This window comes from Streptomyces sp. NPDC037083 (assembly GCF_055606485.1).
The window spans coordinates 296,043-401,373 of record NZ_JBVJSQ010000008.1 but is presented as its reverse complement, the minus strand read 5'-3'; the positions used below and the strand labels follow the sequence as shown (position 1 = coordinate 401,373).

Here is a 105,331-nt window from a genome sequence, read left to right as displayed (position 1 = left end):
CGGGCGGCGTCCGCGATGATCGCGGCGTCGCGGGCGTCGGTCTTCGATTCGCCGGCGTAGAGGTCGGCGATCCGGCGCATCGTCAGTCCGGGCAGCTAGGCGATGTGGCAGCCGGTCTCCCTGGCTACGGCGAGCGGAAGCGCGCCGATCGAGGCGGGCTGGTCGACCACCACCAGCACGGTTCCGTGCTTGGCCTGCAGTTTGCCGAAGAGCTCGCGCAGCTTCGGCTCGGTGTTCGGCAGGCGCTTGTCGAAGACCCGCTTGCCAGCCGGGGTCAGGGCGGTCGCGTGATGCTCGCCCTTGCCGACGTCCAGACCGAGATAGACGGCGATGTCGCTGGTGTCGATCACGTGCCTCTCCGCAATGGTCGTGCTCTCCCCGGCCTCGCTTGCGGCATCAGCGTGCCGGCATCCACGTTACGAAGAGCCTGCCTCGCCCGGGACGGGTTCGGCGGTCATGCCCCTATCAGCGGTCTGCCAATGCCTCCGATGCCCGGTGACACCACCTTTTCGATCATGGCCGACTGGGGACCCAAGTCATGCCGGGATCGGAGGCCGGGAGCCCCGTTGCGGGGCCACGAAGAAGGTAACGGGGACCTGCAAAAGGAACCGCCGGGCGGCATCGCCACCGAGCCGGACGACCACGGCCTCGGACGCTCGCGTGGCGGCCTGACCAGCAAGATCCACCTCGCGGTCGAGCAAGGCCAGAAGCCCTTGTCCGTCGTGGTCACGGCCGGGCAGCGGGGCGATTCCCCGCAGTTCGAAGCGGTCCTGGAAGCCATCCGGGTGCCGAGGCTGGGACTTGGCAGGCCGCGCAAGCGGCCGGACCGGGTCCGGGCCGACAAGGCGTACGACTCTCGCAGCAACCGCTCCTACCTGCGCAGACGCGGGATCAAGGCCACGATCCCGGTCCCGGCAGACCGTGTCCGCAACCGGCTCAAACGCGGATCGCACGGCGGGCGACCGCCGACGTTCGACAAGGACGACTACAAGCAGCGACACGCGGTCGAGTGCGGGATCAACCGTCTCAAGCGCCACCGGGCCGTCGCCACGCGGTACGACAAACTCGCCGTCCGCTACGAGGCAACCGTGCTGGTCGCAGCCATCAATGAGTGGCTGTGACCAGCACTTTCACAACACGCCCTAGTCGAGCGACTGTCGCGGCCGCCCGGCCTCGGTGCTTGTCCCCCGTAAGCATGGACATGATAATCCGACTTCTCATGGCCCGTGTTCTACGGGGCGTCGGCCGCTCCCCGCAATGACGCCTCCCCCGGGACGCCCAGATGCCCTGACCCGCGGTCAACAACCCGGGGACTCCGTACCCGACGGGCATCGGGCCATGCTCGCTCCCCGTTCCGGACCTCTGCGGCAGCGCCGGACTTCGAGGTCACGCAGGACGGTTTCCGGATCCCGCCGCCGCCGACGAAAACCGGTTGATTTTGACCACGCTGCGGCGCGAACCTTGCACGGTTTGTTGCCGCTCCCCGCGGGCCTTCGGTCCGCCCCATTCTCCTTCCCCCACTGCCCTCTCCCCCTCCCCCCTCCGCTGACTCGAGCCACTGGGACGTCATGCAGATCCAAGACCTTCCGTACCCCGACCCGGGTGTGCCGGACGCACGCTCGGGACCCCGCTTCCTGTGGTGGCTCGGCCGCAACCAGCTGGACGGCCAGCTCAAATCCCTGGCCTGGGGGCTGCTGCACTTCGTCGCGGTCTCGGCGCTGCCGTTCTGCGTGGGGTTCGCCGTCGAGGCCGTGGTGGACCGCTCCGGGCCGCGGCTCGCCCTCGCCGGCGGGGTGCTGGCCCTGTGCGGCGTCGCCGCCGCGGTCGGGGACACCTTCCTGCACCGGACGGCCGTCACCAACTGGATCACCGCCGCCGCCCGGGTCCAGCAACTGCTCGCCCGCAAGGCCGCCCAGCTCGGCTCGGCGCTGACCCGACGGGTCGCGGCCGGCGAGGTCGTGGCCGTCTCCACCGGCGACGTGGAGAAGATCGGCTGGTTCGTCGAGGCCGTTTCCCGCTTCACCGCCGCGGCCCTCACGGTGGTGCTGGTCTGCGTGGGCCTGGTCGTGTACCAGCCGGCGCTCGGCGTCGTGGTCGCCGTGGGCCTGCCCGTCATCGCCCTCGCGGCGCTGCCCCTGCTGCCCCGGGCGACCCGCCGCGCAGACTTCCAGCGCGAAAAGGCCGGACGCGCCACCGAACTCGCCTCGGACACCGTCGCGGGCCTCAGGGTCCTGCGCGGGATCGGCGGCGAGGAGCTGTTCCTCGACCGCTACCGCGACGCCTCGCAGGAGGTACGGCACGCGGCCGTGCGCAGCGCGCGCATGTGGTCCTTGATCAGTGCCGTCCAGGTGCTGCTGCCCGGCCTGCTGCTGATCGCGGTCGTCTGCTACGGCGTCCGGCTGGCCCACGACGGACGCATCACCGTGGGCGAACTGGTCACGGTCTACAGCTCCGTGATGGTCCTGGCCTATCCCCTCAGGCACTTCGAGGAGATCGCGATGGCGTACTCCTTCTCGCGCCCGTCGGCCAAACGGGCCGCGGGCGTGCTGTCCCTGGAGCGGGCCACCGACATCGGCGGGTCGCGCCCGGCCGAGGCCCCCTCGGGCGACCTGTACGACCCCGCCACCGGTCTGCTCGCGCCGGCCGCCCGACTCACCGCCGTGGTGTGCGGCGACCCGGACGCCGCCGGACGGCTGGCGGAACGGCTGGGCGGCCACCCCGCGCAGGACGGCCCGTCGGTCCTGCTCGGCGGCGTCCCGCTGGACGAACTGCCGCTGGACAGCGCGCGCACGGCGGTCCTCGTCCAGGACAAGGACCCCGTGCTGCTGTCCGGCGCCCTGCGCGACCTGCTCGACGTACCCGCCTCGGGCGCGGTCGACGCCGGTGCGGCGCTGGCCGCCGCCCAGTGCGCGGACGTCCTCGAAGCGCTCGCCCAGGGCTCGTTGGACGCCGACGACCCGATGGACGCCCGCGTCACCGAACGCGGACGGTCCCTCTCCGGCGGCCAGCGACAGCGGCTCGCGCTGGCCCGCTCCCTGTACACGGACCCCGAGGTCCTCGTCCTGGACGAGCCCACCTCCGCCGTCGACTCGCACACCGAGGCGCGGATCGCCGAAGGGCTGCGGGAGTTGAGGGAGGGGCGCACGACGGTCGTGTTCACCTCCTCCCCGCTGCTGCTGGACCGGGCCGACCGGGTCGTGCTCGTGCACGAGGGCGAGGCCGTCGCGGCGGGCCCGCACCGCGAACTGCTGCACTCCGAACCCCGGTACCGGGCCGTGGTGACCAGGGAGACCGATGCCGAGGCCGCCCTGAGCGAGGCCCTGACGGACGAGGGAGCCGCTCTGAACGGTGTGCTGACACCCCTGGAAAAGAACGAACTCGAAGACATCCGACGCGAAGAGATCGAGGAGACGGCATGATCGGCGTGGCGCCGCCCGCGTACGACCCGGCGGCACCGACGACGGCGAGCACGCTGCCCGTCGGCGCCCCCGCGACCGTGCGCGCGTATGTGGCCGAACTCCTGCGCCGGCACCGCCGCGCCTTCCTGTTGCTCCTCCTCGTCAACACGGTCGCCACGGTCGCGTCGATGGTGGGCCCCTGGCTGCTGGGCGACCTCGTGGAACAACTGTCGGACGGAGCGCGCGAACTCCACCTGGAGCTCACCGCCACCCTGTTCGTGCTCGCTCTGGTCGTGCAGGCCGCCTTCGTGCGGCAGGTGCGGCTGCGCGGCGCGATGCTCGGCGAGCGGATGCTGGCCGACCTGCGCGAGGACTTCCTCGTCCGGTCGGTCCGCCTCCCGCCGGGCGTCCTGGAACGGGCCGGCACGGGCGACCTGCTGTCCCGCATCACCACCGACATCGACCGGCTCGCCAACGCGATGCGGGAGGCCGTGCCCCAGCTGACCATCGGCGTGATGTGGGCCCTGCTGCTGCTCGGCGGACTGGTCGTCACGGCGCCGCCGCTCGCGCCGGCCGTGCTGGTCGCGGTGCCGCTGCTGGTCGTCGGATGCCGCTGGTACTTCCGGCGGGCGCCGGCGGGCTACCGCTCGGAGGCGGCCGGCTACGCCGCCGTGGCGGCCGCCCTCGCCGAGACCGTCGACGCCGGGCGCACCGTCGAGGCGCACCGCCTCGGCGACCGCCGCGTCGCGCTCTCGGAGCAACGCATCCAGCAGTGGACGGCCTGGGAGCGCTACACCCTGTGGCTGCGGTCGGTGCTCTTCCCGGTGATCAACCTCGTGCACGTGACGGTGCTGGGCTCGGTCCTCATGCTCGGCGGGGCGTTCGTGCTGCAGGGCTGGATCGGCGTCGGGCAGCTGACGACGGGCGCGCTGCTGGCGCAGATGCTCGTCGATCCCGTGAACCTCATCCTGCGCTGGTACGACGAGCTGCAGGTGGCGCAGGTCTCGCTGGCCCGCCTCGTCGGAGTGCGTGACATCGAGCCGGACGGCGGAGACCGCGGGCTGGCCCCGGACGGCCGCGAGGTGCTCGCCGACCAGGTCCACTTCGGCTACCGCGAGGGCGTCGACGTGCTGCGCAAGGTGTCCCTGGAGGTCTCCCCCGGCACCCGGCTCGCCCTGGTGGGGCCTTCGGGCGCGGGCAAGTCCACCCTGGGGCGGCTGCTCGCCGGGATCTACGCGCCGCGCGACGGCCGGGTCACCCTGGGCGGGGCCGAACTGTCGCGAATGACCGCCGAACGGGTCCGCTCCCACGTGGCCCTCGTCAACCAGGAGCACCACGTCTTCGTGGGCTCCCTGCGCGACAACCTCCGGCTCGCCCGCACCGGCGCCGAGGACGCCGAACTGTGGGCGGCACTGGGCGCGGTCGACGCCGACGGCTGGGCGCGGGCGCTCGACGAGGGTCTCGACACCGAGGTCGGCTCCGGCGGCGTCTCGCTCACCCCGGCCCAGGCCCAGCAGATCGCGCTGGCCCGCCTGGTGCTGGCCGACCCGCACACGCTGGTCCTGGACGAGGCGACCTCGCTGCTCGACCCCCGGGCCGCCCGCCACCTGGAGCGGTCCCTCGCCCGTGTCCTGGACGGCCGCACGGTCGTCGCGATCGCCCACCGCCTGCACACCGCCCACGACGCCGACGTCATCGCCGTCGTCGAGAAGGGCCGCATCAGCGAGCTGGGCAGCCACGCCGAGCTGGTGGCGGCGGACGGCGCGTACGCGGCGCTCTGGCGGTCGTGGCACGGGTGAGCCCGGCCGGGTCCCGGGCAGGCGTCGCGGCAGGCACGAGCCGACGCCGGGCGTGAGGGCGCCGGAGCCGGCGTCACGACCGGCACCGGCGCGCTCCTCCCGCCCGACGCCCGGCGCCCGGACGGGGTCGGGTGCCGGTCGGCGGCGCCCTCGGCGGGGTCGCCCGCAGTGCGGGCGTCGGCGGCCGGATCGCCGGAGGTGTGGGCGCCGGCGGCGGGATCACCGACGGTCGGGCGTGAGCGGCGGGATCGCCGACGATCGGGGCGTGATCGGCGGGAGCGGCGGGAGCAGCGGCGGCGCTCTCCCCCGTGGCGAGGTCGGCGAGGGCGAAGCAGTCGCCGGCAGGGGAACAGGCGCTCCGCCCCCGGCCCCCGTCGGAAGGCTCCGTGCGCCGATCTCCGGCGGCGAGCCACGCCCGAGGCGGCTTCGCCTCCCCGGCGCGCGGCCTCTGGCGTTGCGCGGTACCGAAGCGGGGTGGAACGCTGGATAGCGGCACCCGCGCGGGAGACCGTCGGAATCCATCCGGCACACGCCGCGCCCGGCCGGTGCCCCGTGCGGCGGTCTCCGACGGCCGACCACGGCGAGGACCGGCCCGTCACCCCCTGGAGGTAGCCGTGAACAGCGCCGACGGATGGGGAGACGACGTCTACCAGCCCGACGCGTCCGACATCCAGGAGGACACCGGGCTGCTCGACGTGGAGGACACGCTGGAGAACGACGGCGTCGAGGACCCCCTCGACCGCGGCTGGTCCCCGCCGGACCGCCCCTGGGCCGTGGAACACGACGGTGTGACCGCCGCGGAGCGCCGCCGGGGCGAGAGCCTGGACCAGCGTCTCGCGGAGGAGCTGCCGGAATCCGAGGCGCCCGACGGCGACGGCCTCGGCGACTGCGACGGCACCGACGGGGAACTCCTCGACAACGAGGTCGGCGCCCTGCGCTCGGGCCGGCTCGTGGCACCCGACGAGGGGGTGCACGAGGACGACGAGAGCGCGCTGATCGCCACGGACGTCGGCATCGACGGCGCCGCCGCCTCCGCCGAGGAGGCCGCGATGCACATCGTCGACGAGGACGCCCTGTCCGGTTGACCCGCACGAGGAGCACGCATGCAGCAGGACAAGCAGCCCGACTACCACCCGGTCGTCTTCCGCGACCGCAACGCCGGTTACGCCTTCCTGACCCGGTCCACGGCGGTCAGCGACCAGACCATCGAATGGGACGACGGCGAGACCTACCCGGTCGTGGACGTGGAGATCTCCTCGGAGAGCCACCCCTTCTACACGGGCAAGGCGCGCACCGTGGACACGGAGGGCCGTGTCGCCCGCTTCGAGCGGCGATTCGGCGACGGCGGCGCCATGACCTGAGCCGGCCGTCAGATGTAGTTGAGGGCGGCCGCCCCGCCCACTCCGCCCAGCAGCATGAACACGGGCATGAGCACCTTCAGCTCGACCCAGCTGCCCGCCCGGAACCGCATCGCCTTGGGCGGACCGATCGGGTACCAGCGCTTGCGTCCGATCGGGATGGGCCACAGGACAGGACAGCCCGAGACGGTCAGCGCGTCCCCGATGTCGTGCACCAGGGCGCCCAGCACGATGGGCAGGCCCAGCCACAGGTACGCCTGGCCGGGGTCGGTGAACAGCCAGTCCGAGCCGTTGCCGGGCTTGTCCAGCACACCGGCGAGGATCCACGCGCTGGTCGCGGCGAGCAGCCAGACCAGCACGTCGCTGCTGGAGCCCCGGGCCGCCCGCCACAGCAAGCCCTCGATCGCGAGCACCATGTGCACGAACAGGATCGCCAGCACCGCCCAGCGGCCGCCCGTGACCGCCAGCGCCGACGACCCCGCACCGATCATGACCGCCCACAGCCAGGTGTGCGTGAGCGTGCGGTGTCCGCCGGAGCGGCGCGGGTCGCCCTGCTTCCTCGTGGCCTTGTAGACGGCGTAGGAGAGCTTGTCGACGATCTCGCACAGCCAGCGCGAGAGCGGGCCGAAGGCCCGTGAGATGGTGGCGGCCTTGTGGTCGAGGTCCGGGGCCAGCGCGGCGCCGGCGCAGATCAGCGCACCGGCGAGCAGGACCGGCCAGGGCATCGTGTGCCCCGCGGCGGCGGCGGCCGCACCGACGCCGAGCCAGGCGGCGGCGCCCGACAGTGAGTGTGCTGGTCCCATCATGGCCGTTGCCCGCCCTATTCCTCGTGTACCGCTGTCCAGTTGACCGGCGGCGATGACGCTCCGTCGGCGACACAGCGTAGCCGTCGTGATCTTCGGGTCGGCAGCCGATTCCCCCATCAGGGACGAGGGCAGGCAAGATGGGGGCGTGACCCTCATCGATCAGCTGCCGCCGACCGCGGATCCCGACGCCCTGTACGAAGCCTTCGAGTCCTGGGCGCAGGAGCGCGGTCTGACGCTCTACCCCCACCAGGAGGAGGCGCTGATCGAGGTGGTCTCCGGGGCGAACGTGATCGTGTCGACGCCCACCGGGTCCGGGAAGAGCATGATCGCCGCGGCGGCGCACTTCGCGGCCCTCGCCCGCGACGAGGTCACCTTCTACACGGCGCCGATCAAGGCGCTGGTGTCGGAGAAGTTCTTCGAACTGTGCAAGATCTTCGGCACGGAGAACGTCGGCATGCTGACCGGCGACGCGTCCGTGAACTCCGACGCCCCGGTCATCTGCTGCACCGCCGAGGTCCTCGCCTCGATCGCGCTGCGCGACGGCAAGCACGCGGACGTCGGCCAGGTCGTCATGGACGAGTTCCACTTCTACGCGGAAGGTGACCGCGGCTGGGCGTGGCAGATCCCCATCCTGGAGCTCCCGCAGGCGCAGTTCGTGCTGATGTCGGCGACGCTCGGCGACGTGTCCTTCTTCGAGAAGGACCTCGCCCGGCGCACCGGCCGCCCCACGGCGGTGGTCCGCTCGGCGACCCGGCCCGTGCCGCTGTCGTACGAGTACCGGTACACCCCGATGACGGAGACGCTCACCGACCTGCTGGACACGAGGCAGGCGCCCGTCTACATCGTGCACTTCACGCAGGCGCAGGCGGTCGAGCGGGCGCAGGCGCTGATGAGCATCAACATGTGCTCGCGCGAGGAGAAGGAACGGATCGCCGACCTGATCGGCAACTTCCGCTTCACCACGAAGTTCGGCCGCAACCTCTCCCGCTACGTGCGGCACGGAATCGGCGTCCATCACGCCGGGATGCTGCCGAAGTACCGGCGCCTGGTGGAGAAGCTGGCCCAGGCCGGGCTGTTGAAGGTGATCTGCGGTACGGACACGCTCGGCGTCGGCGTCAACGTGCCCATCCGCACCGTGCTGTTCACGGCGCTGACCAAGTACGACGGCAACCGGGTGCGCACCCTGCGGGCCCGTGAGTTCCACCAGATCGCGGGCCGGGCCGGCCGGGCCGGCTTCGACACGGCGGGTCTGGTGGTGGCGCAGGCGCCGGAGCACGTCATCGAGAACGAGAAGGCCCTCAGCAAGGCCGGCGACGACCCGAAGAAGCGTCGCAAGGTGGTGCGCAAGAAGGCGCCGGAAGGCTTCGTGGGCTGGACGGAGAACACCTTCGACAAGCTCATCGAGTCCGAGCCGGAGCCGCTGACGTCCCGCTTCCGGGTCACGCACACGATGCTGCTGTCCGTGATCGCCCGCCCGGGCAACGCGTTCGAGGCGATGCGGCACCTGCTGGAGGACAACCACGAGCCGCGCAAGCAGCAGCTGCGGCACATCCGGCGCGCGATCGCGATCTACCGTTCGCTGCTGGACGGCGGTGTCGTGGAGAGGCTCGACGAGCCGGACGCCACCGGCCGGATCGTCCGCCTCACCGTCGACCTGCAGCAGGACTTCGCGCTGAACCAGCCGCTGTCCACGTTCGCGCTGGCCGCGTTCGAACTGCTGGATCCGGACTCGCCCTCCTACGCCCTCGACATGGTCTCCGTCGTGGAGTCCACGCTGGACGACCCGCGCCAGATCCTGGCCGCCCAGCAGAACAAGGCGCGCGGCGAGGCGGTGGCCGCGATGAAGGCGGACGGCGTCGAGTACGAGGAGCGCATGGAGCGCCTCCAGGACATCTCGTACCCGAAGCCCTTGGAGGAGTTGCTCTTCCACGCGTACGACACGTACCGCAAGAGCCACCCGTGGGTCGGCGACCACCCGTTGTCGCCGAAGTCCGTCATCCGTGACATGTACGAGCGGGCGATGTCGTTCACCGAACTCGTCTCGCACTACGAGCTGGCCCGCACCGAGGGCATCGTGCTGCGCTACCTGGCCGGCGCGTACAAGGCCCTCGACCACACCGTCCCGGACGACCTCAAGTCCGAGGATCTGCAGGACCTGATCGAATGGCTGGGCGAGATGGTGCGCCAGGTCGACTCCAGCCTGCTGGACGAGTGGGAGCAGCTCGCCAACCCGGCGGAGATGACCGCCGAGGAGGCCCAGGAGAAGGCCGACGAGGTCAAGCCGGTCACCGCCAACGCCCGCGCCTTCCGGGTTCTGGTCCGCAACGCCATGTTCCGCCGGGTCGAGCTGGCCGCTCTGGACCACGTCGACGAACTCGGCGAGCTGGACGCCGAGTCCGGTTGGGACGCCGAGGCGTGGGGCGAGGCGATGGACAAGTACTGGGACGAGTACGACGACCTCGGTACCGGTCCCGACGCCCGGGGCCCGAAGCTGCTCGTCATCCAGGAGGAGCCGCAGAACGCCCTGTGGCGCGTGCGTCAGATCTTCGACGACCCGAACGACGACCACGACTGGGGCATCAGCGCGGAGGTCGACCTCACGGCCTCCGACGCCGAGGGCCGTGCGGTCGTCCGGGTCACCGCCGTGGGCCAGTTGTGAGGGCCGAGGCGGGTGCGCCGACGCGTACCGGGACGGGCGCGACGGACAGCGGGACCAGCGCGGAACAAGGCACAGCAGAAGGCACAGGAGAAACGCACCGATGACGAATCCGGCCGAGAGGCTCGTCGACCTGCTCGACCTGGAGCAGATCGAGGTCAACATCTTCCGCGGCCGCAGCCCGCAGGAGTCCCTGCAGCGCGTCTTCGGCGGCCAGGTGGCGGGCCAGGCGCTGGTCGCGGCCGGCCGCACCACGGACGGCGAGCGGCCCGTGCACTCGCTGCACGCGTACTTCCTGCGCCCGGGCCGGCCGGGTGTGCCCATCGTGTACCAGGTCGAGCGGGTACGTGACGGGCGGTCGTTCACGACCCGCCGGGTCACCGCCGTGCAGCAGGGACGCACGATCTTCAATCTCACCGCCTCCTTTCACAAGCCTGAGGAAGGTCCCTTCGAGCACCAGCTGCCGCCGGCCCGCGAGGTCCCGGACCCGGAGTCCCTGCCGACGGTGGCGGACGAGGTCCGGGCTCATCTGGGGGCGCTGCCCGAGCAGTTCGAGCGCATGGCGCGCCGCCAGCCCTTCGACATCCGGTACGCGGACCCGCTGCGCTGGAGCGCCGAGGACGTCAAGGAGGCCGAGCCGCGCAGCGCGGTGTGGATGCGCGCGGTCGGGCCGTTGGGCGACGACCCGCTCGTCCACACCTGCGCGCTCACGTACGCCAGTGACATGACCCTTCTGGACGCCGTGCGTCTTCCGGTCGAGCCCCTGTGGGGGCCGCGCAACTTCGACATGGCGTCGCTGGACCACGCGATGTGGTTCCATCGGCCGTTCCGTGCGGACGAGTGGTTCCTGTACGACCAGGAGTCGCCCATCGCCACCGGGGGACGCGGGCTGGCCCGAGGGCGCATCTACGACCTGGAGGGGCGCCTGCTGGTGTCGGTCGTCCAGGAGGGGCTGTTCCGGGCGCTGTAGGGCGCGTGGGTCACGAGCTTCGGCGGCGTAGCCGGCTGAGCAGGCCGCGCGTCGGCTGCTCGGGCCCGGCGGCTCCGGTGGGCGCGTTCGGCCGCTCGGGGGGAAGCGGAGCGGCCCGTTTCGGTGCGGGGCGGGGCGCCGGCTGGTCGGCGCGGGCCTCGTCCAGGGTGCGTCGCAGGTCGGACGTCAGCCAGTCGATCTCGTCGGGAGCGTCCGCCGTCATGATCTTCTCGACGAGATGCGCGGCCGGTGTGCCGGGGGTGCAGTGGGCCGGCGGGTCCGGGCGGAAGCGGTTCAGGTGGGAGCGCTCGTAGGGATCCTTGACGATCTCCGCGACCTGGAGGGGGTCGAGAAGTCCGGCCAGGGCTCCGGCGTGCTGCCAGGGGTCGTCGGCCTGACGCAGCAGGAAGCCCAGGTGGCGTCCCCTCCAGTTCCGCGGCCGCAGGTCGACGCCCGCGGCGAGTTGGCTCCGCAGCACCTCGGGGGTGCGGCCGGTGAGCAGGAACGCGTTGGTCCGGTCGGCGGCGAACTGGCGTAGTTCTTCGGCGAGATACAGCCACACGACGGCCCGGTAGCGGTTCAGGTAGAAGCGCACGGGCACCACCAGCCCCAGGCGTGCCAGCCGGGTGAAGCGGGTCGGCGCCACGTCCAGGATGGCGGCGCCCTCGCCGGTCCCCACGGCCAGCACGCTCTCGCGCAGGGACTCGGGGAATCCGGGTTGCGCGCGCAGACGGTCGATCTCCGTGCGGAGCACCCTGCGGCCGCCGCCGTCGTCGGGCACGGTCCTGATGCGCCCGAGGTGCACGGCGAGGTCGAACTCGGCGCGCTTCAGGTCCAGTTCCCGTGCCGCTCGACTCGGCGTGCAGGATACGGAGTGTGCATGCGTGAGGGTGTTGCGGGACATGGTCGGTCTCCCCCGTGGAGTGAAGCGGAACGGGCCCGCGTGGTCCGCGGTGGCCTCGGAAAAAACCGTAGCCGGGATCGCGGATCGCGGAGCGAGCCTGTGGACAACTCCACGAGAGAAGACGAAAGACCAGGTCAGAGTGTGTAACGTCGTAGGTCAGAGGTCTTTGTGCGGGGCGCGCTCGGGCTGGCGGGCGTCGACGGTGAGGTGTTCGCCGACCCGGTTGACGAGCAGGGTCATCTCGTAGGCGACCCGGCCCATGTCGGCCTCGGCCCCGCTGAGCACGCACAGACAGCTTCCGGTGCCGGCTGCGGTGACGAACAGCACCGCGTCGTCGAACTCGATCATGGTCTGACGTACCTGGCCCGCGCCGAAGTGGCGTCCCGACCCCTTGGCGAGGCTGTGCAGGCCGGACGAGACGGCGGCGAGGTGCTCCGCGTCCTCCCGGCGCAGTCCCGTGCTCGCGCCCGCCACCAGTCCGTCGTTGGACAGGACGAGCGCATGCCGTACGTGTTGGACGCGCTCGGTCAGGTCGTCCAAAAGCCAGCCGAGCCCCTGGTTCTGCGCCATGTCCCACTCCCCGTGTGACGTCCCCGTGTGGTTCCCCGTCTCGCCGGAGAACCTGCCCACCAGCCTTTCCCAGGATCGGCCGCCGGAGCAAGGAGGATGGAGGCATGGCACAGAAGATGACCGATGATGAATGGCGGGCGTTCGTCACGCACGGAACCCGCACCGCGAAGCTCTCCACCGTGCGGGCCGACGGAAGTCCGCACGTGGCGCCGATATGGTTCGTGCTCGACGGCGACGATCTGGTGTTCAACACCGGCAAGGACACGGTGAAGGGCCGCAATCTGGCACGGGACGGCCGGGTCGCTCTGTGCGTGGACGACGACCGGCCGCCGTTCGGCTTCGTGGTGCTCCAGGGCCGCGCGCGGATCTCGGAGGATCTGGACGAGGTCCGGCACTGGGCGGCCCGAATCGGGGCGCGGTACATGGGCGAGGAGCGCGCCGAGGAGTTCGGCGCGCGCAACGGCGTCCCGGGCGAGCTTCTCGTACGCGTCACGGTGGAGAAGGTGCTGGCGCAGAAGGCCGTCGCGGACTGACGTCGGTCCGCGACGGCGACGTCACCCCACGGAGTCGAGCAGCCGGGCGGTGTGCATCCGCCCGGCGTACTCCACGAGCCTGATCAGGACCTCCTTCCCCGAATCGCGGTCACGGGCGTCGCACAGGACGACGGGGGTGCCCGCGTCGAGGTCGAGAGCGTGCGAGACGTCCTGAGCGCCGTAGGTCCGCGTACCGGGGAAGCAGTTGACCGCCACCACGAACGGGATGTGCCGGTGCTCGAAGTAGTCGACCGCCGGGAAGCAGTCCTCCAGACGTCGGGTGTCGGCGAGGACCACCGCGCCCAGGGCGCCCTGGGACAGTTCGTCCCACAGGAACCAGAAGCGGTCCTGGCCCGGAGTCCCGAACAGGTAGAGGGAGAGGCCCGAGCGGATGGTGATCCGGCCGAAGTCCATCGCGACGGTCGTGGTGACCTTCTGGTCCACTCCGTCGGTGTCGTCCACCGACTGCCCTGCTTCGCTGAGCAGTTCCTCGGTGCGCAGCGGCTTGATCTCGCTGACCGCGCCGACCATGGTGGTCTTGCCCACGCCGAACCCGCCGGCGACCAGTATCTTCAACGCCAGGGGAGCCGTCTCGCCCTGGGCGTCGGAGTGCTCGAAGACCATGGATCACTTCTCTCGGGAGTGCGGCAACGGTAGACGTCGGTACGGGGTGGGTCCGTACGCGTCCGAGTGGGTCAAAACGTTCATCTACAGCGCCCGCAGCCCCTCGATCACCTCGCGCAGGATGCGTTCGTCGGGCAACTGCGCGGGCGGAACCGGACGGCTCACGGTGACGCAGCCGAGTTCCAGCAGGTCCCCGAGGAGCACCCTGACCACGCCCACGGGGAGGTCCGCGCCGGCCGCGAGTTCGGCGACGGACTGGGTCTCCGTGCGGCACAGGTCGAGGAGGGCGCGGTGTTCCGGCCCGAGCGCCATGCCGTCCGTGCCGGGCGCGCCCGGATCCAGGGTGACCAGGGCGATCAGGTCGAAGTGCGTTCCGGTGGGGCCGGACTTGGTGCGTCCGCCCGTCATGGCGTACGGGCGCACGAGCGGGCCGGCCTCGTTGTCGTACCACTGGCTGCCCGACTCGCGGGGGGCGAGGGTTCTGTCCTCGGTCATCTGCACGGGTCGCTCTCTGGCCTCATCCGACGGCGGGCGGCCGCGCGCCGAGGCGCGGCGGGGTGTAGAGGTGCTCTCCGACCCGCTTGACCAGCCGCGCCATCTCGTACGCGACGAGGCCGATGTCGGCCGTCACGGCGGTGAGGACGGCGAGGCAGGAGCCGTCGCCCGCGGCGGCCACGAAGAGGAAGCCGTCGTCCATCTCCACCATGGTCTGGCGCACTCCGCCGGCCCCGAAGTGGCGGCCCGCCCCCTTGGCCAGGCTGTGGAAGCCGGAGGCGACGGCGGCGAGGTGTTCGGCGTCCTCCCGCCTGAGGTCGGTCGAGGCGCCGACGGCCAGGCCGTCGTTGGACAGCACCACCGCGTGCCGTACCTCGCTCACGCGCACCACCAAGTCGTCGAGCAGCCAGTCGAGTTCGCCGGACCGCTGGGCCTGCCTCGTACTCGGGTCCTGGATCATGCGGGGTCTCCTTCGCTGCTGTGGCTGCCCGGTGCGGGTTCCGCGGTGCTTCGGCGGCCGGGCCGGCTGCCGCCGCCCCGGGCCCAGCCGTCCTGGTATGCGGCCATCCGGTCCCGTACCAGCTCGGGGGTGCGCCGTTCGTCGCCGCGCGGGGCGGACGGCCGGGCCGGCTCCTCGGGGAGCGGGCGGCGCAGCTGAGGGGCGAGGCTGGCCTGCCGTACCCGGCGCGGGAGGTCGTCCGATGCCTCGGAATCGTCCGGGGGGCGGTGCAGGCGCAAGGCGGTCACTCCGGGGGGCGGTGGGTCGGACGCCGCCGGTTCGGCGGCCCGTAGGGGGGCGGCCAGCGCGGGCCGGTCGGCGGAGGCGGGGACGGCGTCCTGGTGCCGTTGGGCCGGCTGCCGCTCGGCGGCGGGCACGCGCGCGTACTCGCATTCCTCGGGCTGCCGCGCCCGGGCCGTCTCATGGGCGGAACGTTCCGGCTTACCGTCGTGCAGCAGGGGCGTGGGCAGCAGGACGACCGCCGTGGTGCCGCCGTAGGGCGAGGTCCGCAGGTGCACCTTGATGCCGTGCCGGGCGGCGAGCCTGCTGACCACGAACAGACCGAGCCGGTCGCTGTCGAACAGGTCGAGAGCCTCGGACTGGGCGATGCGCCGGTTGGCCTCGGTGAGGGTCTCCGCGCCCATGCCCAGACCCCGGTCCTCGACCTCGACGGCGTATCCGTTGCCGACGGGCTCGCCGGTGACGCGCACACGCGTGTGCGGCGGCGAGAACTGGGCCGCGTTCTCGACGAGTTCGGCGAGCAGGTGGGTCAGGTCGGCGACGGCGGTGCCGATGACGGCCGCCTCCGGGAGCTGGCGTACCTCCACGCGCGCGTAGTCCTCGACCTCGGAGACGGCGGCGCGGACCACGTTGGTGAGGGAGACCGGCATGCGCCAGGCCCGGCCGGGCGCGGCCCCGGAGAGGATGATCAGGCTCTCCGCGTGACGCCGCATGCGGGTGGTGAGGTGGTCGAGCCGGAAGAGGTCGCTCAGCTCGTCGGGGTCGTCCGAGCGGCGCTCCATGCTGTCCAGGAGGCTCAGCTGCCGGTGGACCAGGACCTGGCTGCGGCGGGCGAGGTTGACGAACACCCCGGAGATGCCGCTGGCGAGTTCGGCGCGCTCCGCGGCGGCCCGCAGCGCGGCGCGGTGCACGGTGCTCAGCGCCTCGGCGACCTGACCGGTCTCGTCCTCGGCGGCAGGCCCGGGCGGTGCTTCGGCGTGAACGTCGATCTCTTCGCCCGCGCGCAGTTTGCGCATGGCTTCCGGGAGTTTGCGCCGGGCGATCTCCAGGGCGCTGTTGCGCAGGCTGACCAGTTCGATGACGAGGCCGCGGCCGATGCGCACGGAGATGACGAGCGAGGCGACGACGGCGGCGAGGCCGAGCAGGACCGCGGCGCCGGGTGCGGTGAGCAGCCCGCGGGTGAGCGGGTCGGCGTGGTCGGCGACACCGCGTCCGGCGTCCGCCTCGATGGTCCGCATACCGTTCTGCACGCGCGCGTGGGCCGTTTTCCACGTGCCGACGGGCGCGGCCCTGACCGCCCTGGCGCCGGGTCCCGCGGCGAGCACCTTGTCCTCGGCCGCGTACAGGGCCGCGTAGTCGCTGCCGGCGGCGAGCCGCTGCCAGGCGGTGCGTTCGGGGCCGCGCAGGTCCGTGACGGCGGCTTCCGTCAGGGTGCGTCGGGTGTCGACGGCGCCGGCGAACAGCCGCAGGCGCCCGGTGTCGAGGCGTCCGGCCGATCGCGCGCCGGTGAGCACGGCGTCCTCCCGGGCGAGCGCCTCGCCGGCCCGGGAGAACTCGAGCAGGACGCGCGCGTCCGAGCCGAGTTCGGCGTCCTGGACGTCGGAGAGCGCGCCGCCCACCGAGAAGGCCGCCGAGATCGTGCTCGTGTAGCGGCCGTACGCCTCCTCCCAGCCGGCGCTGCCGTCGAGCACCGAGGACCGCAGGGAGGCGAGCCCTTCGGCGCCGGAGACGAACCTCTCGAGCCGCTGGGCCACGCCGGTGGGCATTTCCCGGCCGTCGGCGACGGTGCTGTCGTCGCCGATCCTCAGCTCGGCCACCGCGCGGTCCGTGCGCACGGCGAGCGTCCTGAGGTCGCCGTCCCGCCCGGGAACGGGGTCGGTCGCATACCGTACGGCGGCCGCGCGTTCGGTCTGCAGCGCGGCCACCGCGGCCGCGACGGGCGCGCGCACCTCGGAGTCCACCCGCTGCAGTCTGCGCAGCGCGGAGACGTCCTGGGCGGTGCTGACGGTGGCGTACGCCCACAGGGCCAGCAGCGAGACGACGGGCACCATCAGGAGGCAGACGATCTTGGCGCGCACGGTGCGCGGTCTCAGCCGCCAGCGTTCCGGACGCGCGGGGGCCGTGTCCGCCGATATGTCGGTCTGTTCGTCCGGCCCCTCGTCGGCAGGGGGGCCGGCGTGGGCGCGGCGGCCGCGCGCGGGGGGCGGCGCCTCGGCGCCTGCCGTGAGGGTCCTACGGGGTGTACGCATGGCCTCCTCGCTCGGGAGTGGTAGGGGCTTGCCGGTCGGGTCAGGCGGTCCGGGCCTGCTGCCGGCCGGCGAGGTTCTCCCCCGGTTGCTGCGCCGAGGCGGACGCCCGACGCTCCCCCGTGGTGGGCGACAGCGCGACGAAGGCCGAGGTCAGGAAGAGGTAGGACCCGAGGCCGACGGCGAGGGGGAAGATGAACTGCATCGCCGTGGCCCCGGGCAGCGCCGCGCCGGAGGGTGTGACATGGACGCGCACCGCGAACATCGCGGTGTAGTGCATGCTGCTCACCGCCGCCCCCATGACGAGGGAGGCGACGCCGACCGCGATCGGCGCCTTGATGTTGAGCGCGGCCCACAGAGCCGCGGTGGCCGCGACGACCGCGATCAGGACGGACAGCCCGACGCGCACCGGGTCGTAGGTCACGACGCCGTGCAGCCGGACCGCGGCCATGCCCAGGTAGTGCATGCTCGCCACGCCCAGGCCGGTGGTGAGCCCGCCGATCAGCAACGCGCGCGTGCGGTCACGGCCGTAGCCGACGGCGAAGACGCCGGCGCACACGACGACCATGGCGACCAGCAGGCTGAGCACGGTCAGCGGAACGTCGTAGCGGATGTCGGTGCCGCCGACTCCGAAGCCGAGCATGGCCACGAAGTGCATGGTCCAGATGCCGGTGCCGATCGACGAGGCCGCGGTGATCAGCCAGTTGCGGCGTGCGCGTCCGGTGGCGCCGAGCGCGCGAACGGTACAGCGCAGCCCGAGGGCGGCGCCGATGCAGGCCATCGCATACGACAGCACGGGGGTCAGCCAGCCGAAGGCGGCGTGGTCCAGGTGTCCCATGGCCCCGGGACGCTAGCCGGGGCACGGGAGCACGAAGGGGGCGCATTTCGAAAGGTGTTGGAATATGACGCAGAAGGGCGATGGAACGACCGGGTCACGCTCGAACGTGTGCGCCGAGGCGTCCTCCGTGACGGTGAGGGATCATGCGGAGCATGAGCGACGACCACACACACGTTCAGGAGTTCTTCACGGCGCGCGCCGCGGACTGGGACAGCCGCTTCCCCGACGACGGCCCCGCGTACGCGGCGGCGGTCGGCGACCTCGGTCTGCGTCCGGGGGACCGCGTGCTGGACGCCGGCTGCGGCACCGGGCGGGCCCTCACGCCCCTGCGGGCGGCCGTGGGACCCACGGGAGTGGTCGTGGGGGCCGACCTGACCCCGGCCATGCTGGAAGCCGCCGTACGGGCCGGACGCGACCGCGACGGGCAGCTGGTGCTCGCCGACGTCACCGCGCTCCCGCTGCGTTCCGCGTCACTGGACGCCGTGTTCGGTGCGGGGCTCGTCGCCCACCTGCCCCGACCGGCGGAGAACCTGCGCGAGCTGGCGCGAGTGGTGCGCCCCGGCGGCACGCTGGCGCTCTTCCACCCGATCGGCAGGGCGGCGCTCGCGGCCCGCCAGGGCCGGCGGATCACACCGCAGGACCTGCGCGCGGAACCCAACCTGCGGCCTTTGCTGGCCGGTTCGGGCTGGTGCATGACCTCGTACGTCGACGAGGACGCCCGCTTCCTCGCCCTGGCCGTGCGCGAGGGCTGAGGACTCACACCCGGCCGGCCACCGCGCGCACGAACGCGTCGGGGTTGTCGAACATCACGTTGTGGCCCGCCCCGGGGACCGTCACCACCCGCACGCCCGCCGCCTCCAGGGCGTCCGCCCCGTCGAGCTCTCCGGTCAGCTCACCCTGCAGGTAGACGCGCTCGACCGCCTGCAGCCCGGCCAGGATCTCGCGCATCACCGGAACGGATCCGCGCCTGAGCCCGACGGCGCTGCGGTGCAGGGCGCGCGGGTCGGCCAGCCGCATGGTCGCGGCCCACAGGGGCCCGACCCGCTCCAGCACGCGCGCGTACCCACCGTCGACGAAGTCGTCCTCCGTGTACGAGGCGATGCCGCTGCTGCCCGCCGTGGGCGGCGGGAAGGCGTCGAGATTGGCCTCCGTGAGCACGAGCCGGGCGACCAGGTCGGGGCGGCGATGGGCGAGGACGACGGCCACCGAGCCGCCCATGCTGTGGGCGACCAGCTCGGCGCCCGTCACGCCGGCCGCGTCCAGCGCCGCGGCAACGGCGCCTGCGTGCTCCTCCAGCGTGTAGCCGAAGTCCGCAGGCCGGTCGCTGATGCCGTGCCCGGGCAGGTCGACGAACAGGCTGCGCCGCCCGGCGAGTTCAGGACGCGCCGCCACGTGCGCGTGGTAGACGGCCGAGGCCGCCCCCAGGCCGTGCACGTACACCCGCGCGGGTTCCGCACCCGGCGTCTCGGTCCAGCGCACCTGGCTTCCGCTGCCGTCGAACGTCGCTTGCCGCATCGCTTCCTCCCCGTTCCTGGGTGAGCGCCACCCTCGTCTTCCCCTTGGTGAGCGCCACCTTCGTCGATCCGCCACCCGGAGAATACATCGGTACCGATGTATTAAGTCAACGAGGTACTCATATAGCGAGGTATACAAGAGGTGAGGTATGCGAGGGGCGAGGTATGTCGGGGGCGAGATACCCCCACTTCTCCGGCAGAATGGAGGCATGCTGGAGCTCGCCATCCTCGGCTTCCTGTACGACGCCCCGTTGCACGGCTACGAACTGCGCAAACGCATCACGGCGTTGACCGGGCACGTGCGCCCCGTGGCCGAGAGCACCCTGTACCCGGCGATCAAGCGCCTGGAGAAGGCGGGCTTCCTCGTGCGCGCCACCGAGCCCGGCGCGGTGGCCGCTCCGCGGCACGTCCTGAGCCTCACCGACGAGGGCCGGGAGGAGCTGCGCCGACGGCTCGCCGAGCCCGATCGGCGCGACATCACCGACGAGAACCGCTGGTTCACGGTGCTCGCCTTCCTCCGCCACCTGGACGACACCGCCGCTCAGGCGGCCGTCCTGCGCCGCCGGCTGGACTTCCTGGAGGAGCCCGCCAGCTTCTTCTACGAGGGCGACCGGCCGCTGAGCGCGGAAGAGGTCTCGGACCCCTTCCGGCTCGGCGTCCTGACCATCGCGCGGGCCACCTCGAGGGCCGAGCTCAGCTGGCTGCGCGAGACGATCGGCTCACTGGCCGGCTGACCCGCCGGTGCTGCGCACGGGGCAGCCTGCCGTGCCGGGAACCGGGCGGGTGCCCAGCTCGCCCAGCCGGTAGCCGTTCGGGTAGCCCTTGATCTCCCGGTTCTGCCGCGCGTAGTGGGGTGTGCGGCGCGGCGGCAGCAACCGCACCGCACGTCCACGCGCGCGTACCGCTCCCCGCACCAGCGCACGGGTGACGGGACCCGGAGGCGGGTAGCGGAAGGCCTTCAGGAGCGATTCGTCGAGGAGGGCGAGCGTGGCGCCGCGCAGGACGGGCGCCAGCGGCCTCGGATACCAGGAGGCCATGAGCGTGAGCGTGGCGTCCGACACCCGTCGCGCGTCCTCGTCCCAGGCGAAGTGGGCCTCTTCGTAGGCGTCGAGACAGGCCTCGAACTCCTCGTAGGTCCCGGGGATGTCCTTGATGCCCATGCGCTGCCCCAGGGTGCGGTAGTGCACGCTGCAGGCGACGATCTCGTGGCGTGACAGCCTGCGCCATCCGTAGGCGTCGATCCACCGCTTGGGCATCACGACGAACGTGCAGAGCACGTACCGCATGTCTTCGTTGCTGATGTCGTAGCTGCGATGCATCTGGTTGATGCGGCGGACGGCCGTCCGCCCCTGTTCGCTGTCGAAGCCGTGCTCCACGACGGCGTCGAGCAGGAGCGAGGTGTCGTCGTAGCGCTTCTGGGCGCGATCGGTGAGTTCCGCGGTCTCCGCCAGAAGGCGCCCGATGCTCGGCACCGCGTAGGTGCGGTACAGGGCCATTTCCAGAGCGCGGGTGACATCCCAGGGGAACTCGTACACCGCGGTGAGCCGGTAGATCTCGGACGCGTCCTCGTACGGGTCCATCCGCCGGATCCGTTCAAGCCGTTCGAACCGCTTCACCGTTCCGCCCCCTTCTGCCGCCGGACCTCCAACTCTAGGTTGAACAGAAGGAGATGAACGATCAGTTGGCATCATCACGCAGGGGGAAGGCGGTCGGCATGTTCGGCAGGATCCTTCAGGCTTGCAGGAATCTCCTCGACCCGACGCGCGCGCGGACGCGTCCCGACGGAGCGGGCGGTCCGGCAAGGACGTCGGACGGCGGCGGCAAGCGCCCGCACAACCTGTTCGAGGCGGCCGCCGCGTACGTCTCGGCCTGCGCCGAGGACGACCAGGACGGGATCGACGAGGCGGCGGGCTGGGTGTCGCCGGAGGCGCTGTCCTTCGGGGTCAACGAACTGGCCTGCCGCGCCGTCATCGCGCTCGCGCGAGAGCGCGATGAGTCGCCGCGGGTCGTGGCCCGTGCGCTCCTCGGGCTGCCGACGGCATGACGCATCCGACGGCCGGAGTCGCCGTTTCGTCCGGCCGAAGTGGTCGATTCGCCCCGTCCGGCCGGAAAACTGCAGCTCCGGGTATACGGCGAGTCGTGACAAGCGCCTTCTTGCCGCACTAGGGTGCGCGCCGTTGGACGAACCGATGGGGAGGCTGGGATGGCCGGGACGGACGAGGACGCCGTCGCCGCCGAGGACGATGCGCTCTATGTGCTCACGGCGGTGCTGTTGACGCCGGCGAAGTTCCCGAGTGCGTTGGGCGACGACTACCCGGAGGCCTGCGCGGCGCTCGGCCTCCCGCCGCTCGCCGACGGCTACGGCCTGGTGCTGGGCCAGGACGGCGAAGGCGCGCGGTGGACCGTCGTCATCGACGACGTGTCGCTGGTGGCCGTGGCCATCGCGTCGTGGGACTGCGGCATGGAGTACGACCTGTCGCCGGACGAGCGGACGGTCGTCGCCGCGCTGCCCGGGTGGCCGCTGGCGGTCGCCGTCGCGGCTCCCGGGGTGCCCGCGCCGCACGATCCGGCCCCCGAGGTGACGGACGGCCCGGCGCTGTGCCCGCCCGACACGAGCACCTGGGGACCGGCACAGCGGCGGCTGGGGGCGGACGAGATCGCGCTCCAGTGGGCGCTGTGGCGCGAGCAGATCGACGACACGGAGTTCGCGACGCCCGCCGGGCAGGACGGCGCCGGGGCAGACGCGGGCGCCGACGAGGCCGGCCGGGCCGACGAGGGCGCCGTCGCCGCAGCCTCGGCCACAGTCGGCCGGGACGGTCAGGCGGGCCGGTCGGACACGGCCTCGGCGTCCGACCCGGGCGGTGGGCAGCCCGGCGGTCCGGCGGGGGCTGAAGGGGCTCCTGGGACCCCAAGGGCCGGCGTGGCCGACGAGGCCGGGAAGGGCACGCGGAAGGGCCACAGCGGCATCCGGCGCGTCCTGGCCGAGGTGCGCGCCTATGTGGACACCCCGCCTCCGCTCGGCCGCGTGCGTTCGTCGTTCGCTCCCGGTGACGCGCGCACCCTGCGCGCCGACGGCCCCGGCTGGTCGCTGGTGGCCAGGACCGACGACATCGCGTTCGTGCTGCTCGACGAGGAGCCCGGCGAGGTGCTTCCCGTGGGCCGCGGGCCCGAACTGCCCGGACTCCTGGAAGCGCTCGACAAGATGGCGGTACGCCCCCTCTGAGTGTTCCGCTCCCCTTTTCCCGGCCGCCGTGGCCGCACCGACAGGCATGGCCTTTCGACGCCTGCCGCTCCGTGCGGCCACCACGCGCACGGGATCCTGTGGCCGGGGATGCCGAAGCACGGACGCCGTCGGCCAGGGAAGCCGCCACGGTGGGGGCCGCGCCGCGGCCCCCACGGCTCAGTCATCCACGACATCACTCAGCGGGTATGAATCAGCGGGTGTCAGTCAGCACTCACCACGCGGCAGGATCACTCAGCGGCCCAGCTCCTTGCGGGTGACACGGCGCAGCCTGCGCCGCTGTGACGGGTCCAGCGCCAGATAGGCCGCCGTCGGAACCCCCACCACGATCAGCAGGGCCACCCACCAGGGCAGCCAGATCCACAGCAGGAGCCCGACCGCCACACCTCCCGCGGCGATCTTCGCGTTCTTCGACATCTGCGTCGCCTCCTTCGCGGCCACTGCCGCTCTCTGCCATGAAAACGGGTCCGCGCCGCCCGCGGTTCCGGACCCGACCCTGAGACGCCCCTGAGGTACACCCCCGAGAGGCCCCTGAGAACCCCTGTCCTCAGGGCGCGCAGCACGCAGAACAGGGACACACGCTTCCGATCGGGAGCGGCGCAGGGATGGCGCAGGGGTGGCGCACGGCGTGGCGCACGTTCCCGCCGAAGTGTTGTACCCTCGGCGACCCACCCCGGTAGTCAAATTTGAGGAGAGGCCCCATCTCCGCGCAGAGCCTTCCCGTGGAAGCACCGTCAGAGATTCCCGAACTCGCCCGATTCTGCGCCGTGTTCGTGCCCGGGAGCCCGGCCCGCACCGGCAGCGTCGCCTTCTGGCACCCGGACGGCGACGCACCTCCCGCCGTTCCCTCGGGCGCCCTGCGGGAGCTGTGCGTGGTCCGGCCCGCCGGCACCGGAGTGGCCCTCGCGCGCGTGCCGGCCGTGCTGCTCCCGATGCCGGACGCTCTGCCCGTCCTCACACGCGCGCGTGTCGCCCCCGACGCCCACCGGTCCGCCGCCTTCTGGAGCGCGGCCGCCCTGCTGTCCCTGCGGTGCGTGGCGCGCGGGCTGCTCCTGCCCGGCCTGTCCGCGGAGGACCACGACGCATGGCGGGCAGGACCGCTGGGCCCGGAGGACGTCGAGCAGGTGCGCAGACTGGCCGCCTCGATGCCACCCGAGGCACACGCCGTACCGGTGGACGAGAGCCCGCCGCTGCGGCTTCCCGATCCCGAACGGCTGGTGCGCGCGTTCCTGGACGCCGTCGCGGACGCGCTGCCCCGCACGCCCGCCGCACCGCTCGTGACGGGCGCCCCCGCCTATGCGGCACAGCAGCCGCGGCTCGTGCCGGAGCTGCGCGCGTGGGCGGCCGACGTCGCCGCCGGGCACGACTGCGGGGTACGGATCTCGCTGCGGATCGAGGTCACGGGGATCGACATCTCGGCCGTCGTCCCACAGGAAGCGGACCGGAACGAGGCCGACCGCGCGGACGCCGCCGGCGCCTCTGCCGCGGGTGTCTCCGCCGCCGGTGCCACTGGTGCTGGTGCCGCTGCCGCGGGTGCGTCTGGTGCCGGTGCCTCTGCCGGCGGAACCGTGGCCGGGACGGCGTCTTCCGACGCAGGCGCGTCCGGGCCCGGGTTCCGGGCCGTGCCGCAGGTTCACAGTGTGAGCGATCCCGCGATCGTCGCGGACGCCGCCGAGATCTGGGGCGACCCAGGCGTCGCCCCCGCGGTGTTCGGCCCGCGCGCGCGGATGGACGCCCTGCTCGCACTGCGCCGCGCGGCACGGGCCTGGCCCGCGCTGACCCCTCTGCTGTCGGCCACCGTCCCGGACGCCGTCGACCTTCTCGACGAGGACGTCGCCGAGCTCCTCGGAGAGGGTTCGCGAGCGCTGGCGAGCGCCGGCGTGGAAGTGCACTGGCCGAGAGGGGCGGCCCGCACGCTGACGGCCCGTGCGATCGTCGGGCCGCCCGAGGAGGCGCCGAGGTCACGTCGCGGACACTCGGCCACGCCGTCCTTCCTGTCGGCGGACGCGCTCGTGAGCTTCACGTGGTCGTTCTCGCTGGGCGACCGGCACCTGACGCGCGAGGAACTGGACCGTCTCGCCGAGGCCGGCCGGCCCCTCGTCCGGCTGCGCGACCAGTGGGTCCTGATCGACCCGCGAGAGCTTCGGCGGGCCCGCGCTCGACAGGACCGCAAGGTGACACCCGTGGACGCCCTGAGCGCGGCTCTGACGGGCTCCACGGAGGTGGACGGCCGCCGGGTCGAGGTGCGGCCCAGCGGCTGGCTGGCGACCCTGCGAGAGCGGCTGACGACCCCTGACGCCCAGGAGCCGGTGGAGCAGCCCGCCGCGCTCCACGCCACCCTGCGTGACTACCAGCGGCGCGGCCTGGACTGGCTGGCCCGGACCACCGCCCTGGGACTGGGGTGCTGTCTGGCGGACGACATGGGACTCGGCAAGACCGTCACGCTGATCGCGCTGCACCTGCACCGTCAGGCGGATCCCGCGTCGGCGGGCCCCACGCTCGTGGTCTGTCCGACGTCCCTGATGGGCAATTGGCAGCGGGAGATCGAGAGGTTCGCGCCGGACACGCCGGTGCGCCGCTTCCACGGAGCCCGCCGCGCACTGGAGGACCTGGCCGACGGGGAGTTCGTGCTCACCACGTACGGCACGCTGCGGCTCGACGCGGGCCGGCTGGGCGAGGTGGCGTGGGGCCTGGTCGTGGCGGACGAGGCGCAGCACGTCAAGAACCCCTACTCGGCCACGGCGCGGGCGCTGCGCACGATCGGCACACGCGCGCGTGTCGCGCTCACCGGCACCCCGGTGGAGAACAACCTGTCGGAGCTGTGGGCGATCCTGGACTGGACGACGCCCGGTCTGCTGGGCCGGCTCGGCACCTTCCGTGCGCGCCACGCGCGCGTGGTCGAGGGCGGCGGCGATCCGGCCGCGGCCGAGCGACTCGCCCGGCTCGTGGGGCCGTTCCTGCTGCGCCGCCGCAAGTCGGACCCGGGGATCGCCCCGGAACTGCCGCCCAAGACCGAGACCGATCACCCCGTCTCCCTCACCAAGGAACAGGCGGGCCTGTACGAGGCCGTGGTGCGCGAGACGCTCGCGGCGATCGCCGAGGCCGACGACATGGCTCGTCGCGGGCTGATCGTGAAACTCCTGACCGCACTCAAACAGATCTGCAACCACCCCGCGCAGTATCTGAAGGAGGAGCGGCCGAGGACATCCGGACGCTCCGGGAAGCTGGAGCTCCTGGACGAACTGCTCGACACCCTTCTCGCCGAGGGGGCGAGCGTCCTGGTCTTCACGCAGTACGTGCGCCTGGCACGTCTGCTGGAACAGCATCTGGCCATGCGGGGGGTGCCCACCCAGTTCCTGCACGGCGGCATTCCGGTCGCGGAGCGCGAGGCCATGGTCCGGCGCTTCCAGGACGGTGAGGCGCCGGTGTTCCTGCTGTCGCTCCGAGCGGCCGGCACCGGCCTCAACCTCACGCGCGCGGAGCATGTCGTGCACTACGACCGGTGGTGGAATCCGGCCGTCGAGGCGCAGGCCACCGACCGCGCGTACCGCATCGGCCAGACCCGGCCGGTGCAGGTGCACCGCTTGATCGCCGAGGGCACGATCGAGGATCGCATCGCCGACATGCTGCGGCGCAAACAGGATCTGGCCGACGCCGTTCTCGGGGCCGGAGAAGCGGCGCTGACAGAACTGACGGACGCCGAGCTGGCCGAGCTGGTGGAACTTCGAGGGAGCACACGATGAGCCGTCGGGACGACATCGAGGAACGGACCTTCGCCCCGTCGGCTCCCGCGCGCGGGAAGGGGTTCGCACAGACCTGGTGGGGCCGGGCATGGCTGTCCGCGCTGGAGGGCGGCGCGCTGGACGGCGAGCAGGTGAAGGCAGGCCGTCGTCTCGCCCGCGCGGGAGCGGTGGGCGCGGTGTCGGTGCGGCCGGGACGCGTCACGGCCGTCGTCCGGGACCGTGATCGCACGGCGCACCGGGCCGACGTCCTGCTCGACGCGCTTTCGGACGCGCAGTGGGACCGGTTCCTCGATCTGGCGGTCGAGCGCGCCGGACACGTTGCCGCGCTGCTCGACCGTGACATGCCGCCCGATCTCGTCGAGGACGCCGAGACGGCCGGAATCGATCTGCTCCCCGGCCCCGGCGACCTGGAGGCGGAGTGCGACTGCGGAGCCTGGGACCACTGCGGTCACACGGCAGCCGTCTGCTACCAGGTGGCGAGGCTGCTCGACGAGGACCCGTTCGTCCTGCTGCTGCTTCGAGGACGCGCCGAAGACGCGGTGCTGAGCGACCTTCAGGCGCGCGGCGCCGCCGCTACGGCCGTAGCCGGAGGCGGGCAGTTCACAGGCCGCGGACCAGCGCCCGAGCCGCTGGGGGCCGAAGGGGTGGACGCGGCCGAGGCGTACGGGGCCGGCGGCATCCTCCCCCCGCTGCCCGCCGCACCCGCCCTCCCGGACGAACCGGGTCTTCCGCCCTCGCTGGACACGGATGCGCCGGCCCCGCCCGGACTGGACCCGAAGGCGCTGGAGATCCTGGCCGCCCGGACAGCCGTCGAGGCGCGCCTGATGCTCGCGGAGGCGCTCCGGGAAGGGGCCGGACGACGAGCGGCCACCGGCCGGCCGTCGAGGGTCGCGGAGGACGCGGGGCGACTGGAATGGGAACAGCCGGACGCGGTGCGGATGGAGGCCGTGCGGATGGATGTGCTGCGGATGGACGCGGTGCGACTGGCGGCCGGTCTCCTCGACGGCCTCCGGTCGGCGGACGGCCCCTCCGCGGCCGTGGTCGACCGGCTTGCCGTCGGGTCGGGGCGCGACCGGGAGCAACTGGCCTTGGCCGTGCGTGCCTGGGGGTTCGGCGGGGCGGCCGCGGTGTCGGTGCTCGAGGAGGAATGGGCTGTGCAGGGCGAAGCGCTCACACGCGCGCGTGCCGCGCTGGACTCGGCCTGGGTGGAGGACGAGCGCCCTGTGCTGCGAGCGCGCGGAAATCGCTGGACGGTCGTCGGGACGGCGTGCCAACTCCGGTTGGGGCGGGACGGCCGCTGGTGGCCGTACCGCGAGGAGAGCGGCCGCTGGACGCCGACGGGGAACGCGGCCCACGACCCGGCGACGGCCTTGGCCGCAGCCCGCCCCGACAGCGAGGAGACACACCCCCCGAGCTGACTGTGCCGCCGATCCGGAGCGACGGTAGGTCCCGATCCGGAACGGGGTGTCGGTCCGACGGGCGGTCGGACCGACACCCCGCGCCCACCCACCGATCACCGAGCACCGAGCACCGCTCCGGCCCACTGACCACCGATCACCGATCACCGATCACCGATCACCCCTTACCGCAGCACCTCGCCCAGGGACGGCAGCAGCGATTCGAGATCGCTCGGTATGCCGGACGGCAGCACAGTGGGCACGTCCGACGGCAGCTCGGTCGGCAGAGTGCTCGGCAGCCCGCTCGGCAGACGGGTCGGCAGCCCGCTCGGCAGCTCGACCGGGAGGCTGTTGGACGGGTCGGGCGTGGAGGCGTCGCCGGTGCTGCTCCGGGCGGTGGGTTCGTCGTCCGGCGAGTCGTCGCCTCCCGAATCCATCAGCAGGACGGCGAGAACGGCTCCCGCGGCGACCAGCAGGGCGAGGACGACGTAGAGGGCGTTCCTGCGCCGCCCGGGGCCCGGGGATCGGGACGGCGGATGCGGCGGCAGGCCGCCTCCGCCCGTCCCGTCGTGGGGTCCGAAGCCGGCGTGGGGCGGTCCGAAGCCACCGGGAGGCGGCGTGTCGCCGGGAGGTCCGGGCGGCTGGGGCGGTACGGGCGGCATGGCCATACCGTCCAGGGTCGCCGCGCGCCGCTCACCGCGCGACCCCCACAAGGAAGTTGATACGCGGTCATGCCACGGACGGCATGATTCCGGCGCACTTCGTGCGCAGACCGCTTCAACAGCCGCCTCTCCGCGGCACGCGCGTGTGCACGCTCATCGCTGCACACGCGCGTGCGCGCGGATTCAGCCCCGGGCGCCCAGCAGGTGGTCCATGGCGAGCTGGTCGAGGCGCTCGAAGGCCATGCCACGGGCGGCGGCCGCCTCGGCGTCGAAGTCCTCGAAGGCACTGCGGTCGGCGAGCAGGCTCTGCAGGCCGTCGGCGGCGGTGGCCTGGGCGAGCTGGTCCAGTCGGGAGGCCCGCAGCGCCTCCTGGACCTCCGGGTCGTCGCGGAACGCGGCCGCACGCTCCTTGAGGATCAGGTAGTTGCGCATGCAGCCCGCGGCCGAGGCCCACACGCCGTCGAGGTCCTCGGTGCGCGGCGGCTTGAAGTCGAAGTGCTTCGGCCCCGCGTAGCCGGCGCTCTCCAGCAGGTCGACCAGCCAGAACGCGGAACGCAGGTCGCCGGCGCCGAAGCGCAGGTCCTGGTCGTACTTGATGCCGGACTGGCCGTTGAGGTCGATGTGGAAGAGCTTGCCCGCCCACAGCGCCTGGGCGATGCCGTGCGGGAAGTTCAGCCCGGCCATCTGCTCGTGGCCGACCTCGGGGTTCACGCCGTACAGCTCCGGGCGCTCCAGGCGCTCGATGAAGGCCAGGGCGTGACCGACGGTGGGCAGCAGGATGTCGCCGCGCGGCTCGTTCGGCTTGGGCTCGATGGCGAACTTCAGGTCGTAGCCCTGGGCGGTCACGTACTCGCCGAGGAGGTCGAAGGCCTCCTTCATGCGGTCGAGGGCCACGCGGACGTCCTTGGCCGCGCCGGACTCCGCGCCCTCACGGCCGCCCCAGGCGACGTAGATCCTGGCACCGAGCTCGACGGCCAGGTCGATGTTGCGGATCGTCTTGCGCAGGGCGTACCGACGCACGTCACGGTCGTTCGCGGTGAACGCGCCGTCCTTGAAGACGGGGTGCGTGAACAGGTTCGTGGTGGCCATCGGCACGGTCATGCCGGTGGTGTCCAGAGCCTGCCGGAAGCGCTTGACGTGCTCCTCGCGCTCGCTGTCCGAGGACCCGAAGGGGATCAGGTCGTCGTCGTGGAAGGTCACGCCGTAGGCGCCCAGCTCGGCCAGACGCTGCACCGTCTCGACCGGGTCCAGGGCACGTCGCGTGGCGTCGCCGAACGGGTCCCTCCCCTGCCAGCCGACGGTCCACAGGCCGAAGGTGAACCTGTCGTCGGGGGTGGGCTGGTAGCTCATGGCGGGGCTCCTTGCTCGAAGACTGTCGTGCGGGTGGTGGCGAACTATTTCGTCATGGCCGTTTACAAATTAGTATGCGGACGCATCTCTGGGAAGACAGATCCCGCAGAGCCGCGGAAAAACTTGAGGGAGAGCCCGATGTCAGCAGCCGAGGGTCCGCTCGTCGTCGGCGTGGACACGTCCACCCAGTCCACCAAGGTCCTGGTCGTCGACGCGGCCACCGGCGACGTCGTCGCGAGCGGCCAGGCCCCGCACACCGTCTCCTCCGGGGCCGGCCGCGAGAGCGACCCGCGCCAGTGGTTCGACGCGCTGCGCGAGGCGCTGCACCAGTGCGGCGACGTGGCACGCGAGGCGGCCGCGGTGTCCGTCGGCGGGCAGCAGCACGGGCTCGTCACGCTGGACGAACACGGCGAGCCGGTGCGCCCGGCGCTGCTGTGGAACGACGTGCGCTCGGCCCCCCAGGCACGCCGTCTGACCGAGGAGCTGGGCGGTGCGAAGTTCTGGGCGGAGCGCACCGGGTCCGTGCCGGCGGCGTCCTTCACCGTGACGAAGTGGGCCTGGCTGGCGGAGAACGAACCGGCGGCCCTGCGCGCCACGAAGGCCGTACGCCTCCCCCACGACTACCTGACCGAGCGCCTGACGGGCGAGGGCACCACGGACCGCGGCGACGTCTCAGGCACCGGCTGGTGGGCTTCGGGGACCGAGGCGTACGACGCCGAGATCCTCGCCCACGTGGGGCTCGACCCCGCGCTGCTGCCCCGTGTGGTGCGGCCCGGCGAGGTGGCCGGCACCGTACGCGACAGCCACGACCTGCCGTTCGCGAAGGGGACCCTGGTCGCGCCCGGCACCGGCGACAACGCCGCCGCGGCACTGGGCCTCGGGCTGCGTCCCGGCACCCCCGTGCTGAGCCTCGGCACCTCGGGCACGGTATACGCCGTGGCGAAGCGTCGCCCCACCGACCCCACCGGCACCGTGGCCGGCTTCGCCGACGCCCATGGCGACTGGCTGCCTCTCGCCTGCACCCTGAACTGCACGCTCGCCGTGGACCGCGTCGCCGCCCTGCTCGGCCTGGACCGCGAGGCCGTCGAGCCCACCGCGCACCTCACGCTCCTGCCCTACCTGGACGGCGAGCGCACCCCGAACCTGCCGAACGCCTCAGGCCTGCTGCACGGTCTGCGCCACGACACGACCGCCGGTCAGCTGCTGCAGGCCGCCTACGACGGGGCCGTGCACTCGCTGCTCGGCGCGCTCGACCTGGTTCTCGACGAGGACGCTGACCGCTCGGCCCCGCTGCTGCTGATCGGCGGCGGCGCCCGGGGCGCGGCCTGGCAACAGACCGTGCGCCGGCTGTCCGGGCGGCCGGTCCAGGTGCCCGAGGCCAAGGAGCTCGTCGCGCTGGGGGCGGCGGCGCAGGCGGCGGGCCTGCTGACCGGCGAGGACCCGGCCGCCGTCGCCCGCCGCTGGAACACCGCGCGGGGCCCGGTGCTCGACGCCGTCGAGCGGGACGAGGCGACGCTCGCCAGGATCGCCGGGGTACTCTCCGACGCGGCCCCGCTGCTCGAACGGAGCACGGACGCCCACTGAGCATCGACGAATCGACGGAGGCATGACCGCACCGCTGCACGAGGCCCGGCCGGCCGGCCCGGGGCGCTCGCTGCCCGACACCCAGCAGGGCATGCGCCGCCGCAACCTGGCCAGGGTGATGCACGCCGTCAGCGCCGAGGGGCCGCTCTCGCGGGCGGCGGTCGCCTCACGCATCGGCCTGACCCGGGCAGCGGTCTCGACCCTCGTCGACGAACTCATACGCACCGGCCTGCTGGAGGAGCTGGGCCCCGAGCGGCCCGGCCGGGTGGGGCGGCCCGGGTCGGCGCTGGCGGTCAGCGGGCGCGGCCCGGCGGGCATCGGCGCCGAGATCGGCGTCGACCACCTGGCGGTCTGTGCCGTCGACCTGCGCGGCGAGGTCCGGGCACGCGCCGAGCGGCACGGCACCAACCGGGGACGCGCCCCCGAGCCGGTGGTCGGGGAACTCACCGCACTCGTGCGCGAGGTCGTCGCCGCGGCGGAGCGCGAGGGGCTGTGGCCGGCCGGACTCGCCGTCGCCGTTCCCGGCCTGGTGGCGCGGGACGCCCGTACGGTGGTCCGCGCGCCGAACCTCGACTGGCAGGACGTCGACCTCGGCGCGCTGCTGCCCGGCGAGCTTCCCCTGACCGTGGACAACGAGGCCAACTTCGGCGGACTGGCCGAACTCTGGCTCGGCGCCGCCACCCCGCGCGACTTCCTCCATGTGTCCGCCGAGATCGGCATCGGCGCCGCGCTGGTCGTGGACGGCAGCCTGCTGCGCGGCACCCGCGGCTTCGCGGGCGAGCTGGGCCACATGCCGGTCCACCCCGACGGGCCGGAGTGCGTGTGCGGCGGGCGCGGCTGTCTGGAGCAGTACGCCGGCGAGGAGGCGGTGCTGCGGGCGGCCGGGCTCGACCTGGGCGAGGACCGCGTCGGCCTCCTCGCGGGACGGGCCGCGGACGGCGATCCGGACGTACGACGTGCTCTGCGCGAAGCCGGGACAGCCCTCGGCGTGGCCCTGACCGGGGCGCTCAATCTGCTGGATCCGGAGGGCGTCGTGCTCGGCGGCGCCCTGGCCGGGCTCGCGCCGTGGCTCCTGCCGTCGCTCGAGGCCGAACTCTCCCGGCGTACGGCCGGCCCCGCTTGCCCCGTGTCCGTTTCACGGCTGGGACCCGAGGGCCCCCTGCTCGGGGCCGCGCACTCGGTGGTGCGGGCCGTGCTGGACGATCCGGCGGCGGTGGCTGAACGGGCCTGACGGCCAGAGGCGCGGCCGCGGGCCGCGGGGGCGAACGGGCGCGGGACGCGCACCGGCCGTGTCATGTCTGGCCCCGACGACATCGGCGCATCGGTCACCCCCGCGCCACCTGCCCCGCCCGCGCACCAGCCCCGCCCTCGCACCGGTCGCGCCTGTGCACCGGTCACGCCCGCGCTGCGGGAGAATCGTCGGCTCGGCTTGGCCAGGTTCGGCCAGGACGCGATACCGGATGGCCGACTTTGCGCTGAGCGTCGTCCAAACGGTTGTCGGCCCGCGCACCCGGCGTGACGATGTCCCCAGCCGTACCCGTGCCCCGCGCCGGCCGAACCGCCTTCCGGGAGGACCAGTTGACCGACCCCTGGGTGGCCCTGGAGCCGGGGACCGACCCCGCCGAGCGCGTACGGATCCTGCGTCGGGCGCACGAGACGTTCACCGAGGCGGGCACCGTGCCGCGGCCGGTGCGTGCGGTCGTGGCCGACTCCTGGCGGCGTTCCGCGCGGGCCGGCGTCGGTCCGGACGGCGCGGCGAGCGTGGAGCTGACCGACGGCGACCTCGGCGCCTACCGGAGCGAGCATCCGCTGGCGCGGGTCATGCCGCTGTTCCGCGAGCTGATGGGCACGTTCGCCGCCGACGGCGAGCATCTGCTGGCGGTGTGCGACGCGCACGGCCGGCTGCTGTGGGTCGAGGGGCACGCGGCGACCCGGCGGCAGGCGGGGCGGATGAACTTCGTGCCGGGCGCACGGTGGGCGGAGAGCGCGGTGGGGACGAACGCGCCGGGCACGGCGGTGGCCCTGGACCGGCCGGTGCAGGTGTTCGCGGCCGAGCACTTCATCCGGCAGGTGCAGCCGTGGACCTGCGCCGCCGCCCCGGTGCACGATCCGCGTAGCGGTCGGGTGCTGGGCGCCGTGGACATCACGGGCGGGGACGGACTGGCGCACCCGCACAGCCTGGGGTTCGTGCAGGCGGTCGCCCGCGCCGCGGAGGCCCACCTGGCGCTGCTCGCCCCGCCGGCGCCCGCCGCCGAGACCTCGCGGCTGACCGTGCTGGGCCGCGACGAGGCCCGTCTGGTCACCGGCGGCAGGAACGTCAGACTGAGCCGTCGGCACAGCGAGATCCTGCTGTTGCTGGCGCGCCACCCCGAGGGTCTGACGGGCGACGAGCTGCTGTGCGCGCTGTACGAGGACGAGTCGGTGACGCCGGTGACGCTGCGTGCCGAACTGGCCCGGCTGCGCGGGCTGCTGGGGCCCGGGCTGCTGGCCTCGCGGCCCTACCGGCTCACCGTCGCGTGCGAGTCGGACCTCGACGTCGTCGAACGGCGGCTGGCGGCCGGCGCGGTGACGGCCGCGCTGACCGCGTACGCGGGGCCGCCGCTGCCGGCGTCCCGGGCGCCGGCCGTGGTGCGGCTCGGGCGACGTCTCGCCGACGGCCTGCGCGCCGCGCTGGTCGCGTGCGGCGACCCCGATCTGCTGGCCGACTGGGCGCACGCGCCGTGGGGCGAGGACGACCTCGACGTGTGGCGGGCGCTCGCGGCGGCCCGTCCGAGCGCCGCGATCCGGGCGCGGCTCGCGTCACTGGAATCGGAGCTGACGGCGCCGGTCGGCTCGGGCGGCCGGCCGCGGCCGTGAGTCCGGCCGGCGCCGCAACGTGGCTGCAACGTCCCCTTCCCTAGCCTCCCGCGCAGAGAGCTGTCCAACGGCGGGCAGCGCTGCTGAAGGAGGCAGACCAGGATGACCCGTTACGCGGCGCCCGGAAGCGAGGGCGCGATCGTCTCCTACCAGTCGCGCTACGACCACTTCATCGGCGGGGAGTACGTGCCTCCGGCGCGTGGACGGTACTTCGAGAACCCGTCGCCGGTGAACGGGGAGACCTTCACCGAGGTGGCGCGCGGTACGGAGGAGGACGTGGAGCGGGCGCTGGACGCGGCGCACGCGGCCGCGCCGGCCTGGGGCCGCACCTCGGCGACCGAGCGGTCCGACATCCTGCTGAAGATCGCCGACCGCATGGAGGCGTACCTCGAGCCGCTGGCCGTCGCGGAGAGCTGGGAGAACGGCAAGCCGGTGCGCGAGACGCTGGCGGCGGACATCCCGCTGGCCATCGACCACTTCCGCTATTTCGCCGGCGCGGTCCGCGCCCAGGAGGGCTCGCTCAGCGAGGTCGACGACGACACGGTGGCGTACCACTTCCACGAGCCGCTCGGCGTCGTCGCGCAGATCATCCCGTGGAACTTCCCGATCCTGATGGCCACGTGGAAGCTCGCGCCGGCGCTCGCCGCGGGCAACGCGGTGGTCATCAAGCCCGCCGAGCAGACCCCGGTCTCGCTGCACTACTGGATGAGCCTGGTCGCGGACCTGCTGCCGCCGGGTGTGGTGAACATCGTCAACGGCTTCGGACCGGAGGCGGGCAAGCCGCTCGCGTCGAGCCCGAGGGTGGCCAAGGTCGCGTTCACGGGCGAGACGTCGACGGGCCGGCTGATCATGCAGTACGCCGCCGAGAACCTGAAGCCCGTCACGCTGGAACTGGGCGGCAAGTCGCCGAACATCTTCTTCGACGACGTGTGGGACAAGGACGACGACCTGCGCGACAAGGCCCTCGAGGGCTTCACCATGTTCGCGCTGAACCAGGGCGAGGTGTGCACCTGCCCGTCGCGCGGCCTGATCCAGCGCGGCAACTACGGTGACTTCCTGCGGGCCGCGGTCGCCCGCACCGAGCTCATCAAACCCGGTCACCCCCTCGACACGGACACGATGATCGGCGCGCAGGCGTCCGGTGACCAGCTCGCGAAGATCCTCTCCTACATCGACATCGGCCGGAAGGAGGGGGCCAAGGTCCTCACCGGCGGTGAACGTGCCGAGTACGGAGGCGAGTTGAAGGGCGGCTACTACGTGCAGCCGACGATCTTCGAGGGGGACAACCGCATGCGGATCTTCCAGGAGGAGATCTTCGGCCCGGTCGTCTCGGTGGCCTCGTTCGACGACTTCGACGACGCCATCAAGATCGCCAACGACACGTCGTACGGCCTCGGCGCCGGGGTGTGGACCCGCGACATCAACACGGCGTACCGCGCGGGCCGGGCGATCCAGGCGGGCCGGGTCTGGACGAACTGCTACCACGCGTATCCGGCGCACGCCGCGTTCGGCGGCTACAAGCAGTCAGGGATCGGACGCGAGACGCACAAGATGATGCTGGAGCACTACCAGCAGACGAAGAACGTTCTGGTTTCTTACAGTCCGAAGAAACTTGGGTTCTTCTAGAAGTCTCAAGCCGGTTGCCTGGAGACTCCGTTCCACTCCAGGCAACCGGCTGCCACCCGCGCTACTCTCCGCGATCGCCTCGGCACCTCGCGCCACGATGGGCGTCTCAAGCGAATTCTCCCGGACTCCTGCTCCTCGCCATCAAGCCTCGCGTTGGTCGAATTCAGGTCATACCGACCAGTAGGTACGTCGGTTGCAGACGGGAAGGAGCCACACCGGGCGCGGTTTCCGCAGGGCGCTGACGGCGGACCGTCGGGCCTGCCATGATCACCCGCGCTCCCGCCACGGCGGGAGCGCGCGCGGCTCCACCAGGTTCACTAGGCTTACGAGTATCGGCAGGTCAGCCAGCGGTGGAGATGCGGATGACGGAGCTCAGCGCAAGCCACGACGATCCGTTCGCCCCGCGCCGCGCCGCCCTGGCGGTGCTCGACGACCGGGGTGCCGTGGTCGGATGGAACCGGCGGGCAGAGGAACTGCTCGGCCATCCGGGGGCAGACGTGATCGGCCGTCCGGCCGTCCAGGTCCTCGTCGATCCGCGCGATATGCCGGCTGTCAGGGAGGCCGCGGCGAGTTGCCGGAGAGACGGCGGCTGGTTCGGGGTGCTCGAGGTGCGGCACCGCGACGGACGGTTCGTGGAGATGGGACTCAGGGCCCAGACGATCTCCCGCGACGACCGGGTCCGTGAGTGGCTTGTCGCCGGGGCACTCGCGGCCGACGTCCTGGACTGGCAAAGGGACCGCGCGATTCTGGACGGGTTGTACCGCCAGTGTCCGATCGGCCTGGTCGTCCATGGCCCCGACCTCAGGGTTCTCCGGGTCAACCGGGCCGTCGAACGCTTCACCGGCGTCCCGGCAGCAGATTTTCGAGGTCTGCCGACCGGCTACATGCTCCTTCCCGACGACGCGCGCAGGGCCGCGGACCGCGTACGCCAGGTGTTGGAGACCGGCCGAGCGTTGATCTACTCCGAGCAGTTCGCCCGCCTCGAGGCGGATCCGGCACGAGAGCGGGTCGCGTTGGTCTCGGCCTTCCGGATGGAGGATCCCTCCGGCCGCGTCCTGGGCGTGGCCGAGATGGTCGAGGACATCACCGGACGCCACCGGGCCCAGCGTCGGCTCGCGCTCCTCGACCAGGCCGGCAGTCGTATCGGAACCACGCTCGACGTGGCAGAGACCGCCCGGGAACTCGCCGAGGTGATGGTGCCGCAACTCGCCGACCATGCGTCAGTGGACCTACTTCAGCCGGTGATACGTGGTGAGGAACCGGCGCGGGCGCTGGCGGGACCTGTGGTACGAGTGAGGGTCTGCGGCGTCGGCGCCCAGCAACCCGGCCCGCCCCACCCCCAGGACGGGCCGGTGGAGTTCGCACCCGACACACCCCAGGCAAGATGCCTGGCCGAAGGGCGGCCCGTCCTGGAACCGGTTCTGCCGTCCGACTCGTTCTCGACCGAAGGCCGCCTGGGGGCCCACGCCCCGGACCTGGGCGCCCACTCGCTGATCGTGGTACCTCTCGCCGCGCGTGGCCTGGTGCTGGGCGTGCTGACCCTGTGGCGTTCGCGCCGCCCCGATCCCTTCGAGGCGGACGATCTCACCCTCGCCCAGGAACTCGGCTCGCGCGCCGCCCTCGCCATCGACAACGCCCGGCGCTTCACCCAGCAGCAGCAGGCCGCCTTCACCTTGCAGAGCAGCCTTCTGCCCCGGGCCGTTCCGGACCAGTCGGCCGTCGAGGTGGCCCTGCGGTACCTGCCGGCCAGCGCGGCCCCGGGCCTGGGTGGCGACTGGTTCGACGTCATTCCACTGTCCGGGGCTCGGGTCGCCCTCGTCGTCGGCGACGTGGTGGGACGCGGCATCCACGCCGCTGCCACGATGGGCCGGCTGCGTACCGCCGTCCACACGCTCGCCAGCCTCGACCTGGAACCGGACGAGGTCCTCTCCCGCCTGGACGACCTGGTCACCCTGCTGGCGGCCGAACAGGAAGCGTTCGGCGAACAGCCCGTGGGCGAGCAGGTCGTCGGCGCCACCTGCCTGTACGCCGTGTACGACCCTGTCTCCCGGCGGTGCTCCGTGGCCCGCGCCGGCCACCCGCCGCCGGTGGTGACCTCTCCTGATGGACAGGTGGCGCTGCTCGACCTGCCCGCGGGGCCACCGCTCGGCCTGGGCGGCCTGCCGTTCGAGGCCCGGGAGATCGACCTGGCCGCAGGAAGCCTGCTGTGCCTGTACACCAACGGGATCATCGGCGAACGCCACATCGATGCCGACATCGGCCTGAGCAAGCTGTGCGCAGCGCTCACCCGCCCTGCGGACGAGCTGGAACGGACATGCCAAGCCGTGGTCGACTCGCTCGTGCCTGCGCGCCCCAGCGACGACATCGCGTTGCTGATCGCCCGCACCCGTATGCTGCCACCAGAGGACGTCGCCTCCTGGCAGCTGCCGCTGGAGCCTGCCGTCGCTGCCCAGGCTCGGGCGTTGACCTCGGCCAAGCTGGCCGAATGGCGTCTGGAACACTTGGCGTTCAGCACCGAGTTGATCGCCAGCGAACTGGTCACCAACGCCTACCGGTACGCCAATGGCCCTGCGACCCTGCGGCTGATCCGTGAACGCTTTCTGGTGTGCGAGGTCAGCGACACCAGCCACACCGCCCCACATCTGCGCCGCGCCAGCACCACCGACGAGGGCGGGCGCGGCCTGTTCCTGGTGGCTCAGATGGCCGAACGCTGGGGCACCCGCTACACCCGCGAAGGCAAAACGGTGTGGACCGAGCAATCCCTGGCCGACACGCTCACCTGACCGTCGCCGACCATGCGGCGGCCGACTCGCACAGCGGCGTGCGTGTCGGCATCCGGCCGCCATGCCGGCCCCGCCGGGGGCCTTGGCCCCTTGGGCGGACTGCGGCAGCGGCGCCGAGGCCGCCTGCCCGGTCCGCCCCCGCCACCTAGGTCATTCGGCTGCGGCGAGCAGACGTGCCTCGCTCTCCTCGTACAGCTGTCGGCTCTCCCTGCTGTCAGCGGCGCGGCGCCGGTGGTCCAGGCGGCTGCCCAGCCAGCCCACCAGGTAACCGAACGGGATGGAGACCAGTCCGGTGGACTGCAGGGGGAACCAGTGGAAGTCGGCGTTCGGGAAGACGGCGGACGGCGTGCCCGAAACGGCCTTGGAAAAGACCATCAGCACCAGCGCGCAGGCCGCGCCGCCATAAAGGGTGGCGAGCAGGCCGGTGCGCGTGAACCCCCTCCAGAACAGGGAGTAGGTCAGCGCGGGAGCCACCGCGGACGCCCCGATGCAGACGGCCAGAGTGGTCAGCACGCCGACGTCCCAGTTCTGGACCAGGACGGCGATCCCGATGGCCACGGTTCCCACGGCCACGCTCGTCCACGCCGCCACCGTCATCTCCGTACGCGGCTCCGCCTGTCCCCGCCGCGCCGCATGGGCGAACAGGTCGTGGGCGAGCGACGAGGCCGCGGCCAAGGTCATCCCCGCGACCGAGGACAGCAGGGTGATGAACACCATTCCCGCCACGGCCGAGTAGAGAATCGTCGCGCCCGCGGAGGCGGGGGCCCCGCCCAGCACCTGCGACAGCATGAGCACGGACGTCCTGCCGTGCGGGTCGGCCGCGATGATGGACCGCGATCCCAGCAGGGCTGCCGCGCCCGTACCCACGATGATCACGAGCAGGCAGAAGGTGGTGACCGTGCCGACGGCCCACGACATGGAGCGACGCACGGCCGGCACGTCCTGCGAGGAGTACAGGCGCATGGTGATGTGGGGCAGGCAGGCCACACCGAGGACCACGGTGATCTGGAGACCGACGAAATCCAGCCGGTCGGCGGCCGTGGTGCCCAACTGAAGGCCCTGCTGAAGGAAGGCGGGGCCCGCGCCGCTGCCGTGCTGGGCGGCCCTGAACAGGTCTCCGGGGTTCCAGCCGAAGCGGTTCAGGACCAGGGCGGCGACGACGACGCTGGTGCCCAGCAGGATGACGATCTTGATCATCTGCAGGAGCGCGGTTCCCCTCATACCGCCGAGGGCCGCGTAAATGATCATCAGGCTGCCGACGATGACGATGCACGCCGTCCTGGCGCCCGCCCCGTGCGGCATGTCCAGGATGAAGGTGAGCAGCGACCCGGCCCCGGAGAGCTGGACGACCAGAAAGGGCAGGGTCGCCGCAAGCGTCACGACGCAGGAAGCGATGCGCACGGCCCGCCCGGGCATGGTGCGGGCCAGGACGTCGCCCATGGTGAACCTGCCGGCGTTGCGCAGAGGTTCGGCCAGCAGGAACATCAGCAGCACCAGAGACAACGCGGTGCTGACCGTGAGGACATAGCCGTCGTATCCGGCGAGCGCGATGATGCCGGTGGTGCTCAGCACCGTGGCCGCGGAGATGTAGTCGCCCGCGATGGCCAGGCCGTTCTTGAACGGGGTGAGCGAGAGGTAGCCGGTGTAGAAGTCGGTCAGATCGTCGCGGTCCGGTCCCGTCATCACGCACATCATCAGCGTGACGGTGACCAGGGCGGTGAAGAGGACGAGGACGATGGCCTGCGACCCGGAGCCGAAGTCGGTCATCTCACCACCCCCGCGGGCCGGACGGCCGCCCGATCCCTGACGGCGTGGGCCAACGGGTCCACCGAGCGTCGTGCGCTGCGCCCGTACGAGAAGACCGCCGCGAAGGTGACGACGAGCTGAAGGATCCCCAGGGCCATTCCCAGGCTCAGTTCCCCGGTGATCCTGGCCCCCATCAGCCCACGTGCGTAGCAGGACAGCACCACATACACCACGAAGGAGCCGAGCGCGGTGAACGTCGAGACCCGGCGCAGGACGCGGTAGGCCGAGCGGAGGGCGGCGAGGTCGGCGTTGTGCCGATGCCTCTCGTGCGCGTACGGCTCCTGCGGGGCGGCTTGCCCGTACCGGTCGTACGGAGAGTCGTCGTATCCGGACGGGGAGGGCTCCTGCCCCGGATCCCGCCCGTACGAGGCGTACCGAGGGGCGCGGCCGTACGGCTCGGTCCACGACTGCTGCCATTCCGGCTGCGGGTACCGCCGGTCATCGGGGTATGTCATCGCGTGGCCTTTCGGTGCGGCTCAGCTCCGTAGGGGCTGGGGGAGAAGGGTGTGGCGGCGTGCGATACCGACTGGTCGGAATGTCGGATACCCGCGGAGCGTCACGTTTTGAGCTCGCCGTGGCATCCGGTGAGCGGCGTCGGGGGACGGCTCGACGGCTCGAGGGCCTGCGGACCATGGGCACTTGACGGACGGAGCGGGCGTGGCACGTATCACGGCGACCGGGCAGCGACTGCCTCTTCCGCAGCCGGCGGCCCGGTCCGGTGCCGCCGTGCCCGGCAGACGTCGGGAGCGGGCGCACAGGGTTCCCGGCCCCGGTGACGGGGCGAGGGCGGTCCGCAGGTGTCGGGGCATCGACGCGGACCGCCCCCGCCGGCTCACTTCGCCGCCGGGCCGAACTCCTTGCGGGTGTCGACCGGCTTGCCGAACAGCTGCCACCGCTCGCCCTTGAACTGCATCAGCTGCATCGTCTCGAGCGGAAAGGCGTCGCCGCGGCCGGTGGACATAGTGACCCCGGGCAGCAGCATGTTCACCTTCACGTCCTTCAGGCTGCGCACCGCGTCCCGCAGTCCTTCCCTGGTCGGGCACTTCATTGCGTCCAGGGCCTGGTGCAGGCTGGAGGCGACGGCCCAGCCGTAGGCGTTGAACTGGTTGGCCGGGTCGGCGTCGGGTGCGTACTTGTGCAGCGCGTCCTTGTACGCCTTCATCTCCGGGTCGGCGGCCCACTGCGGGTCGGCGGGGTCCTTGAAGTAGGTGGCCGAGACCACGCCTTGGACGTTCTTGAACCCGACCGGCTTGAGCACAGCGGCGGACGAGGCCACGTTGTTCACGATGTGCAGCGGGTTCCACTTGGGGTTCTTGGCGTCGGCGGCGAGGGCCTGGCTGCCGAACTTGGGGGTGGTGACGTCCAGCAGCACGTCCGCCTTGGAGCGTGCGAGGCTCGCCATCTGTGCCGACAGGGAAGGGTCGGTGACTTCGTAGCTCTCCTCGGCGACCACCGTGACGCCGCTGCCGGCGACGGCTTTCTTGAACCCGCCGAGCAAGTCCTTGCCGAAGTCGTCGTTCTGGTAGAGGACCGCGACCTTGGCCTCGGGCTTCGCGTCCTTGAGGTACTTGGCGTACACACGTGCCTCGGCCACGTAGTTGGGCTGCCAACCGATGGTCCAGGGGTGCTGGTCCCCTATGCCCCAGGCGGAGGCGCCCGTGGCGACGAAGGGCTGCGGCACCTTCTGCTTGTTGAGGTAGTCCCACACGGCTGCCGTGGACGGGGTGCCCAGGGTCTGGAACACCGCGAAGACCTTTTCCTGCTCGACGAGTCTGCGGGCCTCCTCGACCGCCTTGGGCGGCTGGTATCCGTCGTCGCGGACGACGAACTCGACCTTGCGGCCGTCCATGCCGCCCTTGTCGTTGACATAACTGAAGTAGGCGGCCGCGCCCTTGCTGATCGTGCCGTAAGCGGAGGCAGGTCCCGACAGCGGGTAGATCCCGCCCAGCTTGATGGTCTTGTCGGTGATGCCGGTGGTCTGCTGGCCCTTGCACGCGCCGTCGGCGGAGGTCTCCTGGGCATCCTGCCCTCGCCGGCCGCTGCAGGCGGTCGCGGTGAGCAGGGCGGCGGTCACTGCCGCGGCCGCCCGCAGAGCGGTTGTCTTGCGCATGGTTCATTCCTTTTCTGTACGGGGCGGTGCACCCACGGGTTCGGCGTCGGCAACTGCGGGGTCCGCAGGGCTGTGGGTCGCGGACGGTCCGGCCAGGGCCCGGGATTTCGGCTCCGCATCGGGCTCGGATGGGGCCGGTGACGTCCGGTCGAGGGCGGCGGTGGTGCGGGGCAGGCGACGGGCGACTGCGCCGAGGACACGGCCCGGCAGACCGGCCAGTCCCGTCGGGGCCACGAACATCACCGTGATGATCAGCAGGCCGAACACCAAGCCCGGTGCCGCCTCGCTGACGTCCTGGGACACGCTCGGCACGTACATCACGAACGCCGCACCCAGAAGGGGTCCGTACAGCGAGCCGAGGCCCCCGACCACCAGGCCGGCCAGCAGGGTGATGGACAGAACGAAGCTGAAGGAGTCGGGCGAGACAAAGCCGATCACCCAGGTGTAGAGACAGCCGGCGACACCCGCGAACATCGCGCTCCACGCGAAGGCGAGGGTCTTGTGCAGCGACAGCCGTACGCCCATGACCTCGGCGGCGCTCTCGTTGTCCCGCACGGCCAGCAGTGCCCGGCCGACCCTGGACCGCAGCAGGTTGCGGGCGAGCAGGAGGACCACCGCGGTGACGGCGAGTACGACGAAGTACATCCACTGGTCCTCGGCCAGCCCGCTCCACGCGGGCGACTGCAGCTTGTTCACCGTCAGGCCCATGGAGCCGCCCGTCACCGGTTCGAGCCGCTTGAGCAGGGGCGGCAGGAACACCGCGAACGAGAGGGTGACCAGGGCCAGATACAGCCCGCGCAGTCGCAGCGCGGGCACTCCGAACCCGAGGCCCAGCAGGAAGCATCCGGCGGCCGCGGCCGGCAGCGTGGCCAGGTGGCCGGTGTCGTACCGGTCGAGCATGACCGCCGCCGTGTAGGCGCCCGCCGCGAAGAAGGCGCCGTGCCCGAGCGAGATCTGCCCGCCGAAGCCGGTCAGCAGGTTCAGGCCGGACAGCGCCACGGCGTACACGAGCACCATGGTCAGCTGGAAGACCTGGAAGGGGGCGAAGCAGAACGGTGCGCCGAGGGCGACCGCCGCCGCGACCAGCACGGTGAGCGGGGCCCGCAGCCGCCGGGCGCGGCCCGTGCCGAGTGCTGTGGTGACCGTGCTCATGCGCGTTCCACCGCCGCCCGTCCGAACAGGCCCTGGGGCCGTACCAGCAGTACCGCCAGAATGATCGCCAGGGGCACCCCCACCTTCAGATCGGCGCCGATCACGTCCACGTACGCCCCGGTCAGCGTCTCGGCGACGCCCACGAACAGGCCGCCGACGACCGCACCGACCGGGCTGTCGAAGCCCCCGAGGGTGGCTGCGGCGAACGCGTAGATCAGCACCCCGCCCATCATGTTGGGCTCCAGGAACAGCACCGGGGCGACGAGGACGCCCGACACCGCGCCGACCGTCGCGGCCAGGCCCCAGCCGAGCATCAGCACCCGGCCCACCCGGATGCCCGACAGCCGGGCGGAGGCCGGATTGCAGGCGACCGCCCGCATCACCAGACCGATGGAGGTGTGCTGGAAGAGCAGATACAGCAGGCCCATCACGACGGCCACCACACCGATGATCCCGAGTGTCGACCAGTCCATACGCACACCGGTCAGGTCGAGTCCTCCTTCGGGGAAGGGCTGCGGGAAGTCCTTCACGGTGAACGACCAGATCAGGCCGGCCAGCGCGTTGACGAAGATGAACAGGCCGACCGTGACGATGACCACCGTCAGCTCGGGCGCGCCCTGAACGGGGCGGATGACCATCCGTTCGAGCAGCATGCCGCCGGCGAAGGACACCGCGAGAGTGACCGGCAGCGCCAGCCAGTACGGCATCCCGGACGCCACCAGCTGCCAGGCGACGTACGTCGAGAGCATGGCCAGCTCGCCCTGTGCGAAGTTGACGATCCCGGTGAACCGGTGGATCAGCACCAGGGCCAGCGCCAGGCCGGCGTACACAGCGCCGGAGCCCAGGCCCTCCACCACTTGTTGGAGCAGCTCGGTCACGGCGCTCACCCGGCTTTCCGGGAGTGGACGGAGACACCGAGGTACACCTCGGCGACCTGCCCGTCCTCGCGGATCTGCGCGGCCGGCCCGGACAGCACCAGGCGGCCGGCCTCCAGTACGTGAGCCCGGTGCGCGATGTCCAGCGCGAGCTGGGCGTTCTGCTCGACGACGACCACGGTGGTGCGTTCCTCCTCGTTGACGGCACGGACGATCTCGAACAGCTCGCGGGTGACCAGCGGTGCGAGCCCCAGGGACGGCTCGTCCAAAAGCAGCAGAGAGGGTCGCAGCATCAGCGCCCTGCCGATCGCGAGCATCTGCTGCTCCCCACCGCTGAGGCTGCCGGCGGCCTGACTCGACCGCTGGCGCAGTCTGGGGAAGTAGTCGTGGATCCGTTCCAGGTCGGCCGCCACGGCCGCACGCTCGGCGCGGCCCCGCCGCCGGGGGCCGGTGCGCAGATAAGCGCCGATGCGCAGGTTCTCCTCGACGGTCAGGTCGTTGAAGGTGCCCCGGCCCTCGGGTACATGTGCCACGCCGAGCCTGGCGGCCTGCTCGGGCGAGCGGCCCAGCAGTTCCGTGCCGTCCAAGGTGACCGAGCCTCGGCCGCGGACCATGCCGCACAGCGCCCGCAGCGTCGTGGTCTTACCCGCGCCGTTGGGTCCGAGGATCGCGCACACCTCGCCGCGCGCGACGGAGAAGTCGAGGCCCTGGAGCACGCGGGCCTGGCCGTATCCGGCGTGCAGGTCGGCAACCTTCAGGAAGTTCCGCTCCGCACCCGCCGCGGCCTCGGTGCTGTCGGTGGTGGGCTCGCTCATGCGGCCACCCCCAGGTAGGCCTCGACGACCGCCGGGTCGCGCTGGATCTCCTCCGGCGAGCCCTCGGCGATCTTGCAGCCGAAGTCGAGGCAGATCACCTTGTCGCACAGGCCCATCACGAAGGCCATGTGATGTTCGACCACTACGAGTGTGAGGTCGAACTCCTGGCGCACCGAGCGGACCAGATCCGCGAATTCATCGACCTCGCCGTGGCTGAGCCCGTTGACGGGTTCGTCGAGCAACAGCAACCGGGGCCGTACCGCGAGCGCCCGGGCGAGTTCGACGCGTTTGAGCGTGCCGAACGGCAGTGCGGAGGCGGGGTGGTCGGCGACGTCCGCCAGGCCGAGCCGCCGTAGCAGGTCGTCCGCCAGGTCACGGAGCGCCCTCTCCTCCCGCCGGACGCGGGGCGGCCGGAGCGCCGCGGCGAGGTGTCCGGTGCGCCCCCGGCTGTGGGCGCCGATCATGACGTTCTCCCGGACCGAGAGCTGCGGGAACAAACCCAGATTCTGGAAGGTACGGGCGATGCCACGCCCGGCCACGGCGTGCGGAGGGAGAGCCAGGAGGTCCTCGTCCTCGAACCGCACGTCTCCGCCGTCGGCGGTGCAGCGCCTGGTGAGGCAGTTGAACAAGGTGGTCTTGCCGGCTCCGTTCGGCCCTATGAGCCCTACGGCGGTGCCCGGCTCGACGGTGAAAGTGACACCGTCCAATGCCGTGATCCCGCCGAAGCGCACGGTGATGCCTTCGACCGCGAGCATGAGTGACGCCCCTTCCGAGGTGCTGGGGGGTGGGCGAGCGTCACAGTAGGTGGGGGCGTTGCAGGCGCACATTGGGTGTGAGCACCCAACTTCTCGGTCGCCGCACTGTGCGCCGCGCACAGGTGCCGGGGGATGTCTCGCGCTGAGCCTGTTGACGAAGCACGAGGAGGGCAGCGACGATCGGCCCATGCCTCGCGGTCCTGCACTGGGCACTCCCCGACTCTCCGAACCGCTCCGCCTGGAGCGGCGGCGGATCCTGCACGCCGTCCACGACCGGGTCGAGGAGGTGGCGGAGACCGCCGTCGAGGTGATGCGCACGGAGATCCCGTCGTACGCGCTGCAGGACGAACGGTTCTTCGGCGACGTACGGGACCAGGTGCTCGAGCACTACCGGATGCAGTTGGCGGCCTTGGCCGGCGATCGCGACATGGCCCCCGAGGACCTGGTCTTCAGCCGCGCGGCAGCGATGCGCCGAGCACGCGCGGGGTTCGCCCTGGAGGACTGGATCAGTGCCTTCCGGGTCGGCCGGCAGGTGCTGTGGGACGCGCTGCTGGACTGCGCGGGCACGTCCGCCGAGGCCCAGCAGGCCGCGCTGTCCCTCGTCACCCCGCTGATGCGGTACGTCGACTACGCCAGCACCCATGCCGCGCAGGCCTACGTCGAGTACCAGCAGCACGTGGTGGCGGACGCGGACCGGGAGCGCCGGGATCTCCTCGACCAGCTTCTGGCCGGGGTGGCACCCACGCGCGGTCCGCTGATGGCCGCGGCTCAGGCGTACGGCGTCGGACCGCGCTCGCCGATGATGGCGGTCGTGGCGGTGTGCGTCGGCGACACCCGCACCGGCGACCCGACCTCGGCCGAGAACGGGTATGCCGCCAGCGCGTCGATCAGCGTCGCCGGGCCCTGGGCCGGCAGAACGCTGGTCGTCGTGCGCCACGGCGAGGTGGTGGCCGTTCCCGTGGTCCGGGCCGGCATGGACGCAGAGGACATCTGCGCCCACTTCGAGACCGTGCAGCGGCGGCTCGCGCGGGCCGGGACCATGCTCTCCATGGGGATCAGTACGGTCGCCCGGGGCGCAGGTGAACTTCCGCGTGCCTACCAGGAGGCCCGGGCCGCCCTCGACCTGGTGCCGAGCGGGGGCGGGGTGGCAGCGCTGCCCCGGCTGTCCCCGTTCGACTACCTGGCGTTGCGCGCCGACGACCTCGCGCGCCAGCTGGTCGATCCCCGGGTGCGGTCGATGCTGGAGGAGGACCGCAGACGTGGCGACACGCTGGCCGCCACCATACGGGCCTTCGCGGAGGCGGACCTCAACCTGCGGCTGGCCGCCGACCGCTTGCAAGTGCACCACAACACGGCGCACTACCGGTTGCGCCGGATCGAGGAACGCACCGGCCGCAATCCGCGCCGGATCGCCGACCTCCTGGAACTACTGGTCGCCCTCGCCATCCGCGACGGGGCCGATGAAGGTGGGGAATGCGAGTGAGCGGCATGGTGGAGTCTGCCGGGGCCGGGGCAACACGTCAGCTGCCGGGTGGGCAGGGGAGCGTGGGCCTGCCTGAGGAACAGGCCGGGCAGGACGGAACTCTCCGGCGCACTCTGCTTGACGCCGCGCTGGGGGTGTTCACCGAGCGCGGTTACGCCGACGCCGGTCTCACCGAGATCGCCACGCGCTGCGGCATCCCGGTGGGCAGCCTCTTTCAGCACTACGGCGGAAAGCGAGGGCTGTACCTCGCCCTGTGGGAGGAGTTCCGGGAGGAACAGGAGCGTCGGACCGCGACCACGCTGACCGCCGAGCGCAACCGTGGCGTGGACGACCCCGTCGCCCTCTTCGTGGCGGGAGCCAGGGCCTACCTGGAGGGCGCCTGGGACCACCGGAGGCTCGGCAAACTCCTCGTGGAAGACGATGGCCCCGCGGGTTTCGACGCGCTGCGCCGTCAGTGGGACCGCGCATGGGTGCGGCGCAATGCCCGGCTCCTGGAGATCGACGAGCGGCGACGCGCCGGCCGGGTCCGGGTGAGCGTGCTGACCACCGTCATCGGAGGGGCGGCGCGCGAGCTGGGCGACTGCGGGGACGAGACGGAAGCCCGGGAGATCGTGGACGAGGTATGCGGCATCCTGATCCATCTGTCGGCACCCCCCGGCTGAACGCCCGGCGCCGGGCCGGGGCGACAGGACCGGCCACAGCCCGACGACGCCTCACTCCCGGACACCCGCGCCGAGTGCTGCGTCAGGGCAACAGCGGCCACAGGTGTACGCCTCGGCCTCGGTCGGGATCCTCGGTCGGCCCGACACCCTTGGGACGAGACGGCGGTGCCCGCGACGAGGCCCACGCTGAACCCCGGTGCCGGCTGCCTGCCTGAACGGGAGCGCGTCCCCGAGGAGCCGACCGCCGTCGATCACCGTCGAGCGAGCCGTGCGACCGGCGCTCTGCCGATTTGGACCGGGAGCCGGCGCCGGAGGCGGGCTCGCCGGCCGGGTGACGGCGCCCGGGTCCCGCCACCACCGGTGACGACGGCCACTCTTTGTGCACCGTCTCACAGCGAACCCTCTCCGTGGCGGGGCGTGCGAAGCCGGGGCACGGCACCGCGCAGAGAAGGCCGTCCACCCCTCCGCGGAGAGGACGGGAAAAGGGGAGGCGAGGAAAGAGAAGCACCCGGCGATACCGGGTGCGAAGAGGCAGGCGGTCCCGGCTGCCGGGTCAGCGGTGGCTGGGGAACCGCAGGGCGTTCGCCCAGAGGCGGGTGACCGTGGACACGAGCTCCTCGAAGTCCACCGGTGCACCTTCTTCCTGCCGTTCGCCGCCCACGAAGGCGTTGTAGGCCATGACGCTGACCATGCCCGACAGGGCACGGGAGGCCATCACCGGATCGACCGCACGGTCCGCGACACCCCGCGCCTGCAGGTCGGCGATGCCGCGGGCGTTGCGGCGGATGAACGCGTCAGCGCGCCGGCTGCGGAACTCACGGAACTCCGGCTCCACTTGCGCGACCTGCTCAAGCAGGGCCATCAGCTTCGCATTCCGTTTGTACGCCTCGAGATACGCGCGGTTGCTCGCCTCGAGTACCGCATAGGGATCGTCGGTACCCTGCACCCGGCCCATTCCGGGGTGCATCATGTCCTCCTGCGCCTCCAGGAGGACGGCGGCGAGCACCTCCTCCTTGTTGGCGAAGTAGGTGTAAAAGGAGCCCGCCGCGCACTGAGCTTCCTTGGTGATGTCGGTCAGGCGCGTGTCGAGGTAGCCGTCCCGTTCGAACACCTGCCGCGCGGCCTTCACCAACGCGGCCCGGGTCCGCGCTCCGCGCTTCGTCGTAGGCGGCTCGCGAAGGTTCGAGAGGGGCGCCACGGGCGGTACGCTCTCGCCGTCGCTCTCCTCGGGCGCAGTGGTGTCCATCCCGGAAACGGTACTTGAATCCGACGCCACAGTCACAAACGACGGACTGATCCCCGGCGCCGCGCAGCACGACGGCATGTCGGGAGTGACGGCCGCGTGGCGGCACACAGGATCGACACGCTGGGCGTGGCCGGCACGCCTCCCGGGATGTGAGCGGGCGGCGGCGCGGGTCCCGCCTTCGCGGTAAGCGGTCAGGCGGTGATCCCGAAGTGTTCGGCGAGTTGGCGGCGAGTGTCGGCGGCGCTGGTGTGCAGAACTCCCCCGATTCCGATCCGTGCCGCTCCGTCGAGGTTCTGCTGCAGATCGTCGATCATGACTGCCGCCTCGGGGTCGATGCCGAGACGTTCACATGCGATCGCGAAGATCCGCCGGGAGGGCTTGCGGATCCCGACCTCGGCGGAGATGACGACCACATCGGCGACGGCGGCGAGGTCGACGCCGTCGTAGGTTCCGGTACCGAACGAATTGGACACGAGCGCGACGGGATGGCCGACGGCTCGAAGATCACCGAGCAGCGCGAGCATGTCCTGGTCGATCGACATTCCCGCTTGCATCCGGGCCGTGAGCCCTTCGGCCGGTACGTCTGCGCCGTGGACGCGGAGGCGTTCGGCGAATCCTCGCTCGAAGTCCTCGGCGTCGATACGGCCGCACTCGTGGTCGGCCAGGAGGGTGCGTGACGGCTGGTCCCGGCTGAGGAGGTCCAGCGGCAGTCGCGGGTCGCCGCCGAGCGAGGCGCCGAAGGCGGTGAAAGCCTGCAGCACACTGGAGGTGATGACCCCTCCGAAGTCCACCAGGACCGCGGTTCGGGACTTTGCCACCACTTTCGACACGGTATCCACGCCTCTCTCTCACGGTCGGCCTGCTGCCGTGCCATGCGACGGCAGTCACGTTCTCCAGCAGGGAGGGAGACCTCAGGCGACCTCGAACAGTCCGGCCGCACCCATTCCTCCGCCGACACACATCGAGATCACCACATACCGGACACCCCTGCGCTTCCCCTCGATGAGGGCATGCCCCACCAGTCGGGCACCGGTCATTCCGTACGGATGACCGACCGCGATGGCTCCGCCGTCGACGTTGAACCGCTCCGGATCGATGTGCAGTTCGTCCCGGCAGTACAACGCCTGGGAAGCGAACGCCTCGTTGAGTTCCCACAGGCCGATGTCGTCGATGGTGAGGTTGTGCTGCTTCAGCAGTTTCGGAATGGCGAACACCGGACCGATGCCCATCTCGTCCGGCCCGCATCCGGCAACGGCCATACCCCGGTAGACGCCCAGCGGTTCCAGCCCGCGGCGCTCGGCCTCCCCCGACTCCATCAGCACCGATGCCGAAGCCCCGTCCGACAGCTGCGAGGAATTGCCCGCCGTCACGCTGGAATGGGCGCTCACCTGACCGTCGGGCAGCACCGGCGCCAACCCGGCCAGGCCGTCGAGAGTCGTCGACGCACGGTTGCCCTCGTCCCGGGCCAGGGTGACCTCCTCGTCCCGCAACTCCCCGGACTCCTTGTCGAGAACCTTCTTGGTGCTGGTGAGCGCGACGATCTCCCGGTCGAACCGGCCGGCCTCCTGCGCCGCCGCGGTGCGCTGCTGTGACACCAGCGCGAACTCGTCCTGACGTTCCCGGCTCACGCCGTAGCGTTCGGCGACGATCTCCGCCGTCTGCAACATCGGCATGTAGATGCCCGGCTTCTGCTCGACCAGCCAGGGATCCGCCATGCGATGGGTGTTCATGTGGTCGTTCTGCACCAGGGAGATCGACTCGACACCGCCGCCGACAGCGACCTGCATGCCGTCCGTGACAATCTGTTTGGCGGCCGTCGCAATGGCCATCAGGCCCGACGAGCACTGCCGGTCGATCGTCATCCCCGACACGACGTCCGGAAGTCCGGCACGCAGAGCAGCCTGACGCGCGACATTGAAACCCGAGGACCCCTGCTGCACGGCGCAGCCGAAGACCACATCCTCGACCTCGCCTCCCTCGAGCCCGGCGCGACGCACCGCGTGCGAAAGGGCATGGGCGGCAAGCTCCTGCGCCTGGGTGTCGTTGAACGCGCCGCGGTAAGCCTTGCCGATCGGCGTTCGCGCCGTCGAAACGATGACTGCTTCCCTCATGTCGCCTCACTGTTCCTGTTGGTCCGGTTGGTCGGGTTGGTCCGGGAGCGTCGGGGCCGGTATCGCGGGCGCCGTGAGCCGGGCCCGATTGCCGGTAGGAGGTACCGCACGCCAACCGTGTTGCGGAGAGGGCTCAATGACCGCCTCCTCATGCGAACCGATCACTTGAGTCATGGCCGCAGCAGTGACAGGGAGTCGGCCGCCCGTTCGTTATAGTTGAATTCGGCGTCATGTTCAACAGCAAGCAGCTCTTGACAGCCGCCCTCGCCACCTCAAGGCTACCGACCAGTCGGTATGAACGGGGCGGAGCGTGACCCGGCTGAGCCTCTCCACGGGTGAGGCGTGCGCGACGCGATCACGGCGGCTCCGCCCCAAGGCCGCCCGGTGCTGCTGTACGGCCTCCCGCAGATGGGGATGGTGTGGCAACGCCAGGTCGCGGCATTGGCCGCGCACGGCTACCGGTGGTGGCGCCTGACCAGCGTGGGCACTCCCCCGGCGCCCGCGCCCAGCGGCCCGAGGACTGTCGCATCAGCCTTCTCGTCGACGACGCGGTCGCGATCACCGAGGAACAGGGCTGGGCGATGTCCGACCTGGTCGGCCATGGCTGGGGAGGCGCGGTGGCCTGGTGGACCGCTCACACCCACCCCGGCCGCGTACGCACCCTGACGGCTGTCTCGACCCCGTACCCGGGCGCTCCGGCCACCACCCCGCGCACCGACCAGGATCAGCGCGAACGCTCGCACGACATGATCGACTGGCGCGAATCACCCGCGGCCGAAGAGCGCATGCTCGCCCACGACGCCCAAGTGCTCCGCGATCTCTACGCCGGAAGGGTCCCACAGGACAGTGCCGAGGCCTACGTGTGTCACCTGTCCCAGCCCGGTGCTCTCACCGCCGCGCTGAACTGGTGCCGGGCCGTCCGCCCCGACGGCGCGATCGGCGCCGTCGACGTGCCCACGCTGTACGTCTGGAGCACCGAGGAAGCGCGTTCGGCCCGGCCGCCGCACAGGAGACCGGGCGGTGGGTCAACGGGCAGTACCGGTTCGAGGCCCTCCATGACGTCAGTCACCGGGTCCTCGAGGAGGTGCCCGAAACGCTGAGCCGCCGACGAACGCCGTCCCCGACGCCCAGGACGTGCCGGCCCGTGTCCGGCGGGCTGGGCGTTTGGCGGATGTGGCGGCGTGGACGGTTCGCCGTCGCTGTCGGACCCGTCTCATGTCCGTCTCCGAGGCACGCCGGGTACCGAGCACATCGATGTGCTGATCGTCGGCGCCGGCATCTCCGGCATGGGGGCGGCCCACTACCTGCAAAGCGAGCACCCGCGACGCAGCTACGCGCTTCTGGAGACGCCTGGCGCGCTGGGCGGCACCTGGCACCTGTTCCGCTACGCGGCCCCCGGGCTTTGCATGAGGCGTGGGTTACATACCGGCCGCGGGATGAAGACAAAGCCGCGTGGCCCACGTATTGCCTCCCGGAGAAGAAGCAGGGAATCCCGCCACCGGGGCGGCCTGCGCAGAGGCCCTCGCAGTGATCAGAACCCGACACCTGGTCCCTGACCGCCGCTGACGAACGAGATGGCCCGTCAGAAACAAGACAAGCCGAGGAGGACCCAGTGGATCGCAACGAAGCCGGCCCTGAGCGAACTCCCGCCTCAGGCCCTGACATCGCGCATGACATCAGGGACTCCTTCCAAGCCGTGCTGGACGCTTTGGATGCCGCACGCTCCGACCTCCTGCGCGAAGAGCAGCAGGAACACACCGAGGGCTCGTCTCAACCCCAGAGCCGGCACACTCCCCCGACCGGGGATGTCCGCTTTCCCAAGCCGACCCCGTCCCCCTCCTCGACCCCGGCTTCCTCCGCACCCCGCCGGGCACTGCCGGTCAGACGTGTGTCGTCAGGCACGCAACCCGAGCGTCCCGGACCTCACCGGCCAACTGCCGCTGAACCGCTGCCGACTGGCGGCCCGCGCCAGGCCGACACTCCGCAGACTGTCGTGGCGGAGACACCAGGGTTGCCCACAGGGCGGGCGGCCGTCCCGCCGCCGTCGACGGGAAGGCCATCGACGGCCAGTGGACCGGACCCGGAGGCTGTCGCACCGACCGTGTCCTTTCCCACTCCGGCTCCCTGGCAAGAGAACGGGCGGAGCGGGAGCCCCCGGCCGGGCACCGCTTGGTCGGACGTCCCCCTCTGTCCGGCTGTCCCGCTCGCCACCGCGCTCTCCAAGGGATCTGCGCCATCTGTCAGCGCACAGGGAAGGAAGACCAGTGGCAGACGGCGGCGAGCCACCAGCCGCAGGAACCTGCAAGTCACCGGAATCCTGGGGCTGGGCGCGGCCAGCGGATTGGTCCTCGCCTCTTGGCTGCTGATCGACCACAACGCCGAGACCTCCTCTTCGCCTCCCGGGCACATGGAAACCCCACTGCCGGTGACTCCCGCGCCGAAGGACCCCGCTCCCCGGACTCCAGGGCAGGCGAACCGCTCGCAGCCCGGCACGCCGGATCCGCCGCTCCCCGAGATCCCGGGCACGGGCGTCCTACGCGAAGGAGACAACGGCCATGGGGTCTACGAGTTGCAGGTACGTCTCCTGCAGATACCGAACATCTACGACGGTGGCCCGATCGATGGCCGCTACGACACGGGGGTCCGAGCGGCAGTGACCCTGTTTCAGAAGCGGTACGGGGTCAACGGCGATGAGAGCGGGGTCTACGGCGACAACACTCGTCTTGCCCTCATGCTGCGGACCACATAGCCGGCGACGGAAGGCCGGGCCCTGGGATCGCTTCGGCGCCCATCGTGGCAGGACGACGGAACTTCGGCTCTTCCAGCTGAGCCACCATGCCGTGGCTTGCGGATGGCCTGTGGTGTGTCGGGTACGAACTCACCGGCTCCCCTTCCGGGTGCGCCAGGTCGGGCTGCTGGGCCACGGCGCTGCCACCTGCGACGGGCCCCGCCGGCACCTGTGCCGGCTCCTCGCCGCGCGTCACGGGTTGCGACCGGTCCACCCATACGTTGTCGGCCAGGTGGGGGACCATCACATCGGCGAGTTCGCAGGCCCTCCGTCGCACGTCCAGCGTCGATCCGATGCGGGCGCCGGCCTGGTCGAGGAGCGCCGGGCGACGTCGGGTCCGGTGGCGTTCGGTGACGTCCACGACCGTCTCGGCCACCCCCAGGACCCGGCTGCCGGGATCTTCCCGTCGGAAGGCCCGGACGGACGCGGCCCGCACTGCTCGGTGGAGACCGGTGTTTGCCATGTGACGAGTTGAACTCAGTCAGGGCCTGCAGGCCGCCGGGCGCGGTGACACGGCCTGGCAGCCACCACCCGCACGGTCCCACGATGGATCCGCCTGGCCATCCACGCCACAGGGGCTGGGGCCACTGTCCTCGTTCATGCGCTGTGGCCGCCCGAGCGGCGACCGCCGAGCAGGCGCCCGCACGCCACGGCCTGCGTGCCGGAACGGCCCGTCACGTCAGGCTTGACGGGACGATCCCGTAGCGACGCATCTTGCGGTACATCGTGGCGCGGGAGATCCCGAGGTCCTGCGCGGTGCGCTGGACGTTGGAGTTGCGGTTCACCAACCCACGCAGAATGGCATCACGTTCCAGCGCCTCGATGGTGGTGAGGACCTTGTTCGACGACACCCGGCATTCCGGCGGCAGGTCCTCCACTTGGATCATCCGGCCCGAAGGCCGCCGCGCCAGGCCCCGGATCACCGACTCCAACTGCCGGACGTTCTCCGGCCAGGGGCATCGCTGCAGCATGGTCAGCGCATCCGGAGAGAGCCTGTTCTCGCCGCTCGGCCGGTACTTGCGCAGGAAGAACCGCGCCAGGTGCTCGGTGTCCCCATAGCGGTGACGAAGGGGAGGCACTTCCACCGAGGCGCCACAGAGTTGGTCGAGCTGGTCGCCGGCTCCGACCATCGACGGCTGGCCGGTCATGACCAGTTGCCCGGGCGCGCTGCCGTCCAGCCGCACCAGCAGGTTCGCCAGCCGCTGCCGCAGCCGGTCGCCGAGCAGGTGGACGTCGCTCAGGACGAGCACGTTGGACGGCACGCCAAGCAGCTCTCCGATGTCGTGCAGCCAGCGCTCGGTGACAGCCGGTGCATCCGACAGCGGCGCTTGCGTCAGCTCCAGCCGACGTCCGGCGCCGTGGGCCCGGTGCAGGGCCTCGACCAGCGTCCTCTTGCCGACGCCGGCTTCGCCCAGGAGATTGAGCCATGTCCCGGCGACGAACGCTGTTTCGCTGTCGGCGACCGCCCGCAGCCATTGCGGGGACGAGCCCACCAGTCCCAGGTCGGAGCGGGCGGGCGCGGCGGAAACCGCATCTGTGGGCTGGGGCCGTCCGATCAGCCGGACACGGAAGACGGCGCCCGCGTCACGGTCTTCGCGCCGACAGCGACTGACCCTGAGTTCGGCGACCCGTCCCGACGGCAGGGCGATGCTACGGGTCCCCTCCAGCCGGGGATGGCCGGCGATCTCACGGGCGTGGTCGAGCAGCGCATGGTGATCCGGCCCGGCCACGGCGGCACTGAGCTGCTCGTTCATCATGACGACATCACGGTTGAGGGCCAGCACGGGTCCCGGTCGCGCCGAGGAGCACGCCTCCATGTAGTCCTGGAAAAGAGCCCGCTCGCGCCGCGAGGTGATCGCAGCGATCTCGGCCTCGATCTGGGCCGCGACCGAGCGGGCGAAGGCCATCAGCATGCCGTCGGAGCCCTGACGGATGGTGGTGAGGTTGAAGGCTCCCAGCAGGGTGCGCCGGGTGGGATGCAGGATCGGTACGGCCGCGCAGCGGAAGTCCCGCAGCGCCTCGACGTAGTGCTCCATTCCGGCGATCATGACCGGGCGGCCGCTGGCCAGCGCGGTCCCGATGCCGTTGGTGCCCACGTAGCGCTCGGCGAACACATGGCCCGGTGCCAGGTGCACGCGGTTGAGGTTCGTCGTCAGCCCCTCGTGGGAGACCTTCCGGGAGAGGACCACGCCGTTGCGGTCTGTGACCATCGTGGAGACGGGGTCGTCGGCGAGTTGCTCGTGCAGCCTGTCCAGGATCGGCAGCGCCGCCCTGGCGAGGTGGCTGTCCAGATTGGGATTGTCCAGGTACGGAGCGTCGAGGCTGCCCGGCATCACCTCGTATTCCATCGAGCGATGCCATGAGGCCACCACGAGCGGCCGGGCGATTGGATCCTTGGTGACTTCCAGGTAGAGCTCTTTGGCTGCTCTCAGTGAGCTTCCGGGCTGTTGGCGGGGCATTAACACTCCCGTACTGCGCGCGTCACAATCCCTCGGTGCAGTGATTGGACCAGTTCGACGGTGTGACACCTACGGCGTGTATCACATTGAGACATTCGCGGACGGATTCTGAGACATCGACCTGCGAGCGGCGGCCTGTGTAATCGGCGCACCACCCACCCGCCGACTCGCAGGGAGCCGCTATGAAAGCCGTGCAGGTCATCGAGTACGACGAGCCGCCCGTGCTCGTGGACGTGCCGGACCCGCAGATCACCGGTCCGCTGGATGTGATCGTGAAGATCGGGGGCGCCGGAGTCTGCCGGACCGATCTGCACATCCTCGAAGGACAGTGGAAGGAGAAGAGCGGGGTCGCCCTCCCGTACACGATCGGCCACGAGAACGCCGGCTGGGTCGCGGAGGTCGGGCAAGCCGTCACCAACGTCAAGGTCGGTGACCCGGTCATCCTGCACCCGCTGGTGACCTGCGGTCTGTGCCGCGCCTGCCGGGCCGGCGACGACGTGCACTGCATGAACTCGGCCTTCCCCGGGATCGACGCCGACGGGGGCTACGCCGAGTACCTCAAGACCAGCGCCCGCTCTGTCGTGCCCCTCGCCCCGTCCCTGGAACCGGCCTCGGTGGCGGCCCTGGCCGACGCCGGGCTCACGGCGTACCACGCCGTCGCCAAGGCGGCCCGGGTGCTGCGGCCCGGCGACAAGGCCGTGGTCATCGGCGCCGGCGGACTCGGGCATATCGGAATTCAGGTGCTGCGGGCCCTGTCGCCGGTGGAGATGACCGTCATCGACCGCAGCCCGGAGGCCCTGGCTCTGGCCAAGGAACTGGGCGCCGACCACACCCTCGTCGCGGACGGAAGCGAAGCCGACCGCGTACGGGACCTCACCGGCGGTCACGGGGCGGAGGCCGTCCTGGACTTCGTCGGCGAGGGGGGCGCTGTCGAGACGGGCATGGCCTGCCTGCGCCGCAACGGCAACTACTACGTCATCGGCTACGGCGGCCACCTCCACGTGCCGACGATCGACGTCATCTCCACGGAGATCAACTTCATCGGCAACCTCGTGGGGTCCTACAACGACCTCTCCGAGCTGATGGTCCTGGCGGCCCAGGACAAGGTCACCCTGCACACCCAGCGATACCCCCTCGCCTCCTTCCGGCAGGCCCTCGACGACCTGGACACCGGGGCCGTACGCGGCCGAGCGATCTTGATCCCCTGACACCGCAGGAGAAGCCCCATGCGCAGCAGACCGTACAAGGCCCTGGTCGCCGTCGCCGCCGTCGCGGCCCTGACCGCCACCGCGTGCACCGCCCAGAACGAGGCACAGCAAAAGCCCAAGGAGAAAGCCGGACTCTTCAAGCCCGGCTCGGAGATCAGCTACCAGAAGTACGGCAAGGACTACCCGGCCACGAAGGCCAGGGACGTTCCCGGACCCTGCAGCTACGACTCGATCAGCCGCAAGGACTACTCCGGACAGACGCTGAAGATCATCAGCCACGCCGTTCCCGTCATCGGCGAGCCGACCCAGCTGCACGCCAAGCAGTTCGAGGACATCACCGGCGGGAAGGTCCAGGTGGTCAACGTCCCCTTCGGCGAGCTGCACCAGAAGATCCTCACGCCCCTCCAGGCGGGCCAGCCGGCGTACGACGTCATGTTCTACCCGTCCCTGTGGATCGGTGACATGGCCCCGTATCTGGCCCCGGTACCGGAGACGTACCTGGACAGCCCCGGCATGAAGGACGTCACCACGGCCTACATGGACGTGGCGACCTGGAACGGCAAGGTCGTGCAGTACCCGGTGGACGGTGACCGCCACTACCTCAAGGTCCGCACCGATGTACTGAAGGACCCCGAGCGGCAGGCGGAGTACAAGAAGGCAACGGGTAAGGAACTGCAGGTCCCGAGGACGTGGGCCGAGTACCAGGAGATCGCCAAGTTCTTCAGTGGCAAGGACCTCGACGGCGATGACAAGGCCAACTACGGCAGTGCCGAGGTGACCAAGCGCGACGACCTGACCTTCTCCGCGTTCATCAGCCGTGCGGCGCCGTACGTGAAGAACCCTGAGGTCAAGGGCGGCGTCTTCTTCGACCTCAAGACCATGAAGCCGCTGATCAACACGCCGGGCTTCGTCCGCGCGCTGGACGACATGGTGAGGGCCAGGTCGACCTGGGCGCCCGGCGGCGCCAACTTCGGCCTGGGAGACGAGATCTTCTCCTTCGGAGGCGGCCAGACCCTGATGTCCTACTCCTGGGACGACGCCTTCATCCAGGCCCAGCAGCCGGACAGCAGGATCCGCAACAAGGTCCAGGCGGCGCCGCTGCCGGGCTCCACGGAGGTCTACAACCGCACGACGAAGTCGTGGGACAAGAAGACGAACCAGGCTCCGTACTTCACCTGGGGATGGACCTCAGCGGTGGCCGAGGCCTCGCGCCACCAGCAGATGGCCTTCGACTACCTCTGCTTCTTCAGCAACGAGGCCAACACCGCCCTCGACCTGACCATCGGCCGATTCGGTGTCAACCCCTACCGCTTCACCCACTTCGACCCGGCGTTCTGGGAGAAGCAGGGCTGGGACAAGGACGTCGCCGAGTCGTACGTGCGCACGCTCGCCGGCATGGAGAAGAGCACCAACCGCGTCTTCGACCTGCGCGTTCCCGGTGTCAACCAGTACATGTCCGCGCTGGCCAACGGTGTCGCCGCGGCTCTGGCGGGACAGAGCTCCCCGCAGCAGGCACTGGACGACGTCGCCGAGGAATGGTCCAAGATCACCGACCAGATCGGCAAGGACAAGGTCCGAAGCGCCTATCGCAACGTGGTCGCGCTCGAGGACTACTCCTGATCCGACCGCAGGACACCCCCGGGTGACCGGACCGGACCGACCGGCCATCCGGGGGCGCCCGCCCCCTTCCGCAAGGAGAACCATGGACGGCCTGCGCCGGCACAAGAGCATGTTCCTGCTGCCGGGACTGCTCACGCTCTTTCTGATCATCGTCTTCCCGCTTCTGTTCACCATCCGCGTCAGCTTCTCCGGCTGGAACGTCAGCAACCCTGCGATGGACTTCATCGGAGGCGCCAACTACACCGCGATGCTGCACGACAGCCGCTTCTGGGCCTCCATCATCCGGCTGATCGTGCTGGCGGGCGGCACCGTCCTGATCCAGTACGCCATCGGGTTCGGTATGGCCCTGCTGGTCTGGCGCGAGGTACGCGGCCGCAGATTCTGGCGGGTGCTCTTTCTCGTCCCCATGATGACCACTCCGGTGGTGATGGCCGCCATCTGGCAGACGATCTTCCACGAGTCACTGGGACCCGCGAACGATCTGCTGGGGATGCTGGGCCTGACGAGAATTCCCTGGCTCACCGAGTCCGGTCCGGCGATGGTCGCGCTGATGACCGTCGAGGTCTGGCAGTGGACCCCCTTCATGTTCCTGTTGCTCCTGGCCGGCCTGCTCAGCCTTCCCAAGGAACCGTTCATGGCCGCCGCGATCGACGGCGCCGGCACTTGGCGCACCTTCTGGAAGGTGACCTTCCCGCTGATGGCGCCGGTCTCGGTCGCGGCGGTCATCATCCGGCTGATCGAGGCGTCCAAGCTGTCCGACAGCGTCTACGTATTGACGTCCGGTGGGCCGGGGTCCTCCACCGAGACCCCGGGCTACTACCTCTACATCCAGGGACTCCGCGATCAGCAGACCGGCTACGGCGGGGCGATGTCCCTGACCTACCTCGTCCTGATGATCGTCACGCTCACCGTTGTCGCCGCCCTGCTCACCAGGGCCTTCAAGCTGAAGGGGGACTCATGAGGTCGCGCCTTTATCCCGTATTCAAGTACACCGTGATCGCCTTGTGGGCCTGCTTCGTCGCGGGACCGTTCTTCTGGGCGATGACGACCAGCTTCAAGAACGCCAACGCCGTCCAGGGCGGTCCCACCTACATCCCATGGGTGCAGTACCAGCCCACTCTCACCGGCTGGCGCAACATCTTCGGCGGAGCCGGCGGTATCGATGTGATCGATCCCTTCATCAACAGCGCCATCATCACCATCGCCGCGTCCGCCATCAGCCTGGCCCTGGGATCCGTGGCCGCCTACGCGCTGTCCCGGTACCGGTTCAAGCTGGGCTTCATCAAGAACAGCGACATCGTCTTCTTCTTCGTCTCCCAGCGGATCATGCCGCCCGTCGTCCTGGTGATCCCCTTCTTCTACCTCCTGCAGTGGGGTGGCCTCCTGGACAGCATCCCGGGCCTGGTCATCGTGACGGTCGCACTGCTGCTGCCGATCGCGGTCTGGGTGATGGTGGACTTCTTCAACGGCATCCCTCGGGAGATCGACGAGATGGCGATGCTGGACGGCTGCCCCCCGTTCCAGACCTTCGTACGGGCGATCCTGCCGAACTCCCTGCCCGGGCTGACCGTGGCGGCGATGTTCTGCGCCGTGTTCGGCTGGAACGACTTCTTCTTCGCCTTCCGGCTGACCTTCACCGAGGTCCAGACCCTGCCCCAGGCGGTCGTCGCCCTCAACTCCTCCATCCCACCGTGGTGGACGCTGTCCGCCGCCGCGCTCTTCGGCGTGGCACCGCTGATCCTGCTCGCCCTCTGGGTGGAGCGCCTACTGTCCAAGGGGAACCTGTCGGGAGCGGTCCGATGAATTTCAGCGCCACTGATCTGTGCCTGACCGTCGACGGCGTCGACCACCTCAAGAACGTGACCGCCACCTTCCAGCCGGGACGGCTCCACACCGTCATCGGCCGGACGATGGCCGGGAAGACGACACTGCTGCGGGCCCTGGCCGGCCTGCAGAAAGTGGACTCCGGCTCGCTGACCCGGGCGGGAGCCGACTTCCTGAGGACGCCGGTGTGGCGGCGCGACACCGCCATGGTCTACCAGCAGTTCATCAACTACCCGCATCTCAACGTGTTCGACAACGTGGCCTTCCCGTTGAAGCGAGCCGGGCTGTCACGGAACGAGGTCCAGCGACGGGTCCGGCAGAGCCTGGCGAGCGTGGGGCTTGCGGACTTCGAGAAGCGCAAGCCCTCCCAACTCTCCGGCGGGCAGCAGCAGCGCGTCGCGATGGCTCGCGCCCTGGCCCGCAGTACCGGCATCCTCCTGCTCGACGAACCGTTGGCGAACCTGGACTACAAGTTGCGCGAACAGCTGCGCGACGAGTTCAAGGCCCTCTTCTCGGACCAGGGCGACACGATCGTCATCTACACGACCACCGAACCCGCCGAGGCCATGATGCTCGGGGACGTGGTCCTGGTCATGCACGAGGGACGGATCCTCCAGACCGGCACCCCGCAGGAGGTCTTCGAACATCCGGCGACCACCGCGGTGGCGTCCATCATCAACGACCCGCCCATGAACATCTTCGCGGGCCGGACCGAGGGAGGCCAGGTCATGGTGACCGGCTTCCAGGCCACGCACGTCTCCGCGCACCTGGCCGACCTGCCCGACGGTGCCTACCAGTTCGGCCTGCGCGCCACCGACGTCAGCCTGGCTCCCAGTGGGGTCGAGGCCGAGGTCACCTTCGTCGAGATCTCCGGCTCCGAGACCTTCGTCCATGTGGTCGTCGGCGAGGCCCCCTTCGTCGTACAGATCGAGGGCATCCACGACGTCGCCCTCGGCGACCTGGTCAGACTTCGGCTCCGTCCCGACCGGCTGTTCGCCTTCGACGAGCAGGGGACGCTCGTGCGAACACCTTCATACGATCTCGCTTCAGTGGAAGGGCGCTGATATGGCGCAGTTGGACATCGTCGACGTCGGACACACGTACACGCCGGGTGCCGAGGAGGAGCAGTGGGCTCTCAAGCCGCTGAAACTGACCTTTGAGTCCGGCAAGACCTATGCACTGGTCGGGCCCTCGGGCTGCGGCAAGACGACGCTGCTGAACATCCTGTCCGGCCTGGTCAGACCATCCCGGGGACAGGTGCTGTTCGACGGCGTCGACGTCACCGCCCTGCCCACCAAGGCGCGCAACATCGCCCAGGTCTTCCAGTTCCCCGTCATCTACAGGTCGATGACGGTCTACGAGAACCTCGCCTTCCCGCTGCAGTGCCGGCGCTGGGACAAGGCGAGGATCGCCGCCAAGGTGCAGCAGGTCGCCGAGGCCCTGGACCTGCACGATCGGCTGCGCCAACCCGCCCGCGGCCTCACCGCCGACGACAAGCAGCTGATCTCGCTCGGCCGCGGCCTGGTCCGTGACGACGTGGCGGCCGTCCTGATGGACGAGCCGCTGACCGTCATCGACCCACAGCTGAAGCACTCATTGCGGCGCAAGATCCGTGAGATCACCGAACAGTTCCAGCCCACGGTGATCTACGTGACCCACGACCAGTACGAGGCGATGAGCTTCGCGCAGGAATTGCTGGTCATGAAGGATGGCCGCGCCGTGCAGCAGGGCACCCCGGAGCAGCTCTTCGAGGCGCCCTCCTCCACCTACGTCGGCTACTTCATCGGCTCACCGGCGATGAACTTCCTTGCCCTCGACCGTAACGACGGGCCCTTCGAGCTGGGCGGCCGGACGCTGTCCGTCGCCTGGGACATCCCCCACAGCACGGCCGACGTCCAGGTCGGCGTCCGGCCCGAATACGTCAGGGTCGTCACGGACCCCGGCCTCAACACCTTCCCCGGCCGACTGCGGGGGGTCAGCGACCACGGCGCACAGCGCGTGCTCGAGGTGGAAGTCGCCGGGCAACTCGTCAGGGCCAAGACGCCGCGGGAGGAGGGAGTTCCGGTCGGCGAGGAGGTCCTCGTGCACCTGCCGCGCGCCAAGGTCCTTCCGTACACGGACGGTCGGTTGGCGCTCCGGTCGTAACGACCGTCGGGCATGCCCGCGCCCCTGCCCGCCCGACCGCAGCGCGTTGGGGGCCGCGGGCCGTGCGGCGGAATGCCGCGACGCTCAGGTGTCGGGGGGTCCGTAAACCGGCGACGGCAAGCCGAGCTCGTACGATCGTGTCGCCATGAGTCCTGATGGCGCGGCCGGAAAGCAAGCAAAGCCCCGCTTGCCCGTGGATCGCCTCGTCGTCCCCGCCGACGCCGTACGCAATGCCTGTTTGACACAGGACGCACAGACATCAGCGAAGGGAATCCCATGATCTTCATCACCGCCAAGTTCCGAGTCCGTCCCGAGCACGCCGACCGTTGGCCCGAGATCACCGCCGACTTCACCCGAGCCACGCGCGCCGAGCCCGGCTGCCTGTGGTTCTCCTGGTCGCGCAGCGTGGAGGAGCCGACGGAGTACGTCCTGGTCGAGGCCTTCCGCGACGAAGAGGCCGGGGTCACGCATGTGCAGTCCGGGCACTTCAAGGCTGCGCGGCAGACGCTGCCGCCCCATCTGCTCGAGACGCCGCGCATCGTGAACGCGATCGTTCCGCAGGACGACTGGTCGCTCCTCGGGGAGATGGCGGTTCCCGGACAGGAGTAGGTCTCTGTCCGTCCCGCCGTACCTGTCCTCGCCCGGTCAGCGCCAGATGTCTGTATGTGACGCCGCGTGGTCGGCACCGAACCGCCGTACCCCGAGGGTGACACCCCGACCCCACTGCGACGGCCCAGCCGGAGCCTCCCATCGCCGGACCCGAGGGTCCTTCCGTACGAAGGCCGGCGGTTCGGGGCCCGGACCATAGGCGGGCCAGCGACCCGCACCCCGCCCTGGCGTTGACCATTTCAGCTGGTCAACGACGTGTGAGCTCCTAACCATCAGCAGACGAAGAACATCCTTTGTTCCTACAGCCCCAAGAAGCTCGGGTTCTTCTAGAGCTCGCACCCGGTCGCGGCCCCGGGTCGCCGCCACCACGGCGGCGACCCGGGGCCGTCGGCGATGGCTTCAGGAAGGGACGGGGGAAGCCGCACCGGAGGTCTTCATCGATGCACCCTTTCGTTTGCGGCAGGCCCCATCAGGTGCGGGTCCAGCGTTGGTTGCTGCCGTTCGAGCAGGAGTAGAGCTGGATCAGGGTGCCGTTGGCGGTGCCGCCCGCGACGGCGTCGAGGCACAGGCCGGACTGGACGCCGACGACGGATCCGTCGGAGTTGAGGCGCCATTTCTGGTTGTCGCCGCCCCAGCAGCTGTAGATCTGGACTTTGGCGCCGTTGCCGGTGCCCGCGGCGTCCAGGCACTTGTTGCCGTAGACCCGGAGCTCGCCGGCGGCGGTGTACGTCCACTGCTGGTTGGTGCCGTTGTGGCAGTCCCACAGGTTGAGCTGGGTGCCGTCGGCGGTACTGGTGCCGGGCACGTCCAGGCAGCGGCCGGAACCGACGCCCTTGATCGGTCCGGAATCCGAAGGGGGCGTGGAGGTGCCGCCGTTGAGTGCGTTGAGGACGGCGGTGTAGGCGGGCTTCTTGCTGCCGTCGCCGTTGAACAGCAGCGGTGTGTGCTCCGGTCGCCAGGAGTCGGTGTCGCGCACACCCCAGACGGTGATGCCGAGGCAGCGCGGGACGGCCAGGCAGTCGTTGGTCACGTTGGCGTAGGTCGTGGCCGGGGCGCCCTGGATGTCGAGTTCGGTGACGGCCACGTCGACGCCGAGGGCGGCGAAGTTCTGCAGGGTGGTGCGGAAGTTGCTGTTGTAGGGGCTGCCGCTGTTGAAGTGCGACTGGAAGCCGACGCAGTCGATCGGCACGCCGCGCTGCTTGAAGTCCCGGACCATGCTGTACACGGCCTGGGTTTTGGCCCAGGTCCAGTCCTCGACGTTGTAGTCGTTGTAGCAGAGCTTGGCGGCCGGGTCGGCGGTGCGCGCGGTGCGGAAGGCGACCTCGATCCAGTCGTTGCCGGTGCGTTGCAGGTTGGAGTCGCGGCGGGCTCCCGAACTTCCGTCGGCGAAGGCCTCGTTCACGACGTCCCACTGGGCGATCTTGCCCTTGTAGTGGGCCATCACACCGTTGATGTGGTTGATCATCGCCTGGCGCAGCGTGCTGCCGCTGAGGCTCTGCATCCAGCCGGGCTGCTGGGAGTGCCAGGCCAGGGTGTGGCCGCGTACCTGCTTGCCGTTCTGCACCGCCCAGTTGTAGACGCGGTCACCGGCGGTGAAGTTGAACTGGCCCCGCTGCGGTTCGGTGGCGTCGATCTTCATCTCGTTCTCGGCCGTCACCGAGTTGAACTCACGGCCCGCGATCGTCGTGTACGCCGAGTCGCCCAGCCGGCCCGAGGCGATGGCGGTGCCGAAGTAGCGGCCGCTCTGCGCCGCCGCGGCGCCGAGCGTGTTCTCGGCCGCGTGTGCGGTCGGCGGCGCGACCAGTGTGGCGACCGTGCCGAGGACGCCGACGACCAGCGTCAACAACAGGCCTCGGATCCTCCGGCGGACAACGGATCCGGGAAGGGCATACGAGCCCATGACTGTGCCTCCAAGGTAGAGATCACGGAAGGGATGAAGCGCAGGGGAATGCGTCGTCCGCTCCCAGTCGGCGGACTGACGGGACGGGCCGGAACCGGGGCAGCACGGAATCACCGGACATCGCGGTCATGGGACCGGGACGATTGCGGCTCTGCCGTGCAGTCGTGCGTGGATCTGCCGTGCAGCAACGGTTGCTCGGGGCCGGAGTCGTTCGATATCTCGACCCTCGGCCGGGCTCTCAGAAAGGGATGATTGAGGTGTTGACGATGGATCGTCAACACTCTCCGCAGAAGAAGTTTCCGTTCCTCGCCCGAAACTTTCCGTCCCGGCGGGCCGGACGGCGAACCCTCGGCGCCGCCCTCGGCGGATGCCGTAGGACCGGAGCCGGGGCCTTGGCCGGGACGGGTGTGGCCGGTTGGCGCGACATCCCGTCAGGCCCAGCGGGGAGGCGCTGTTTGTGGACAGATCAGCGACAGGCCTTGACCGAAGGGCCCCGCATTCCTAGCTTGTGACGTCGAATCATCCGGGAATTCTTCGAAACTTTCGAGATCGTCCCTGTCCCCCGGCACGTCCACTGCGCGGTTCATCGGGGTCACTTCACCCCCACCCCCGAAGGAGGCCCTCTGATGTGGTTTCGCCACCCGTCCCCGGTCCGTCTCAGACGATTGCTCGCCGTCCTCGCGCCCCTGCTGCTCGTGGCCGCCTTCCTCGGCGCCCAGCCCGCCGGCGCGGCGACCGTAGACCCCAACGCCTCGTATGTGCTGGTCAACCGCAACAGCGGCAAGGCCCTGGACGTGTACAACATGGCGACCGACGACGGCGCCCGCATCACCCAGTGGACCAGGAACGACCAGAACCAGCAGCAGTGGCAGTTCGTCGATTCCGGGGGCGGCTACTACCGCATCAAGTCCCGCCACTCCGGCAAGGTGCTGGACGTCCACAACTGGTCCACCGCGAACGGCGGCTCGATCGTCCAGTGGGCCGACCTGAACGGCACCAACCAGCAGTGGCGGCTGGCCGACAGCTCGGACGGCTACGTGAGGTTCATCTCGCGCCACAGCAACAGGGCCCTCGAAGTGCAAGGCGCCTCCACCGCCGACAACGCGAACATCGTCCAGTACGACGACTGGGGCGGCACCAACCAGCAGTGGCAGCTAGTCAAGGCCGGCGGCGAGAATCCCGGCCCGTGCGAGCTGCCGTCGGCCTACCGTTGGACGTCGACGGGCGCACTGGCGCAGCCCAAGCCGGGGTGGGTCTCGCTCAAGGACTTCACCGTCGTCCCCTACAACGGCAGGCAACTCGTCTACGCGACGACGCACGACACGGGGACGAGTTGGGGTTCGATGAACTTCGGCCTGTTCACCAATTGGTCGGAGATGGCCTCGGCCGGCCAGAACACGATGTCGGCTTCCACCGTCGCGCCCACGCTCTTCTACTTCGCGCCGAAGAACATCTGGGTGCTCGCCTACCAGTGGGGCGGGACCGCCTTCTCCTACCGGACGTCGAGCGACCCCACCAACCCCAATGGCTGGTCATCCCAGCAGGTGCTCTTCTCCGGCAGCATCTCCGGCTCCGGAACAGGACCCATCGACCAGACCCTCATCGGTGACGGGACGAACATGTACCTGTTCTTCGCCGGTGACAACGGCAAGATCTACCGGGCGAGCATGCCGATCGGGAACTTCCCGGGCAGCTTCGGAACGACCTCGACAGTGATCATGAGCGATACGACGAACAACCTGTTCGAAGCCCCTCAGGTCTACAAGCTGCAGGGCCAGAACCGCTACCTCATGATCGTCGAGGCGATCGGCTCGCAGGGCCGCTACTTCCGCTCGTTCACGGCCACCAGTCTGAACGGCTCATGGACGCCCCAGGCCGCGACCGAGAGCAACCCCTTCGCCGGCAAGGCCAACAGTGGTGCCACCTGGACCAACGACATCAGCCATGGCGAACTGATCCGCACCGGCGCCGATCAGACCATGACCGTCGATCCCTGCAATCTGCAGTTGCTCTACCAGGGGCGCAGCCCCAACTCCGGCGGCGACTACGGCCTCCTGCCCTACCGTCCGGGTCTGCTCACACTGCGGCGCTGACGGTATGACACGAGTCCGGCCCCGGCAGGGAGCCGGCGTGGCGGGCTCGGCGGAAGGCCGAGCCCGCCCGGGTCACGCGACGACGCCGGGTCGCGCGCGGCACACCTGACCTGGTCGGGGCCGACCACCCGCCGCGACCACGTCAGGGATGGTAGATGTCCCAGCCCGTCGACCCGGTGGGTGAAGGGCTCGGCGTCGACCGGTCCGCGTCGCACTGTGCGGGGTCCTGCGCCGGGAGCAGCCGGTGCACACCGATCCGCTCCGTCCCGAACCGCACCTGAGCGGCCTCGGCGGTGGCCAATTCCCCTGTCACCCGCGGCAGTTCCCTGCCGGCCAGGGGCCTGCCCGCGTACGCCGCGACAAGGACACGGGTGCACGTGCCGTCCCGTCCGGTGGGCAGGCCGCTCGGGAAAGCGACGGTCCGGGTGCTGCTGCCGTCCACGGACAGTCCGTAGCGCATCAGGAACGACGTCTCCGGCCCCGTCGTCCTGGCGGTGAGGACCCAGAACTCGACCTGTACGGCGAGTGGTCGGCACAGCGCCCGGACATCGCCCGTACGCCGTGGGTGGATGACGACCGATGCCTTGCCGTGCGACGGTCCGGCCCCGTCGGCCGTCCCGTGGAAGGCGACCGCGCTCCGCAGCCAGGCGGCCTGCTGCCGTCCCGACCAGTCGCCGTCGTCACGGCAGCCGCCGGTCTGCGCGCCCGCGGACGCCTTCGAGCAGCCGACGGCGAGCAGGGCGAGGACCGCCGCGCCCGCCGTCAGGGCTCCGTGGCGGAAGCGGATCTGGGTGCTGTGCATGGTCTCCCTCGATCGGAACGGGACGGGTGCGGACACCGCGCGGCCCGGGCGGCGAGCAGTCTGCTGGCGCCTCGCCCGCGCCGGGGGCAGCGGGGGCCCGCTGTGTCCGTCCCGTGATCAAGGAGGCGGCCCGGGGTCCGGCAGAGGGTGTGCCGTCCGTCTCGCGGCAAAGGTCCCGCGGGGCTCGCCGGGAGACGGTTTGCCTGAGAGTCGCCTCGATTTCGGCGATTCGTAGCCGAATTTTCCAAACGGTTGAACGCCTGTCGTCCTCTCTCCACGATTTGCCTGTCAAGTGCCCGACGGCCAGGCCTCGGGCCCCAGCGCTGCAGAAGCGAGACCAGCATGGTGCGTGTCCGTGCGTCCCTGTCCCAGCTGCCCGCCTACGTTCCGGGCCGCAAACTGCCCGGGGCCATCGTGCTGGCCAGCAACGAGTCCCCCTACGGGTTGCTGCCGGGGGTGGCCGCGACCCTCGCGGAGGCCGCCGGCGGCGTGTCGCGGTACCCCGATCTGCACGCCGCCTCGCTGGTCGAGGCCCTGGCGGCGCACCACGGGGTCGAGCCGGACCGGATCGCGGTGGGCGCGGGTTCCTCCGAGGTGTGCGGGCAGTTGCTGCACACCGTCGTGGGACCCGGCGACGAGGTCGTCTTCGGCTGGCGGTCGTTCGAGGCGTATCCGATCCTCACCGCCGTGGCGGGCGGTACGGCGGTGCGGGTGCCGCTGCGCGACCATGCCCTCGACCTCGACGCCATGGCCGCGGCGATCACCGCCCGTACCCGGCTGGTCTTCGTGTGCAACCCCAACAACCCGACGTCCACGGCTGTCGGTACGCGGGCCCTGACCGACTTCGCGGACCGGGTGCCGCGGGACGTGCTGATCGTCGTCGACGAGGCGTACCGGGAGTACGCCGATCCCGACCGGGTCCCCGACGGCCTCGCCCTGCTCGGGGACCGGCCGAACGTGGCGGTGCTGCGGACCTTCTCGAAGGCGTACGGACTGGCGGGACTCCGGGTCGGCTACTGCGTCGCGCCGCCCGGGATCGCCGCGCACGTGCGCCGCACGCAGGTGCCGTTCAGCGTCAGCGCGCTCGCCCAGCGGGCCGCGGTCGTCGCCCTCGGCGAGGGCGCGGAGGTCGCCCGGCGGGCCGCCCTCACGGTCACCGAACGCGAGCGTGTCACCGAGGGGTTGCGGGCGCTCGGCCATGACGTGCCCGACTCGCAGTCCAACTTCGTCTGGCTGCCGCTCGGCGACGACAGCGCGCGGTTCGCCCGGCGTTGCGCCGACGGGAAGGTCGTGGTCCGGCCGTTCCCCGGCGAGGGCGTACGGGTGACGATCGGGCTGCCGGAGGAGAACGACGCCCTGCTCGCACTCGCGACGAGCCCGAGAGGCTGACGGCCGTGCGTCCCGGTCCCTACGAGCGCCACGGCGAGCTGCTGCAGAGCGTCGTCCGCGCGATCGCCGCCGGCGAGTGCCGTCGCCCCTTCACCGAGGCGACCGGTCAGGACGCGGCCGACGCGGGCATGAGGTCGACCCGCACGGCGCGAAAGGTGTTCCGCTCGCTGCTGGGACGGCCCTTCGACCTGGGGCAGCCCGGCGGCCTCGGCCTCGTGCGCACGGAGTCGTCGCCGTACGCCGCCGGTCCGGCCGTCGCCTACCCCCGCTGTGACCCCGCGGCGCTGGTCGCGGCCGCCGAGCGGGCTGCGGCCGGCTGGCGGGTCGCCGGGCCGCACGAGCGCGCCGGGCTCGCCGTGGAGATCCTGCGCCGGCTCAACACCCGCAGCCACGAACTGGCCCTCGCGGTGCACCACACCACCGGCCAGTCCCTGCGAGCGGCCTTTCACGCCGCCGGGCCGCACGCCCAGGACCGTGCCCTGGAAGCGGTGGCCCGCGCCTTCGCCGAGTCGGAACGACTCCCCGCCGACCTGCACTGGGAGAGCGCCGAACGAGGCGGGCTGCCACGCGCGCTGCGGGGCACCTGCGTCCTGGTGCCCCGTGGGGTGTCGCTGCTCGTCGGCTGTCCCGACTTCCCGCTCTGGAACGGTTGTCCGGGCCTGTTCGCCAGCCTGGTGACCGGCAACCCGGTGGTCGTCGCTCCGCACCCGCACTCGGTGCTGCCGCTGGCGATCACGGTGCGGGTCGCCCGGCAGGTACTGGCGGAGGCCGGTCACTCCCCCGACCTCGTGACCCTGGCGGTGGCGGAACCCGAGCGGCAGGTGCACCGGCAGCTGGCCACGCACCCTGCGGTGCGCATCGTCGACTTCACGGGCTCGGCGCGCTTCGCCGACTGGCTGGAGCAACACGCCCGGCAGGCCGCCGTGTTCGCCGACCGGACCGGACTGAACACCATGGTCGTGGACTCGACCGACGACTACCGGGGCCTGGTACGGGCGCTCGCCCTCTCCTCGTGCCGGTGCAACGGCACGGTGCGGACCACGCCGCAGAACATCCTGGTACCGGAGCGGGGCCTGAGCACCGACGAAGGGCACAGAACACTGCGGGACCTCGGGGCCGACCTCGGCGACGCCGTCGACCGGCTGCTGGGTCATCCCGCCCGCGCGGCAAGGGTGTTGGGCGCGGTCACCTCCGACGAGGTACGGGGCGCCCTGACGGAGGCCGCGCGGTACGGCCCGGTCGTGCACGCCTCCGGCCCCGTGCCGCACCCCGACCACCCGGAGGCCGATCTGCGCAGCCCGCTGCTGGTGCGGCTGCGCGCCTCGGACGAGCGGGTCTACACGCGCGAGTGGCCCGGTCCGGTGACCTTCCTGGTGGGCACCGACTCTACCTCGCACAGCCTGGCGCTGCTGCGCCGCACGGTGGCGCGGCACGGGGCGCTCTACGCCTCGGTGCACTCCACCGACCCGTTGGTGCTGGCGGCCGCCGAGACCGCGGCGCTGGACGCCGGGGTGCACCTGGTGGAGAACCTCGACGACCTGCCCGCCGACCCGTCCTCGGCCCTCGCCGAACTGCCGGGCGGCGGCGCCCACTTCGTCACCGGGCGGTTCCGCGTCGTGCGCTCGCGGAGGCACGCGCCGCCGACGGCCGCCGTCCCGGCACCGGACCGGCTCGAGGCCGCCGCCGCGCTCATCGACGTATGACCGCACCCGTCCTCAGTCCGTCCAGGCGGCGCCGCGCCCCCGCACCTCGTCGAAGACGAGCCAGGTGCGGGTGGAGCGCACGCCCCGCACCGCCTGGATGCTCTCCAGCACCACCTTGCGCAGCGCCAGGTTGTCCGGCGCCCTCACCAGCACCAGCACGTCGAGGTCGCCGGCGACGAGGGCGACGTGTTCCACGTACGGGATCTCACGCAGTTCACGGGAGATGTCGCGCCAGGCGTCCTGGTCGATGCCCAGCGTCACATAGGCGCTCGTGCCCAGGCCCGCCCGCTGGGCGTTGAGCTGCGCGGTGAAGCCCGTGATGACGTCCTCGGCCACGAGCCGGCCGATGCGCGTGTACGCGTTCGCCCGAGAGATGTGGACCTGCTCGGCGAGGGCCCGGACCGAGATCCGGCCGTCCTCGAGGAGCCGGCTCAGGATCTGCCGGTCGATGTCGTCGAGCGGGACGGCAGTTCGTCCGGCCACTGCCCCCGGCAGCGCGTTTTCCTCGGACACTTTGTCCTCCCAGACCCCGATGTTCGGCAGTTCATCGCCGCTTCGGCCGAGCTATTGAACACATATTCCGCGATGGCCACCATTCTCCTGTCAAGTGTCCAGAGAAAGCGAGTGCCCTCCCATGCCTGTGAAGAGCCTCCGCCAGACGGTCCAGGGCCTCCTGCCGTCCCTGACGCCGGTGCGGTTCGTGGCCGAGGACGGCACACCAGTCGCGAAACGACCGGCCGACTACACCGAGCCCGAGGTCGAGACCCTGCTCGACGCCTGGCGGCGCATGGTGCTGGGCCGCAGGTTCGACACCCAGGCGACCGCCCTCACCAAGCAGGGCCGCCTCGCGGTCTACCCCTCCAGCCGTGGCCAGGAGGCCTGCCAGATCGGCGCCGTGCTCGCACTGCGCCCGGACGACTGGCTGTTTCCGACCTACCGCGACTCCGTCGCCCTGGTGACGCGCGGCATCGACCCGGTCGAGGTGCTGACGCTGCTGCGCGGCGACTGGCACTGCGGCTACGACCCCGCCGCCACCCGTGTCGCGCCCCAGTGCACCCCGCTGGCCACCCAGGTGCTGCACGCGACGGGCATGGCCGAGTCCCTGCGCCGCAAGGGCGAGGACGGGGTGGCGATGGCGCTCGTCGGGGACGGGGCGACCAGCGAGGGAGACTTCCACGAGGCGCTGAACTTCGCGGCCGTCTTCCGCGCCCCGGTCGTCTTCTTCGTGCAGAACAACAAGTACGCGATCTCCGTGCCGCTGACCCGGCAGACCGCGGCGCCCGCCCTGGCGTACAAGGGCATCGGCTACGGGGTGCGCTCCGAGCAGGTCGACGGCAACGACCTGGTCGCGGTGCTGGCGGTGCTGACCTCGGCCGTCGAGCACGCCCGCGCCGGTCACGGCCCCGTCCTGGTCGAGGCGCACACCTACCGCATGGACGCGCACACCAACGCCGACGACGCCACCCGCTACCGGGAGGACGGCGAGGTCGACCAGTGGCGGGCCGCCGACCCGGTCGACCGCCTGGAGGCGTACCTGCGCTCGCGCGGCGCGCTCTGCGACGAGGACGTGGCGGCGCTGCGGGAGGAGGCCGAGGAGCTGGCGGCCCGGGTGCGCGCCGGCATGAACGCGGACTCCGTGCTCGACCCGCTGGAGCTGTTCGACCACGTCTACGCCGAGCCGACGCCCCAACTGCGCGAGCAACGTGCCCAGTTGGCGGCCGAGCTCACCGAATCCGCCCAGGCCCAGGAGGACTGACGACCATGGCCAAGGTCACGATGGCGCAGGCGCTCAACACCGCCCTGCGCGACGCGCTGCACGAGGACGAAAGGGTCCTCGTCTTCGGCGAGGACGTCGGTCCGCTCGGCGGGGTGTTCCGCATCACCGACGGGCTGACCCGCGACTTCGGCGAGCAGCGCTGCTTCGACACCCCGCTCGCGGAGGCCGGCATCGTCGGCCTGGCGGTCGGCATGGCGATGGGCGGCTTCCGGCCCGTGGTGGAGATGCAGTTCGACGCGTTCGCCTACCCGGCGTTCGAGCAGATCGCCTCGCACGTCGCCAAGACGCGCAACCGCACCCGCGGACGGATCGGCCTGCCGATGGTGATCCGCATCCCCTACGCCGGCGGGATCGGCGGAGTCGAGCACCACTGCGACTCCAGTGAGGCCTACTACGCGCACACACCCGGCCTCAAGGTCGTCACCCCGGCCACGGCCGAGGACGCGTACTGGCTGCTGCGGGACGCGGTGGCCGACCCCGACCCGGTGGTGTTCCTGGAGCCGAAGAAGCTGTACTGGTCGCGCGAGGACACCGACCTGCAGACGCGCGGGGCGCTGCCGTTCGGGCGGGCGGCGATCCGGCGGGCGGGGCGCGACGCCACCCTCGTCGCCTACGGTCCCTCCGTCCCGGTGGCGCTGGCCGCGGCCGAGGCCGCCGCCGAGGACGGCGTCGAGCTGGAGGTCGTGGACCTGCGGACCCTGGTGCCCTTCGACGACGAGACGGTCGCGGAGTCGGTGCGCAGGACCGGACGCTGCGTGGTCGTGCAGGAGGCCCAGGGCTTCGCCGGGGTCGGCGCGGAGATCGCCGCCCGGGTGCAGGAGCGGTGCTTCCACTCGCTCGCCGCTCCCGTGCTGCGGGTGGCCGGCTTCGACATCCCGTATCCGCCGCCGAAGCTGGAGCACGCGCACCTTCCCGGCGTCGACCGGATCCTCGACGCCGTCGACCGTCTGCAGTTCGCCGACGAGCCGGACACCCGGCACCTGGTGAAGGGGGCGGTCGCATGAGCGCCAAGACGCTGGACGAGCAGCTGTTCCGGCTGCCCGACCTCGGCGAGGGGCTCACCGACGCCGAGATCGTCGAGTGGAAGGTCGCCGTCGGCGACACCGTGGCGATCGACCAGATCGTGGTCGAGGTGGAGACCGCCAAGGCCGCGGTCGAGGTGCCGGTGCCGTACGCGGGCACGGTGCTGCGGCTGCACGCGGAGGCGGGAACGCCGCTGGGGGTGGGCGAACCGCTGATCACGGTGGGAGCGGCGGCGCCCGCGACACCGGAGCCGGCCGTCCCGGAGCCGGCCGCCGAGCGGTACCGCGAGGAGGAGCAGGCCGGTTCCGGCAACGTCCTGATCGGGTACGGCACCGGACACCAACCGGCGCCGCGCCGTCGCCGCCGACGTGCCGGCTCCACGGCGATCGGCGCGCCGGTGGCCGATACGGCACCGGCCGGCGGGACGGCGCCTGCGGCCGAGGCGCATGCTCCCCGTGTCATCTCACCGCTCGTACGGCGGCTGGCCCGGCACCACGGGATCGACCTCACCGCGCTCGCGCCGTCCGGTCCCGCCGGGATCGTCCTGCGACGGGACGTCGAACGAGCCATGGCCGAGAGCGCGCCGACGCCCGCACAGCCCAGGCCGACGCCCGCGCCCCCGCAGCAGCCCGCACCCGCGCAGCCCACACCCGAGGCGGCCCCCGGCGGCCCCGTCCGCATCCCGCTCCGAGGCGTCCGCAAGGCCGTCGCGGACAAGCTCTCCCGCAGTCGCACCGAGATCCCCGACGCCACCACCTGGGTCGACGTGGACGCGACCGGCCTGCTCCAGGCCAAGAAGGCGCTGGAGGCCGCCGAACCCGGCCGCCGCGTCGGCCTGTTGGCCCTGCTGGCCCGGATCTGCGTCGCCGGTCTGCGCCGCTACCCCGAGCTCAACTCGGCCGTCGACACCGAGCGCCGGGAGATCCTGCGCTTCGACGAGGTGCACCTGGGCTTCGCCGCCCAGACCGACCGCGGCCTCGTCGTCCCCGTCGTCCGGGACGCCCACCGGCTCACGACGGTCCAACTGGCCGCGGAACTGACCCGGTTGACCGAGCTGGCCCGGACCGGCAGCCTCCCGACCGACCGGCTGACCGGGGGCACCTTCACCCTCAACAACTACGGCGTGTTCGGCGTCGACGGCTCCACGCCCATCATCAACCACCCGGAGGCGGCGATCCTCGGCGTGGGCCGCATCGTCGACAAGCCCTGGGCGGTGGACGGCGCGCTCACCGTCCGCAAGGTCACGCAGCTGTCGTTCAGCTTCGACCACCGGGTCTGCGACGGCGGCACCGCCGGCGGCTTCCTGCGATTCGTGGCCGACTGCGTGGAACGCCCGGCAGTCCTGCTCGCCGACATCTGATCGACCTCCTCTTCTGCCGCGTCACCCTGGGCGCACTCCACCCACCACCCGACCGAACGTTCGGCCTGGAGCTTCCATGTCATCAGCCTTCTACGCCCGCCACGCGGACCTGCTCGAACAGGCCCTGGCCCGCACCACCGACCGCGGCCACTGGACGCCCTATCCCGAAACCCCCAGCGCCTCGGCGTACGGGGCCGGAGCGCCGGAGTCGGGCGAGGCGGCCTTCCGCGCCCTCCTCGACCGCCCGTTCCCGCTCGACGGGCACCCCACCACCGGCACCGTCCCGGCCACGGAGATGTCGCCGTACGGCTTCCCCCTCGGCGTCAGCTACCCGCATCTGACGCCCGAGGCCGCCGTGGCGACGGCCAAGTCCGCTGCTCCGGCGTGGCGTTCGGCGAGCCCCGACGTCCGGGCCGGCGTGGCGGCCGAGATCCTGACCCGCCTCAACGCGGCGAGCTTCGAGATCGCGCACGCCGTCCAGCACACCACCGGCCAGCCCTTCGTGATGGCCTTCCAGGCGGGCGGCCCGCACGCCCAGGACCGCGGCCTCGAAGCGGTGGCGTACGCCTGGGAGGCGCAGCGGCGCCATCCGGCCACCGCGCGCTGGAGCAAGCCCCGGCGACGGGGCGGCCCGCTGGTCATGGACAAGACCTACACCCCGGTCGGCCGGGGCGTGGCCGTGCTCGTCGCCTGCAACACCTTCCCCACCTGGAACGGCTATCCGGGCTTCTTCGCGAGCCTGGTCACCGGAAACCCGGTGATCGTCAAGCCGCACCGGCGGGCCGTGCTGCCGCTGGCGATCACCGTGCGGATCGCCCGTGAGGTGCTGGCGGAGGCCGGCTTCGACCCGGACGTGGTGCTGCTGGCCGCCTCACGGCCCGAGGAGCGCACCGCTCCCGCCCTGGCCACCCACCCCGACGTACGGATCGTGGACTTCACCGGTTCCAGCGAGTTCGGCGACTGGCTGGAGACCAACGCCCGCCAGGCCGTCGTGCACACGGAGAAGGCGGGTCTCAACACCGTCGTCGTGGACTCCACCGACGACTACACCGGGCTGCTGCGCAACCTCGCGTTCTCGCTGTCGCTCTACAGCGGGCAGATGTGCACCACCCCCCAGAACATCCTGGTGCCCCGTGACGGGTTTCCGACCGACCAAGGGCCGCGCACGGCCGACGAGTTCACCGCGGATCTGGGCTCCGCGCTGGACGACCTGCTCGGCGACCGGGCCCGCGCCACCGCCACCCTCGGCGCGATCGTGAACGGCTCGGTCCTCGCGCGTCTGGAGGAGGCGGCCGCCCTGGGCCGTACCGCCCGTCCCTCGCGGGCCGTGACGCACCCCGACCACCCGGACGCCGTCGTCCGCACCCCGCTGGTGGCCCAGCTCGACGCCGAGGCCGACGAGAAGACCTACACCAGCGAGTGGTTCGGGCCGGTCTCCTTCGTCATCGCCACCGACGACACCGCGCACTCCCTGCGCGTCCTGCACGACACCGTACGGTGCCACGGCGCGCTCACCGCCTGCGTGTACACGACGGGCGGGGAGGTGCTGGCGGCGGCGCGTGCGACGGCCCTGGAGGCGGGGGTGCACCTGTCGGAGAACCTGACCGGCGAGGTGTTCCCCAACCAGTCCGCCGCCTTCAGCGACTTCCACGGCACGTCGGCCAACCCGGCCGCCAACGCGACCCTGACCGACCCGGCGTTCGTCACCGGCCGGTTCGCCGTCCTGCAGTCCCGCCGTCACGCCCCCGCCGAGGAGCACGCCGATGTCCGATGAGGTCTATCTGATCGACGGGGCCCGTACCCCGCAGGGCCGTTACGGCGGGGCGCTGGCCCCGGTGCGCCCCGACGACCTGGCCGCGCTCGTCGTCGGCGAGGCCGTGCGACGCGCCGGGGCACCGGCCGACTCCGTGGACGAGGTGATCCTCGGCGCCGCGAACCAGGCCGGCGAGGACAACCGGGACGTCGCGCGGATGGCCGTACTGCTGGCGGGACTTCCGCACACCGTGCCCGGATACACCGTCAACCGGCTGTGCGCCTCCGGACTCACGGCCGTCGCGTCCGCCGCGCAGTCCATACGTGCGGGCGAGGCGGAGCTGGTCGTGGCCGGCGGGGTCGAGTCGATGACCCGTGCACCCTGGGTGATGGCCAAGCCCGGCACGCCCTGGGCCCGGCCCGGTGACGTCCACGACACCTCCCTCGGCTGGCGCTTCACCAACCCCCGCTTCCCCGGGACGACGACCTTGTCGATGGGCGAGACCGCGGAGGAGGTCGCCGCCCTGGACGGCATCAGCCGCCTGGACGCGGACTCCTTCGCGCTGCGCAGCCACCGTCGCGCGGTGGCTGCGCAGGCGGCGGGCCGCTTCACGGCGGAGATCGTCCCGGTGCCGTTGACGGACGGTGAGATGACCGAGGACGAAGGACCGCGCCCGACCACCACGTTGGAGAAGCTGAGCGGACTGCGCACCGCCTTCCGCCCCGGCGGCATCGTCACGGCGGGCAACTCCTCGCCGCTGTCCGACGGGGCCGCCGCCCTGGTGGTGGCGAGCGAGGCGGCGGTGGAGCGCCACGGGCTGACTCCCCGGGCCCGGGTCGTCACCGCCGCCTCGGCCGGCGTCGAACCCCACCTGATGGGGCTCGGCCCGGTGCCGGCCACCGCCAAGGCCCTGGAGCGGGCCGGCTGGACGGCCGAGGACCTCGACGCGATCGAACTCAACGAGGCCTTCGCCGCCCAGGCCCTCGCGGTCATGCACCGGCTCAAGCTCGACCCGGACCGCGTCAACGCCGACGGCGGCGCCATCGCCCTCGGCCACCCCCTGGGCTGCTCCGGCGCCCGCATCCTGCTCACCCTGCTGGGCCGACTGGAACGGGAGGGCGGCCGACGAGGCCTGGCGACCCTCTGCGTCGGGGTCGGACAGGGCGTGGCCATGCTCGTGGAGCGCGTATGAACACGCGCGAGAAAGCCTCTTCCGAGACGCCGGCGTCCGCGCACCCGGCGCACGTGCACCCGCCGGACGGGAAAACCCCGGACGGGAAACCGCCGTACGAGACGCTGTCGGTCGAGGAGCACGCGGACCGGGTGGTCGTCACGCTCCGCCGGCCCGCCGCCCGCAACGCCGTCAACGGCCGCATGGTCGCTGAACTCCACCGCGTGTGCGAGGAGTTGGAGCGCGCCCCGAAGCTGCTCCTGCTCGCCGGGCACGGCGGGGTCTTCGCCGGCGGCGCCGACATCGGCGAACTGCGGCGGCGCGGCCGGGACGAGGCGCTGGAGGGGATCAACAGCCGGCTGTTCGAGCGGGTGCGCAGGCTCCCGCTGCCCACCGTGGCCGCTGTGCCCGGCTGGGCTCTGGGGGGCGGCGCCGAGCTGGCGTACGCCTGCGACCTCAGGATCGCCGGGCCGAACGCGGTCTTCGGCAACCCGGAACCGGGCCTGGGCATCCTCGCCGCCGCCGGTGCGTGCTGGCGGCTGCGCGAACTCGTCGGCGAGTCCGTGGCCAAGCAGGTCCTGCTCGCCGGACGCACCCTCGACGCCCGGGCCGCACTCGCCTGCGGGCTGGTCATGGACGTCGTGCCGACGGACCGGCTGACCGCCGAGGCACACGCGCTGCTCGACCGGATGGCCCGCTCCTCGGCACTCGCCCTGCGGCTCACGAAGCTCGTCACCGACGCCTCGGGCCCGCATCCCGTGGCCGACGACCTCGCCCAGGCGGTGCTCTTCGAGAGCCCCGACAAGCAGGAGCGCATGACGCGCTTCCTGGAGAAGAAGGGAGGCCGGGCATGACCTCGGCAGCAGCACCACCCCCCGTGGTGGGGGTGATCGGCGGCGGTCGTATGGGCGCTGGCATCGCCCAGTCGTTCGCGGCTGCCGGATCGCGCGTGGTCGTCGTGGAGCGCGACGGCTCCGCGGCCGCCGCCGCGATGGAGCGGATCGGCACGGGACTTCGGCAGGCGGCCGAGCGCGGGACGCTCGCCGGGCCGTCGGACCTCGGAGTGCCGGACCGCGTCGCCGTCGTCTCATCGACCGCCCAACTGCCCCACGACGCCGACCTGGTCGTCGAGGCAGTCCCGGAAATCGCGCCTCTCAAGGCCGAGTTGCTCATCGCCGCCGAGGGGGCCGTGCACGACGGATGCGTGCTGGCCAGCAACACCAGTTCCCTGTCCGTCACCGGACTGGCCGCGGCGCTGCGGCGTCCCGGGCGGTTCCTGGGGATGCACTTCTTCAACCCCGTGCCCGTCTCCGCCCTCGTCGAACTGGTCCTGGCCCCCGACACGACCGAAGCGACCCGGGCCGCGGCCGTCCGCTGGACGCACGCCCTCGGCAAGCAGGAGGTCGTCGTCAAGGACTCGCCCGGGTTCGCCAGCAGCCGCCTCGGCCTCGCGCTCGGTCTCGAGGCGATCCGCATGGTCGAGGAAGGCGTGGCCGACCCGGAGGCCATCGACACGGCCATGCGCCTCGGCTACCGGCACCCGATGGGCCCGCTGCGGCTGACGGACGTGGTGGGACTCGACGTACGGCTCGCCATCGCGGAACACCTGCACGCGACGCTCGGCGAGCGGTTCGCCCCGCCCCGCCTGCTGCGGGAGAAGGTCGCCCGCGGTGAGCTGGGCCGCAAGACCGGTCAGGGGTTCTACCGATGGCAGTGAGCGAAAGACCGCCGGGAGTGCGCGAAAGTCCGACGCCAGTGAGGGGAACCCCGACGTCGCACGGTGTGTCGTACGAGGTCTCCGGGTCCGTGGCCGTGATCGAACTGCGCGGACGCGCGAGCGGCAACGCGCTCGACGCACACCTGCGTGGCGCCCTCCTCATGGCCGCCCGGCGGCTGACCACGGACGCCCGGCGCGAGGTGCGGGCGGCCCTGATCACCGCCCGCGGCCGGCACTTCTGCGTCGGCCAGGACCTCAAGGAGCACGCCCACCTGCTGAAGACCTCGCCCGCCACCGCCTTCGCCAACATCCCGGACCACTACAACCCGCTGGTGAAGGAGCTGCACGCGGTGCCGATCCCGCTCGTCGTCGCGGTCGAGGGCTCCTGTGTCGGCGCCGGACTGGGCCTCGCTCTCTGCGCCGACGTACGAGTGGCGGCCGAGGGCGCCCGCTTCGCCACCGCGTTCGGCGGCATCGCCCTCGCCTCGGACTCGGGCGTGGCCCGCGCCCTGGCCCGGCAGCTGGGCCCCTCCCGCACCGGCGGACTCATGCTGCTCGGCGAGAGCTTCTCCGCGCGGGACGCCGAGCAGTGGGGGCTGGTGCACCGCGTCGTCGCGGACGGCTCGGCCGCCGCCGAGGGGCTGGCGCTGGCCCACGCGCTGGCCGCCGGACCCACCGCAGCGCACCGGGAGACCAAGGCGCTGCTGCGGTCGGCGGCCACCACCGCCCTGCCGGCGGCGCTGGAGCGCGAGTCCGTCGTCCAGCGGCGGCTCGGCGCCACCGACGACCACCGCGAGGCCGTCGCCGCCTTCCTGGAACGGCGCGGCCCGGTCTTCCGCGGCCGCTGACCACCCGTCACCCATGAGCCATGGCCCATGACCCGTCCATGACCACCACCCGTGAAGGAAACCCATGCAGGAGACCGATGTGAAAGAGGCACCCGCCTCCATGAACATGTCCGTGTTCGAGGACACCATCGCCCGTGACCAGCGCATCGAACCCCGTGACTGGATGCCCGACGCCTACCGGGCCACGCTCGTCCGGCAGATCGCCCAGCACGCCCACTCCGAGATCATCGGCATGCAGCCGGAGGGCGAGTGGATCACCCGGGCGCCCTCGCTGCGCCGCAAGGCGATCCTGTTCGCCAAGGTTCAGGACGAGGCCGGGCACGGGCTCTACCTCTACGCGGCGGCCGAGACCCTCGGCGCCGACCGCACCGACCTGACCGAGCGGTTGATCGACGGCAGCCAGAAGTACTCCTCGATCTTCAACTACCCCACCCGCACCTTCGCCGACGTCGGGGTGATCGGCTGGTTCGTGGACGGGGCGGCCATCTGCAACCAGGTCCCTCTGTGCCGCACCTCGTACGGCCCGTACGGACGCGCCATGGTCCGCGTCTGCAAGGAGGAGTCCTTCCACCAGCGGCAGGGCTACGAACTGCTGCTGACCATGATGCGCGGCACCGACGAACAGCGCGCCATGGTGCAGGACGCCGTCGACCGCTGGTGGTGGCCGTCCCTGATGATGTTCGGCCCGCCCGACGACGACTCCCCCAACTCGGCGCGTTCCATGGCCTGGAGGATCAAGCGGCACTCCAACGACGTCCTGCGGCAGCGCTTCGTCGACATGACCGTCCCGCAGGCGCGGAAGCTGGGCGTCACCCTGCCCGACCCGGACCTGCGGTGGAACGAGGAGCGCGGCCACCACGACTTCTCCGCCCCCGACTGGGACGAGCTGAAGCGGGTCGTCTCCGGTGACGGACCGTGCAACGCCGAGCGGATCGCCCGTCGCCGGGCCGCGCACGAGGAGGGCGCCTGGGTGCGGCGGGCCGCCGCCGCGCACTCCGCCAGGCGGACCGCCGGGCTGCGGGAAGGAACGGCGGCATGAGCACGATGAGCAGAGGCGACTGGCCGCTGTACGAGGTGTTCGTCCGCGGCAAGCGCGGGCTCAACCACGTCCACGTCGGCTCCCTGCGCGCCGCCGACGACGCGATGGCCCTGTTGCACGCCCGCGATCTCTACACCCGGCGCAACGAGGGCGTGAGCATATGGGCCGTGCGCTCGGACACCATCGCCGCCTCGGCGCCCGACGAGAAGGACCCCTTCTTCGCGCCCAGCGGCGACAAGGTCTACCGGCACCCCACCTTCTACGACATTCCCGAAGACGTCCCGCACATCTAGGGACGTCCGGCCATTACCAGGCACATCCACAGGAACATCCAGGAGCAGCGCATGACCGACGAGGACCTGTACGTCGACGGTGAGGACGACCTGTACGTCGACGGCGACGGCGCGCGGTGGGCATTCGGCACCGGGTTCACCGACCCGCTGCACGGCGTCGACCAGGCGGTGCCCGAGGGGGTCGACGCGGAGGACCTGGCCGCCTGCTGTCTGGCACTCGGCGACGACGCCCTGGTGTCGGCGCAGCGGCTGGCCGAATGGTGCACCCGCGCCCCGGAGTTGGAGGAGGAACTGGCGCTGGCCAACATCGGCCTCGACCTCCTCGGCCAGGCCCGTCTGCTGTACGCCAGGGCGGGCAGGGCCGACGGCACGGGCCGTGGCGAGGACGCGTACGCCTACTTCCGCGATCCCCGGGACTTCCGCAACGTACGTCTCGCCGAACTGCCGGGCGGCGACTTCGCCTTCACCCTGGCCCGGCTGCTGGTGCTGTCCGTCTGGCGGCTGGCCGCGTGCGAGGCCCTCGCCGCAGCGCCCGATCCGGTGCTGGCCGCGATCGCGGCCAAGAGCGCCAAGGAGCTGGCCTATCACCGGCGTTGGGCCGCGGAATGGACGGTGCGGCTCGGTGACGGCACCGACGAGTCCGCCGGACGGATGCGGGCCGCGCTGGACGCCCTCGCCCCCTGGCTGGAGGAGCTGCTGACGGACCGTGCGGCCGCGCGCCTCGGCGCGGATCCGGCCGCCGTCGCCGCGCGGACCCGCCAAGAGCTGTTCCACGTGCTGGCCGACGCCGGGCTGAACCGGTCCGACGACGTGTCCCCGCTCGACGTGCCGGCTCCCCCGGTCCCGGGCTCCGGCAGGAACGGACAGCACACCCCGCACCTGGCGCCGCTCCTCGCCGAACTGCAGAGCGTCGCCCGCGCCCACCCGGACGCGTCGTGGTGACGGCGTCACCGGAACGGGCCCTGCGGATCGCCGCCGAGGTCCCCGACCCCGAACTGCCGATGCTGACGCTCGCCGACCTCGGGGTGCTGCACGGCGTCGAGGCGGCGCCGGAGGGGACCGTCGTCGTACGGCTCACTCCGACGTACGCGGGCTGCCCCGCCGTGGCCGAGATGCGCGCCGAGGTGGCGGCCCGGCTGCTGGCCGCCGGCTTCGCCGACGTTCGGGTGGTCACGGTCCTCGACCCGCCGTGGACCACCGACCGGATCACCGACGAGGGCCGCCGCAAGCTGGCGGAGCACGGCATCGCACCGCCCGGCCCACGCGGAGCGCCAGGTCCGGCGCCGGCCCGGACCTGGCTGAGCCTGACCGTCGCCCCGCCCGAAGTCCCCTGCCCGCGCTGTGCCTCGGCCGACACCGAGGAAATCTCGCGCTTCGCCGCCACCGCCTGCACGGCACTGCGACGCTGCCGTACCTGTCGGGAGCCGTTCCCCCACGTCAAGGACCTGCCATGACTCCGTCCCCCGTTCGGTCCCGCCCTCGCCCCGCCTTCCACGCCCTGCGGGTGTCCGCCGTGGAGCCGCTGTGCGCCGAGGCGGCCGCCCTCACCTTCGACGTCCCCGACCGCCTGGCCGCCGAGTTCGCGTTCCGGCCCGGTCAGTGCCTCACCGTGCGCCGCGAGATCGACGGCCGCGACGAGCGGCGCTCGTACTCGATCTGCTCACCGGCCGGTACGGCGCCGCGCATCGGCGTCCGTGCGGTACCGGGCGGCTTGTTCTCCTCCTGGCTCGTGCACGGCGTACGCCCCGGGGACACCCTGCAGGTCATGGCCCCGGCCGGCGCGTTCACCCCGGACCTGACCGGTGCCGGCGGCCTCGGCCACCATGTCCTCGTCGCCGCCGGGTCAGGCATCACACCGATGCTGTCCATCGCCGCGTCCGTCCTCGCCGCGGACGAGGACTCGCGCGTCACGCTCCTGTACGGCAACCGGCGCACGGGCACCGTGATGTTCGCGGACGAACTCGCCGACCTGAAGGACCGGTACCCGGCCCGCCTCCAGCTCGCCCACGTCCTGTCCCGTGAGCCGCGCGAGGCCGAGGTGCTCTCCGGCCGCCTCGACACGGCCCGGCTCACCGCGCTGCTGGACGCTCTCCTCGACGTCCGGGAGGTCGCCCACTGGTGGCTGTGCGGCCCGCACGCGCTCGTGCGCGACGCCCGCGCGCTCCTGACCGGACTCGGCGTCCCGGCGGACCGTGTCCACCAGGAACTGTTCCACGCGGACGAGGAACCGCCCGCGGCACCCGCCGCCGACCGCGAAGTCCCCGCCGACCGAGGGCCCACGAGCGAGGTCACCGTGATCCTCGAGGGCCGGGCGACCACGTTCGCCGCGCCACGCCACCGCAGCATCCTCGACGGCGCCCAACAGGTGCGGGCCGACCTGCCGTTCGCGTGCAAGGGCGGCGTCTGCGGAACCTGCCGGGCGCTCGTCACCGACGGCAACGCCGACATGCGCCGCAACTACGCCCTGGAGCCGGCCGAAGTCTCCGCGGGCTACGTCCTCACCTGCCAGACCCATGCCGTCTCCGACACCCTCACGGTCGACTTCGACAGTTGAGAATCGAGGCCGGACCCGACCCGACCCCTCCAGGAGGAAAGCCAGTGCGGTACGCCGAAGCTCCGAGCGTGTCCTGTGACGTCTACGTGGAAGCGGCTGTGTCGCGCGTGTGGACCCTGGTGACCGACATCGCCCTGCCGGCCCGTCTGAGCCCTGAACTGCAGCACGTGGAGTGGCTCGACGGCGCCGAGGAGCCCGCGGTGGGGGCGCGGTTCGCCGGGTACAACCGCCACCGCCTGCTCGGCGAGTGGCGGACCGTCTCGCACGTCGTCGAACTGGAGGAGCAGCGGGTGTTCTGCTGGGCGGTCGTCGACGAGGACGGCCGGTTCGGCACTCCGTCGCGGCGCCCCTCGCACCCGCTGGCCACGTGGCGCTTCGAGCTGGCGCCCGAGGGGGCCGGCACCAGGCTGCGGCAGGTCGCCCGGATGGGCCCCGGTCGCTCAGGTGTCTCTCTGGCGATCGAGGGCACGCCCGGGCGGGAGGAGGAGATCGTGGCCTTCCGGATCACCGAGCTGCGCGGCAACATGGAAGCCACCTTGCACGGCGTCAAGGCACTGGCCGAACGCTCCGACCAGACACCTCCTGGGATCGACGGAGTCCACCGAGCCGGGCACGGAGGGGCAGCGTGAAGCGGCCGAACGGCAGCGGCGGTCTTCAGGCGGCTCCGGAGGTGACGGGGCCAAGGCCGGAGGGCAGATGGCGCACGGCTGTCGACACGACGTCCGCCACCGTGATCGTGTCGACCAGGACCTCACCCATGAAGTCGGCACTGAGGGTGTAGCGGCTGTCCCGATGCGCGTCCAGGCACAGCGGGACGACCGTGAGGCGAGGGCGGGTGCTGGTGGAGAATCGCAGCGTCCGGTGGCTCGTGAACGGGTAGAGCCCCCGCAGCGCCGGTTCGGCGTAGGCCGCCTCCAGGAGCGCGCGGTACTCGGGCCAGTCCACCTCGTCCGCCTCCGTGAGGAGGTGCTGCCATTCGGACTCGGCCAGTCGCACCGGATCGTGGTCGGCCACCTCGAAGCGACCGGTGAGGTGCACGAACGACGCGGCTCGGGAGACGTCGGGCAGCGCTGCGCCGTCGTGCCAGGCCTGCGCCGCCGCGGCGACCTGGGCCAGGTCCTGCGTGGTTCCGTCGATCAGCGCCATGCCTTGGAACGACTCGCAGCCGCGGATCGACCACCGTCGTTCGGCCACCCACCCGGTGATCTCCAGGGCCGTCCTTTGCAAAACGGTGCTTGCGACGGCGGCATGACGGAGAAGGTCGGACCCCGAGGCGGTGAACGGGACCGACAAGCCGTCCTCGAGCGCGGTGGCTCGGAGCGCTGCGGCGAGGCTCCCTCGTGCAGCAACGTCGGAATACAGCGCAGCGGGATCAGTTGACATGGCCATGGATCCGATTCTGTCCCAGCGCTCCAAGAGGCCGCGCCCATGAACGCCGGTCCGGCCGGCCCGAGGCGACCGGCTACAGTGCGCGAGACGGCAGCCTGGGCCGAGAGGGGAAGCGTGACCGACACCAGCGACACCCGACCCGCCGACAGCGATGCACGGGCTCCGCGGCAGAGCCGGCTGCACCGCCTGATGCGCTACCTCCCCCTGATCGCCCCCGTCCTGCTGTGGGCCGTGCCCTGCTGGGTGCTCCTGCACGCCGGCCAGCACTGGCCGCTGCCCGTCACGCTCAGCGGCACCGCCCTGTTCGCCCTCGGCCTCCTCGGTATGCCGCTCGCGATGGCACGCGGCCACGGCCGGCGCCAGCAGGACCGGGCGGCGATCGTCGGTGACACCCTGCTGGGCAGCAGTTGGGTCCTGTTCACCTGGTCCGTTCTGCTCGGCGTCCTGCTGCGGCTCGCCCTGACCGCAGCCGGCGTCGGCGAGAGTCAGGACCGGGCCCGCTTCGTCACGTGGGCCGTCCTGGGCACCACCGCCGTACTGCTCGCCTGGGGATACGCCGAGGCCCGCCGCGTACCACGCGTGCGTCGGCTCGACGTGCAACTCCCGCGGCTGGGCGCCGGGTTGGACGGCGTGCGCGTCGTCCTCATCACCGACACCCACTACGGTCCCCTCGATCGCGCGCGCTGGTCGACACGGGTGTGCGAGACGGTGAACACCCTGGAAGCCGACCTGGTCTGCCACACCGGCGACATCGCGGACGGCACGGCCGAACGCCGCCGCGCCCAGGCCGCCCCGCTCGCCACCGTGCGGGCGACCCGGGCCCGTGTGTACGTCACCGGCAACCACGAGTACTACAGCGAGGCCCAGGGCTGGGTCGATCTGATGGACGAGCTGGGCTGGGAGCCGCTGCGCAACCGCCATCTGCTCCTCGAACGCGGAGGCGACACCCTCGTGGTCGCCGGCGTGGACGACGTCACCGCCGAGTCCTCCGGCCTGGCGGGCCACCGCGCCCACCTCGCCGGAGCCCTGAACGGCGCCGACCCCGACCTGCCCGTCCTGCTCCTGGCACACCAGCCCAAGTTCATCGACCGGGCGGCCGCCGCCGGCATCGACCTCCAACTCTCCGGCCACACCCACGGCGGCCAGATCTGGCCCTTCCACCACCTCGTCCGCATCGACCAGCCCGCCCTCGCAGGCCTCAGCCACCACGGCCCCCGCACCCTCCTCTACACCAGCCGCGGCACCGGTTTCTGGGGCCCGCCGTTCCGCGTCTTCGCCCCCAGCGAGATCACCCTGCTCGTGCTCCGCTCCCCGCACCCGCCCACCTCGACGTAGCACTCGGCGGGCCGACACATCCGCCATGTGCAGTCGACGAGCCGGGGGACGCGACGTCGGCGGATGACCGGGCTCGTCCCGCCGAGGGCAAGATCCGGACCCTTCCCGGGCCGCTCCCCCAGGAGAACCCTTGACGTACGTTGATCCCCGGAAGCGCGCCCATGCTGAGGAAAACGGCATCCCGCACGCTCCGGAGGAAGTCATCGCCGAGTGGCACGCGCTGGCGGAGACGGTGTGCCGAGAGCTGCGACACGCCGGTCTTCCCGCTTACGTGCAGCGTCCCGGCACCCTGGCGGACAGGCAGGCCGGCGCACGCGTTGCCGTCGACACCATGGACGGTCCGGCAGGCGGCGTCCACGTCAGCTGGAACGCCGGTGAATCCCTGACCGAGGCCGCCTTCGCATGCATGCAGCCGGATCGGCTCGATCTCCGCGACCCGGTGATCGAGCACGGCGCGCGCATCGGTTCGCTCATGGACGGGACGATCAAGAGCGTGCTCACGCTCGCCGGTTTCCGCACCCGTGACGCCGTCGAGCTCAACGACCTGGCCTCGGGCACCCATGTCGCGGGCCGCCGGACGAGACAGTGGTTCATCGAGTACGTCCTCACGGAGGGTGTACTCGGTCTCATCGCCGCTGTCCGTTCCCGCGACACGAGCGGTGACGATTCCGGTGCGCCACGCGGTGGCAGGGCGGTGGGGCGCACGGCACGGCTCACCGGCAGGGGCATCCGGATCGTGCAGGACGGTCTGCACCGTATGGCGGACGACGACCGGCAGGAGTTCGCCCGCGTCCTCCACCGGCTGGCCGGGGCGATGCACAGCCAGGACATGGCGCACAGGGGCTTCTGGCAGGCGGACCGGTCGCTGCTGGAACTTCCCGCCGAGCTCTGCCTCCCCGCGCAGGGACCGCCGGCCGCAGCCGGTGCTTCGGTGACCCGGTCCGAAGTGCTCGGCGCCGCCTACATGGCGCTGGTCGGCGGTATCCAGGCGGCCGGCGAGGACACCGTCGGCGACGATGACACCGTCAGGATCACCGAAGCCTGGACGGGGACCCTTCGGAGGCGGATGGACCAGGCGCCCGACGAGGACCGGCAGGAGCTGATCCGCCTCTTCCGGAAGGCGGCCGGCGAGGAGAGCGACCCCTCGCACAAGGCGTTCGCTTCCGGTTTCCCGGAGGCCGTCGGTCTGGTCGAGAAGGGCGAGGGAACGACAGCCGCCTGATCCGTCGCCCCGACCTCGGCTCCTGTTTCCCGCTGCGGCCGTCCCACCGGCCTCCCGCGAACGCGTGGCGGCCGGTCGGGACTTCGCCGGACGGTCACGTATCGGCGGGGGCCAGCACGATGTCGAAGGAGACCCGTGACCACGAGCCGTCCACCGCGTGACCGTCCGGCGTCGGGGAGCCGGGGGCCTGGCGCGCGAACTCCTTCACCAGGGACGGCTTGACCCCGAACACCGTGTCCGTGGCGAGCAGTTCGTCGCCGCGGACGAAGATGTGGGTGACCAGCGTGCGCAGTCCGGCGGCGCTGACCATGAAGTGCAGATGCGAGGCACGCATGGGGGACCGGCCGACGGCCGCCAGCATCCTGCCCACGGGACCGTCGTGCGGGATGGGGTACGGCGTCGGCGTGACGCCCCAGAACGAGTAGCGGCCCTCGGCGTCGGTGAACAGATGGCCGCGGGCGGCGGTCCGGCCGTCGTCGTGCTGGACGTCGTAGAGGCCTTCCGCGTCGGCCTCCCAGACTTCGACGCGGGCGCCGGCGACCGGGTGCCCGTCGCTGTCGGAGACGCTGCCCTCGACCCAGCACGGTTCGCCGGCCGCGCCGGCGGAGATGGAGCCGCCGACGGGGATCTCGGGGCTGTTCTCGACGAAGAACGGGCCGAAGACGGTCGCCTCGGTCGCATCGCCGCGCGCCTCGTTGTTGATGCCGATGGTCTGCATGGAAAGGCCGAGTACGTCGGAGAGCAGGATGAACTCCTGGCGCTTGGCGTCCGTGATGTGTCCGGCGGCGGTGAGGAACTCGATGCCCTTGGCCCACTCCTCCTCGGTCAGGCGGACCTCGCGGGCGAAGGCATGCAGGTGGTGCACGAGCGAGGTCATCAGCTGCTTGAGCCGCGGGTCGGGGCAGTCGTCGAAGGAACGGACGACGCGCTCGACCAGGTCCGCCTCGCGACGTTCCTGTTCCTTGGAGACGCTGTCGGTCATCGGGGCTCTGCTCCTTCCCAGGCCGCGTGCAGCAGCCCGGTGATGTTCTCGCGGGTCACGGAGGTCGGATTGCCCGGCGGCACGGCGGCGAGGACGGCTTCAGCGGCGGGGGCGACGCCGGACTGCGGCATGCCGTAGTCGCGAAGGGCCCGGGGCGCGTCGAGCCGGGTGCGCAGTCGGGCGAGTCCGCCGGTCGCGGAGTCGGCGTCGAGGGCCGCGGCGATGCGTCGCTCGGCGTCCGGCGCCGCCGGCGCGTTGAAGGCGAGCACGTGAGGAAGCACGACGGCGTGTGTCTGGGCGTGCGGGAGGTCGAACATGCCGCCGAGCACGTGACAGATCTTGTGGTGGAGCCCCGATCCCGCCGAGGCGAACACCACCGCGGCGAGGTAGGCGCCGTACAGGGCGTGCTCACACCCGTCGAGTCCGCGCGGCTCGGCGGCGACCAGCGGCAGTCCGACGCGCAGGGCCCGAATGGCCTCGTCGGCCAGTGCCCGGTCGATCGGGTCGGCCCGTGGGGCCCACATCGAATCGACGCAGTGCGCCAGGGCGTTGAGTCCGGACGCCACGCTCAGCTCGACCGGCAGGGTGAGCATGAGCGTCGCGTCGTACACGATCGTGCGCGGGAGAACCCGGGGGTCGGTGCCGGTGGTCTTCCGGCCGTCCTCGGTGAGGCCCCAGACGTTGGTGGCCTCCGAGCCCGCGTAGGTGGTCGGCACCGCGACGATGGGCAGGCCGGTGGTGAGCGCCACGGCCTTGGCCAGGCCGGTCGTGGAGCCGCCGCCGATGCAGACGAGCGCGTCGACGCGATGGACGGCGGCCTGTCGTATGGCCCGCTCGGCGACCTCGACCGGCACGTGCATGGCCACCTCGTGGTGCCAGTGCGCCACGGGCAGCTGCGCGGCGATCCGGTGGGCGAGTTCGCGTGCGGCTTCCCCGGCGATCACCATGACCCGCTCCGCGCCGAGTTCCTTGATCTCGTCCGCCAGGTTCCGCGCCGCCGCGGCGGAGGCGAACCGCACGCGCTGCGCGAGTGTGTCGTGGTCGAACCGCATGTCCTTCACGCCTTCCCCGGGATCCGGCGCATCGCCGTCCGCAGTGCGCCCTAGGGGTCCTCGGGCACGGTCGTCGAGCGCCGGGCGATGTGCTTGTCGGGTCGCACCAGTACGGCGCCGTCCTCGTCGACGTCGCGCAGCTTCGCCCAGTCGTAGTCTGTACGCCGCGTCCGGCCGACGCGAGAGGATGCGTCCGGGCCCGCCGGCTCCGGCGGCCGCGAACAGCCTCGACGGGCGCCGCCCGCTTCGGCTCCCACGTCAACCTGGGCTCGACTGCCCGGGACGATCAGATCGACCCCGATCTCGTCAACGCGGGCGAGGTCCCGGTCACCGCATTGCGCGGAGCCGCCCACTGGCACATCGGAGCCCCCGACGCCATCCCGGCCGTCGGCGGGACATCGGCGTACGGCTGAGCGTCGCACCGGTTCCGCTCCGGGTCGTTCAGCAGTCCGGTTGGGACGGCGGGAGTCGCAGGTAGCTCGACGTCAGGCGGTAGACGCCGGCTCTGGGGACGGTGAGGCGGGTCCAGGGACCGTCCGCGCCGACGCAGGCGCCCTCGGCTCCCAGCCAGGGTGAGTGGACGACGCGCACGGTGACCGTCCCGGCATGCGGCATGCGCACGGTCACCCCCGCCTCGTCGGCGGCCAGCACCTCGGCCGGGGCGGAGACGAGTGGGAGGGTGTCGCGAACGCGGTAGAGCGTCCAGTAGCGGTCGCGCCAGACCGGCTGCAGCCAGTCCTGCCCCTGCTCGATCAGTGCGGTCTCGTGTACGGCGGCCCGGTCGGGTGAGCCGTCGTGCACAGCGACGTAGCCGACGGCCCAGTGGCGCAGCCACGCGTGGTAGCGCCCTGCGTCGAGCCGGCCCTCGTAGAACATCCGGCCCCGCACCTTGTCCAACTGCTGGTTGAACCCGCGCATCAGCTGGACGTCCGGGGCGAAGAGAGCGGCCTCGCGATGGTCGGCGGCGGCGGGCACCTCCAGGCGACCGCGGTCCGCACCCAGTCGCTCGAGTTCCCGGAGCAGTCCGGAGGTGTGCGTGGCCCAGGCCGGGACGGGTTCGGGGCCGCGCAGACAGTCGACCGGCGTCTTGGCGAGATGGAGGACGGACGCGGTGAGAACCAGCGCCGCGGCCCGCATCCGACGGCGGGACACAGGGGGCATGTGGAGCAGGCCCGCGAGCAGGACCGCGGGAGCGAGATGGACGGCCAGCCGTTCCACGTTCGAGCCGATCGGGCTGGGGATCAGCCAGCTCAGGAAGACCCCCGCCCCGTAGACGGCCGCACCGGCCCGTACCGCCCGCCATTCGCGGGGGCACACCCCCACCACCGCGGCGGACATGAGCAGGGGCAGGCTCATCCGCAGCGCCGACATGGGCTGTTCGCCGTGGAAGGGGAAGAGCAGTGTGGTCGTGGCGACGGCGGCGACCGGCGGGAGGGCGAGGGCGAGACACTTGCCGTACTGCCGGTCCAACAGGTACCCGGCGCCCGCGACCAGCGCGAACAGGCCGGCCACCGGGCTGGCCAGCGTGGCGAACAGCGCGCCGAGGGCGCCCGCGGCGAGCCGGGCCGGGCGGGGCCGGCGCCCGGCCAGGGCGAGCAGGCCCGCAAGCCCGAAGGCCACGCCGACGGCGAACGTGGTCCGGCCCAGCGCGACGTTCACCCAGAGTCCCAACGCGCCGAGCAGGACGGGCCACAACGGTGCTCGCGCAAGGGTGCGCCGCAGGATCGTCCCCAGCAGCCACGTGGCGCTCATCCCCGCCAGCACGGCGACCGTGCGCCCGCCCAGAACCGCCATCAACGGAGGCGAGAGCACGCTGTAGTTGGCGACGTGCGCCCCGGCGAACCAGAACAAGCCGTAGGGGGTGCCCGGGTTCCTGGCGAAGAAGGCCGCCCACGCGTCCTGCGCGGCCAGGTCGCCGCCGCCCGTGGCGAAGAACGCCGCCCACACTCCGTACAGCGGAACCACGGCGAGGACGGCGACAAGCGGGACACGACCCACCTCGAGCCGGAAGCCGCGCACCGGTGGACGGTGGAGCGCCGGTGGGGATGCGGCGGGTGAGCGTACTGCGGAGGGCGTGGGCATGGCGCTGTTCCTGGAGGGAGGGCACGGGGTGTCCGAGCCCTGTGACTGAGCAGGCGCGGAACGGCTGGGCTGATACCAGCCGCATGTCCACTCTCGTCGCGCGCGCCGTACTGTACCCCGGCCGACGGGTCCCCCGCCGCATGCCCCCGCTCCGGCCCGTCGGCCGAGGCGCCGTCCCGCGCGATCCGCTCAACCCGTCCGCCGGCCCGCCGCCCCGCGTCGGCGCTCGAACATCCCCGTGACGTGCGAAGTCGTCGCTCGGGCGCGGCCGTCCGAATGCCGGCGGTCGCGCCGTCGTCGCGGTTGCCGGTGCAGGTGGCGGGTGCAGGTGAGGAGGGTTCCGCATACCGCCTTCAGGCCGGTCGAACAGGCACGATGACGACATAGCCTGACAACTCCAGCCCTTGGAGCGGGGGTTCGGCTTCGGACGGGCCCCTTGACGACGATGGACGGCCGATACCGGGCCGGAGTCGTCGCCAACGCATCCCGAGTTTCGGTTCGCTCAGCCGAACGAGTGGTCGTGTCGCCGCTCATCCCCGGCGACTGCGGACCAGGGTCCAGCGTTCGGCGCGAGCGGCCTGGACGCCGGGAGCGGGCACGCCGGGGCGTCCGGCGAGGCTCGCCCCGCATCCCGCGCAGAGCAGGTGCTCGGTGCATTTGTCGTGCCGTGATTTCGTGCCGCGGTCGGCCCTGCGCACCGGGCATCGGGCCGGCTCCCCGACGGGGGCGCCGGGACGGATCGGCCGGCGAGCGATGAGTCCGCGCCACGCATAGGGTCTGCCCTGATATGACTGAAATCATCGCCGACATCTCGGTTTCCCTCGACGGCTTCGTCACCGGCCCCGACCCCGGTCCGGCCAACGGTCTGGGCACCGGCGGCGAGGCCCTGCACACCTGGGCGTTCTCCCACGATCCCGAGGACCGCCGGGTCCTGCGCGAGGCGACCGCCCGCTCCGGCGCCGTCGTCCTGGGCCGCCGGCTCTTCGACGTGGTCGACGGGCCCGGCGGATGGGACGACACGACCGGCTACGGCGCCGGCGAGGTCGGCAGGCCCGCGTTCGTCGTCGTGACGAGCACACCGCCGGATTCGGTGCGGCTCACCGACCTCGACTGGACGTTCGTCACCACCGGGCTGGCCGACGCCGTCGGCACCGCGCGCAGGCGAGCCGAGGCGGCGTCCTCGGACAGCGGCAGGGACCTGGACGTCGTCCTCATGGGCGGCGGCGCCACCATCGGTTCGGCGCTCGCCGCCGGGCTGGTCGACGTGCTGTCGCTCCACCTCGCGCCCGTCGTGCTGGGGGCCGGGACTCCCCTGTTCACCGGCGGAGCGCCGCGCACCCTCGGGCAGCGAAGCGTCATCTCGACCTCGACCGTGACCCACCTGACCTACGACGTCCTCTGACCGTGCCTCCGGTCTCGCGGGCGGACGCCCTGACCTCGGCGACCGCCGGGCCCGCTCCCACGAACCGGCAGCGTCGCCGGGCCGCGGGGGCGGCCGCCGGAACGCCCGGTTCGCGGCGAGTGGCGGGCGTGCGACGCACCGCGGGGGATCTTCGTCGTCGCACGCGGGCCTGGCTTGCGGGGCGGTCCGGGGTGTCTCATAGTCCGAGGTATGGACGCGCGCGAGATGGCGCTGCGGCAGGCGTACGGGCATGCCGTGCGCTGGCTGGCGAGCCTCTCCGACCGCCGGGTTCCCGCCCGCGCCTCGGTCGACGCGATCGTGCGCGCGCTCGGCGCCGACCTGCCCGACGGTCCCAGCGCGCCCGCCGACGTCGTCGACCTGCTGGCCACGGCCTGTGAGCCGGGGCTCACCGCGTTTCCCGGCGGACGCTTCTACGGGTTCGTGGTCGGCGGCGCCGAACCGGCTGCCCTGGCCACGGACTGGCTGGTCAGCGCCTGGGACCAGAACTGCGTGATGCGCGCCGTCTCCCCCGCGTACGCGGCGGCGGAGGAGATCGCCGGTACGTGGCTGCTCCAGTTGCTCGGCCTGCCGGACGACAGCGCCGTCGGCTTCACCACGGGCGCCACGATGGCCAACTTCACGTGCCTCGCGGCCGGGCGCGACGCGGTGCTGCGGCGCGCCGGCTGGAACGTCGCCCGCGACGGACTCACCGGAGGACCGGGAGTGCACGTCGTCGCCGGTCAGGACCGTCACATGGCCATCGACCTGGCGCTGCGCTACCTGGGGCTCGGCCGACCCGACCTGGTGACGGCGGACGCCCAGGGGCGCATGGAGCCCGAGGCTCTGCGGCGCACCCTGGCGGCCCGCGGGCCTGGCCCCACGATCGTGATCCTGCAGGCCGGCGACATCCACTCCGGCGCCTTCGATCCCTTCGCCGAGACGATCCGTGCCGCCCGCGAGGCGGACGCATGGGTGCACGTCGACGGCGCCTTCGGACTGTGGGCCGCCGTCTCCCCGGACCACGCGCATCTGACGGCGGGCTGCGCATCGGCGGACTCCTGGGCGACGGACGCCCACAAGACCCTGAACGTCCCCTACGACTGCGGTCTCGCCGTCGTGCGCGACCCGTCCGCGCTCCGGGCGGCGATGGCCCAGCACGGCGACTACCTCATCCACGACCGCCAGGGCGACCCCGTCGACAAGGTCCCCGAGCTGTCCCGGCGCGGCCGCGCCTTCACCGTGTGGGCCGCCCTCCGGTCACTCGGCCGATCAGGCGTGGCCGACCTGGTCGAACGGCTGTGCAGGCACGCCTCCGCGTTCGCCACGGGCATCGCCGGGATCGACGGCGCGAGCGTCCTCAACGACGTCGTCTTCACCCAGGTGTGCGCCGAGTTCGGCGACGACGAACGCACGGACCGGGTCCTCGCCCGGCTGCTCGACGACGGCACGGCCTGGATCAGCGGCTCCACCTGGCACGGCCGGCGCGTCATGCGCATCTCGGTGAGCAACTGGTCGACGACCGACGACGACGTGACCCGTACGCTCGACGCCGTCCGGCGGGCCGCTCGTGCTCGCTGACGGCGTCGGGCGTGGGCGTGTGCACCGGCGATCGCACGGCCGGTGGTGCGCTCACCCCTGACGGGCGGAGGGCGAGGTGTCGCTCGCCGGCGGACGACGGGCCAGCACGCGGGTGGTGCCGCCGTCGTCCTCCTCGATGTCGCGGACGTGTGCGAAACCGATTCTGTCCAGCAGAGCCAGTGATGCCTCGTTGGGCGCGGCCACGGTGGCGTACACCTCGGTCAGTGCGAGCGTGTCGAAGCCGTGGGCGACGATCGCCTCCGCCAGCTCGGTCCCCAGGCCGCGCCCCCACGCCGCCGGAGCCAAGGCGTAGACGATCTCGTGGCCGCCGACGTCCGTCGGCTTGATCTCGGCGTGCCCGACCAGGAGTCCGTCCCGGCGAACGGCCCAGACGTCGAACAGGTCCTCGGCGTAGACCTTCGTGAAGATTCGCCCGAACATGGCGCGGTCCGCCGCTTCGGAAGCCGGGCCGTCGCCCATCCACCGCGACACCGTGGGGTCCTGGAACAGGGCGACGAAGCCCTCTTCGTCCTCGGGGACGTACGGTTCGAGCAGCAGCCGCTCGGTGCGCAGAGTGGGAGTCACGGCCGGCGACGCTACCCACGCGGCACCCCGCCGGCAATCCGAATTCCGCTGCGCCAATCACGGCGTCACTCCGGTGGGGCCTCCGTCTTCCGCGTGCTCCAGTCCCTTGCCGCGGGCCGTCGCGGCGAGGTGTGCGCCAGGCCCAGGAGGGCCGCCGCGGAACGGACCAGGGGGCGGCCGTCCTGGCCGAGGTGTTCGGCCGCGTGCAGGACGTCCGTGAGGACGGCCCGGTCGCGCTGCCGGACGGTGAGCGCGAGAAGCGGGTCGAGGTGGGCGCTCCACGCCGCGCGCGCCTCGGTGCCGGCGGTGGCGGCAGCCGTGGTCACCTGCCGTGCCCAGCGCCGGATTTCGTCGGGATCGGCGCAGGGCAGCGGGTGCGCGGTGAGCGCGGGACGGTGCGAGGTCCGGCCGGCGGAAGCGGCGCCACGCAGGTGTGCGGCGGCGGCGAGAGCGGCCGCCTGGGTCGTGTGGTAGCAGGTGCCGAAGAGGTAGGCCGTGGCCTTGTCGCCTTCGAGACCGGCCAGTACGTCAAGACGGTGCACGGGGCTGGGCAGGGCGCCGTCCGGTCGTTGTGCGCGGGCCAGCGCGTTCCATGCCTGGTTCGCCAGCGGGCCGGGGCCGCGTCCGTCGTCCAGGGCCGTTTCGCACAGCAGCAGTTCGGCGAGGAGGTCGAGGCTGCCGCGGGCGAGGTGGAGACCGAGCAGGACCCGTACGGTCTCGCGCAGCCGGGTCTCCTGCTCGTCGCCCCCGAGCAGGTCGCGGTGCAGGCCGAAGTCCGTTGTGTAGAACAGGACATGGGTGAGGGCGTACGTCTCGCTCTCGGTGAGCTGGAGCACGTCCGGGCCCAGGGCGGCGATGCTCTGGCGGTGGAGCGTGCCGATGTCGGGCAGGCACGAGGGAGGCGTGAACTTCCCGCGGTCGGCGAAGTAGCGCAGTTCGATCCTGTTGAGCACGGGTTTGTAGGCGCGCGTGTGGCCGCCCGCGTCCGCGGCGAGCAGCGCCTGGCACTCGGCGCGAAGCGCCGGCTGAGGGCGTCCGAGGAGTTCGAGCAGCCCGATGAAGTTGAGGTGGTACGGGAAGAACTCGTCGGCGCGACGCAGTCCGTTGCCGAAGTCCGGGCCGTCGGCGGTCTCCTGGGCGAGAGCGAGGGCGTGCCTCGTGAGCGGCGCGTCCGCGGGAAGGACGCCCGCCCGCTCCAGTATCCGGACCAGCCCGAGGAGTTCCAGCAGCGGCCCGGGCCGGAAGGGACGGCGGGGCAGGAACTCCTCCCACCGCCGCGGCGCGAACCATTCGGCGTGCGCTTCGAGCCAACGCAGCGCACCCGTCAGCACCCGCCGGGCCGCCGCGTCGTCGTCCAGCGCCGGGCCGCCGGCCCGGACGTGCGGGGGAAGCGGGGCCCAGGAGGCGGCGTCGGCCGGGTTGTTCATCGCCCGCTCCGCAGGCGCAGCAGCGTCAGCACCAGGAGCAGGATGCCGCCCATCGCGCCGAGGTCCGCCCACCAGGGCAGCAGGCCCCCGCCGCCCAGCAGGGTCTGTCGGGCCAGGTCGACCGCGTACGTCATGGGGTTGAGGTGCATGATCCAACTCAGCCAGTCGGGGGCGTCCTCGGCGCTGAACACGGAGCCGGACAGGAACAGCATGGGGAACATGGCCAGTTGAACGGTGGCCTGGAGGGTCTGCACCCGTTTGATGACGGTGGCCAGGCAGAGGCCGATGACGCTGAAGAGGACGGCGGCGAGTGCGTAGCAGCCCACCGCCGCGAGGAACCTGCCCGGCGTCAGTTCGACACCGACCAGCGGGGAGAAGGCGAGCATCACCACGCTCTGCACGGTGACCATGCCCGCTCCGGCGGCGACCTTGCCCAGCGGCAGGCAGATCCGCGGTACGGGGGCGACGAGGAGTTCGCGCAGTACGCCGTATTCGCGGTCCCAGGCGTAGGTCTGGCCGGAGGCGACCCCGATCGAGACGACCTGGATGGCGATGATGCCGGGATAGACGTACGCGCTGAACGACACGGAGCCGACGGAACCGATCATCCCGTCGAAGCCGACGGCGTAGACCAGGACGAAGAAGAGGATCTGCACGCCCTGGCTGAACAGGACACCGGGGCGTTTGGTCTGCCGCAGCAGATCGCGGTGGGCGATGACGCCGATGGCGCGCAGGGCCACCCTCGGCCCTGCGTCGCCCGCGGCGAGGGACGGGGCGACAGCGGTGGTTGCGGTCATGGCGTGCTCACACTCTCCCGTTGCGGGTACGGACGGTCCTGTCCGGCTGCCGCCAGGTAGACGTCGTTCATGGACGGATGGCGCACGGAGACGGTCAGGCCCTTGACGTCCAGGGCGCGCACCACCTCGACGATGCGGGCCTCGGGGTCCGAGCAGTGCACCGCGACTCCGCCCGGCTCGACGAGCGGTTCGAAACCCGCCGCGCGCAACTGCCGGACGGCGATCTCGTCGTCGGCGCAGGTCACCACGATGCGGGACGAGTCCAGGCGGGTCTTGAGCTGGTCGACGCTTCCCTGCCGGACGACCCGGCCCTGCTGGAGGATGACGATCTCGTCGGCGTACTCGGCCTCGTCCATGTAGTGGGTCGCGTACAGGACGGTCACGCCCAGTTCGTCGCGCATTCGCAGCAGGTCCTCCCAGACGCCGGCGCGCGCACTGGGGTCCAGGCCGTTGGTGGGCTCGTCGAGGATGATCAGCCCGGGGCGGTGCAGCAGGGCACGCGCGATCTCCACGCGCCGGGCGAGCCCGCCGGACAGCTCCTCGACCGGCTGGCGGCGGCGGTCGGCGAGGTCGAAGAGGTCGAGCATCAGGCCGATGCGGGCCCGGGCGTCATCCCGCTTCATGCCGAACAACCTCGCGTGGAACCAGAGATTGCGCTCGACGGAGAGTTCCTTGTCCAGGGTCCGTTCCTGGAAGACCAGTCCGAGACGCCGGCGTGCGGCCATGGGCGCCTGCCGTACGTCGTGGCCGAAGATGCGGACCGTGCCCCCGTCGGGCTTCGCGGCCGTCGACAGCACCCCGAGCAGGCTGGACTTGCCGGCGCCGTTGGGACCCAGCAGTGCGGTGATGCGGCCCGGTGCGGAGCTGATGGACACGCCGTGGACGGCGGTCACCTTGCCGTAGCGCACGACGAGGTCGCTCATCTCGAAGGCCGGTGTCTCGGACACGTGCGTTCCTTTCTCCCGCGCCCCCATCACGCCAGGCCCAGCGTGCGGTCCCAGGGCAGCGGGCCGTCGTCGACCGGCAGGAGCGAGAGCGCCACGCCCGCGGCGCCTTCGAGCATGCCCGCCGTGTCCACGGCCCGGTGCGGGACCGGCGAGCGGGCGGCGGCCGCGAAGCGCATGAGGTGGCGGAAGCCGAACGGGGCGTCCTCGTCGGCGCAGGCCAGCACCCGGTCGGTGAGTCGCTCCCGTCCGGCCTCCAGTTCGGGGTCGTCGACGGCGTGGGCGACTCGGGTCACCACCCGCAACAGACCGGCGTAGCCGTGGCAGACGGTGGCGCCTTCGATGGCCCACAGCGATTCGTCCCGCCGCAGTGCGGCACGCAGTCCCTCGACGGCGGCGGCGCACCAGTCGGGCCGGCCCATGACGCGTCCCGCACGCAGCAGGGCGGCGGCGACGCCGGGCGTTCCGTAGCACCACGCGGTACGGGTGAACAGTTCCCGCGGGCGGCGTGCGGCCACCTCGTGCTCCAGGCCGGCGCGGGCGGGCCAGTAGGGTCCCGCGTCGTCGTGCAGGGTCCAGCCCAGCAGCCAGTCGGCGATGCGGTGGACGGCGTCGCGCAGGCCGGTGACGTCGTGCCCGGCCTCGTACGCCGTGCACAGGACCGCCAGTGGCCCGGTGATGCCGTGGGCCATGCCCAGGTTGAGGTCGCCGCGCGGGTACGTGTCCCGGTCGCGCTCGCTGAGCTGGAGGTCGACCGGCACCCACCAGCCCGGGACCTCGTGGCCGTCGACCCGTACCGGGGCGGTGATGCCGACCAGGTGGCGCAGGGAGGCGGTGAGTGCGGACTCGACGTCGGGACCGGTCTCGGCCGGGTCGGCCGCCGAGTCCAGGAGGAGGCGGGTGGTTCCCGAAATGCCGTTGACCAGGTCGTAGGCCGCCCAGTCGACGCCGACGCCGCCGTCCTCGGCGCGGGCGCGGAAGACGCCCAGCCGTTCGGTCTGGTCCTCGGCGAGCCAGGAGGCCAGCTTCCGGCGCAGCGAGGCGTAGTGGCCGTCGGGGCCGGCGCACGTCTGTGCGGCGGCGAGCAGCGCGGCCGGTCCGGAGAACAGACCGCGGCTGGGCGCCGAGTTCATCGCCTGCCCGGCGGCGGCGAGATGACGGTGGGCGACGGGGCGCCAGGAGTCGTCGGTGCGGGCCAGTTCGCCGTACAGGAGGGCCGTGCCGGGGAGGCCGTTGGCGAGGGTCAGCGGCCCCCACATCACGGAGTCGTAGATGGGGTCACGGTTGTCGTCGCGGGATGCGACCGCGGCGACGTGCTCGGGGTCGGCGAGCCGCTGCGCCACGAGGGCGACGGCTTCCCGCGTGCGCGAGGTGGTGGCGGCGTTCACGACTGGTGCCTCCGGCGGTTGAGGTTGTCCTGTACCGCGCCCCGGGCGATGCCCAGCACGGTCAGCTCACGGGCGCCCTCGCCGCCGAAGAGGCGATTGCAGATCATGTGCAGCAGGCTGCCGACCACCCGGCCTTCCGGCGTGTCGCCCGCCTTCTTCACGAACGCGGCCAGCTCCGCCACCGCCTCGTCCCGTCGGCGGAGTGCGGCGAGGGCTCGGGCGCCGGCCGGTTCCCGCGAGAAGGCGGGCCATCCGCCGTAGGGGTCGACGACGGCCCGCCAGTGGGCCGACCGGGCACGGAACGCGGCGGGGAGATCGCGACGCGCTCCGGTCATGGAGAGCCAGGCCGCCGCGCCGTCGTCGCCGCAGTCCTCGGTCGCTCGCGGGTTGTCCGGCGAGGGGGGCCCGAAGGCGTGCGCCAGGGCGGCACAGGAGACGACGGCCAGGTCGTCGACTCCGTAGTCGTTCGAGGGGTCCTTGGCCAGCCGCAGCAGTTCGATCGCGGCTTCGCTGTCGTGCTGGAAGACCGACTCGGCCAGTGGCTGGGCCGCGGGGCCGCCGTAACGTTCGGTCTCCGGGTCGTACGGGGCGAGCGAGTGGCTGCGCAGCAGTCCTTCTCGTTGCCACTGCTGGAGCAGCCCGCCGACGGCCGGGGCGGCGGAGCCCCACAGCTCCTCGGGACGTGCGCCGTGCAGGCGCAGCCGCAGATGGTGTCCGGCGTCGTCGGTGTAGCGGATGAAGAACCAGCCGTCGGCGCCCTTCTGGCCTGCCAGGTCGACCAGGTGCGGGACGTGGTCGCGCAGCAGGTCGTCCTGGGTGCGGGCGGAGCCGTGGAGTTTGAGGTAGAGCCACTCGCCGCCCAGGCCGTGCACGAGACGCCCGGGCTGGCTGTGCCCGGTGTACGGGCGGCGGGGCGCGGCGGCCTCCCGGCGCCGGGTCATGGGGACGACCAGTTCGACCGTGTGGCCGGCCAGCGGACTGTCCAGCCAGTCCTCGTACTCGCCCGGGATCTCCTGGGCGATCAGGTCGGAGTGGCGCAGCACCTGGTCGAGGAGCAGTTCGCGGTGCCAGGCGTCGTCGAGGTCGAGCAGCAGCCGCTGGTCGGTGGTGACGGCGAGGATCCGGCGGGGTACGTCCCATGCGGCCCGCCAGTCGGCGAGCGCGCGCTCCCAGCGGGCCCGGCTGGTGTCGTTGCCGGCGCGCAGTTCCTCGGCCCGTGCACGGACCACGTCCAGCCGCCAGACGGCGGGAGCGAGGACGAACCGTCCGTGGCGCACGCGGGGCACGAACGGTGCGTCGGCGAGCGGCCCCCAGTTCCAGGGCTCCCACAGCCGCTGGCCCTCCAGGCCGATCTCCCACAGCAGCCGCACGGCGTTGGGCGCCTGTGCGGGGGCGCTGACCATGTTCCCGAGCACGGGCACGAGTTCCCGGCCGGTGGGCATGTGGACGGCGGTCAGCCGGTCCAGCGTCGCGCCGATGCCGATGTCGCTCAGCCGCAGCTCCTCCACGCCGGGGGCGTCCGGGACGCCGACGCTGACGCGCCGGCCGGTGGCGGGGGTGGTGTGGGCGAGGTTGGCGGCGCGCCCCGAGCGTGTTCTGAACGCGAGGTCGACGGGGACGGCGCCCTCGATGTGCACGGGGTTCTCCCGGTGCAGCGCCGCGAACTCCGCCCGCCAGCCGGGGTCCTGGTCGGCGAACCGGGCGAAGGTCGATCCGGCCCGGTGCGAGCCGGGCGACGGAGAGAGGAACACCCGGAAGTCTCCGTCGGCCATGGCCTCCACCGAGGGCGCGACGACCTGCACCGTCACCTCGCAGGAGTTGGGCAGGTCCGCGCGGTCGGCGGTGTCGTGGCACAGCTCGTCGAGGTCGGCGTCGCCGAGCACGACCTCGCGCAGCCTGGCGCGCTGCGCCTCGGCCGTCAGCCGGGCCATGGCGCGGTCCCGTCGAGCCGTGCGGAACTCCTGCGGCGGGGTGGCCGGCGCCTCGCTGTTGGGCCAGCCGTAGCCCGCCGGGGCGCCCAGTCCCGTCGACTCGTCCAGCAGCTCCAGAACCGGCACCAGCCGGTCGGCTCCGTAGACGTCGAGGAATCGGCGATGGTAGTCACGCAGGGCGAACAGGCCCAGTTTGGGACGGGACAGGCGCCACATCACCCCGGTGGCGTCCTCGACCGCGTCGCGCACCGCGTACGGCAGATGCAGCGAGGCGTCGATGCGGGTGTCGATGTGCAGGGGCGTGTCGTCGGGCTCCACCGACCGTGCCGTCTGCAGCAGTCGGGCCAGATGTTCGCGGCCCTCGCCCACCGGCCGGGCGTCGTACGTCCGCCGTGCGCGCTCCACGGCCAGCAGCGCGTCGTGTGTCCGGCGGGTCTCCTCCGACGGGCCGGTCACCTGCTCGAGGAGTCTGAGGACGTGGTGCAGCGGGTCGCCGCCGTCCAGCGGCGGGCGCAGACCGGTGATGAGGATCTCCTGCTTCACCAGCTCGGCCAGCAGCCCGCGGACCCGCTCGACAGGGGCGCCGGGGAACGCCTCGGCTGTGCGCCGGACGAGCTCCTCGTACGGCAGCGGGGCCACGGACTCGGCCAGGACCCGTTCGACGACGGGCGTCCTGCGCACCGACACCGTGGAGCGGGCCTCGCCGCTCTCGGTGAGGCGTACGCCCTGTGTGGAGGAGGAGGCGAGGACCAGGCGGCCGCCGCGCAGCACGAGGGCCTGGTGGGCCTGGACGGTGAGCGCGGACAGCACGGCCGGGTCGCTCTCCAGGCGATGGCCGACTCTGGTGAGCCACTGCATGTCGGCATGGGTGCGGGTGCGGTGTGCGGTGCCCCGCTCCGCCTTGGCGGTCGAGTCGAAGCGGCCGGTCGCCACGCCCGCGAACAGTCCGAAGGGGGTGGGGCGGGTGCGCATCCGGATGTCGTAGCGCACAACGGCGAGCGCGGCCCGGCGCAGCTGTCCCGCCTTGATGCCGGCGGCGCCGCGCTCGGCGACGCGGCGGACCATGGCGCTGAGACTGGGGGACGCGAGGTCCAGCGCCTCGCTCAGCACCTCGTCCGAGGGGACGCGGGCGAGGAGTTCGGCGCAGGCTCCCAGGTCCTGGGGGCCCGCGGCGGGGAGAAGCAGACCGGGTGCGCCCGTTGCCAGCGGTGCTCGGTGCAGGAAGACGTCCTTCGCCTCGAACGGTGTCTCCTGTGACGGTTCCCCCACGGGTGTCCCCTTCTTCGTCCTTGTCGCTTGTTCTCGGGAACGGCCGGTGGGGGCGGGGGGGAGGCCGCCCCGCCCCCCCGCCGGGCTAAGGGATTTTTTTACAAGGTTAGACGAAGTGGCTGCAGCCAGAGGCCCCGCCCCCTCCTGTTCCGCCCCGGGGGGCCCC

90 protein-coding genes and 2 pseudogenes are annotated in these 105,331 nt (G+C 71.8%); 52 read left to right on the top strand and 40 right to left on the bottom strand.

What is annotated here, in order from left to right:
* Nucleotides 1-350: pseudogene (locus ACZ7DE_RS23590) on the bottom strand (IS110 family transposase); the annotation flags it as partial.
* A gap of 239 nt (nucleotides 351-589) precedes the next feature.
* Between ACZ7DE_RS23590 and ACZ7DE_RS23585 the strand changes: the two are divergent.
* The 5 genes and pseudogenes from ACZ7DE_RS23585 to ACZ7DE_RS23565 all read left to right on the top strand — a co-directional run.
* Nucleotides 590-1,121 (top strand): annotated as a pseudogene (locus ACZ7DE_RS23585) (IS5 family transposase); the annotation flags it as partial.
* Between the two features lie 447 nt (nucleotides 1,122-1,568).
* Nucleotides 1,569-3,419: an ABC transporter transmembrane domain-containing protein gene (locus ACZ7DE_RS23580; protein WP_470764236.1), complete on the top strand. Its 1,851-nt coding sequence runs from the start codon at nucleotides 1,569-1,571 to the stop codon at nucleotides 3,417-3,419.
* The gene (locus tag ACZ7DE_RS23575; RefSeq protein WP_470764234.1) at nucleotides 3,416-5,197 is read left to right on the top strand and encodes an ABC transporter ATP-binding protein; all 1,782 of its coding nucleotides are present in this window, start codon (nucleotides 3,416-3,418) and stop codon (nucleotides 5,195-5,197) included. Before ACZ7DE_RS23580 ends, ACZ7DE_RS23575 begins: the two co-directional genes overlap by 4 nt.
* A gap of 614 nt (nucleotides 5,198-5,811) precedes the next feature.
* A complete protein-coding gene (locus tag ACZ7DE_RS23570) occupies nucleotides 5,812-6,282 on the top strand; it encodes a DUF5709 domain-containing protein (protein ID WP_470764232.1) in 471 nt (156 codons plus the stop codon).
* 18 nt (nucleotides 6,283-6,300) lie between these two features.
* A complete protein-coding gene (locus ACZ7DE_RS23565; RefSeq protein ID WP_470764230.1) occupies nucleotides 6,301-6,558 on the top strand; it encodes a type B 50S ribosomal protein L31 in 258 nt (85 codons plus the stop codon).
* A gap of 8 nt (nucleotides 6,559-6,566) precedes the next feature.
* Here the strand turns inward: ACZ7DE_RS23565 and ACZ7DE_RS23560 are convergent, their stop codons facing one another.
* Nucleotides 6,567-7,361 carry a metal-dependent hydrolase gene (locus ACZ7DE_RS23560; RefSeq protein ID WP_470764229.1) on the bottom strand — a complete coding sequence of 265 codons (795 nt, stop codon included), beginning with the start codon at nucleotides 7,359-7,361 and terminating at the stop codon, nucleotides 6,567-6,569.
* Between the two features lie 145 nt (nucleotides 7,362-7,506).
* Here ACZ7DE_RS23560 and ACZ7DE_RS23555 point away from each other — a divergent pair, with 145 nt between their 5' ends.
* Both ACZ7DE_RS23555 and ACZ7DE_RS23550 read left to right on the top strand, forming a co-directional pair.
* A complete protein-coding gene (locus ACZ7DE_RS23555; protein ID WP_470764227.1) occupies nucleotides 7,507-10,020 on the top strand; it encodes a DEAD/DEAH box helicase in 2,514 nt (837 codons plus the stop codon).
* A 100-nt stretch (nucleotides 10,021-10,120) separates the two neighbouring features.
* Complete coding sequence (locus tag ACZ7DE_RS23550) at nucleotides 10,121-10,987, top strand: acyl-CoA thioesterase (RefSeq protein ID WP_470764224.1); 867 nt, start codon at nucleotides 10,121-10,123, stop codon at nucleotides 10,985-10,987.
* A gap of 10 nt (nucleotides 10,988-10,997) precedes the next feature.
* On the opposite strand, the gene ACZ7DE_RS23545 is transcribed toward ACZ7DE_RS23550, so the two are convergent.
* The gene (locus tag ACZ7DE_RS23545; RefSeq protein WP_470764222.1) at nucleotides 10,998-11,891 is read right to left on the bottom strand and encodes a DUF6397 family protein; all 894 of its coding nucleotides are present in this window, start codon (nucleotides 11,889-11,891) and stop codon (nucleotides 10,998-11,000) included.
* A gap of 156 nt (nucleotides 11,892-12,047) precedes the next feature.
* Nucleotides 12,048-12,461, bottom strand: coding sequence for a roadblock/LC7 domain-containing protein (locus tag ACZ7DE_RS23540; RefSeq protein ID WP_470764220.1), 414 nt, complete (start codon nucleotides 12,459-12,461; stop codon nucleotides 12,048-12,050).
* Between the two features lie 104 nt (nucleotides 12,462-12,565).
* Between ACZ7DE_RS23540 and ACZ7DE_RS23535 the strand changes: the two genes are divergently transcribed.
* Nucleotides 12,566-12,994, top strand: coding sequence for a PPOX class F420-dependent oxidoreductase (locus tag ACZ7DE_RS23535; RefSeq protein WP_470764218.1), 429 nt, complete (start codon nucleotides 12,566-12,568; stop codon nucleotides 12,992-12,994).
* A 21-nt stretch (nucleotides 12,995-13,015) separates the two neighbouring features.
* Here ACZ7DE_RS23535 and ACZ7DE_RS23530 read toward each other — a convergent pair whose 3' ends face one another.
* The 5 genes from ACZ7DE_RS23530 to ACZ7DE_RS23510 all read right to left on the bottom strand — a co-directional run bounded on the left by ACZ7DE_RS23530 (nucleotide 13,016) and on the right by ACZ7DE_RS23510 (nucleotide 17,936).
* On the bottom strand, nucleotides 13,016-13,618 hold the full coding sequence (locus ACZ7DE_RS23530; protein ID WP_470764217.1) for a GTP-binding protein: 603 nt from the start codon (nucleotides 13,616-13,618) through the stop codon (nucleotides 13,016-13,018).
* A gap of 84 nt (nucleotides 13,619-13,702) precedes the next feature.
* Nucleotides 13,703-14,113 (bottom strand): DUF742 domain-containing protein, encoded by a 411-nt coding sequence (locus ACZ7DE_RS23525; protein ID WP_470764215.1) that lies wholly within the window; start codon nucleotides 14,111-14,113, stop codon nucleotides 13,703-13,705.
* Nucleotides 14,114-14,135: 22 nt separating this feature from the next.
* Nucleotides 14,136-14,573, bottom strand: a complete 438-nt coding sequence (locus tag ACZ7DE_RS23520; RefSeq protein ID WP_470764213.1) for a roadblock/LC7 domain-containing protein — start codon at nucleotides 14,571-14,573, stop codon at nucleotides 14,136-14,138.
* On the bottom strand, nucleotides 14,570-17,101 hold the full coding sequence (locus ACZ7DE_RS23515; protein ID WP_470764211.1) for a sensor histidine kinase: 2,532 nt from the start codon (nucleotides 17,099-17,101) through the stop codon (nucleotides 14,570-14,572). Before ACZ7DE_RS23515 ends, ACZ7DE_RS23520 begins: the two co-directional genes overlap by 4 nt.
* A gap of 40 nt (nucleotides 17,102-17,141) precedes the next feature.
* Nucleotides 17,142-17,936, bottom strand: coding sequence for an MHYT domain-containing protein (locus ACZ7DE_RS23510; protein ID WP_470764210.1), 795 nt, complete (start codon nucleotides 17,934-17,936; stop codon nucleotides 17,142-17,144).
* Nucleotides 17,937-18,088: 152 nt separating this feature from the next.
* Between ACZ7DE_RS23510 and ACZ7DE_RS23505 the strand changes: the two genes are divergently transcribed.
* Nucleotides 18,089-18,688, top strand: a complete 600-nt coding sequence (locus ACZ7DE_RS23505; RefSeq protein WP_470764208.1) for a class I SAM-dependent methyltransferase — start codon at nucleotides 18,089-18,091, stop codon at nucleotides 18,686-18,688.
* 4 nt (nucleotides 18,689-18,692) lie between these two features.
* Here the strand turns inward: ACZ7DE_RS23505 and ACZ7DE_RS23500 are convergent, their stop codons facing one another.
* Entirely contained in the window at nucleotides 18,693-19,451 is a 759-nt protein-coding gene (locus ACZ7DE_RS23500; RefSeq protein WP_470764206.1) for an alpha/beta fold hydrolase, read from the bottom strand.
* Between the two features lie 208 nt (nucleotides 19,452-19,659).
* Between ACZ7DE_RS23500 and ACZ7DE_RS23495 the strand changes: the two genes are divergently transcribed.
* The gene (locus tag ACZ7DE_RS23495) at nucleotides 19,660-20,184 is read left to right on the top strand and encodes a PadR family transcriptional regulator (RefSeq protein ID WP_470764204.1); all 525 of its coding nucleotides are present in this window, start codon (nucleotides 19,660-19,662) and stop codon (nucleotides 20,182-20,184) included.
* On the opposite strand, the gene ACZ7DE_RS23490 is transcribed toward ACZ7DE_RS23495, so the two are convergent.
* Complete coding sequence (locus ACZ7DE_RS23490) at nucleotides 20,170-21,066, bottom strand: oxygenase MpaB family protein (RefSeq protein WP_470764202.1); 897 nt, start codon at nucleotides 21,064-21,066, stop codon at nucleotides 20,170-20,172. The genes ACZ7DE_RS23495 and ACZ7DE_RS23490 overlap by 15 nt on opposite strands.
* A gap of 98 nt (nucleotides 21,067-21,164) precedes the next feature.
* Here ACZ7DE_RS23490 and ACZ7DE_RS23485 point away from each other — a divergent pair, with 98 nt between their 5' ends.
* Together ACZ7DE_RS23485 and ACZ7DE_RS23480 are read left to right on the top strand one after the other, a co-directional pair.
* On the top strand, nucleotides 21,165-21,494 hold the full coding sequence (locus tag ACZ7DE_RS23485) for a hypothetical protein (protein ID WP_470764200.1): 330 nt from the start codon (nucleotides 21,165-21,167) through the stop codon (nucleotides 21,492-21,494).
* Between the two features lie 159 nt (nucleotides 21,495-21,653).
* The gene (locus ACZ7DE_RS23480; protein ID WP_470764198.1) at nucleotides 21,654-22,673 is read left to right on the top strand and encodes a hypothetical protein; all 1,020 of its coding nucleotides are present in this window, start codon (nucleotides 21,654-21,656) and stop codon (nucleotides 22,671-22,673) included.
* Between the two features lie 252 nt (nucleotides 22,674-22,925).
* On the opposite strand, the gene ACZ7DE_RS23475 is transcribed toward ACZ7DE_RS23480, so the two are convergent.
* Nucleotides 22,926-23,108 carry a hypothetical protein gene (locus ACZ7DE_RS23475; RefSeq protein WP_470764196.1) on the bottom strand — a complete coding sequence of 61 codons (183 nt, stop codon included), beginning with the start codon at nucleotides 23,106-23,108 and terminating at the stop codon, nucleotides 22,926-22,928.
* A gap of 305 nt (nucleotides 23,109-23,413) precedes the next feature.
* On the opposite strand from ACZ7DE_RS23475, the gene ACZ7DE_RS23470 reads away from it, so the two are divergent.
* Both ACZ7DE_RS23470 and ACZ7DE_RS23465 read left to right on the top strand, forming a co-directional pair.
* Nucleotides 23,414-26,434, top strand: coding sequence for a DEAD/DEAH box helicase (locus ACZ7DE_RS23470; protein WP_470764194.1), 3,021 nt, complete (start codon nucleotides 23,414-23,416; stop codon nucleotides 26,432-26,434).
* The gene (locus tag ACZ7DE_RS23465; RefSeq protein ID WP_470764192.1) at nucleotides 26,431-27,852 is read left to right on the top strand and encodes an SWF or SNF family helicase; all 1,422 of its coding nucleotides are present in this window, start codon (nucleotides 26,431-26,433) and stop codon (nucleotides 27,850-27,852) included. Before ACZ7DE_RS23470 ends, ACZ7DE_RS23465 begins: the two co-directional genes overlap by 4 nt.
* 164 nt (nucleotides 27,853-28,016) lie before the next feature.
* On the opposite strand, the gene ACZ7DE_RS23460 is transcribed toward ACZ7DE_RS23465, so the two are convergent.
* Nucleotides 28,017-28,499, bottom strand: a complete 483-nt coding sequence (locus ACZ7DE_RS23460) for a hypothetical protein (protein WP_470764190.1) — start codon at nucleotides 28,497-28,499, stop codon at nucleotides 28,017-28,019.
* A 177-nt stretch (nucleotides 28,500-28,676) separates the two neighbouring features.
* Complete coding sequence (gene xylA / locus ACZ7DE_RS23455; protein ID WP_470764188.1) at nucleotides 28,677-29,843, bottom strand: xylose isomerase; 1,167 nt, start codon at nucleotides 29,841-29,843, stop codon at nucleotides 28,677-28,679.
* A 138-nt stretch (nucleotides 29,844-29,981) separates the two neighbouring features.
* Here xylA and xylB point away from each other — a divergent pair, with 138 nt between their 5' ends.
* From xylB to ACZ7DE_RS23430, 5 genes are all read left to right on the top strand, one after another.
* A complete protein-coding gene (gene xylB, locus ACZ7DE_RS23450) occupies nucleotides 29,982-31,427 on the top strand; it encodes a xylulokinase (protein ID WP_470764186.1) in 1,446 nt (481 codons plus the stop codon).
* Between the two features lie 22 nt (nucleotides 31,428-31,449).
* A complete protein-coding gene (locus tag ACZ7DE_RS23445) occupies nucleotides 31,450-32,658 on the top strand; it encodes an ROK family protein (RefSeq protein ID WP_470764184.1) in 1,209 nt (402 codons plus the stop codon).
* 347 nt (nucleotides 32,659-33,005) lie between these two features.
* Nucleotides 33,006-34,283, top strand: a complete 1,278-nt coding sequence (locus ACZ7DE_RS23440) for a GAF domain-containing protein (protein WP_470764182.1) — start codon at nucleotides 33,006-33,008, stop codon at nucleotides 34,281-34,283.
* 102 nt (nucleotides 34,284-34,385) lie between these two features.
* Nucleotides 34,386-35,909: an acetaldehyde dehydrogenase ExaC gene (gene exaC / locus ACZ7DE_RS23435; RefSeq protein WP_470764180.1), complete on the top strand. Its 1,524-nt coding sequence runs from the start codon at nucleotides 34,386-34,388 to the stop codon at nucleotides 35,907-35,909.
* Between the two features lie 362 nt (nucleotides 35,910-36,271).
* On the top strand, nucleotides 36,272-38,692 hold the full coding sequence (locus ACZ7DE_RS23430) for a SpoIIE family protein phosphatase (RefSeq protein ID WP_470764178.1): 2,421 nt from the start codon (nucleotides 36,272-36,274) through the stop codon (nucleotides 38,690-38,692).
* A 150-nt stretch (nucleotides 38,693-38,842) separates the two neighbouring features.
* Here ACZ7DE_RS23430 and ACZ7DE_RS23425 read toward each other — a convergent pair whose 3' ends face one another.
* From ACZ7DE_RS23425 to ACZ7DE_RS23395, 7 genes are all read right to left on the bottom strand, one after another.
* Nucleotides 38,843-40,459 carry a sodium/solute symporter gene (locus ACZ7DE_RS23425; RefSeq protein WP_470764176.1) on the bottom strand — a complete coding sequence of 539 codons (1,617 nt, stop codon included), beginning with the start codon at nucleotides 40,457-40,459 and terminating at the stop codon, nucleotides 38,843-38,845.
* Nucleotides 40,456-40,953 (bottom strand): DUF485 domain-containing protein, encoded by a 498-nt coding sequence (locus ACZ7DE_RS23420; RefSeq protein ID WP_470764174.1) that lies wholly within the window; start codon nucleotides 40,951-40,953, stop codon nucleotides 40,456-40,458. The genes ACZ7DE_RS23425 and ACZ7DE_RS23420 overlap by 4 nt, the downstream gene beginning before the upstream one ends.
* 377 nt (nucleotides 40,954-41,330) lie before the next feature.
* Nucleotides 41,331-42,608: an ABC transporter substrate-binding protein gene (locus tag ACZ7DE_RS23415; RefSeq protein ID WP_470764172.1), complete on the bottom strand. Its 1,278-nt coding sequence runs from the start codon at nucleotides 42,606-42,608 to the stop codon at nucleotides 41,331-41,333.
* A 3-nt stretch (nucleotides 42,609-42,611) separates the two neighbouring features.
* The gene (locus ACZ7DE_RS23410; RefSeq protein WP_470764170.1) at nucleotides 42,612-43,760 is read right to left on the bottom strand and encodes a branched-chain amino acid ABC transporter permease; all 1,149 of its coding nucleotides are present in this window, start codon (nucleotides 43,758-43,760) and stop codon (nucleotides 42,612-42,614) included.
* Nucleotides 43,757-44,647, bottom strand: a complete 891-nt coding sequence (locus ACZ7DE_RS23405; RefSeq protein ID WP_470764168.1) for a branched-chain amino acid ABC transporter permease — start codon at nucleotides 44,645-44,647, stop codon at nucleotides 43,757-43,759. The genes ACZ7DE_RS23410 and ACZ7DE_RS23405 overlap by 4 nt, the downstream gene beginning before the upstream one ends.
* Nucleotides 44,644-45,450: an ABC transporter ATP-binding protein gene (locus ACZ7DE_RS23400; protein ID WP_470764166.1), complete on the bottom strand. Its 807-nt coding sequence runs from the start codon at nucleotides 45,448-45,450 to the stop codon at nucleotides 44,644-44,646. Before ACZ7DE_RS23400 ends, ACZ7DE_RS23405 begins: the two co-directional genes overlap by 4 nt.
* On the bottom strand, nucleotides 45,447-46,205 hold the full coding sequence (locus ACZ7DE_RS23395) for an ABC transporter ATP-binding protein (RefSeq protein ID WP_470764164.1): 759 nt from the start codon (nucleotides 46,203-46,205) through the stop codon (nucleotides 45,447-45,449). Before ACZ7DE_RS23395 ends, ACZ7DE_RS23400 begins: the two co-directional genes overlap by 4 nt.
* Nucleotides 46,206-46,392: 187 nt before the next feature.
* On the opposite strand from ACZ7DE_RS23395, the gene ACZ7DE_RS23390 reads away from it, so the two are divergent.
* Nucleotides 46,393-47,688, top strand: a complete 1,296-nt coding sequence (locus ACZ7DE_RS23390) for a PucR family transcriptional regulator (protein WP_470764162.1) — start codon at nucleotides 46,393-46,395, stop codon at nucleotides 47,686-47,688.
* Between the two features lie 62 nt (nucleotides 47,689-47,750).
* Entirely contained in the window at nucleotides 47,751-48,350 is a 600-nt protein-coding gene (locus tag ACZ7DE_RS23385) for a TetR/AcrR family transcriptional regulator (protein ID WP_470764160.1), read from the top strand.
* A 553-nt stretch (nucleotides 48,351-48,903) separates the two neighbouring features.
* Here the strand turns inward: ACZ7DE_RS23385 and ACZ7DE_RS23380 are convergent.
* The 3 genes from ACZ7DE_RS23380 to ACZ7DE_RS23370 all read right to left on the bottom strand — a co-directional run bounded on the left by ACZ7DE_RS23380 (nucleotide 48,904) and on the right by ACZ7DE_RS23370 (nucleotide 51,707).
* The gene (locus ACZ7DE_RS23380) at nucleotides 48,904-49,596 is read right to left on the bottom strand and encodes a TetR/AcrR family transcriptional regulator (RefSeq protein WP_470764158.1); all 693 of its coding nucleotides are present in this window, start codon (nucleotides 49,594-49,596) and stop codon (nucleotides 48,904-48,906) included.
* Nucleotides 49,597-49,787: 191 nt separating this feature from the next.
* The gene (locus tag ACZ7DE_RS23375) at nucleotides 49,788-50,414 is read right to left on the bottom strand and encodes an HAD family hydrolase (protein WP_470764156.1); all 627 of its coding nucleotides are present in this window, start codon (nucleotides 50,412-50,414) and stop codon (nucleotides 49,788-49,790) included.
* Between the two features lie 93 nt (nucleotides 50,415-50,507).
* Nucleotides 50,508-51,707: an acetyl-CoA C-acyltransferase gene (locus ACZ7DE_RS23370; RefSeq protein WP_470764154.1), complete on the bottom strand. Its 1,200-nt coding sequence runs from the start codon at nucleotides 51,705-51,707 to the stop codon at nucleotides 50,508-50,510.
* A 464-nt stretch (nucleotides 51,708-52,171) separates the two neighbouring features.
* Here ACZ7DE_RS23370 and ACZ7DE_RS23365 point away from each other — a divergent pair, with 464 nt between their 5' ends.
* The 3 genes from ACZ7DE_RS23365 (at nucleotide 52,172) to ACZ7DE_RS23355 (ending at nucleotide 54,456) form a co-directional block, all read left to right on the top strand.
* A complete protein-coding gene (locus tag ACZ7DE_RS23365; protein ID WP_470764152.1) occupies nucleotides 52,172-52,807 on the top strand; it encodes an alpha/beta fold hydrolase in 636 nt (211 codons plus the stop codon).
* Between the two features lie 186 nt (nucleotides 52,808-52,993).
* Nucleotides 52,994-53,263, top strand: coding sequence for a hypothetical protein (locus ACZ7DE_RS23360; RefSeq protein WP_470764255.1), 270 nt, complete (start codon nucleotides 52,994-52,996; stop codon nucleotides 53,261-53,263).
* A gap of 851 nt (nucleotides 53,264-54,114) precedes the next feature.
* Nucleotides 54,115-54,456: a peptidoglycan-binding domain-containing protein gene (locus ACZ7DE_RS23355; protein ID WP_470764150.1), complete on the top strand. Its 342-nt coding sequence runs from the start codon at nucleotides 54,115-54,117 to the stop codon at nucleotides 54,454-54,456.
* On the opposite strand, the gene ACZ7DE_RS23350 is transcribed toward ACZ7DE_RS23355, so the two are convergent.
* Both ACZ7DE_RS23350 and ACZ7DE_RS23345 read right to left on the bottom strand, forming a co-directional pair.
* Nucleotides 54,437-54,871 carry a hypothetical protein gene (locus ACZ7DE_RS23350; RefSeq protein WP_470764148.1) on the bottom strand — a complete coding sequence of 145 codons (435 nt, stop codon included), beginning with the start codon at nucleotides 54,869-54,871 and terminating at the stop codon, nucleotides 54,437-54,439. The two genes, ACZ7DE_RS23355 and ACZ7DE_RS23350, sit on opposite strands and share 20 nt — an antisense overlap.
* A 298-nt stretch (nucleotides 54,872-55,169) precedes the next feature.
* Nucleotides 55,170-56,954: a sigma-54-dependent Fis family transcriptional regulator gene (locus ACZ7DE_RS23345; RefSeq protein ID WP_470764146.1), complete on the bottom strand. Its 1,785-nt coding sequence runs from the start codon at nucleotides 56,952-56,954 to the stop codon at nucleotides 55,170-55,172.
* A 182-nt stretch (nucleotides 56,955-57,136) separates the two neighbouring features.
* Between ACZ7DE_RS23345 and ACZ7DE_RS23340 the strand changes: the two genes are divergently transcribed.
* The 7 genes from ACZ7DE_RS23340 (at nucleotide 57,137) to ACZ7DE_RS23310 (ending at nucleotide 64,360) form a co-directional block, all read left to right on the top strand.
* Nucleotides 57,137-58,162: an NAD(P)-dependent alcohol dehydrogenase gene (locus ACZ7DE_RS23340; RefSeq protein WP_470764144.1), complete on the top strand. Its 1,026-nt coding sequence runs from the start codon at nucleotides 57,137-57,139 to the stop codon at nucleotides 58,160-58,162.
* Between the two features lie 18 nt (nucleotides 58,163-58,180).
* A complete protein-coding gene (locus ACZ7DE_RS23335; protein WP_470764142.1) occupies nucleotides 58,181-59,782 on the top strand; it encodes an extracellular solute-binding protein in 1,602 nt (533 codons plus the stop codon).
* Nucleotides 59,783-59,864: 82 nt separating this feature from the next.
* The gene (locus ACZ7DE_RS23330) at nucleotides 59,865-60,743 is read left to right on the top strand and encodes a carbohydrate ABC transporter permease (RefSeq protein WP_470764139.1); all 879 of its coding nucleotides are present in this window, start codon (nucleotides 59,865-59,867) and stop codon (nucleotides 60,741-60,743) included.
* Nucleotides 60,740-61,585, top strand: a complete 846-nt coding sequence (locus ACZ7DE_RS23325) for a carbohydrate ABC transporter permease (RefSeq protein ID WP_470764137.1) — start codon at nucleotides 60,740-60,742, stop codon at nucleotides 61,583-61,585. The genes ACZ7DE_RS23330 and ACZ7DE_RS23325 overlap by 4 nt, the downstream gene beginning before the upstream one ends.
* Nucleotides 61,582-62,670, top strand: coding sequence for an ABC transporter ATP-binding protein (locus ACZ7DE_RS23320; protein WP_470764134.1), 1,089 nt, complete (start codon nucleotides 61,582-61,584; stop codon nucleotides 62,668-62,670). The genes ACZ7DE_RS23325 and ACZ7DE_RS23320 overlap by 4 nt, the downstream gene beginning before the upstream one ends.
* Nucleotide 62,671: 1 nt before the next feature.
* The gene (locus tag ACZ7DE_RS23315) at nucleotides 62,672-63,751 is read left to right on the top strand and encodes an ABC transporter ATP-binding protein (RefSeq protein ID WP_470764132.1); all 1,080 of its coding nucleotides are present in this window, start codon (nucleotides 62,672-62,674) and stop codon (nucleotides 63,749-63,751) included.
* A gap of 276 nt (nucleotides 63,752-64,027) precedes the next feature.
* Nucleotides 64,028-64,360 carry a putative quinol monooxygenase gene (locus ACZ7DE_RS23310; RefSeq protein ID WP_470764130.1) on the top strand — a complete coding sequence of 111 codons (333 nt, stop codon included), beginning with the start codon at nucleotides 64,028-64,030 and terminating at the stop codon, nucleotides 64,358-64,360.
* Nucleotides 64,361-64,829: 469 nt separating this feature from the next.
* Here the strand turns inward: ACZ7DE_RS23310 and ACZ7DE_RS23305 are convergent, their stop codons facing one another.
* Nucleotides 64,830-66,260 (bottom strand): endo-1,4-beta-xylanase, encoded by a 1,431-nt coding sequence (locus ACZ7DE_RS23305; RefSeq protein ID WP_470764129.1) that lies wholly within the window; start codon nucleotides 66,258-66,260, stop codon nucleotides 64,830-64,832.
* A 626-nt stretch (nucleotides 66,261-66,886) separates the two neighbouring features.
* Here ACZ7DE_RS23305 and ACZ7DE_RS23300 point away from each other — a divergent pair.
* The gene (locus ACZ7DE_RS23300; RefSeq protein WP_470764128.1) at nucleotides 66,887-68,353 is read left to right on the top strand and encodes a non-reducing end alpha-L-arabinofuranosidase family hydrolase; all 1,467 of its coding nucleotides are present in this window, start codon (nucleotides 66,887-66,889) and stop codon (nucleotides 68,351-68,353) included.
* 142 nt (nucleotides 68,354-68,495) lie between these two features.
* Here ACZ7DE_RS23300 and ACZ7DE_RS23295 read toward each other — a convergent pair whose 3' ends face one another.
* On the bottom strand, nucleotides 68,496-69,155 hold the full coding sequence (locus ACZ7DE_RS23295) for a hypothetical protein (protein ID WP_470764126.1): 660 nt from the start codon (nucleotides 69,153-69,155) through the stop codon (nucleotides 68,496-68,498).
* A 342-nt stretch (nucleotides 69,156-69,497) separates the two neighbouring features.
* On the opposite strand from ACZ7DE_RS23295, the gene hisC reads away from it, so the two are divergent.
* Nucleotides 69,498-70,544 (top strand): histidinol-phosphate transaminase, encoded by a 1,047-nt coding sequence (gene hisC / locus ACZ7DE_RS23290; protein ID WP_470764124.1) that lies wholly within the window; start codon nucleotides 69,498-69,500, stop codon nucleotides 70,542-70,544.
* Between the two features lie 5 nt (nucleotides 70,545-70,549).
* Nucleotides 70,550-72,247 (top strand): aldehyde dehydrogenase family protein, encoded by a 1,698-nt coding sequence (locus ACZ7DE_RS23285; RefSeq protein WP_470764120.1) that lies wholly within the window; start codon nucleotides 70,550-70,552, stop codon nucleotides 72,245-72,247.
* Between the two features lie 12 nt (nucleotides 72,248-72,259).
* On the opposite strand, the gene ACZ7DE_RS23280 is transcribed toward ACZ7DE_RS23285, so the two are convergent.
* Nucleotides 72,260-72,760: an Lrp/AsnC family transcriptional regulator gene (locus tag ACZ7DE_RS23280; protein WP_470764118.1), complete on the bottom strand. Its 501-nt coding sequence runs from the start codon at nucleotides 72,758-72,760 to the stop codon at nucleotides 72,260-72,262.
* A gap of 121 nt (nucleotides 72,761-72,881) precedes the next feature.
* Here ACZ7DE_RS23280 and pdhA point away from each other — a divergent pair, with 121 nt between their 5' ends.
* The 14 genes from pdhA to ACZ7DE_RS23210 all read left to right on the top strand — a co-directional run bounded on the left by pdhA (nucleotide 72,882) and on the right by ACZ7DE_RS23210 (nucleotide 86,411).
* Nucleotides 72,882-74,003, top strand: a complete 1,122-nt coding sequence (gene pdhA, locus ACZ7DE_RS23275; RefSeq protein ID WP_470764116.1) for a pyruvate dehydrogenase (acetyl-transferring) E1 component subunit alpha — start codon at nucleotides 72,882-72,884, stop codon at nucleotides 74,001-74,003.
* A 5-nt stretch (nucleotides 74,004-74,008) separates the two neighbouring features.
* Nucleotides 74,009-75,028 carry an alpha-ketoacid dehydrogenase subunit beta gene (locus tag ACZ7DE_RS23270; protein ID WP_470764114.1) on the top strand — a complete coding sequence of 340 codons (1,020 nt, stop codon included), beginning with the start codon at nucleotides 74,009-74,011 and terminating at the stop codon, nucleotides 75,026-75,028.
* Complete coding sequence (locus tag ACZ7DE_RS23265) at nucleotides 75,025-76,407, top strand: dihydrolipoamide acetyltransferase family protein (protein WP_470764112.1); 1,383 nt, start codon at nucleotides 75,025-75,027, stop codon at nucleotides 76,405-76,407. Before ACZ7DE_RS23270 ends, ACZ7DE_RS23265 begins: the two co-directional genes overlap by 4 nt.
* A gap of 76 nt (nucleotides 76,408-76,483) precedes the next feature.
* Entirely contained in the window at nucleotides 76,484-78,181 is a 1,698-nt protein-coding gene (gene paaN / locus ACZ7DE_RS23260; protein ID WP_470764110.1) for a phenylacetic acid degradation protein PaaN, read from the top strand.
* Complete coding sequence (locus tag ACZ7DE_RS23255) at nucleotides 78,171-79,352, top strand: thiolase family protein (protein ID WP_470764108.1); 1,182 nt, start codon at nucleotides 78,171-78,173, stop codon at nucleotides 79,350-79,352. The genes paaN and ACZ7DE_RS23255 overlap by 11 nt, the downstream gene beginning before the upstream one ends.
* A complete protein-coding gene (locus tag ACZ7DE_RS23250) occupies nucleotides 79,349-80,185 on the top strand; it encodes an enoyl-CoA hydratase/isomerase family protein (protein WP_470764106.1) in 837 nt (278 codons plus the stop codon). The genes ACZ7DE_RS23255 and ACZ7DE_RS23250 overlap by 4 nt, the downstream gene beginning before the upstream one ends.
* Nucleotides 80,182-81,048: a 3-hydroxyacyl-CoA dehydrogenase family protein gene (locus ACZ7DE_RS23245; protein ID WP_470764104.1), complete on the top strand. Its 867-nt coding sequence runs from the start codon at nucleotides 80,182-80,184 to the stop codon at nucleotides 81,046-81,048. The genes ACZ7DE_RS23250 and ACZ7DE_RS23245 overlap by 4 nt, the downstream gene beginning before the upstream one ends.
* An 89-nt stretch (nucleotides 81,049-81,137) precedes the next feature.
* On the top strand, nucleotides 81,138-81,896 hold the full coding sequence (locus tag ACZ7DE_RS23240; protein WP_470764102.1) for an enoyl-CoA hydratase/isomerase family protein: 759 nt from the start codon (nucleotides 81,138-81,140) through the stop codon (nucleotides 81,894-81,896).
* A 64-nt stretch (nucleotides 81,897-81,960) separates the two neighbouring features.
* Complete coding sequence (gene paaA, locus ACZ7DE_RS23235) at nucleotides 81,961-82,935, top strand: 1,2-phenylacetyl-CoA epoxidase subunit PaaA (RefSeq protein WP_470764101.1); 975 nt, start codon at nucleotides 81,961-81,963, stop codon at nucleotides 82,933-82,935.
* Entirely contained in the window at nucleotides 82,932-83,228 is a 297-nt protein-coding gene (paaB, locus tag ACZ7DE_RS23230; protein ID WP_470764100.1) for a 1,2-phenylacetyl-CoA epoxidase subunit PaaB, read from the top strand. Before paaA ends, paaB begins: the two co-directional genes overlap by 4 nt.
* A gap of 51 nt (nucleotides 83,229-83,279) precedes the next feature.
* Nucleotides 83,280-84,170, top strand: coding sequence for a 1,2-phenylacetyl-CoA epoxidase subunit PaaC (gene paaC / locus ACZ7DE_RS23225; protein WP_470764099.1), 891 nt, complete (start codon nucleotides 83,280-83,282; stop codon nucleotides 84,168-84,170).
* 59 nt (nucleotides 84,171-84,229) lie between these two features.
* Nucleotides 84,230-84,682, top strand: coding sequence for a 1,2-phenylacetyl-CoA epoxidase subunit PaaD (gene paaD / locus ACZ7DE_RS23220; protein WP_470764253.1), 453 nt, complete (start codon nucleotides 84,230-84,232; stop codon nucleotides 84,680-84,682).
* Entirely contained in the window at nucleotides 84,679-85,782 is a 1,104-nt protein-coding gene (gene paaE, locus ACZ7DE_RS23215) for a 1,2-phenylacetyl-CoA epoxidase subunit PaaE (protein WP_470764097.1), read from the top strand. The genes paaD and paaE overlap by 4 nt, the downstream gene beginning before the upstream one ends.
* 68 nt (nucleotides 85,783-85,850) lie before the next feature.
* Nucleotides 85,851-86,411, top strand: a complete 561-nt coding sequence (locus ACZ7DE_RS23210) for an SRPBCC family protein (protein WP_470764094.1) — start codon at nucleotides 85,851-85,853, stop codon at nucleotides 86,409-86,411.
* Nucleotides 86,412-86,436: 25 nt separating this feature from the next.
* Here the strand turns inward: ACZ7DE_RS23210 and ACZ7DE_RS23205 are convergent, their stop codons facing one another.
* Nucleotides 86,437-86,976 (bottom strand): DUF6193 family natural product biosynthesis protein, encoded by a 540-nt coding sequence (locus tag ACZ7DE_RS23205; protein ID WP_470764092.1) that lies wholly within the window; start codon nucleotides 86,974-86,976, stop codon nucleotides 86,437-86,439.
* A gap of 309 nt (nucleotides 86,977-87,285) precedes the next feature.
* Between ACZ7DE_RS23205 and ACZ7DE_RS23200 the strand changes: the two genes are divergently transcribed.
* Both ACZ7DE_RS23200 and ACZ7DE_RS23195 read left to right on the top strand, forming a co-directional pair.
* On the top strand, nucleotides 87,286-88,506 hold the full coding sequence (locus tag ACZ7DE_RS23200; RefSeq protein ID WP_470764090.1) for a metallophosphoesterase: 1,221 nt from the start codon (nucleotides 87,286-87,288) through the stop codon (nucleotides 88,504-88,506).
* A gap of 130 nt (nucleotides 88,507-88,636) precedes the next feature.
* Nucleotides 88,637-89,728 (top strand): hypothetical protein, encoded by a 1,092-nt coding sequence (locus tag ACZ7DE_RS23195; RefSeq protein ID WP_470764088.1) that lies wholly within the window; start codon nucleotides 88,637-88,639, stop codon nucleotides 89,726-89,728.
* Between the two features lie 94 nt (nucleotides 89,729-89,822).
* On the opposite strand, the gene ACZ7DE_RS23190 is transcribed toward ACZ7DE_RS23195, so the two are convergent.
* From ACZ7DE_RS23190 to ACZ7DE_RS23175, 4 genes are all read right to left on the bottom strand, one after another.
* Entirely contained in the window at nucleotides 89,823-90,710 is an 888-nt protein-coding gene (locus ACZ7DE_RS23190; RefSeq protein ID WP_470764086.1) for an intradiol ring-cleavage dioxygenase, read from the bottom strand.
* A complete protein-coding gene (locus ACZ7DE_RS23185; RefSeq protein WP_470764084.1) occupies nucleotides 90,707-91,762 on the bottom strand; it encodes a maleylacetate reductase in 1,056 nt (351 codons plus the stop codon). Before ACZ7DE_RS23185 ends, ACZ7DE_RS23190 begins: the two co-directional genes overlap by 4 nt.
* 50 nt (nucleotides 91,763-91,812) lie before the next feature.
* On the bottom strand, nucleotides 91,813-92,019 hold the full coding sequence (locus ACZ7DE_RS23180; RefSeq protein ID WP_470764082.1) for a hypothetical protein: 207 nt from the start codon (nucleotides 92,017-92,019) through the stop codon (nucleotides 91,813-91,815).
* Nucleotides 92,020-92,203: 184 nt separating this feature from the next.
* Nucleotides 92,204-93,781, bottom strand: a complete 1,578-nt coding sequence (locus ACZ7DE_RS23175) for a hypothetical protein (RefSeq protein ID WP_470764080.1) — start codon at nucleotides 93,779-93,781, stop codon at nucleotides 92,204-92,206.
* 850 nt (nucleotides 93,782-94,631) lie between these two features.
* Between ACZ7DE_RS23175 and ACZ7DE_RS23170 the strand changes: the two genes are divergently transcribed.
* Both ACZ7DE_RS23170 and ACZ7DE_RS23165 read left to right on the top strand, forming a co-directional pair.
* Nucleotides 94,632-95,246, top strand: coding sequence for a dihydrofolate reductase family protein (locus ACZ7DE_RS23170; protein ID WP_470764078.1), 615 nt, complete (start codon nucleotides 94,632-94,634; stop codon nucleotides 95,244-95,246).
* A gap of 210 nt (nucleotides 95,247-95,456) precedes the next feature.
* Complete coding sequence (locus ACZ7DE_RS23165; protein WP_470764076.1) at nucleotides 95,457-96,824, top strand: pyridoxal phosphate-dependent decarboxylase family protein; 1,368 nt, start codon at nucleotides 95,457-95,459, stop codon at nucleotides 96,822-96,824.
* Nucleotides 96,825-96,875: 51 nt separating this feature from the next.
* On the opposite strand, the gene ACZ7DE_RS23160 is transcribed toward ACZ7DE_RS23165, so the two are convergent.
* From ACZ7DE_RS23160 to ACZ7DE_RS23135, 6 genes are all read right to left on the bottom strand, one after another.
* On the bottom strand, nucleotides 96,876-97,409 hold the full coding sequence (locus ACZ7DE_RS23160; protein WP_470764074.1) for a GNAT family N-acetyltransferase: 534 nt from the start codon (nucleotides 97,407-97,409) through the stop codon (nucleotides 96,876-96,878).
* A gap of 65 nt (nucleotides 97,410-97,474) precedes the next feature.
* Entirely contained in the window at nucleotides 97,475-98,836 is a 1,362-nt protein-coding gene (locus ACZ7DE_RS23155; protein ID WP_470764072.1) for a DUF6895 family protein, read from the bottom strand.
* Complete coding sequence (locus ACZ7DE_RS23150; protein WP_470764070.1) at nucleotides 98,833-99,633, bottom strand: ABC transporter permease; 801 nt, start codon at nucleotides 99,631-99,633, stop codon at nucleotides 98,833-98,835. The genes ACZ7DE_RS23155 and ACZ7DE_RS23150 overlap by 4 nt, the downstream gene beginning before the upstream one ends.
* On the bottom strand, nucleotides 99,630-100,580 hold the full coding sequence (locus tag ACZ7DE_RS23145; protein WP_470764068.1) for an ABC transporter ATP-binding protein: 951 nt from the start codon (nucleotides 100,578-100,580) through the stop codon (nucleotides 99,630-99,632). The genes ACZ7DE_RS23150 and ACZ7DE_RS23145 overlap by 4 nt, the downstream gene beginning before the upstream one ends.
* Before the next feature lie 26 nt (nucleotides 100,581-100,606).
* Nucleotides 100,607-101,965 (bottom strand): lanthionine synthetase C family protein, encoded by a 1,359-nt coding sequence (locus tag ACZ7DE_RS23140; RefSeq protein ID WP_470764066.1) that lies wholly within the window; start codon nucleotides 101,963-101,965, stop codon nucleotides 100,607-100,609.
* A complete protein-coding gene (locus tag ACZ7DE_RS23135) occupies nucleotides 101,962-105,165 on the bottom strand; it encodes a lantibiotic dehydratase (RefSeq protein ID WP_470764064.1) in 3,204 nt (1,067 codons plus the stop codon). Before ACZ7DE_RS23135 ends, ACZ7DE_RS23140 begins: the two co-directional genes overlap by 4 nt.
* Nucleotides 105,166-105,331 lie beyond the last annotated feature (166 nt).

Coding starts and splice junctions, on each gene's coding strand:
- paaN (WP_470764110.1), top strand. CDS start 76,484: ATGTCATCAGCCTTCTACGCCCGCCACGCGGACCTGCTCGAACAGGCC.
- ACZ7DE_RS23495 (WP_470764204.1), top strand. CDS start 19,660: ATGCTGGAGCTCGCCATCCTCGGCTTCCTGTACGACGCCCCGTTGCAC.
- ACZ7DE_RS23420 (WP_470764174.1), bottom strand. CDS start 40,953: ATGACATACCCCGATGACCGGCGGTACCCGCAGCCGGAATGGCAGCAG.
- ACZ7DE_RS23330 (WP_470764139.1), top strand. CDS start 59,865: ATGGACGGCCTGCGCCGGCACAAGAGCATGTTCCTGCTGCCGGGACTG.
- ACZ7DE_RS23390 (WP_470764162.1), top strand. CDS start 46,393: ATGCCTCGCGGTCCTGCACTGGGCACTCCCCGACTCTCCGAACCGCTC.
- xylB (WP_470764186.1), top strand. CDS start 29,982: ATGTCAGCAGCCGAGGGTCCGCTCGTCGTCGGCGTGGACACGTCCACC.
- hisC (WP_470764124.1), top strand. CDS start 69,498: ATGGTGCGTGTCCGTGCGTCCCTGTCCCAGCTGCCCGCCTACGTTCCG.
- ACZ7DE_RS23500 (WP_470764206.1), bottom strand. CDS start 19,451: ATGCGGCAAGCGACGTTCGACGGCAGCGGAAGCCAGGTGCGCTGGACC.
- ACZ7DE_RS23155 (WP_470764072.1), bottom strand. CDS start 98,836: ATGAACAACCCGGCCGACGCCGCCTCCTGGGCCCCGCTTCCCCCGCAC.
- ACZ7DE_RS23540 (WP_470764220.1), bottom strand. CDS start 12,461: ATGGCGCAGAACCAGGGGCTCGGCTGGCTTTTGGACGACCTGACCGAG.
- ACZ7DE_RS23300 (WP_470764128.1), top strand. CDS start 66,887: ATGTGGTTTCGCCACCCGTCCCCGGTCCGTCTCAGACGATTGCTCGCC.
- ACZ7DE_RS23190 (WP_470764086.1), bottom strand. CDS start 90,710: ATGACCGACAGCGTCTCCAAGGAACAGGAACGTCGCGAGGCGGACCTG.
- ACZ7DE_RS23565 (WP_470764230.1), top strand. CDS start 6,301: ATGCAGCAGGACAAGCAGCCCGACTACCACCCGGTCGTCTTCCGCGAC.
- ACZ7DE_RS23395 (WP_470764164.1), bottom strand. CDS start 46,205: ATGCTCGCGGTCGAAGGCATCACCGTGCGCTTCGGCGGGATCACGGCA.
- ACZ7DE_RS23325 (WP_470764137.1), top strand. CDS start 60,740: ATGAGGTCGCGCCTTTATCCCGTATTCAAGTACACCGTGATCGCCTTG.
- ACZ7DE_RS23550 (WP_470764224.1), top strand. CDS start 10,121: ATGACGAATCCGGCCGAGAGGCTCGTCGACCTGCTCGACCTGGAGCAG.
- paaA (WP_470764101.1), top strand. CDS start 81,961: ATGCAGGAGACCGATGTGAAAGAGGCACCCGCCTCCATGAACATGTCC.
- ACZ7DE_RS23520 (WP_470764213.1), bottom strand. CDS start 14,573: ATGATCCAGGACCCGAGTACGAGGCAGGCCCAGCGGTCCGGCGAACTC.
- ACZ7DE_RS23505 (WP_470764208.1), top strand. CDS start 18,089: ATGAGCGACGACCACACACACGTTCAGGAGTTCTTCACGGCGCGCGCC.
- ACZ7DE_RS23545 (WP_470764222.1), bottom strand. CDS start 11,891: ATGTCCCGCAACACCCTCACGCATGCACACTCCGTATCCTGCACGCCG.
- ACZ7DE_RS23265 (WP_470764112.1), top strand. CDS start 75,025: ATGAGCGCCAAGACGCTGGACGAGCAGCTGTTCCGGCTGCCCGACCTC.
- ACZ7DE_RS23475 (WP_470764196.1), bottom strand. CDS start 23,108: ATGTCGAAGAACGCGAAGATCGCCGCGGGAGGTGTGGCGGTCGGGCTC.
- ACZ7DE_RS23150 (WP_470764070.1), bottom strand. CDS start 99,633: ATGACCGCAACCACCGCTGTCGCCCCGTCCCTCGCCGCGGGCGACGCA.
- ACZ7DE_RS23530 (WP_470764217.1), bottom strand. CDS start 13,618: ATGGTCTTCGAGCACTCCGACGCCCAGGGCGAGACGGCTCCCCTGGCG.
- paaD (WP_470764253.1), top strand. CDS start 84,230: ATGCTGACGCTCGCCGACCTCGGGGTGCTGCACGGCGTCGAGGCGGCG.
- ACZ7DE_RS23345 (WP_470764146.1), bottom strand. CDS start 56,954: ATGCCCCGCCAACAGCCCGGAAGCTCACTGAGAGCAGCCAAAGAGCTC.
- ACZ7DE_RS23310 (WP_470764130.1), top strand. CDS start 64,028: ATGATCTTCATCACCGCCAAGTTCCGAGTCCGTCCCGAGCACGCCGAC.
- ACZ7DE_RS23535 (WP_470764218.1), top strand. CDS start 12,566: ATGGCACAGAAGATGACCGATGATGAATGGCGGGCGTTCGTCACGCAC.
- ACZ7DE_RS23305 (WP_470764129.1), bottom strand. CDS start 66,260: ATGGGCTCGTATGCCCTTCCCGGATCCGTTGTCCGCCGGAGGATCCGA.
- ACZ7DE_RS23255 (WP_470764108.1), top strand. CDS start 78,171: ATGTCCGATGAGGTCTATCTGATCGACGGGGCCCGTACCCCGCAGGGC.
- ACZ7DE_RS23315 (WP_470764132.1), top strand. CDS start 62,672: ATGGCGCAGTTGGACATCGTCGACGTCGGACACACGTACACGCCGGGT.
- ACZ7DE_RS23485 (WP_470764200.1), top strand. CDS start 21,165: ATGTTCGGCAGGATCCTTCAGGCTTGCAGGAATCTCCTCGACCCGACG.
- ACZ7DE_RS23445 (WP_470764184.1), top strand. CDS start 31,450: ATGACCGCACCGCTGCACGAGGCCCGGCCGGCCGGCCCGGGGCGCTCG.
- ACZ7DE_RS23465 (WP_470764192.1), top strand. CDS start 26,431: ATGAGCCGTCGGGACGACATCGAGGAACGGACCTTCGCCCCGTCGGCT.
- paaC (WP_470764099.1), top strand. CDS start 83,280: ATGACCGACGAGGACCTGTACGTCGACGGTGAGGACGACCTGTACGTC.
- ACZ7DE_RS23185 (WP_470764084.1), bottom strand. CDS start 91,762: ATGCGGTTCGACCACGACACACTCGCGCAGCGCGTGCGGTTCGCCTCC.
- ACZ7DE_RS23165 (WP_470764076.1), top strand. CDS start 95,457: ATGGACGCGCGCGAGATGGCGCTGCGGCAGGCGTACGGGCATGCCGTG.
- ACZ7DE_RS23270 (WP_470764114.1), top strand. CDS start 74,009: ATGGCCAAGGTCACGATGGCGCAGGCGCTCAACACCGCCCTGCGCGAC.
- ACZ7DE_RS23360 (WP_470764255.1), top strand. CDS start 52,994: ATGGGGGCGGCCCACTACCTGCAAAGCGAGCACCCGCGACGCAGCTAC.
- ACZ7DE_RS23480 (WP_470764198.1), top strand. CDS start 21,654: ATGGCCGGGACGGACGAGGACGCCGTCGCCGCCGAGGACGATGCGCTC.
- ACZ7DE_RS23510 (WP_470764210.1), bottom strand. CDS start 17,936: ATGGGACACCTGGACCACGCCGCCTTCGGCTGGCTGACCCCCGTGCTG.
- ACZ7DE_RS23430 (WP_470764178.1), top strand. CDS start 36,272: ATGACGGAGCTCAGCGCAAGCCACGACGATCCGTTCGCCCCGCGCCGC.
- ACZ7DE_RS23415 (WP_470764172.1), bottom strand. CDS start 42,608: ATGCGCAAGACAACCGCTCTGCGGGCGGCCGCGGCAGTGACCGCCGCC.
- exaC (WP_470764180.1), top strand. CDS start 34,386: ATGACCCGTTACGCGGCGCCCGGAAGCGAGGGCGCGATCGTCTCCTAC.
- ACZ7DE_RS23295 (WP_470764126.1), bottom strand. CDS start 69,155: ATGCACAGCACCCAGATCCGCTTCCGCCACGGAGCCCTGACGGCGGGC.
- ACZ7DE_RS23170 (WP_470764078.1), top strand. CDS start 94,632: ATGACTGAAATCATCGCCGACATCTCGGTTTCCCTCGACGGCTTCGTC.
- paaB (WP_470764100.1), top strand. CDS start 82,932: ATGAGCACGATGAGCAGAGGCGACTGGCCGCTGTACGAGGTGTTCGTC.
- xylA (WP_470764188.1), bottom strand. CDS start 29,843: ATGAGCTACCAGCCCACCCCCGACGACAGGTTCACCTTCGGCCTGTGG.
- ACZ7DE_RS23380 (WP_470764158.1), bottom strand. CDS start 49,596: ATGGACACCACTGCGCCCGAGGAGAGCGACGGCGAGAGCGTACCGCCC.
- paaE (WP_470764097.1), top strand. CDS start 84,679: ATGACTCCGTCCCCCGTTCGGTCCCGCCCTCGCCCCGCCTTCCACGCC.
- ACZ7DE_RS23320 (WP_470764134.1), top strand. CDS start 61,582: ATGAATTTCAGCGCCACTGATCTGTGCCTGACCGTCGACGGCGTCGAC.
- ACZ7DE_RS23525 (WP_470764215.1), bottom strand. CDS start 14,113: ATGACCGAGGACAGAACCCTCGCCCCCCGCGAGTCGGGCAGCCAGTGG.
- ACZ7DE_RS23335 (WP_470764142.1), top strand. CDS start 58,181: ATGCGCAGCAGACCGTACAAGGCCCTGGTCGCCGTCGCCGCCGTCGCG.
- ACZ7DE_RS23560 (WP_470764229.1), bottom strand. CDS start 7,361: ATGATGGGACCAGCACACTCACTGTCGGGCGCCGCCGCCTGGCTCGGC.
- ACZ7DE_RS23575 (WP_470764234.1), top strand. CDS start 3,416: ATGATCGGCGTGGCGCCGCCCGCGTACGACCCGGCGGCACCGACGACG.
- ACZ7DE_RS23410 (WP_470764170.1), bottom strand. CDS start 43,760: ATGAGCACGGTCACCACAGCACTCGGCACGGGCCGCGCCCGGCGGCTG.
- ACZ7DE_RS23340 (WP_470764144.1), top strand. CDS start 57,137: ATGAAAGCCGTGCAGGTCATCGAGTACGACGAGCCGCCCGTGCTCGTG.
- ACZ7DE_RS23580 (WP_470764236.1), top strand. CDS start 1,569: ATGCAGATCCAAGACCTTCCGTACCCCGACCCGGGTGTGCCGGACGCA.
- ACZ7DE_RS23355 (WP_470764150.1), top strand. CDS start 54,115: ATGGAAACCCCACTGCCGGTGACTCCCGCGCCGAAGGACCCCGCTCCC.
- ACZ7DE_RS23515 (WP_470764211.1), bottom strand. CDS start 17,101: ATGCGTACACCCCGTAGGACCCTCACGGCAGGCGCCGAGGCGCCGCCC.
- ACZ7DE_RS23245 (WP_470764104.1), top strand. CDS start 80,182: ATGACCTCGGCAGCAGCACCACCCCCCGTGGTGGGGGTGATCGGCGGC.
- ACZ7DE_RS23370 (WP_470764154.1), bottom strand. CDS start 51,707: ATGAGGGAAGCAGTCATCGTTTCGACGGCGCGAACGCCGATCGGCAAG.
- ACZ7DE_RS23425 (WP_470764176.1), bottom strand. CDS start 40,459: ATGACCGACTTCGGCTCCGGGTCGCAGGCCATCGTCCTCGTCCTCTTC.
- ACZ7DE_RS23400 (WP_470764166.1), bottom strand. CDS start 45,450: ATGAGCGAGCCCACCACCGACAGCACCGAGGCCGCGGCGGGTGCGGAG.
- pdhA (WP_470764116.1), top strand. CDS start 72,882: ATGCCTGTGAAGAGCCTCCGCCAGACGGTCCAGGGCCTCCTGCCGTCC.
- ACZ7DE_RS23460 (WP_470764190.1), bottom strand. CDS start 28,499: ATGGCCATGCCGCCCGTACCGCCCCAGCCGCCCGGACCTCCCGGCGAC.
- ACZ7DE_RS23250 (WP_470764106.1), top strand. CDS start 79,349: ATGAACACGCGCGAGAAAGCCTCTTCCGAGACGCCGGCGTCCGCGCAC.